The sequence below is a fragment of the Peribacillus sp. QJM3NY_7 genome (genome assembly GCF_056173225.1).
In genome coordinates this window covers 3545717-3661059 of sequence record NZ_CM149663.1, presented here as the reverse complement: position 1 = coordinate 3661059, position 115343 = coordinate 3545717, and the positions used below count along the sequence as shown (strand labels likewise).

The window sequence follows — 115343 nt, the reverse complement described above, 5'->3', positions numbered from 1 at the left end:
TGCCGTAAAATGTGACAATCAGGTGACAGTCGACCCTGCTGCCTTTGAAAATGATCAAGAAAATGCGTTATATGTAAAATATCAAAAAGTGGCAATGCGTTATATGGAATCTAAAGATGAGAATGAGCGGTTTGAAGAGCTTGTTTCGCTTCAATCGGAAATAGAGTCATATTTCGAGAATACAATGGTCATGGCAGAGGATGAAGCAATCCGCAACAACCGTTTATCCTTAATGAAGGAAATCAGTGATTTGGTTGCAGGTTTTGCTGCCATGAATAAAATCATCCTTACATGATCGAAAGGATGTATGGAATCGGAAACCCTTTGAATATGGGTTTCCGATTTCTTAAAAAGATAAATGATCAATAAATAGGACAAAAATGCCCTAATTAAATTATTTAGTATATAATTATTAAATGAATAACTTTTGTTACTTTACTCTGCGAAAGCAGTGGGGTGGTGATTATAATCCAATTGAATAAGCGTCAGGAACAAATTTTACAAATTGTAAAAGAAAACGGACCGATTACTGGAGAACATATTGCGGATAGATTGAACCTTACCAGGGCGACACTTCGCCCGGATTTAGCGATTTTAACGATGGCAGGTTTTCTTGATGCCCGGCCCAGAGTGGGGTATTTCTATACAGGCAGGTCAGGGACACAGCTTTTGACAGATAGCCTTAACCATCTTTATGTACGGGACTACCAATCGATACCTGTCGTCGTTGACGAGGGCATTTCCGTATACGATGCAATCGTCATGATGTTTTTAGAAGATGTCGGAACAATGTTCGTCGTCGATAAGCATGCATTGCTTGTTGGTGTCTTATCAAGGAAAGACTTATTGCGTGCGAGTATTGGGAAACAAGAGCTTAACTCCATTCCAGTCAATATCATCATGACTAGGATGCCCAATATTACAATGTGTTCAAAAGAAGACCTTTTGATTGATGTTGCCAAAAAACTGATTGATAAACAAATCGACTCATTACCGGTCGTCAAAGACACAGAAAAGGGCTATGAAGTAATTGGAAGGATTACAAAAACCAATATTACGAAAGCATTCGTAGCTTTGGCTGATGAAGGCTATTAGGGGGCTTGCAAAAGGAATGACGGAGAATATGAACGGTTCTATTATATATGTTGTATCGGATTCAGTAGGAGAAACAGCGGAATTGGTCACAAAAGCCGCTGCAAGCCAGTTCTCGGGATCTGCTTTTTCCATAAAGAGAATTCCGTATATTGAAGATGAACAAAACGTGGATGAAGTGATATCACTGGCTAAGTTGGATGGGGCAATCATTGCTTATACTCTGGTGAAGCCAGCAATTAGAGCGTATATGAAAGCACAGGTCGAGAAAGAAAACCTGGCTGCTTATGACATTTTAGGGCCGCTCATGGACATCCTTCAGGAAAGGGCTCCAAAAGGGCCGCTTAATGAACCTGGTCTGGTAAGAAAGCTGGATGATGACTATTTCAAGCGTGTGGAAGCCATTGAATTTGCTGTAAAATATGATGATGGACGTGACCCTCGCGGCATTTTACGTGCAGATATCGTCCTTGTGGGTGTTTCACGCACTTCCAAAACGCCATTATCACAATATTTAGCCCACAAACGCTATAAAGTGGCGAACGTACCTTTAGTGCCTGAAGTGGAACCGCCAGAAGAGCTGTTCCTGGTACCTCCTGAAAAATGCATTGGTTTAAAGATCAGCCCGGAAAAGCTGAACCATATTCGTAAAGAACGATTAAAGTCACTTGGGCTCAATGATCATGCCATTTACGCAAATGTGGAGCGCATAAAAGAAGAATTGACATACTTTGATAAAATCATATCAAGGCTGAATTGTCCTATCATTGATGTAACCAATAAAGCTGTTGAAGAAACAGCCAATTTAATCATCAATATCCTTCAAAACAAAAACCGTTGATCTTTAAATTAAGGCAAATCAAAATGTGAGCTAGACACTCTATGTGTCAGCTCACATTTTAATGCCAAGGTCAAATAAGGGATTAATAAGAATAAATTCAAAATAATTACATAAAATTCCTCTTAGTTTCCTCATGCAAATCCATTGATTTACATGAAAACACATTCGGGATTTAAATGTTGGCATCTTCTAATCAAATAGACTATAATAAAAAATTGTGAGAAAAAAGTAATCTTAAGGTTTAGACTTAATTAATAAGGAATAAACTAAAGGTTAATGAGATGTCAAGGTTTTTATCATATAAATAATTCGACATGTTCCGTATAATTCAGGAAGGGTTGGTCTTTTTCAAGGCAAATGAGGTGCTTTCACTTGCATAAACAGATATTCTTTGAAGGATAATGTTTGCTCTTTTAGAGGGAACGCTTTGAATCATGCTGGAAATTCACCATATCTTCATAAAGTTTAGGGGAGAAAAAGGATTATGCAGAAAGATGTAGAATTAGAAGGTATGAATAATAAACCTACGATACACGTCGATGCCGATGCATGCCCGGTGAAAGACGAAATCCTTCATTGTGCAAGTTTGCACGAAATTGAAGTCTGTTTTGTTGCATCATATAAAAATATGATGAATAACCCTGAAGGTAAATGGGTATATGTCGATGCAGACAAAGAAGCGGCAGATCTTTATATAGTAAACTCAGTAAAAAAGGGTGATATTGTCGTTACTGCAGATATTGGTTTGGCTGGGACACTGCTTCCTAAAAACGTTTATGTCCTTTCGCCAAGGGGAAAAGAATACACGGAAGAGAATATTTTCATGCTCTTGGATATGCGTTATCAGTCGGCGAAACTCCGCAGGCAGGGTAAGCATACGAAAGGGCCGAAAGCATTCACAAAGGAAGATCGTGCATGTTTTACAAATAAACTTATGAAAACATTGTCGAACTTTGCAGGGAATTAGGAAACAGTATCGAATAAGAAACTATCACCAATATTGCAAGGTGGAAAAATGATAAATGGCCGTATAGAAGATGAGAAAATTAATCAAATTCGTGAAGCTGTTGACATTGTTGATTTAATTGGGGAGTATGTCCAGCTGAAGAAGCAGGGGCGCAATTACTTTGGCCTATGTCCTTTTCATGGTGAAAACTCGCCCTCGTTTTCCGTTTCAACGGAAAAACAAATCTTTCACTGTTTCGGTTGCGGGGCAGGCGGAAATATTTTTACCTTCTTAATGGATATAGAAGGCTACAGCTTTGTGGAATCTGCAAAAGTTTTAGCTGAAAAAGGGAATGTTCCTTTGGAAGTTGAAATCAATAAGGATTCCAAGCGTTCCAACATGCCGGCAGGCGCTCAGCAAATGGTTGAAGCCCATGACCTGCTGAGGAAGTTTTATCATCATCTCCTCGTTAATACGAAAGAGGGGCAGGATGCTCTCGAATATTTACTTAAACGAGGGTTTACTGAAGAGACGATAGAAAAGTTCCAAATTGGCTACTCCTTGGATTCATGGGACTTCGTGTCCAAGTTTCTTTTAAAACGCGGGTTTCCAGCGGAATACATGGAGCAGGCAGGGCTTATTATTTTCAGGGAAAAAGACGAGTCATATTTTGACCGTTTCAGAAATAGAGTCATGTTTCCAATTATGGATCATCAAGGAAATACGATTGCGTTTTCAGGAAGAGCAATGGGGGACGATGAGCCCAAATATTTGAATAGTCCTGAAACGCCAATCTTTAATAAAAGTAAAACTTTATATAATTTCCATCATGCAAGACCCCACATACGAAAGAAAGAACAAGCAGTCATTTTTGAAGGCTTTGCCGATTGCATTTCAGCAGTTGGCGCAGGTGTGGAGAATGCGGTCGCTACAATGGGCACTGCCCTGACGGACCAGCATATCCAGCTTTTAAAAAGAAATACTGACCAGATACTTATTTGCTACGATTCGGACTCAGCGGGATTGAACGCTGCCAATCGTGCAGTCAATATGTTACAGGACCATGAGTTTTCCGTGAAAGTCGCTCTCATGCCTGATAACCTGGACCCCGATGACTACATAAAGGAATTCGGTGAAAAAAGCTTTGTTTCTGAAGTAATAGGGGCCAGTTTAACCTACATGGCATTCAAAATGCATTATTTGCGTCGAGGGAAAAATGTAAATAATGAAGGAGATCGAATTCAATATATCGAAGAAGTCCTTAAAGAAATTTCGCGATTGCCCAATGCAGTGGAGAGGGATCATTATCTCCGGCAGCTATCCTCTGAATTTTCCCTTTCATTGGATGCGCTGGAACAGCAGCAGCGTCAGGTGTTCTTTACGGAACGCAAGAAGGGGACATTGCCGCAGCCAGCAGCCCAAAAGAAAATGGCCCTGCAATATGAGCATAAGTTAAAACCTGCTCACCATAATGCTGAAACGAAGTTGATTGCCCATATGCTGAAAAGCAGGGATATGACTTTCAAAATTCAGCAGTTGCTTGGGCAAACGGTCTTCCATGTAGATGAACATCAGGCAATCATCACCTATTTATATGCGTTCTATGAAGATGGACACGAACCGGATACAAGCTTTTTCCTTACTTATTTACCGGATCCAAACTTGAGAAGGATCGTTTCGGAAATAGAAATGATGTCAGTGAATGAGGAAGTTACCGATAAAGAACTGACCGATTGTATAAATCAAGTGTTGAAATATGAAAAGTTGTTAAAGATAAAAGAAAAACAAGTTGAAGAAAAAGATGCAGTTAGACGAAGTGATTATGTCACTGCTGCACAAATTGCCATGGAAATCATTAAATTGCGTAAAATGTTGTAGTCGTTTAGGTGTAAGTCCTGGAAGGAGGGGAACTAATGGCTGAAAAACCAGCACGTTCCAAACAAGTTGATAATGAATTTAGCCTTGAACAGGTGAAAGAAAAACTACTAGAGCTAGGTAAAAAACGAGGCTCTTTGACTTTAGAAAAAATCGCTGAAATGATTGGCGGTTTTGAGTTAGATTCCGATCAAATGGATGAGTTCTATGAGGTGTTAGCAGAAAACGGCGTCGAAATACTTACTGATGGTGAGGAAGACGAAGATGAAGATGATCCAGATGAGAAGAAACTTGCAAAAGAAGAAGAGTTTGACTTAAATGATTTAAGTGTTCCTCCTGGCGTAAAAATTAATGACCCAGTACGCATGTATTTAAAGGAAATTGGCCGGGTCGATCTTTTATCTGCAGAAGAGGAAATCTCTTTGGCGACGAGAATTGAAGATGGAGATGAAGAAGCGAAACGCCGTTTGGCAGAAGCTAACCTACGTCTTGTTGTCAGTATCGCCAAGCGTTATGTCGGACGCGGAATGCTTTTCCTTGATTTGATTCAGGAAGGTAATATGGGACTTATCAAAGCTGTGGAAAAATTTGATTACCGCAAGGGATTCAAATTCAGTACGTATGCAACATGGTGGATTCGCCAAGCGATAACCCGTGCCATTGCCGACCAAGCAAGAACGATCCGGATACCGGTGCATATGGTGGAAACCATCAATAAATTGATTCGTGTCCAAAGACAGCTTCTTCAGGATTTAGGACGTGAACCTTCACCGGAAGAAATTGCGGAGGATATGGACCTGACTCCCGAAAAAGTTCGTGAAATCTTGAAAATAGCTCAGGAGCCTGTTTCATTGGAAACGCCGATAGGTGAAGAAGACGATTCACATTTAGGTGATTTCATTGAAGATCAGGATGCGACTTCCCCATCGGAGCATGCAGCATATGAACTATTGAAAGAACAGCTTGAAGACGTATTGGATACTCTTACTGACCGTGAAGAGAACGTCTTGAGACTCCGCTTTGGACTTGATGATGGCCGTACCCGTACTCTTGAAGAGGTAGGTAAAGTGTTTGGGGTCACCCGCGAGCGTATCCGTCAAATCGAAGCGAAGGCGCTGCGTAAACTGAGACATCCAAGCAGAAGCAAACGATTGAAAGATTTCCTTGAATAGAATATATGCCCTTAACAGAGCCCTCTTTGAATGCCCAGCGTTCGGGAGCGGCTCTTTTTTTAATTCCGATGTAAAAATATCCTAATTAGAACAATGGTTATCCGTTTTTCCGTATAAAGGAAAAAGATTTAAAAGCTTAGCCGTTAAAAAGAAGATCATCATGAGGATGTGAGATTCATGGATGAAATGAGAAAGAAATCATCATTCAAGAAATAAACTCCTGGAAGGAAAGTCGTATGTTTCCGGAGCAATATTGTAATTACCTGCTTGCATTATACGGTCAAGGCGAAATTCCGCCATCAAAATCGAATGAAACCGCGAGCAAAAAAAACGACATCTTTTTCGGGGTGTTGAATGGAACTTTTTTTGCATTTATTGTATTTTTGAATTATTTTACTGAAATAACCATAAGAATGCAAATGCTTATGACAACAATTTCAATACTTGTCTTTGGGCTGGCAGTCCGCCGCTTAAAAGGCAGGAAAATCATTTTTCAGGTGGCGTTGATGGGGATGGTACTATCATTGCTTTTATTAACTGTCAGTTTGGCGGAATTCATGGCACCCGGCAAAGCGGGTATCCTTTATATTTTCTTATTCATTAATTGCGGACTCTGGATTTTATTGGGCTATAAGCTGAAGCTGCTCCATTTTTCCATAGCGGGAAGCCTTGGAGCACTGGTCACTCTTTACTTTTTAATAATAAAATTCAAGGACACTCCAGCGGTTTTAAATAATGATTTTTGGGTATTATGAAACATATGTAAGAAAAAGTAAAAATGTTTGGAAATATACATAAGTTTTTGACAATTTTAAGAAATTATATAATATCTTCTATTTTTGGGCTTTTACTTGAAACTCTTTTCAAGTAAAATAATATATAGCTGTTTGTATATAATATTAAATATGGTAAGTTTAGGTTCTACATAGGGGAGGAAATACTATGAAGCGCAATCCAGTAATGCCTTTTATTATTATCATGGTTTTTGGTATTGGACTTATGTTTTTACTTTCGTTTAAAGGTTTGGGTGATGCCAAAGATCTTGCCAAGGAAAAAGAGGGCGGCGAAAAGACAGAAGAAACAGAAAATGCCTCAGCATCACCTGAGGACATTTATAAGCAAAACTGTATCTCTTGTCATGGTGACGCCTATCAAGGCGGTGTCGGGCCTGCTCTAAAAGGAGTTGGCGATCGCCTTTCGGTGGACGAGGTTAAAAACGTGATCACTAATGGCCGAGGTGCAATGCCATCAGGTTTAGTCGAAGAACAGAACATTGACGCCATGGCCGAATATATTCATGGACTGAAATAATTCATGAAACTGACTCAAGAAATCGTGGAAAGCGAATTTTTTGAGTCAGTTTTTCATTTTTCGGAGAAGGAAGATTCCAGATTGCAGTTTTTCTTTTGCCCATGTATAGAAAGAACCCTATTCCTCCTTTCTGTAATTTTTCGATTGAACTTGGTATAATCGAATGGGAAAGTAATTATAGCAAGACATTATTTGAATTAAGAGAGTTGATAAATATGAATCATGAAAAACTATCGATGAGATTAGAACGTGTTGCCATACATATACCAAAAGGAAGCATCCTGGCAGACATAGGATCAGACCATGCTTACTTGCCGTGCTATGCGGTGACTAACGGCTTGTGTGCCAGCGCCATAGCAGGTGAGGTTGTAGAAGGACCCTATCAGTCAGCACGCAAGCAAGTGGCAATGACGGGTCTTGGAGACAAGATAGAGGTCCGTAAAGGAGATGGGCTTGAAATATTGAATCCCGATGAAGCGACATGCATTACGATTGCAGGCATGGGAGGGACTTTAATATCAAGTATATTGGAAAGCGGAAAAGCGAAACTCGGCAAGGCAGAAAGGCTAATCCTTCAGCCTAATGTCGGTGCAGCGAATGTTCGCAGCTGGCTAATCGAAAACGGCTGGGAGCTTTGTGGAGAGGAGATCCTTGAGGAAGATGGGAAGATCTATGAGATCTTAATTGCCAAAAAAGGAGACCCGCTCCGCCCTTATGGTGTAAACAAGCAAACGGGCCTCACTTTCGGTCCATTCTTAAAAGAGCAATTCAGTGAAATTTTCACAAAAAAATGGCAGCTTGAGAAAAAACATTTGGAGAGAATCATCGAACAATTGGATGAAAGCGGAAGAAGCGGACTGGAAACGAAGCGCAATGAATTGAAATCTCAAATTTCGGTAATCGAGGAGGTGCTTAAAGGTTGAAGACAGTGAATGGTCACAAAATCATTGAGATGTTTGAACAATTCTCCCCAAAGCATTATGCAATGGAGGGAGATCCAATCGGGCTGCATGTCGGGCAGCTAAATAAGCCGGTTACTAAAGTGCTGATTGCCCTTGATGTGCTGGAAGAGGTTGTAGACGAAGCGATCGAACATGGCGTGGAATTGATCATTGCCCACCATCCGTTAATTTACCGACCATTGAAAAGGATCGATACAAACACAACTGGAGGCCGCATCATCGAAAAGCTGATCAAACATGATATCGCTGTTTACGCTGCACATACCAATTTGGATGTTGCTAAGGGCGGAGTGAATGATTTGCTTGCCGAAGCTCTTCAATTGCAGGACACAGAGGTATTGATTCCAACCTATGAGACAGCTCTTAAGAAATTGGTCGTATATGTTCCAAAGACCGACGAACAAAAAGTGAGGGAAGCCCTGGGCAAGGCGGGGGCCGGAGCGATCGGGAACTACAGCAATTGTTCGTTTTCGGGGGAAGGTACCGGACGCTTCTTGCCAGGTGAAGGCAGTGAACCGGTTATCGGCTCTGAAGGAAGGCTTGAAGAAGTAGCTGAAATGCGGATTGAAACGATATTCCCAGAAAATATCGAGAAGATAGTACTAGCTGCGATGATTAAAGCCCATCCATATGAAGAGGTTGCTCACGATATATATAAACTGGAGAATAAAGGGGAGTCACTTGGCTTAGGAAAGATTGGTGTACTTGCCGAAGAAATGACGCTTGAACAATTTTCCGAACATGTGAAGCGGACACTCGATGTTGAAAAGGTGCGTGTCGTGGGAGATCTGCAAAGTCCGATAAAAAAAGTGGCCGTTTTGGGCGGAGACGGCAATAAATACTTTACGACAGCAAAATTCAAGGGTGCCGATGTTTACGTTACAGGTGATATGTATTACCATACAGCCCATGACGCGATGATGATTGGACTGAATATCGTCGATCCCGGCCACAATGTTGAAAAGGTGATGAAAAAAGGGGTGGCACGATTCCTTGAAAAAACGTGCCGCGAAAAGAACTTCGATGTGGAATTCATTCCATCCAGGCTGAATACAGACCCATTCCGCTTCATTTGATAACACGAAAAAGGCAGCCTTAGTGGCTGCCTTTGTATTTGTGCAATCATTTCTTCACTTTAATTTTAGGTAAAATTTTATGCAATGGCGTTTTCTTTTCGGTATTCCAAGTGGATTCATCATTTGCTTCATATTGTTCTAGAAATGCGATAACTTCCTTCGTGATCGGAGTTGGTGTAGAAGCCCCCGAAGTGACGGCAACCGTTTCTGCACCTTTTAGCCATTCAAGGTTCAGCTCGGAAATGTCAGCGATGCGATAAGCCCTCGTGCCGGCAATCTCTTGGGATACTTGTGCAAGACGGTTTGAATTATTACTCTTAGGATCTCCGACAACGATTAAAACATCAGCTTCGCCAGCTTGCTCGGCAACGGCTTCTTGGCGAACCTGTGTCGCTAAGCAAATTTCCTTATGGACTTCGGCATGTGGGAACTTTTCCTTGACCTTATCCATGATATCCAAAACATCCCATTGGCTCATCGTTGTTTGATTGGTGACGATGATCTTATCACTATTCAAAGTCAAGGCTTCCACATCTTCATCCTTTTGAACCAGGTGAACGACATCGGGAGCAACTCCGACAGCACCCTCAGGTTCCGGATGGCCTTTTTTGCCAATATAAATGATTTGATAGCCTTCCGCTTGTTTTTCCCGAATTAAGTCATGTGTTGCGGTAACATCGGGACATGTTGCATCAAGCGTCACAAGCCCTTTTTTCTCAGCGATCTTCCTGATCTCAGGCGAAACGCCGTGAGCAGTAAAGATGACGGTTCCGCTGTCCACCTGTTCGATGATATCGTTGCGGTTGCTGCCGTCCAACGTGATGATGCCTTCTTCTTCAAACGCATCCGTCACATGTTTGTTATGCACGATCATTCCTAAAATGTAAATGGGACGTGGCAAGGTTTTATCTAAAGCCGCATTTCGGGCGATGACCATGGCATCGACAACGCCATAACAATAGCCGCGCGGGGAAATTTTAATCACTTTCATCTATGTGTCCTCCTTCAAGGCAAGAAACTCTCACTTTTTATACCTTTCTATTATATAAGACCATAGATGATATTACAAAACATCATATTTACATAAATCAGTTATTGGTAATTTTTTTGTAGCCTTTAAATATAAAGCTTGGGACCTGAAGATCTCTTCCTTTTGGTTTCGGGACGAACTGGCGCAGTGGGGTTAGCTTCTATAGCTTTTTCTTTTTTCTTCGAAACCGTTTTTACTTCACTGTTTTCTTGTGCCCCAACCGCGGGCCCGCTTTCAACGGAAGCTCCGTCGTCCTTGGTCTCATCGGCTGATGATATGCTTCGGAAAACTTTCCACATGGAAGGCAGGTTTTTAATCACTGGACCGTATTGTTCCACCATAGGCGTGAATTGTTCCGCCGCTTGCAACACCTTTTGCGTGTTGGAAAGCATATTATTAAGGGAATCGGGGTTTTTTAATGTTTCTAAGATACCGCCTCCGCTGCTTCTTGAAGAACTTTGGTTAGTGGAACCCGCTGGCGCAAACAAATTCGGAGAAGCTGCTTTTTGTTTCGACTTACCGAGTATTTTTGACAATAACCCTTCTTTCTTTGCTGGCGGCATTTCCTGCCGCTGCTGTTGGTTGAATGGGCCGTGGAAACCTTGAGGTCCCTGTGGTACCTGCGGTCTGTTTGGAATCATCGGACGCTGCATCTGCTGATAAGGATGGGGGATTTGCGGTGACTGCCTGAATGGAGCAGGGGGCTGCTGCCTCCTTCGGCCATTGGGTGGCGGAAAACCGGGTCCGGGTTGACGATTTCTATTTGGGAACATAGGTTTCACCTCCTAAGAATATTATATGCTGGTGTAATCTTCTATATAAATTATGCAACTCGACAAAAAAGGTTTGAGGAAAGAGTGACTGGGCAGTTGTGAAGTAACCGGAAAGAAGGTAAGATGGTAACGGTAGTCTTTTAGCTCCATGTCTGCGGGGGATACGCTATGACCAGGACAGGGGCTTTTCGTTTGCAAGAGTCCATTTTAAGAGAACTAACCTCAGCGCATGCGCTTTTGTGATTAGAATGGGGGTATATTGGAAAAGGTGGATGACCTGCCCATTATGGGACAATCCCTATTTTCTTCACGAGCAACCCAGGCGCTTGCGCTTTTTGTGTAATCCAGCTTCAGCGCCTAGCTCGATGTGAAAAAGAGGATTGCCCTCACAAGGCAAAAAGCGCCTTATGGGACAATCCCTATTTTCTTCACGAGCAACCCAGGCGCTTGCGCTTTTTGTGTAAAATTTATTATAATAACAGGACATGTCTTATGACTGACAGGATAAAGGGGTTTTTTGATGAAACAAAATCAATTTGAACGATTTAATTTGAAAAGCTACATTCTAGATGCGGTTCGTACTTTAGGGTTCGATAAGCCGACGGAAATTCAAGAGCGCGTGCTTCCGTCGCTTTTAAAGGGAAGTAGCTTAATTGGACAGTCGCAGACAGGTACAGGAAAGACACATTCCTATTTGCTGCCGATCATGAACAGGCTTGATGCTGGTAAAAATGAGGTTCAAGCGATTATTTCCGCACCAACCCGTGAGTTAGCGAACCAAATCTACAAAGAAGCTTTGAAAATTGCTGACCATTTCCCTGAGGATGAGCAGATTCAAGTCCGTTGTTTCATCGGTGGTACTGATAAACAGAGAATGATCGATAAATTGAAGACACAGCCGCAATTGGTAATTGGTACGCCGGGCCGGATCAAGGACTTGGTTGAAGCCCAGGCATTACAGGTGTATACAGCAAAAATGCTTGTAGTCGATGAAGCGGATCTTATGCTAGATATGGGATTCATAGAAGATGTCGATTTATTTGCATCACGTATGGCTGAAAAAATTCAAATGCTTGTCTTTTCGGCAACCATCCCAGAAAAATTGAAGCCGTTTTTGAATAAATATATGGAGAATCCAAAGTATGTTCAGGTGAATCCCAAGCAGGCGACAGCTGCGAAAATTGAACATGTTCTCGTACCGCTTCGCCACCGTAACAGGGAGCAGTTACTTCATGACATCATTGTTCGTTATAATCCTTATTTGGCGATCATTTTCACGAACACAAAGAAAATGGCGGACCATGTGGCTAATTCCTTGATCGAAAAAGGGTTGAATGTCGGCCGAATTCATGGGGATTTAACGCCTCGTGAGCGTAAAAAAATGATGAAGCAAATCAATGATTTGGAGTATCAATTCATCGTTGCGACTGATCTGGCTTCCCGTGGAATCGATATTGAAGGTGTAAGCCATATCATTAACTATGAATTGCCTTCAGATTTGGATTTTTATATCCATAGGACGGGCAGGACGGCTCGTGCAGGATATTCAGGCATTGCCACTACCATTTACGATACTTCCGATGAAGATGCATTGAACCGCCTTGAAAAAATGGGCATCGAGTTCCGTGATGCCGATATCCAAAACGGTGATTGGGTTGATATCGACGAACGTAATAAACGGAAAAACCGTAAAAAACAAAAATCTGATATCGATGTTAAAGCGAGCAGGCACATTAAGAAGCCAACTAAAGTCAAGCCAGGATACAAGAAGAAAATTCAACGAGATGTGGAAAACTTTAAAAAACGCGAACGTCGTATACAGAGAAAGAAATAGGGGAGAAATCAGATGCTGAAGATTGGATCGCATGTTTCAATGAGCGGGAAAGGCATGCTTCTTGCTGCGAGTCAGGAAGCGGTTTCGTATGGCTCCAATACATTCATGATCTATACAGGGGCCCCTCAAAACACAAGACGTAAAAAAATCGAGGATTTAAATATCGAAGCCGGAAGATTGCATATGGAGGAAAATGGAATCAGTGATATCGTCGTCCATGCTCCGTATATCATTAATATAGGAAATACCACGAATCCAGCCACATACGAACTTGGAGTCAACTTCTTACGCAGTGAAATCGATCGGACCGAAGCGATTGGCGCAAGGCAGATCGTACTTCATCCAGGTGCGCATGTTGGTGCTGGAAGCGAACTGGGAATCAAGAGAATCATCGAAGGTTTGAATGAAGTGCTGACTGCCGATGATAAAGTTCAGATTGCCCTTGAAACGATGGCAGGTAAGGGTTCCGAATGTGGCAGGTCTTTTGAAGAGCTGGCGATGATCATTGATGGTGTGACCCATAATGGAAAATTATCGGTTTGCTTCGATACTTGCCATACTCACGATGCCGGATATAATATCATCGAGGATTTCGATGGAGTACTGAATGAATTTGATAAAGTGGTCGGTGTTGACCGAATCAAGGTACTTCACATAAACGATAGCAAAAACGAACGCGGCACGCGTAAGGACCGCCATGAAAACATTGGTTTCGGCCATATTGGTTTTAAGGCTTTGAATGATATTGTCCACCATCCGCAATTAAGCTCTGTTCCTAAAATCCTGGAAACACCTTATGTAGGGGAAGACAAAAAAGACAAAAAGGCCCCATATAAATTCGAAATTGATATGTTCAAGAATAAACAATTTGAAGAAGATTTATTGGAAAAGATCAGATTTCAATAATCACAAATAGAAAGGGACGATTCATCGATATGAAGATGAATCGTCCTTTCATTTTGCATTTGGATTAAGTATGCTCAAATAAAGACTGTCGTCAGCAGGCTTGGAATCTTTAAAAATTGGATGTAAGGTTGTTGAAGAGGGATTCTATTTCCCTGGCCGTGCTTGCTCCGGCAACTTTTGTAATTTGTCCTAGTACGTTCTGTCTTTGACGTATATCAAAAATGTTAATATTTTTACCGGCTAGAAGTGCAGTAATATCCTGTGCTTGTTTTTGAGTGAGTGCAACCTTATGCTGTTTAGCAAGGGAAAGCAGTTCATCTGGGCGTATACTGTTGATTTTATGATTGACCATCATTTCAAATAATTTCAAACGATCTCCTCCTTTGTTAAAACATATGAAGGAAGTGGATGTATGTGAACATGAAACTTTGTTTGATTACGAAATTGGTTCAGATAACATTTTTTTGTGATTCAAGGCATATCGGCACTTGTTCGGAGGACCGGATTCTTTACATCTGGACTTCTTTGATTTATACTAACGATTGTTAATCGTAATGATTCTTAAAAAATAGGTGATCTCTTTGGATAATGTAGTAAACCCCATAGTTAAATTTGAAGATATATCTTACAAATATACAAAAGATCTGGTGCTGGAACATGTTTCGCTTGAAATTCCCAGAGGGGCATTCCTAGCTATCGTCGGGCCGAATGGATCCGGTAAATCAACGCTTTTGAAGTTGCTGCTTGGTGTGTTCAAGCTCCAAAAGGGGAAAATTGAAATATTCGGTGAAGACATTCGGCGCTTTAAAGATTGGCAAAAGGTCGGGTTCGTTTCCCAAAAGGCGAATTCCTTCAACTCAGGATTCCCTGCCACTGTATTTGAGGTGGTTCAGAGCGGTTTGACCAAAAAAATAGGCTTATTTAAGTTCGCTGGCAAAGAGGATAAGCAAAAGGTGAAGAAGGCTCTGAAATCAGTGGACATGCTGGAATATCAAAACCGCAATATCGGGGAATTGTCCGGAGGCCAGCAGCAGAGGGTATTCATTGCCCGTTCACTGGTCAGCGAGCCGGAATTGATGATATTGGATGAGCCCACTGTTGGCGTTGATTCAAAAAACGTCCACCAATTTTATGAAATGCTTGAGATGTTGAATAAAAAATTAGGAATAACCCTGATTTTAGTAACCCATGATGTTGGTACTGTGACCGATAAAGTCACACATGTCGCCTGCTTGAATAAAAAGCTTCATTTTCATGGGGATGCCTGTGAATATAATGAGTTGGATGAAGGTGAACTCTCGTCCATTTATGGACATGGAGTCCAATTTTTAAATCATGATCATTAATATGTTTTGGAGGATAGCCCAATGATATCGGGGATATTGCAATTTGAATTTTTGCAGAACGCATTCTTGACCGGAATCATCATCGGAGCGATTGCGCCATTAGTGGGCGTTTTTGTCGTGGTAAGGCGGATGTCGATGATTTCCGATGCGCTCAGTCATGTAGCGCTTGCTGGTATAGCGTTCAGTTTATTGCTGCAGAAGAGCTTTCTATCTTTAGCAGGATTGAATCCACTTTATATTGGAATGGCGTTTTCTGTAGGTGGTTCATTATTCATTGAAAAATTAAGAGGGGTGTACAAGCATTATCAAGAGCTTGCAATCCCGATCATTATGTCCGGCGGCATGGGTCTTAGTGTCATCTTCATATCCATTGCAGATGGTTTCAATACGGATTTATATGGTTATTTATTCGGCAGTGTCAGTGCCGTCAGCCGGGCGGACTTGTACGTCATTTTGGCAGTGGGGCTAGTCGTAGCCTTGATGCTCACTTTATTGTATAAAGAATTATTTCTGTTATCATTTGATGAAGAGCATGCCAAAGCGTCTGGAATCCCTTATAAAGCGATTCATTTTATTTTTATCGTCATGGTCGCATTGGTTATTGCCGCTTCCATGAAAATCATTGGCATATTACTTGTTTCTTCGCTCATGACGCTCCCGGTAGCAGCCAGTCTCCGCTTTGCCAAGGGCTTTAAGCAGATGATTGGTTATTCGGTATTATTCGGTGAAGTTTCCGTCATAGGCGGATTATTCTTATCATACAACCTTGACCTCGCTCCCGGCGGGACCATTGTAATAATAGCTGTACTAATTCTCATCTTGTCAATTTTGTTTGATAAGTGGAAAAATCGATAGATGGGGTGATGTATTTTGAACGTAACTACTGCCATGCAACTTTTAAAAGATAAAGGTTTTAAGCATACAGGAAAGAGGGAAGAAATGCTTCAGCTTTTCTCTTCCAGCGATAAATATTTAACGGCCAAAGATGTATTGGAGAATATGAAACAGGATTATCCAGGTTTAAGCTTCGATACGATTTACAGAAATCTTTCATTATTTGTCGAACTGGGCATCTTTGAAGCGACCGAGTTGGAAGGGGAAAAGCGTTTTCGTTTTACATGCGGTCATTCTTCCCACCATCACCACTTCATCTGTTTGAACTGTGGAAAAACGAAAGAAATTGAATTGTGCCCGATGCAGGAACTTCAGGAAAGCTTGAAGGACTACGATGTTTCGGGGCATAAATTTGAAATTTACGGACGCTGTCCTGCATGCAGCGTATCTTTGGAAGCATAAAAACCATTGACCTCAAGTCAATGGTTTTTTCTTGTCTCATTTTATAGTTGCCGGTTCCCCTGACATCCATTGATTCACCCAGGCAGAGGCTTCTTGCCAATTGTTGACCCGAATCACCCTTTTAGGCACGGGATCTTGGTTGTAAGGGGTATTAAATAAAATCACGGGTATTTTACACTCTTCTGAAATCGCCACTGCATTATCGTGCTTGTCCTCCAAAAAGAGATCGACTTCGAATTTTTTGGCTGCAGCAATCTTATCGTGTGAACCTACAAGCTCTATATGATCATATAGGACTTGATTACTCGTGAACCAATTCTTCGTTACATCCAATAAACGGGAGCTCCTGGCACTGATGAAATAAAGGTTGGCTTGTTCTGTCCATTTTTCCAATACCTCTTTCGCACCTTCAGCCAATAATGATTCGGAATAGATGAGCGGCTCGGTCTCGATGAACCATTTAGTGAAATCCTCTTTTGGAACATTCACGAAAGGCAATAAGTCATATTCGGTTATGTCTTCATATGCTAAATTCAGTTGAAATGCTTTATTTAAAAAGGGAACCATGGAATCAGGTCTTGTGACAGTCCCGTCTATATCGATGCCAAAACGTTTTTTCATGATGAATCTCTCCTCATTTTCAATACTTGTAATAGTGTAACATATCCCATCATAGCTTTGGTAAAAACCCGTATTTATTTCCAAGACATGAAACCATTTTCACGATGGGTTCCTGCGATTTTTACATACACTATAAATGCTTCACAAACGAAAGTGAGGGATGCACGAATGGAAAAAGATCAATACTCCAGTATTGACGATGAAATGCAATTGACGAAAGAGGGCAGTGAACCATCCGTTGTGGATGATCAGCATCATGAGCGGTATTATAATGAAGATAAACCTGAAGATGACAGACGATATGAGAGCGGTGAGACCATAACCAATATGGATAACCGTTATCAGGAAGAAACGTCTGCCGAGATTTCAACACCGCCTCAGCGAATCAGGTCATATAAAAATGATGAGACCGCAGAGGGGAATGGTTTGGGGAATGTGGCATCAAGAGGAAAAGCGATTGGTGTCATAGCATTGATCATCTCCATTTTATCGTTATTCATGATGCCTTTCATTTTAGGGATTGTGGGTATCATTGTAGGTATAGTGGCAAGAAGCCGGGGATCGAACCTGGGTACTTGGGCCATCGGTATAGGTGTTGTCTCCATCATCGTTGGCATATTTATCGCCCCGTTCTTTTAGCATCGTTAAACCCTTTGATGTCATTTACATCAAAGGGTTTTTCAAATGATAAAAAACAAAAAATCCCGATAATGAAAATTCGGGATTCTTTGTTTTATTTATTTAGTAATGCTGCTGCAGCAGCTTCGGCTCTTTGTTTTTCATAGTACTCTTCAGCGATTTTGTCAATTTCCTTTTTCAGTTCCTCGACCATCGTCTCTTCAGGCACTTTACGTACGATTTGACCTTTTCTAAACAGTAAACCTTCACCGCGGGCGCCGGCTATGCCGATATCAGCCTCACGGGCTTCTCCAGGGCCGTTTACCGCACAACCAAGCACTGATACCTTGATTGGTGCTTTAACCGTCTGGATGTACTCTTCAACTTCATTGGCGATGGAAATCAAATCAATCTCGATTCGACCGCAAGTTGGGCAGGAAATTAAAGTGGCCATGTTGGAAGCAAGGCCGAATACTTTTAGGAGCTCCCTTGCCACCTTCACCTCTTCGACGGGATCGGCACTTAAGGAAACACGAATCGTGCTTCCGATACCCTGACTTAGGATGGCACCTAGTCCGGCGGCGCTTTTTACGGTTCCGGAGAACAGTGTACCTGATTCCGTGATCCCAAGATGTAAAGGATAATCGAATGCTTTTGAAGCTTTTTCATATGCCTCGATTGCTAAATTCACATCGGAAGCTTTCATCGAAACGATAATATCATGAAAATCCAGATCTTCTAGGATCTTGATATGGTGTAAAGCACTTTCCACCATTCCATCAGCAGTCGGGTAGCCATATTTCTCGAGGATTTTCTTCTCTAGAGAACCAGCATTGACGCCGATGCGGATTGGTATTCCTTTAGCCTTCGCAGCTTTCACGACTGCTTCAACCTTTTCACGGCGTCCGATATTACCAGGGTTTATCCTGATTTTATCCGCTCCGCCTTCGATTGCCTTCAGAGCAAGTTTGTAATCGAAATGAATATCGACTACAAGAGGGATGTTTATCCGTTTTTTTATCTCAGAGATTGCGTCAGCTGCCCTTTCATCCGGACAGGCGACACGTACGATTTGACATCCCGCCTCTTCAAGACGAAGGATTTCAGCAACCGTTGCTTCAACATCATGTGTTTTTGTTGTTGTCATGCTTTGTACTATAACTTCATTATTGCCGCCAATCGTTAAGTTTCCGACTTTAATTGGCCGCGTTTTGGTGCGATGTATGATTTCACTCAAGTGGAATTCTCTCCTTTAGGAAAAAATCAGTTTTGATTTTTAATTTGTTTCTCTGAAATATTGTATCAATGTACTTACCGCTTGACAAGGAAATAGGACGCATAATCTTTTTTCAATAAGTGACATTTCCTATTTAAGGAAATTATTGGTATTTGATAATCCCCTTAAGTGTGTTTGGAAGGCACTAATCCCCATATGAAAGTTATTTATAAACGGGAATTTTATAAGTTTTGCCAATCTGCATATTTTCGGGCTTCAATCCCTCATTTAAACTTTGAAAGTCAGAGATGATCGTTTCGATTGGGTGATTGGTTTTGCCTTTTTCCTTTTCAACGATGGAGAGTAAGGTATCCCCGGGTTGCATGGTGATTTCTTTATAAGCGGCAGATGGTGCGGATTCAGGCTGGCTGGCCGGCACGGCCGGTTCGCCTGTAGAGGCAGGTGGATGGGAAGCCGGCAGGGTACCTGTAGTCAAATCAAAATAAATAATAAATAAAGTGAAACAGAATGAGATAAAAAGCAGTAGCCGTTTCAATTTTCCATCCTCCCAAGCTTGTCTTTAATTCATCTATACTTGGAGGGGGCAAAAAATATGCCTAAAAATGGGCGATTTTTCAAATGGAATGTGAGAGTGGCCATTCAAATTGTCTATTTCAGTTGAGTAACATCCTTAATAGTTGAATGATTGCTGAGAAAGGAGCGAATTTCCTTTTGGGTCAGCCCACTCTTTTTTGCCTCCAATATGAGTAACAACCACTGTACATCAATATGACTCTCCTTCACGTCTATCCCCTCTTAAATACTATTTTTAATCATAAGTATAGTAATAACTGGGTGAGTATTTTGTCGAATTAAGTAGATATAAAAAATGATGACTGTAGTCATACGAGGGAATGGCAAGGATTGCCCGGTTTTGTGCAAAAGCAAAAAGATCCGGACCGAGGTGGGGCCGGATCTTATTTAACCTCAATTTCCCATCTTATTGGCTGATGTTTCTTTAATGGATAAATATAACATCATTAATGTCACAAACCAGCTAATGATGGAAGCGAATGGTACAACTGCTTGAAAAGCATCCATGATGGTGAAGAAAATGGTGGCAAGAGTTATGCTGTATGCACTAATTCTCCAAAGATGCCTGTAGGAAAGTGGACGGCCAAGAGCGTTCTTGAAAAAAAGACCAAAAGCAGCAATGATTGTCACTTTAATGAAGATTCCGCTAGCAGTAAACAGGTATAATATGAGTAGAAGCAATGGAATGATGATCGGCAGCACAGATTCAACTGAATCAAGCCAAGTGGATATTTCCTGATTATTTCCCTCCAGAACTGAATAAGGAGAGGATTGCACATTGCCTCCGGATACGAAAACCAGGTCAGACTTCAAAAGTGCGACAGCCTCATCAGCTTCTGCAGCTACCTTTTCCGGGGTCAAGGCTCCCGTGCCATCCACAAAAATTTGATACCCGTTTTTATTCAGGCTAAATGGCTCATCTTCTTCAGTCGTCAACGTGCCATTTTTGATTTCAAATGCCGGTAAGTCTTCGGATACTGTTTCGTGCATGGCATCTATCCCATCAACTATCATTGTACCGAAATAAAAAGCTGAAGGGAGAAAGGCGATGAGACTTATAAAGAAAACGTATAAAATCGTTTTCCCGATACCTTGGTTTTGAAAGGAAGCGATATCTTTAGGGGAAAATATGCTAACCCATAGTTGTTTGAATATGTTCAATGTTTTCAGCACCTATCTATATAAGATTCCTAACCAATTTTAACTATATGGGAAAAATAAAACAACCTGTATTCAGCTTCATTGGTTTCAAACAACAGTAATGAGGTAATTATGGAGAGATAAATCAAATTATAAATTAAATGAGAAAGGGGCTTTTGAGATATGGACACACTATTTTGGATAATAATCACCCTCATGTTCATAATGGGATTTGTCGGTCTGATTTTTCCAATCATCCCAAGTGTTTTGTTCATTTTTGGCGGAATATTGTTATATGGACTTTTTTATTCTTTTGAACCTTTTGGCTGGTTTTTCTGGACGGTCCAAATTTTATTCGTTATCCTTTTATTCGCAGCCGATTATATTGCCAACATGGTCGGGGTCAAAAAGTATGGCGGCACGAAAGCGGGGATATGGGGCAGTACGATTGGGCTCCTGGTCGGGCCATTCGTGATTCCATTCGTCGGAATTCTGATAGGTCCATTCATCGGGGCATTCCTGGCAGAGATCCTGGTACATAAACAAGACCCTGTTACTGCTTCCAAAATCGGCCTAGGTTCCGTTGTAGGCTTTATAAGCAGCGTAATCACAAAAGGCATCATTCAGCTTCTGATGATAGGATATTTTATATTCGTGGTATTCTCATAGGAAAAATAATCGAAAAATGAAAAATTGAGGCATATGGTTTGAAACGGTTACAAAAATTTGATACTCTATTGCTAGCGAGCTTTAGGTATCTTTCGAGAACTGAAGCCCTCAAAAAAACAGCTTACATAGGGAGGAATTTTATTATGGCTTTTGAACTTCCACAATTACCGTATGCATATGATGCATTAGAACCACACATCGACAAAGAAACAATGAACATTCACCACACTAAACATCACAACACATATGTGACAAACCTGAACAATGCGCTTGAAGGTAACCAAGAACTTCTAAGCAAAAGCGTAGAAGAAATCGTCGCTAACCTTGACGCAGTACCTGAAGCTGTTCGTACAGCTGTACGCAACAATGGTGGCGGACACGCTAACCACACTTTATTCTGGGAAATCCTTTCACCTAACGGCGGCGGACAACCAACTGGTGAATTAGCGGATGCCATCACTTCAAAATTCGGAAGCTTTGACAGCTTTAAAGAAGAGTTCGCTAAAGCGGCTACTACTCGTTTCGGATCTGGCTGGGCTTGGCTTGCAGTCAACAATGGCGAGTTGGAAGTAACAAGTACACCAAACCAAGACAATCCATTATCAGAAGGTAAAACACCGCTACTTGGATTGGACGTTTGGGAGCATGCTTACTACTTAAACTACCAAAACCGCCGTCCTGAATACATCAATTCTTTCTGGAATGTTGTAAACTGGGATGAAGTTGCAAAACGTTACAGCGCTGCAAAATAATTTGTAATTAAAAAAGACGGGATTCCTTTTGTAAAAAGGAATCCCGTCTTTTTTTGGTTTCTTTTATCCGAACCGGAATATTAAAGAAAAACAAATAAAGGCAACTCGTATTGCTTGTTTCGCCCAAAAGAAATGAAAGGAATTCACAAGTAAAAGCTCCGAATTTACGAGAACGCATAAATTCACGAGTAAAATCTTCAAATTCCCGAATGAAAGCTCAAAACTCACGAGTAAATGCCCAAAACTCACGAGTAAAAGCTCAAAACTCACGAGTAAATGCCCAAAACTCACGAGTAAAAGCCCGAAATTCACGAGTAACACTCCAATTCCAGAGTAAAAGCTCAAAATTCACGAATAAAAGCAACGATTCATGAGTAAACACCCCAATTCATGAGTGAAAACTCGAAATACACGAGTAAAAGTCCGAATTCACGAGTGAACACCCCAAATTCATGAACATCCCCTTCGTCTCCCAATCGAAGAGTTTTCTTTATACTGTTACTGTTCAAGTACAGGAGGAAAACAGTATAAGTGCAACTACTTCTCTGTCATCGCCATCCTGGCTCGCCAATCGAAGAGTTTTCTTTATACTGTTCTTGATTTAAAGGGAAAAGATTTTAAGGAAAACAGTATAAGGGCAACTACTTCTCTGTCATCGCCATCCTGGCTCGCCAGTCGAAGAGTTTTCTTTACACTGTTCTTGATTTAAAGGGAAAAGATTTTAAGGAAAACAGTATAAGGGCAACTACTTCTCTGTCATCGCCATCCTGGCTCGCCAGTCGAAGAGTTTTCTTTATACTGTTACTGTTCAAGTACAGGAGGAAAACAGTATAAGTGCAACTACTTCTCTGTCATCGCCATCCTGGCTCGCCAATCGAAGAGTTTTCTTTATACTGTTCTTAATTTTATTTGAGAGAGCTTTTAAGGAAAACAGTATAAGGGCAACTACTTCTCTGTCGTCGCCATCCTGGCTCGCCAATCGAAGAGTTTTCTTTATACTGTTACTGTTCAAGTTCAGAAGGAAAACAGTATAAGGGCAACTACTTCTCTGTCATCGCCATCCTGGCTCGCCAATCGAAGAGTTTTCTTTATACTGTTCTTAATTTAAAGGGAAAAGATTTTAAGGAAAACAGTATAAGGGCAACTACTTCTCTGTCGTCGCCATCCTGGCTCGCCAGTCGAAGAGTTTTCTTTATACTGTTCTTAATTTAAAGGGAAAAGCTTTTAAGGAAAACAGTATAAGGGCAACTACTTCTCTGTCGTCGCCATCCTGGCTAGCCAGTCGAAGAGTTTTCTTTATACTGTTCTTAATTTTATTTGAGAGAGCTTTTAAGGAAAACAGTATAAGGGCAACTACTTCTCTGTCATCGCCATCCTGGCTCGCCAATCGAAGAGTTTTCTTTATACTGTTCTTAATTTAAAGGGAAAAGATTTTAAGGAAAACAGTATAAGGGCAACTACTTCTCTGTCGTCGCCATCCTGGCTAGCCAGTCGAAGAGTTTTCTTTATACTGTTCTTAATTTTATTTGAGAGAGCTTTTAAGGAAAACAGTATAAGTGCAACTACTTCTCTGTCATCGCCATCCTGGCTCGCCAATCGAAGAGGTTTCTTTAAACTGTTCTTGATTTTATTTGAGAGAGCTTTTAAGGAAAACAGTATAAGGGCAACTACTTCTCTGTCATCGCCATCCTGGCTCGCCAATCGAAGAGTTTTCTTTATACTGTTCTTGATTTAAAGGGAAAAGATTTTAAGGAAAACAGTATAAGGGCAACTACTTCTCTGTCATCGCCATCCTGGCTCGCCAATCAAGAGTTTTCTTTACACTGTTCTTAATTTTATTTGAGAGAGCTTTTAAGGAAAACAGTATAAGGGCAACTACTTCTCTGTCGTCGCCATCCTGGCTCGCCAATCGAAGAGTTTTCTTTACACTGTTCTTAATTTTATTTGAGAGAGCTTTTAAGGAAAACAGTATAAGGGCAACTACTTCTCTGTCGTCGCCATCCTGGCTCGCCAATCGAAGAGTTTTCTTTACACTGTTCTTAATTTTATTTGAGAGAGCTTTTAAGGAAAACAGTATAAGGGCAACTACTTCTCTGTCATCGCCAGTCGAAGAGTTTTCTTTACCTTTTTTTACATAAATTCTTTTGTTTTTTCAAACACTAGAGTGGAATTTAAAGGAGAGTTAAAACAATGGGTATTTTAGAGAGATGGTTGGGTGAAGCGGGCGGGAAGAAGGATTTGCACCTCCTTTTGTTTATTGGCGGGCTGTACAGCCTAAGTATTGCTTTATCCAATACATTCGTTAATGTGTACTTGTGGAAACAATCCGGTCAAATTGTTGATATTGCCGTATATAATCTAACCGTGGTGCTTTTTCAACCGCTTACTTTTGTCTTTGCCGGCAGGCTCGCAAAAAAGGTTGACCGAATCATTGTTTTGCGTCTGGGTGTTATCTTTTTGGCCCTGTTTTATTTATCGGTCCTATTGGTCGGCACACGGGCAACGGATTTCCTTTGGTTGCTTGGTGGGCTGTTAGGAATCGGTTATGGGTTTTATTGGCTTGCCTATAATGTCTTGACTTTTGAAATAACTGAACCGGAAACCAGGGATTTCTTCAATGGATTTTTAGGGATTTTATCATCCATTGGAGGAATGGTCGGTCCGATTCTTTCAGGGTTCATCATTTCGAGGCTTGAGAAATTCACGGGATATTCCATTGTATTCGGGCTGTCTTTGCTATTGTTTTCCATTGCGGTTTTTCTTAGCTTTTCGTTAAAAAGACGTCCGGCTCATGGCAGGTACTGCTTCTTTAGGATATTGCAGGAACGGAAAAATAATCGGAATTGGCTCTTGATCACTCGTGCTCACTTTTTTCAAGGGATACGAGAGGGCACATTCATGTTCATCATTTCGATTACCGTTTTCATTCAGACGGATAGTGAACTTGCATTAGGAAGCTATGGTCTGTTAAATTCGGCCATATCATTCGTTGCGTATTTTTTTGCTTCACGATATATAAAACAGCCGATGCGCAAAAAGGCGATACTTATTGGAGGAATCCTGTTGTATGCAGGGGTCTTATTGATTGCATTTGATATCACATTCGGGAAGCTTCTCATTTATGGGGCAATTGTCGCAACCGCTTATCCTATTCTTTTGGTCCCTTATATATCACTGACCTATGATATTATAGGCCGGGCTTGGAAAGCAGCGGAAATGAGGATTGAATATATCGTTGTCCGGGAATTGTTCGTTCATATTGGAAGGATTGTATCCATATCAGGGTTCATACTTTCCGTCATGTTATTCGACCTAAAGCAATTACTGCCGGTTTATCTGTTAATCGTCGGGGCAGGGCATACTGTGATATATTGGTTTGTACGGAAAATCGATATCATTGACCAAGATTGAAAAGAGGCCTTAGAGGCCTTTTTTCAATATACTTGACTTACGGATTTAGGATATATGAGCCGTAAGTCACTTTTTATGTAAAGTTCGTTAGATGTTTAATATTTCTAGAACACTAAGGTAGAAAAAAATATAAATGTTCTATAGAATGGTATAGGACCTATTATGACTATGTAAAAAGGATGTGTGGCTTAGTGTGAATAAAAAGAAAAAGAAAAAGACGCATGTGCCTTTCAGATTGAATATTCTTTTCTTTTTAGTGTTTGTTTTGTTTTCCGCTTTAATTTTACGCTTGGGTGTTGTACAGATTGTTTATGGTGATGATTACCGGCGTGAGATTGAAAGAACAGAGGAAGTGACCGTGAATAATTCGGTGCCCCGTGGGAAAATGTATGACCGTAATTTAAAACTTATGGTCGATAACCAACCACTGGATGCAATTACATATACACGAAAGCAAGGTACGAAACAAACAGAAATGGTGGAAACGGCTGAGAAACTCGCGAAGTTGATCGAAAAGGAAACAGACAAAGTGACTGAACGCGATAAAAAGGATTTTTGGATTTTGAAGAATCCGAAGCTGGCCGAAAAAAAGATTACCGATAAAGAGCGCAAAAAAGTGGAAGAGGGCGAGATGGAAGAAAGTGATTTGTATAAGCTTCAGATTGATCGGATTACTGATGAAGAAACAAAGCTTTCGGAAAAAGATCTGGAAGTCCTTGCCATCTATAGGGAATTTGCAAGCGGATATGCCCTTACCCCGCAAATTGTGAAAAACAAGAAAGTAACAAAAGAAGAATTCGCCAAGGTGAGTGAAAACCTTGATTCGCTCCCAGGGGTCGATATATCTACAGATTGGGATCGTTTTTATACTTATAATAAAACACTTAAATCTGTATTGGGTAAAGTTTCCTCATCTGAAGAAGGGTTGCCTAGTGAAAGCCTGAACTACTACCTTGCACGTGATTATAGCCGGAATGACCGCGTAGGAAAGAGCTATATCGAGGCGCAATATGAAGATATCCTCCAAGGGCAGAAAGCGAAAGTAAGGAATGTGACCGATAAATCAGGAAATGTCGTCGATTCCGAAGTGATTACCGAAGGTTCACGGGGAAAAGATCTTATATTGACAGTTGATATGGATTTACAGCTTGCAACAGAGGAAATCATTGAAAAGCAATTGATTGCCAAGAAAAAAATGGGTAACACCAAATTCTTGGACAGGGCCTTTGTCGTCATGATGGATCCCGATACAGGGGAAGTATTGACGATGGCTGGCAAGAAATATGAGAAGGACCCAAAAACGGGGAAATCCTCGATTGAGGACTTCGCATTAGGAAATATCACGACTTCCTATACGATGGGTTCTGCGGTTAAAGGCGCTACCGTTTTAACCGGTTATCAGCAGGGTGCGATCCAGCCGGGTACGTACTTTTATGATACGAAGCTGAAAATCAAAGGTACACCAGCAAAAGGTTCATATAGTAACTTCGGGAACATTAATGATTTGACAGCATTGAAAGTATCTTCGAACGTTTATATGTTCAGGACGGCCATTAATATTGCAGGTGCGCATTATGTGCCGAATGAGCCATTGAATATTAGTTCTAGCGCCTTTTCGACCATGCGGAATTCATTTGCCCAGTTTGGATTGGGAGTCCGTACAGGGATTGATCTCCCGAATGAAATGAGCGGGTTCAAAGGTTCCGAAACATCTCCAGGTAAGCTGCTTGACCTTGCTATCGGACAGTATGATACGTACACACCAATGCAGCTCGCGCAATATGTTTCTGCCATTGCGAATGGCGGTAACCGCATGAAGCCGCATATGGTTAAGGAAATCCGTGATCCTGTTGATAATAATGAGCAATTGGGACCTGTTGCCGAAGACGTTTCACCGACTGTCCTTAATCGTCTTGATATGAAGGAAGAGTGGATTGAACGTGTTCAGAGCGGTTTCGATAAAGTTGCGATGGAACAAGGCGGAACGGCTTATAAGTATTTTGGGAATAAACCGTATACAGTGGCAGCTAAAACCGGGACGGCGGAAGCATTCTATGACGGCCCGAACCGGTTGGATTATAGCGAGCCCCAAGAAACGATGAACATCACGCTTGTTGGCTATGCCCCAGCCAAAAATCCGGAGGTCGCTTTTGCGGTCGTTGTACCGTGGGCATACCAAGGACATACAGGCCACAGCATGAGTAAAGAGATAGGTGAAGAAATTATGGATACCTATTTCGAACTGAAAAAAGAACGGGCTAAGAAGGATAAGGAAAATACCGAAACCTCGACCGATTTGAAGGTGGAGAATGGTAAAGACGTTCAAAAGGACCAGGCTGAAGTTAGGAAAAGCCAGGAAAATGAATAATAAAAGGTTAAAAACACGTTTTTGGGTAAAACCGGAAACGTGTTTTTTTTGCATTTTAAGAAAGGGATCAGCACTGTTCTTACATCTTTACAATAAGTACACAATTATTTACTGAATATTTACAAATGCTTTAAACGGAATTTACAGTCTGAAAGTATGATGTGGGAGTAGGACAAAATATTCATATAAAATTCTTAGGGGGATTTACAAATGAGACGTTTCAAATTTATGGCTATGACCGCAGTAATGGGTGGAGTAATCGCAGTGGCAGCTGGATGTGGATCTAATGATACTTCAAACAGCGGTAAAGGAAATGAAGCGGCTTCAGATCAACTCAAGGGAGAAGTTATTACGGATGGTTCTTCAACGGTCTTTCCGATCATGGAGGCAGTTGCGGAAGAATATATGGCTACACAGCCTGATGTGAAGGTTTCAGTGGGAGCGTCAGGAACAGGTGGGGGATTCAAGAAATTCATCGCTGGTGATACGGACCTAGCCAATGCATCGCGTCCGGTGAAAGAAGAAGAAAGTGCCTTACTTGATGAAAAGGGTGTTGAATATACAGAATTGAAACTGGCATTTGACGGTATTTCAATCGTTGCCAATAAAGATAATGATTTCATCGATTCACTAACAGTTGAAGAACTTCAAAAACTGTGGATTGATAATGGAAAGGTGAAGAAATGGTCTGATATACGTCCTGAATGGCCGAACGAAGAAATTAAATTCTACTCTCCGGGAACAGATTCAGGAACATATGATTATTTCAATGAAGTGATCCTTGAAGAAAAACCAATGGTGGAAAATGCTACGCTTTCAGAAGACGATAACGTTCTTGTACAAGGTGTAGAAGGCGATAAAAATGCGATTGGATTCTTCGGTTATGCCTACTACTCTGAAAATAAAGATAAGTTAAAGATCATTTCCATCGACAACGGCAAAGGTGCTGTAGAGCCAACGCATGAAACGATTAAAAGTGGGGAGTATGCACCATTGTCACGTCCACTTTACACATATGTAGCTAATAAGTTGGTAGCTGAAAAAGAACAAGTTGCAGATTATACTCAATTCGTCATTGAAAATGCAGGAGAGCTTGCAGAAGAAGTGGGTTATATCAGCCTGCCGGAAGAAGAGTACCAGAAAGATCTTGATAAATTAAAAGAATTGGAAAAATAAACGATATTACAGGCTATTGAAATCCCGCCTTGACTCGATTGAGGCGGGGGGAACAGCTTGTAAATCCAAATATTGCGTGTCTGAAATGGAGGATGCAAGTTGGAACTTAGAAAAACAGAAACCTATTCTGTACAGCAAATGATTCTGGAAAAGAAAAGTAAGAAAAAAATCAATATGGAAAAAGTCATGCCTAAACTTTTGTTCCTTACGGCGGCAATTTCCGTTTTTACTACAATCGGGATCATCCTGACCCTTATATTTGAAACATTCATCTTTTTTGACAGAGTATCCATCGTCGAATTTTTTACGGAAGCTAAATGGCTGCCATTTGCATCTGCACCTTCCTATGGAATTATGCCCCTCATTGTTGGAACGTTGAAGATAACAGTCATAGCAGCGGTGGTTGCAGTTCCAGTAGGACTTGCAACAGCCATTTTCTTGAGTGAATATGCATCAGAGAAAACACGGAGAATCATCAAGCCGATTTTAGAAGTTTTAGCTGGGATTCCTACTATCGTTTATGGCTTTTTTGCCTTAACTTTTGTAACACCGGTTTTGCGGGATTTATTTCCTTCCCTTGACATGTTCAATGCCCTGAGTCCTGGAATCGTCGTAGGTATCATGATCATGCCGATGATAGCTTCTTTGTCGGAAGATGCCCTGGTATCAGTGCCGAAGTCGATTCGCGAAGGTGCGTATGCTTTAGGAGCAACGAAACTTGAAACGACAATTAAAGTGGTATTGCCAGCAGCCATTTCTGGAATTGTGGCATCCATCGTTCTTGCTTTATCCAGAGCGATCGGGGAAACCATGATTGTGAGTGTTGCCGGTGGCTCGACCCCAAATATGAGCATGGATGTCACTTCATCGATTCAAACGATGACCGCTTATATCGTTCAGGTCAGTTCGGGGGATGCAGGGTATGGGACAACGATTTACTACAGCATATATGCGGTTGGAATGACACTGTTCGTCTTTACGCTTGTCATGAATTTACTGGCGCAGTTCATCTCTCGCAAGTTCAGGGAGGAATATTAAGTCATGAAACTGATAAACAAAAGTCATGTTGCAAAAAAAATGCCTGCTAGGCTTGCTGTTAACACGATTTGTAAAGGATTATTCTTCTTGGCAACATTGGTTGGCCTCCTCGTATTGGCCATCTTATTTTATCGGATATTCACTCAAGGAATTGGTAGTCTGAATGGGGATTTCCTTCAGAATTTCGCTTCCAGGAAACCTGAAGAGGCTGGTATAAAGGCAGCGCTGATCGGTTCAATATGGTTGATGGTAGTGGTGGCCCCGGTTTCCCTGCTACTTGGTGTTGGAACGGCCATTTATTTAGAGGAATATGCGAGGAAGAATTGGATCACCACTTTTATCAAAGTGAATATTTCCAATCTGGCAGGTGTCCCGTCAATTGTATTTGGACTACTGGGCTTAACGGTTTTCGTTCGTGCTCTTGCCTTGGACCGGTCCATATTGGCAGCGGGCCTGACCATGAGCCTACTCGTTCTCCCGGTCATCATAGTCGCTGCACAGGAGGCCATACGTGCCGTACCTCGTGATTTAAGGGAAGCTTCTTTTGGAATGGGTGCAACAAAGTGGCAAACCATTTTGAAAGTGGTCCTGCCTGCTGCGATACCTGGCATTTTAACTGGAGGAATACTTGCTTTGTCACGGGCAATCGGTGAAACGGCGCCATTGGTGGTGGTTGGCATTCCAATGTTCATCGCCTTTTTACCTCAAACGGTCATGGATACATTTACAGTGCTGCCAATGCAAATCTATAATTGGACATCTCGTCCGCAGGAGGAATTCCAGCAGGTTGCTGCCGCGGGAATCATCGTTTTACTCATCCTGTTAATAATCATGAATTCAATAGCCGTTATAATTCGAAATAAATTCCAGAAAAGATACTGATAGGAGGAAGGAAGCATGAATATGACCTTAACGAGAGAAAAAGAGTCACCGGCTATCGAAATCAATAATGTCGGATCAGCTGCCTTGTCGGAAAAGGTGTATGAAACATCCAATCTTAATTTATGGTATGGAGAAAACCATGCTTTGAAAAATATTAATCTGGATATGCACCAAAATGAAGTGACGGCCATCATAGGGCCTTCAGGATGTGGGAAATCCACCTACATTAAAACATTGAACCGAATGATAGAACTAGTCCCGGATGTGAAAACGACAGGACAGATTAAATATAGGAACAGGAATATCCTTGATCAGTCCTATAAGGTGGAAGATTTAAGGACACAGGTGGGGATGGTCTTCCAAAAGCCTAATCCCTTTCCTAAATCCATTTATGAAAATGTTGTATATGGACCAAAGATCCATGGAATTAAAAATAAAAAAATTCTTGATGAGATTGTCGAAAAGAGTTTAAAAGGGGCAGCGATTTGGGATGAAGTGAAAGACCGTCTGCATGAAAATGCATATGGACTTTCAGGTGGACAGCAACAGCGTCTTTGTATTGCCAGATGTTTGGCAATCGAACCAGATGTCATTCTAATGGATGAACCTACTTCTGCCCTTGATCCGATATCCACGTTGAAAATAGAAGAATTGGTCCAGGAACTGAAAAAGGATTTCAGCATCATCATCGTTACCCATAACATGCAGCAGGCAGCACGTATCTCTGATAGAACAGCCTTCTTCTTAAATGGGGAAGTCATCGAATATTCTGATACAAATACCATCTTCTCTAATCCGAATGATAAAAGAACAGAAGATTACATTACCGGACGTTTCGGTTAAGAGAAAAGGAGATGCGATAATGATCGTTCGTGAAAATTTCGAGCTTCAATTGAAAGAGCTGCAAGAGAAAATCGTGAAGTTGGCTAATTTAGCTTCTGGCGCCATATCAAAATCATATGCCGCACTGGAAAGCAATAATGTAGATGAGGCTCTTGAAGTTATTGATGATGATACAATAGCTGATTTACTGGAAGAGGAAATAAATGACTTTGCGATTTTACTGATTGCTAAGCAACAGCCGGTTGCGATTGATTTAAGGCGTATCATTGCAGCCATAAAAATCGCCTCGGATATTGAAAGGATGGCAGACTTTGGTGTGAATATCGCCAAATCGGCGATCCGAATCGGTGACCAGCCATTTATTCTGCCTTTAACACCATTAAAGCAGATGCATGATATTACATTAAAGATGATTCGACTTTCAATAGAAGCATTTGAGAAGGAAGATGTTGTTCTTTCAAGAGAAATCATTGAAATGGATGATGAGGTTGATCGCTTTTATGGAGAAATGATTCGAAGTCTCCTACGCCTTTCAGATGAAAAAAACCTTCAGCAGGTTACGCAGCTTTCCCTAATTGCTCGATATTTGGAAAGGACAGCGGACCATACAACGAATATCGCAGAGAATATTTACTTCCTTGTAAGAGGTAGATATATCAGCAGGAATGAATGACCCCATTCTAATTGAAAAAAGAGAGGCTTTTTCTCGGACATAGTCCATTTAAAAGTCTCTCTTATTCATTAATGTGTCAATGTATTGGCCAATTGTCTATATGTCATATTATTCGTAACAACAAACTCGCCGATTTGTATTTTTTTCGAGAAATCCCGGTCATTCATGTAAGCTTCAAATTCAGCAGCATCATCGATGATTTTTTCCTTGGAAAGGAGATCGGCAATCTCGGCTGTGTTCATATTCGTTTTCACTTTAATTGTATAGGTTGAAGCTTCCTTCTCCATTATAACCTTATCCGGATCCTTCGGTTGGACGGTCTTTTTAGCTTCCTCGGTAGGAAGTGTAACGACGAATCCCTTCTTTACGAGCAATTCCTTAGCTTCCTCCGCAGAGGGAGTGGTGCCTTCGAACTTATCGGTGCCATAATAAAAGGCAGCAAAGATTGTTGTTGTAAAAATGATGCCGGCGGAAAGACCTTGCAGTCTTGCTTTATTCATGTTCATTCACCCCGCAATCTTTGCTGCTCAATCACTGAAATGGTTTGTTCCTTCGTTAACGAGGATTGTCTAGCGATCTGGTCCAAAGTGAGACCTTGACTATATAAAGATAGAACCTGGCTTTTTAGAATCTCATGTATGGGTTCGATATCATTGGAAGTGACAGTTGATTGATCCTTTACAGAGGGAACAGGGTCGTCCTGGATAACGAATTCCTCTTCAAGAATCTTCACCTTCTTCTTTAATTGGTAGATATCCTGCATATACGTTAGTGTCATCTGTTCTAAATCTTCTTCTAATTTGGCAACTTTATCTTTACCGAAAAAGGAAATGATGAGAAGGACGATCGCTAATGAAAAAAGGAGGACGATAAGTGTTTCCATGGTTTCACCTCAGAAGATAATTTTCGACAATATACTTATAGTTTACACATATTCGAAAAAAACTGGGGATTTTCATATTTTTATATTTTCGGAAGTAGGCAGTAAACTTCATTTATTGTCTGTTTTTTTTCAAATATTGTCGAAAAGCGATGTGACCGTCGTTGATGGAAAAAAATTAGGCATGAAAATGGGAAAAAAACCTTTGAAAGATAACGTACATAAAATTCGACAAAATGTGTTTATTGTCCATCAGCCAATTCAGTGCTAACATAAAGATAGAATAAATCAAAAAAACGAAATATTTTGAATTATTAAAAATCAATGATCCTATAAGAAAATGGTGTGCAGAATTTAAAGTGGATAGTTTCACTGTCAGCGCCTAACGATAAGTAATATAAAGATAAAAGAAGGGGAAGGGATGATTATATGAATTCGCTATCCGCGTATATGCCACAGGATAACCAGGAATTATTTCGTAAGGGATTAAAGGCTGGATTATGGATGGATGAGAGTTTTGATTGGTATCCTGAGGAGGATATGATGAGTCATCCTAATGGAGAGATCCGGACACTTTCACAGACGTATACCCAAGGGCAGGTGACCTTTTCGAAGTTCACGATCAGGAATACCTCATTCGAGACCAAGCGGCCAAAAGTGTTTTTTCACTATGAAAACGCTTTCGAAAGGCAGGCGGTGGCTTTTTACAGCCCGAATGAACGGGCGATTTTACATGTAGCCCCTCAATCGATTGCCCTATTGGGGGGATTGGTGAAAGGGAAAAGCATCTCTCAATATTGCATCCAAGGTAAGGGAAGCCTTTATCAAGAAGGATGCTTCAAATCATTGAAAGAAGGTCTCCTGGCTTATTCACCGCTCGCCAAAGGGGAAGTTACCAGTGTGTTTACGCTAGAAACGGAAATCTTACCGAAAGAATGTGTGGAAGCTGTGGCTTGGGTCATTCATGCTGATACGAAAGAAGAAGCGAAAGTTATAAATAATCAACTCCTCCTGACGATGCAAAACGTAAACAATTAAGAATACGAAAAAGTAATGTTGGATTTCCCGAAAAACATACTAGCAATTCGCATTGAATAATGATATTATAGAAAAGTCCTATGTGAAAATGTCAATATGTTTGGAGGGAAATACACAATGCGCGTAAATATTACATTAGCTTGCACTGAATGTGGAGACCGTAACTATATTTCTAAAAAAAATAAACGTAACAATCCAGACCGTCTTGAGCTTAAAAAATACTGCTCAAGAGAAAAACGCAGCACGACTCACCGTGAAACAAAGTAAGCAACAGGATTTTTCCTGTTGTTTTTTTTATGCATTTTTTTAAGTCCCTCTTTTCTCTCTTTCCTTTAGTGAATATTTTCACCAGAATGCACGAATGATTCGGCGATTTCCGACACCGTATTTTCGTAAATGGACAAATATTATGAGATAATGATAGAAGTAGACTAAAGGAGTCGGAAGAGATGAGAGAAAACAAGAATAAGCTCCGTCAAGAAATTAGGTCCCGTTTAATGCAGCTGACTAAAGAGGAACATGAAGAACTATCCACCAGAATCGCTGAAAACTTATTCGCTTTGGAAGAATGGAAAAATGCTGATACCATTGGCATCACCATCTCCATTCCCCCTGAAGTCCCAACGGTACGGATCATCGAACAAGCATGGAGCGAAGGAAAAGTAGTGGCTGTACCAAAATGTGATCCCGAAAAAAAGACAATGGAATTCAAAAAAATTTCGTCCTTCAATCAGCTCGAGTCTGTTTATTACGGATTGCTGGAACCAGTGGCTGAAACAGCCAAGGCCAGCAAAGAGGAATTGGACGCATTGATCGTACCCGGACTTGCTTTTACCAAGGAAGGGTATCGCCTAGGCTTTGGAGGGGGTTATTATGACCGTTTCCTATCTAATTACCGAGGAGATACATTGGCCCTTACATACGAGTTCCAATTAATGGATGAACTCCCGATAGAGGTACATGATCTAGCGGTGGGCAAACTCATTACCCCATCCAAGGTTATACGCACGTACGCACATTAAGAAGAAGTTCATTAATTATCACTTTTAGCTCATAAAAATCCTATCCTGTATCACACTATTGATAGGAGGGATTGTTATGCTTCGATTAATTATTCAGATCTTCTTGGTTGGTTTAGCTGTTTATGCAGGTTACAAAAACCGGTACCGCCTGATTAATGTTGCGCTGTCCAACGGCATACTGAGAAGATTTCTAGTGACTAAATCCTTGGATATGCCAATGTTCAGGGATAAAATGATGCAAAGCATGTTCACTCAGACCAAATGAGGATGCCGGCATCTTGAAAAGGGAACCTGACCGAGGGTTCCTTTTTTTATTTTTAGGAGCGGGAAAACAGTCTCCTTTTTTACTTTTTACATGATTTCGTCTATAGTTTTAATTAAAGAACAGGAATTTTAGAAGCTTAAGTTTCATTGGAAAGTGGGGAAGGCATTGGGATTTAAAGAGGATTATTTTTTTTGGGAAACCATAAGGGAGTTGTCTGCCCATTACGATTATCGAATGATCACAGTCACGGAAAACCATCAGGAGATTTGGCTTGAGAGCGATAAGAATAAGGAGTTTCCAGTCATAAGACTCATCCGCCATGATTTGGATTGGGCTAATTGGCTGAAACGCGATATCGAGCGAACATTGCAGAATGGGGAAAGAATCAGAAGGAAATTATATAAAAAGCCCATAAACATATTAAGTATCTATGTTAGTAAATTCGCCCCGGTCGATGATCATGACTTTAGTTCACGGGTGGCCTCCTTTAAAAAGACGGATGTCAACACGTTCCTTCTAACTTGTGAGAACTTTCATGATTCGTTGCAAAACCTTGAACATGTTTTGAAAAAACCACTTTCAATTCAAGTTCTTGAGGAAAATGAAATAGATGAGGAAAAGGTTCTTGAAGTAAAGAAGAACGCCATCTCGGAGTCAGTCAAAAAGGCTAAGGCCGAACAGAAGGTATTTCAAAATGCCAATAAGCCATTCTTTACATATATATTCATGGCGGTACAAATAGCAGTGTTCATCTTGATGGAGTTTAATGGGGGCAGCACCAATTCCAAGACTTTGATTGAGTTTGGCGCTAAATTTTCCCCTTATATCATCCAAGGGGAATGGTGGCGGTTCTTTACACCGATGATCGTCCATATTGGGTTCATTCATTTACTGATGAATACATTTTCGCTGTATTTGATTGGTGCTGAAGTTGAAAGGATTTACGGTAATGCCAGGTTCCTTTTCATCTATATATTCGCTGGTTTCGCTGGAACTCTAGGCAGCTTCATCATGACCCCGAACCTTTCCGCAGGAGCGAGCGGAGCCATTTTTGGCTGTTTTGGGGCACTTTTGTACTTTGGCATCGTCTATCCGAAATTATTCATGCGCTCGATGGGCTCATCGGTGATCGTGTTGATCATCATCAACTTAATATATGGTTTCAGCGTTTCGGGAATTGACAATGCAGGGCATATCGGAGGTTTGATCGGTGGGTTTTTGGCTGCTGGAGTGGTACATCTTCCAAGATCCAAGAATATCCTTCGGCAGCTGGCTTTTCTGATCGGGACGGTAATACTGACCTATTCCCTGCTGCAATTTGGTTTCAATCATCAGGAAAGTGCAGCTATTGATGATAATACCATGGCAATGCTGGCCCAAAAGTATATTGATGATGATGAAAAGGATAAGGCGGAAGAGATGTTATTCAAATATGTGGATTCAAATCCTGATGCACCGCTATCGCTCTTTATGCTCGGAAATTTATCTTTTGATAAAAAGGACATATACAAGGCAAAGGGTTATTATGAAAAAGCGATTGAAAGTAACCCGGATTTGCATGAAGCCCATTACAATCTTGCTTTGGTCTACATGAATCTCAAATCATTCGACCAAGCTAAAGAGCAAGCTGATAAGGCTATTGAGCTTGCCCCGGATAATAAGTCATACACTAAACTACTGGAAGAAATCGAAAAGCAACTATAACTCTTGACGCAGCATGATTGGAGTACCGTCTTTCAGGGTAAACAAGACAAGTATTTCCCTTTGATTCTTCGCCATAAGCAATAGGGGGATGGTGCTACCTTGTGGACTCACAGTGGAGCCATCCTCCTTTTTTACTCCCAACACATAATTTTTGTATAGTCCTTCCCATAGTTTTCCCACAATTTCTTCCCGTTTGAATTGGGGGAAGGCAGCAAGCCATTGATTTTTCTTTGAAGGCAGATCTGTTAAAGAAATGATTTTGTACTGATCAAGATTGACCTGAAAGGCTTGCCCGGCTTTCTCCAAACCATTTCGAACCGTTTGATCTGTCAAGCCGTCCAGCGTTTTTTTCCACTGAATCTGTTCTTCTGAAAGGGGGCGGTGGAAAAATTGAAAAACCGGTGTCGTTACTGTATAGAGTTTATCTTTACTGAGCTGCTGGGCACTGGTGAAAATGGTGTCACTTGGATGAACCTCGGCATAATGAAACGTTACAGCTTCATAACGCCCACTCTCGGATTCTTTATATTTCGCTTTTTGAGAGAGTTCTTGTTTATTTTGGCGCCAATTTTTTAAAGCCCCTGCCAATTTTCCATTTTTGTATAAAAGCGATACGTCCTGACGTAAGTAAGCAGGCTGGTCCAACGTAGAATCCACCCTCCAAGTGATGGTATAGGTGGAATCCCCGGTTCCCTTTGGTGTCAGATGGGTGGAAGCATGTTCAAAATGGAGCGAGGAATCGATGGGAAAAAAAATGATGGTTTCCTCTGTCCGTTTATGATTTGATAAATAAAGGATGACAAAAATGGTGGTTAAAACCAAAAAGACGGTATACTTCAATTGTACTTTCATTTTTCCCCTCCGTTTTCACGCGTGATGAATGGTTTAAAAACATTAAGCTGTTAAATCAATCAAAGGAGTCCACATTCTTGATATTTCATCATATGAATACAGTTGGACATGTATGAGGGGGATGGGGAAATTATCAAAAGAGGAAATGGGCGCTTGTTACAAAGGTGCTGATTCGATATACTTTCCTAAAGAAAAGAGTAAAGAGGTTTACTATGAAAACATATTATGATCTTCAACAATACTTAAAAAGATTTGGTACATTTATCTATATTGGCGATCGCTTAGCCGAGCTTGAACTGATGGAGGCCGAAATAAGGGAACTCCACCGTATGCAGATGATGGATACGAAAGATTATCAAATGGCGATTCTTTTAATCAGGCAGCAATCGTCTCTTGAAAGGGAAAAACAGAAAAAAAATTGATAAAAAAGGTGAGAATGATGGAAAAGTGGCTGATGGGTGTGGATTTAGGCGGTACAACTACCAAACTGGCTTTAATCAATTTGTACGGAGAAATCATTCATAAATGGGAAATCAGCACGGACATCTCCGAAAAGGGAAAATACATTACGATTAACATAGCCAAAGCAATTGATGCGAAGCTCGTGGAACTTAATGAACCGAAGAGTAAGATAGTTGGGATAGGAATGGGTGCTCCCGGTCCTGTGAAATTTGTTAACGGTTCCATATATGAAGCCGTCAATCTTGGCTGGAAGGACTATCCTTTAAAAGATTTATTGGAGGTGGAGACAGCTCTTCCAGCTGTGATCGATAATGATGCCAATATGGCAGCTTTGGGAGAAATGTGGAAAGGTGCCGGTAATGGAGCCAAAGACCTCGTTTGTGTCACTTTGGGAACGGGTGTAGGAGGCGGAATCATCCATAATGGCCAAATCGTCCATGGTACCAGTGGAGCTGCTGGGGAAGTAGGCCATATAACGGTCGTAACGGACGGAGGGGCACCATGCAATTGCGGCAAGACTGGTTGTTTGGAAACGGTTGCTTCGGCAACGGGAATCGTCCGTATGGCTTTAGAAGCCTTGAATGCCGCCGATGAAAAGTCATTGCTTCAGCAGAAAGTAGAAGAGGGGAATACGGTTACTTCCAAACTGTTATTCCAATGCGCCGAAGCAGGTGATCCCTTGTCCAAAGCTGTGGTGGATAAGGTAGGCAATTACTTGGGGCTGGCACTATCACATGTTGGGAATGTCATGAATCCAGATAAAATCGTCATTGGCGGCGGCGTTTCACAAGCGGGAGACATTTTGCTTGATACTGTCCGTTCTGCATTCGGAAAGTATGCATTCAAACGGGTTAGTAAATCAACGAAAATCAGCCTGGCCACTCTAGGCAATGATGCAGGGGTAATAGGTGCAGCCTGGCTCATTAAAAGCCAAATGAATACGTGATCCCATACTGCCCTCTGGCAATCTGGGGTTATAAGAAAAAAAGATGGAATCTTCAAAGATAGTTCCCCCTTTTTGAGGGGGGGGGGGAACCATGACCCATTATTGAGGCGCTCTGGATCGCAGATTCAGCGCTTCTTCGATGAGGAGGGACCAGGATTGAAAAGGGGCTTCAAAAAACAGGGGTATTCATTGTTTTGGGTCGTATTGATTTCACTTTGGCTTAAAACATATAGCGCCTATAAAACAAGTTTTGAGATAGATATTGATAATTGGATCCAGGAGTTCATACTATTCATCAATCCTGTCAGTTTCCTTTTACTTACACTTGGCGTGAATCTATTTTTAAAAGAAAATAGACGGACTGCATACTTATTGATCATGAGTTTTTTCATCACCTTCGTCCTCTTTGCCAATCTTGTTTTTTTTCGCTTTTTCAATGATTTTTTAACCATTCCCGTTCTTTTTCAAACGAGCAATATGAACGACCTTGGAAGCAGTGTACATGAATTGATCAATCCGAGTGATCTATTGTATTTTGCCGATATTCTGTGCTTGATGCTTCTGCTGAAATACAAACCAAAAGCATTCCATGAAAGTCATTACAATCCAAAGGATCGTAAATTCTATTTGTTAATGGCTTTAGGAGTGACATTTTTTAACTTAGCTTTAGCGGAAGCGGCTCGTCCTGAACTCCTGACAAGAACGTTTGACCGCGAAATCCTCGTTAAGAATATCGGTACGTACCATTATCACCTCTATGATGCAATATTACAGACGAAATCATCAGCTCAACGTGCACTTGCTGATGGCAGTGAATTGTCGGAAATTGAAAATTATGTCCGTGCCAATCAAAAAGAAGTTAATGATGAACTTTATGGTCTGGCAAAAGGCAAAAATGTGATTATTATATCATTGGAATCCACTCAAAGCTTTGTCATCAATAAAACTGTCAATGGGGAAGAAATCACTCCTTTTCTGAACCAATTCATTAAAGATAGCTATTATTTCAATAACTTTTATCACCAAACCGGCCAGGGGAAAACATCCGATTCAGAATTCATTATTGAGAATTCCCTCTATCCTTTAGGTAGAGGTGCAGTATTTTTCACTCATGCCCAAAATGAATACAAAGCCACACCTGAAATCTTAACGGAAAAAGGGTACTATACGGCTTCCTTGCATGCCAATAATAAAAGCTTTTGGAATCGTGATATAATGTACGATTCTCTTGGGTACCAACGGTTTTATGATAGTGATGAATACAAAGTGTCTGAAGGGAATTCCATCAATTGGGGTTTGAATGATAAATCGTTCTTCAAGCAATCAATTTCTCACTTGAAGAGGATGCCTGAGCCTTTTTATGCCAAGTTCATAACGTTAACCAATCATTTTCCATTCACTTTGAATGAAGAAGACCGGACATTGGAACCTTACGATTCGAATTCCAAAACATTGAATCAGTATTTTCCGACCGTACGTTATACCGACGAATCCTTGAAACAGTTTATCGGCGATTTGAAACGTAATGGATTATATGAGGATTCCATCATTGTTCTATATGGAGACCATTATGGAATTTCTGAAAATCACAACTCTGCCATGAGCCAGTTCCTTGGGAAGGAAATTACTCCTTTCGAATCGATCCAGCTTCAGCGTGTCCCGCTCATCATACATGTCCCCGGGCAGAAGGGAAAAACGATTTCCACCGTTTCCGGCCAAATTGATGTAAGGCCGACTCTCCTTCATTTATTGGGAATTGAAAATGATGATTATATTGAATTCGGCAAAGATCTATTTTCCGAAGAGAAATTAGAGTTCACCGTTCTTCGCGATAGCAGTTTCATCACGAAGGATTACCTCTATACGATGGATACCTGCTATGATAAAAACACCGGGGCGGCGACTGCAAAGGATTCATGTGAGAAGTATTTGGAAAAGGCAAAGCAGGAGCTTGATTACTCCGACAAAATCATTTACGGAGATTTGCTCCGATTTTATGAGCAGCCTTGAAAAAGGAAACCTGGCGCAATCCAGGTTTCCTTTTGATTCTTTATTGGAATTGAAGCAGGTATAGAAAAACAGTTGACCTCTCGTGATTCTTCCACTTATTCTGGCCAATTAGGACGTGTCACTACTTTTGAGGATCTTTTCTTTCCGTACATTGTGCTCAAACTTGTTGCCCAATTATGTTTCGGTGTTGATACTCACGATAATAAGTATCTCGTAATCACAGGTGTTTTATAAGGCATCTGCGGCTACAGCTTCCGGTTTCAACTCTTCCAATCAACTCTTCCACTATAGACCTTTAGGAAATTACTATCATACCTGGTATTACAAGCGTGCGGGCTAAAAAATCGTTTGGATGGATCAAATATCTAAAGCAATTATTTCAAGCCGATATCGCTGAATAGAATCTTGTTTTGAAAGTTTCTTTAGTCACCTCAAGTTTTAATACTAAACAAAAAAAGTGTTCTATCTAAAAGTTAAAACAAAGTTGATTGGAACGTAAGGTGCGAGACTCCTGCGGGAAAAACGTGTCCAGGGAGACCCCGCAGGCGCAAAGGCGCCGAGGGCGGACCGCCCGCGGAAAGCGAGTGCCTGAAGAGGAAATCGACGTTCAAATTGCACAAAACCTAAAAAAACTGTAGTTGATTTTCATCGAGTTTGTCTACTGAAACCTGGCGCAATCCAGGTTTTTTCGCTTTTTCAGGGAAATCAGTACCCCTTACAATTATGAAATAAGAGACTTCCTGAACATCTTTCTGTTTTTCCCTTCATAAAGATAAAACAATGAAAGGGGCGGAGGCTGAATGAAAGTTGTGAGCAGAAGCGGGGATGATTTGGCATATTATAGTCAATTGTTCCAAATTCCCCGGGTTTTGATTGAGGATGCCAATCCGGCCATTACTGGCGGAGTTTTGCCAAATGGCATCGAAGTACAGATACCTGGATACATTGTTCAGCAAGAGTCCCGGTTAGATATCGATTTTGCTGAAATCGCTTTACAATATCACCTGCCAATCGATGGGATAGTATTATTGAATCAAGATGGACAAAAGCCTTTTTCGGTACCCGTCCGGGTGATGAATCCCGTGATAGTCACCGACAAGCCCTACGAATATCAATCTCTTCTTGACGATCTTGATGTTCTATCTTGTCATTACCCCTTTATTAAGGTTGAATCGGTCGGAAAGAGTGTGCTGGGAAAAGAACTCCTTGAGGTAAGAATCGGTCAAGGTGAAAAGATCATACATTATAACGGTTCATTCCACGCTAATGAATGGATCACTACGGCTGTTTTGATGAAATGGCTGAATGATTTTCTGCTGGCAGTAACGAATGATCGTACACTTTGCGGAATGGACTGTATGCCGTACTACCGGGATATGTCCATTTCGATCGTTCCAATGGTGAATCCGGATGGAGTCGACCTTGTCCTAAAGGGGGAGGAGGCGGCAGAGGGGAAGGTTGATGTTTTAAAAATAAATAATGGCAATCCTGCCTTTTATGCTTGGAAAGCCAATATCCGCGGTGTAGACCTGAATAACCAATATCCTGCTAACTGGGAGGTTGAAAAGCGCAGAAAGATTCCAAAAGCCCCTGCCCCGAGGGATTTTCCAGGAGAAACCGCGTTATCAGAACCAGAAGCATTGGCCATGAAGGAGCTGGCAATAAGACGGAATTTTGAAAGAGTGCTTGCACTTCACACCCAGGGAAAAGAATTCTATTGGGGATATGAGGGACATGAACCTGAACAGGCAGCGAATGTTGCGAGGGAGTTTGAGGAGCGCAGCGGATATCGGGCCGTAAAATACGTTGACAGCCATGCTGGGTATAAAGATTGGTTCATTCAGGAATTCAAACGCGGTGGATTCACAATCGAACTGGGAAAGGGCATCAATCCGCTTCCGCTATCCCATTTGCCTGGTATATATGAAGATTCCGTCAAGATTTTGATGGCAGGCCTATATATGTGATGCATCCCCCTAATGAATATACTTCCAAAAAAATATAAGATCATTATCCGCCACATTTTCTCTTTTTTACTTTATAATGAAAGAGAGTAAGGACTCGATTGGTTAATCCTTACTCTCTTTCTAATGTCTCGCTCACATATGCCAGGCGTTTTAGTTTTGAAGTGGGAGGTGTGTGGAGATTAAAGTATCCAAAGCAGCACTTTGTATGCGGCTTTCCATTTGTAAGATGTTGTGTTTCGTCCCATTATTTATCTCCACTATCCTTCTTATCTCGGCTTGTGAGCCTTCCAAGGACCTTAGTAAACCCGTAAATGATACGGAAAAAGAACACTCCCAATCTAACCAGGAAACTTCAGTAAGCAATTTAAAGGTCCCGACCGCAGAAACGGAAAAAATCGAAGCCATTTTTGGATGGCTGGATTCAAAAACCATTTTATATTCTGTGAAGCGGGATGGTAATGAATTATCCCAGTTGATGGCATGGAATTTGGAAACGAATGAAACTTCCGTTTTCTATCAGCCGGCTTTTGCGTTTTCTGAAGTATCGATCAGTCCGTCTGGTACGCATATTTTGTTGTCGTCCTTTACCTCTTCGGATAAAGCATCAATCACAATACTCGATAAAACGGGGAATCCACTGTATTCCGTGGCAATCCCAGCCTATGAATTAGCTTATGAGTGGAATTCATTTAAAGATGGCCGGTTGTTTGTATCGAGCTTTTATGAAGATTGGACATATAGCAGTTATGTATTGAATCCAGATGAACAAACTATGGAAACCCTGGACTTTCCACAGCCCTTTGCTCAATGGGCAAGTGAAAATGACTTGATGTTTTTGGATTGGGACAAAGAAGAACCTGCTTTGACGGCTCCCCTAGAAAGAAAAGCGCTGCATGGGGATGGGGCAGACAGCCTTATGCTCGATGTCATTCACTTTAAAAAAGTGAAGCAAGCGCTGATGACGATTCAAGTGGAGACAGAAAAACAAGATCGGGGTACATATGCATTTTATGATCCAACAAACAAGCCGATCCACTCTTTTTCCGTGCCACTATTGAAAAGCTTTTCAGATTGGGTCATTCCATCCTATGATTTCATTGAAAAAAACAAGGAATTCATAACGTTTATTCCTAATGAATCAAAAGATGCGGACCAATATGAGGGAAGGTTTACCTTAACTAAATTTAATTGGGAAAAAGGCACACAAGAAGAATTGATGAAGGACATGGAAAATGAACCATTAAGCTGTTCGCTTGATGGCAACTTCTGCTTATATGGATATCAATTTGAGAAAATCATTGATATGAAAACCCATCAAATACAAAGATTGTTCAAACAAACATGATAACCTAAAACAAAAGCTCGCCGGATGGCGAGCTTTTTTCTTCAATGGGCAACAGGAAAACCGCTGTTGATGATAGTCATGACAGTGAACCAGCCAAACACGACTGCACTGCCGGCTGCAAAAATGAATCCTAAGAAGTTTCTCTTTTTTAATGAGGTAAACACAGCTGCTACTCCTAATATAGCCACAAGTCCGAAAACAACCATTAATATCATGTCAAAACCCCCTTTTTTCGTAATGAATACCTAATCCCTAATAATATACCCAGAGAATAAAGCAACTACCAAAAATATGTAGAAAAGATTGCATTTGTTAATATCTTAATATTTTTTCAATTATTTGTCGAGGCTTAATAGGTGACACTTCTATGACATGAGTAAACTGGATTAACATTAGCAGCTTAATTAGTGTAAGATAAAGATAGAAAATCATAATGGAGTTGATGGAAATGAAATGGACACAAATTCCTCTAGGCCCGTTGCAAACGAATTGTTATGTAGTTTCCGATGGACAGGATTGCATCATTTTCGATCCGGGTGAAGAGCCACAGAAAATCATACAGTACATACAAACAAAAAATTTAAAGCCTTTAGCGATTTTATTGACACATGCACATTTTGATCATATCGGTGCTCTGGATGCTATTCGGGATCATTATGGAATCCCTGCATATATTCATGAAAAAGAGGCCAAGTGGCTACTTGATCCCGCATTGAATGGTTCTCAAAACTGGTTCCCTGAAAATCCAATGCGAATGAAGCCTGCCGATCATATCTTGGCAAATGAGCAAGAGCTTACGATTGGAGGATTCACTTTCGAAGTATTCGAAACCCCTGGACACTCACCAGGGAGCGTTTCGTATTATGTGAAGGACGAACGTCTCCTCTTTTCTGGGGACGTCTTGTTCCAAGGAAGCGTTGGCAGAACCGATTTAATAGGCGGAAGCGAGTCAGTGCTCTTAAATAGCATTGAAACGAAGCTGCTGACACTTTCTGATGATGCTATCGTTTTTCCAGGTCATGGCCCTGTCACGACGATTCTGGATGAAAAGAATACCAATCCCTTTTTGAGATAATTACTTATACAGGTGCCGCTATGGCACCTGTTTTTTTAAGTTCTTAATTATGTGAAAATATTGAAATGGGTCAATTCCGGAACTATACTGAATATAAAAAAACAGGGTCTGCCCCAAAGTGCATTTTTGAACCTCCTATGAAATTCATTTAGTGGATGCACTGTTATAACTGCGAGATGAAAATTGAACATTTTGTGAACTTTAAATTTGTGTTCATGTATAAATGTCGTTAAAAAAACTTATTTACTATGTTAGGTGGAAAATCATGGAGACGGAGGCTGTTGTGTTGAAAAATCATTTAAAGGAATTGATTGCAGGAAGCCCGCAAAAAAGAATCTCCTATAATGACTATATGGATGCTGTTTTATATACGCCAAAAATAGGCTACTATGCACGCGCAAAAGAGAAGATTGGCCCAAGAGGGGATTTTTATACGTCCGGCAATGTTGGGGATGCATTTGGGAGATCACTGGCGAGATGGTTCGTATATTTGATAAAAAGATGCGGAGTTTCACCAAGAATCATCGAGGTCGGCGCAGGGGACGGTAAACTGGCGTATGACATCCTCGTTTACATAAAAGAAACGGAACCGCAGATATGGGACTCTTTAACTTATGTTCTTGTGGATGGCAGTCCATTTCATAGAAAGATTCAGCACGAACGTTTAGGGATATTCAAACAGGCAGTTTCTGCTGCCAGTTTAGAAAAATGGACGAATGTAAATGGAATCGTCTTTTCAAACGAACTTTTCGACGCGTTGCCTGTGTATGTCATTGAAAAGTATAAGGGAGCCTTGGTAGAGGTATTCATCACTGAAAAGGAAGGAGATTTGGTAGAAGAGAGAGAACCTTTGGACAACCCTGACATTCTTTCTTACCTTACTGAACGAAAAATCACCTTAAATGAAAAACAACGATACGAAGTTCCGCTAAACATGATCCGTGAATATGAGAAGATCGTTTCCTGTATCGAATCGGGTATTCTCCTTACAATTGATTATGGCTATACCGATAGGGAATGGAAGGAGCCTGCTCATCTTCAAGGGAGCTTGAGGGGCTATTATCGGCATCAAATGATTAAAGATGCACTTATGTATCCTGGTGATATGGATCTGACGACACATATCCATTTTGACACATTAATCGAGATTGGAAAAAGAAAGGATCTTTCCAATCGAGGGCTTTTTCTTCAAAATGAATTCTTGCTTAAAGCAGGGATACTAGAGGAATTGAAGGACCATCAAGGAACTGATCCATTCTCGAAAACGGCAAAGCGTAATCGGGCAATCCGGGGGCTGATCGTTCCTGGGGGATTTAGTGAACATTTCAAAGTGTTGCTTCAATCGAAGAATTTAGCAGATGATGTAAGGATCTTTCCTGAATGGTGACAAGTAAAAACCCATGAATCCAAATTCATGGGTTATGTAATATTGCTTGTTCTTAATGAGCAGCACCCGGAGTCATCATAAATACGCTCCAGTAGGAAAATCCTGCAAAGAAAACGGTAAGATAGGCGCCGAAAACATAGATATACATGCGCTCGGATAATTTCAAATAACTTAAAAGTACAAAAAAGATCGTTTGTGCAAAGAAAAGCAAAGACGTTTGATGCATATGGCCAAGATAAAAGAAAATGGCCATAATTCCTGTCCAAAATCCACATACTCTGAACATGCGTTCCATCCGAATCCCTCCTTATGTCTAGTCGTGTACATTCTAAATAATTATAAATGAAATTGTAAGGTAATGTAAAGGATGCCTTTTGTTTCTATGTGAGAACCGAAGCCTGGTATGAGCATGCTGCACAATTGGACATCATATTTTCTATTTCCACAATAGTGACATTCTCAAACAAGGCTTCGAACATACCTTTTAAAAAAGAATTATGCATGGAGCAGATTGTTCCTGGCTCGACTTCAGTAACTTCCTTAAACGGGCAATTGAAGATACGGAAGGATATTTTATTTTCTTCTTCGCTTGCTTGTATTTCAGGAGATAACCCTGCAATGGTAGCCACATTTTTAAGCATGTTGACTTTTTCCGCAAAAGCAAGCCGATCGATCGATGTCGAGTTCAGGGCAAGTTGCTGATTGATCAATTCCTCCCCGAATACTTTTCCCGTTTCATAAAGAGCCTGTTTTCCTTGTTCCCCTAATGTCATCATCGACTGGACGTCAATCTTTGCAAGCAGCTGATAGTTCCTATATGGAAAATGAAGCTGTATGACTTTGTCAGATAATCGATAAAGTCTGCTTGGGCGGCCGCCTTTCCCGGTCTTTCGGGAAATCGAGGTCAACATATCGATATCCTCAAGTTTTGACAAATGTAGACGGGCAACATTTGGATGGATGTTGAAAGAATCGGCGATTTCCTGTACCGATACATCACCATGGTTGTTCACTATATGCTGATATATATAATATCTGGTGGGATCAGCTAACACGTTTGTTATTTTTAACGTTTGTTCCATTACACCCTCCTGCTATTCCATAGTTTACCTATGTCCATTATAATGCAGGCAGAAAAAAATGGAATAAGGGAAAGGGCAAACACTCTTTAGTTTAAAAAACGTTCACATTTAAAACGGTTTTATAAAGCAAATATGTATACATTTATTATACAAACATTGTACAATAATTGTATAGACTATAAATGTATACAAAATGTGAACGGGGAGTGATTAGTATGGCACAGTTAACTTTCTTTTCGTATCCAAGCTGTACATCTTGCCGCAAAACAAAAAAATGGTTAAGCGCCAATCAAGTTTCCTTCGATGAGCGACATTTATTCAGAGAGACACCAACTGTAGCAGAGTTAAAAAGAATTCTTGAATTGACATCGGAGGGACTTGATGAAGTCTTGGCGACAAGAAGTGAAGCTTACAAAGACTTACAAGTTAATATTGACGAAATGGTGCTTTCTGATGTCATCCAATTATTAACAAAAGAACCGAAGTTATTAAGAAGGCCCATTCTCATAGACGGGGAAAAACTGGTGATTGGCCATAATGTAGATGCATTAAGAAATTTGGTTTCCCGGAGACTTGATTTGAAAATAAGCATGTGAGATGATTCTCGAAGTTTTTCGGGAATTTTTTTTATTCTGAAGCAGGAATTTGTCGTGGATTGTCGAATCAATAAAACAAGAAACATAGGAGGTGATGAATGAATTGATATCGATTGAAAAGACCGCAGAAAAAATACTAACCCGTGCCATCGTGGAATCGGCATCGGATATCCACATTTTTTTTCGCGGCGAGGGGCCTCACATCCAATTCAGAATAGACAATAAGCTTGTTCCCCAGGAAACATTATCATTCTTTGAAGCTGAAAGGCTGATCGCTCATTTGAAGTTCCTTGCCTCGATGGATATAGGGGAGAAAAGGAGGCCCCAGAGTGGTGCCATCACCATTAATTTGGCTAACCAGGTGGTCGGACTCCGCCTTTCCACTTTACCCACTGCCCATCTCGAAAGTTTGGTCATACGCTTAATACCCCAACAGAATATCCTTCCTCTAGAACAGTTATCCTTATTTCCAAACACCGTTCAAAAATTGATTGCACTCCTGAAGCATTCCCATGGCATGCTCATATTTACCGGCCCGACCGGCAGTGGGAAAACCACGACACTATATTCCCTGCTTCACCACGCCCATGAGATGATCAATCGAAATATCATTACACTTGAAGATCCCATTGAAAATGTATCCGAAAAGGTATTGCAAGTCCAAATCAATGAAAAGGCGGGCATTACGTATTCAGTCGGCCTAAAAGCTGTTCTGAGGCATGACCCGGACGTGATCATGGTTGGGGAAGTCCGGGATGCAGAAACTGCCAAAATCGCAGTCCGTGCCGCATTAACCGGTCATTTGATACTAACGACCATGCATACGAGGGACGCCCCGGGCGCCATCTCCAGATTACTGGAATTTGGTGTCAGCTTACTTGAGGTTGAACAGACTTTGATTGGCGTGACAGCGCAGCGGCTGGTTGAATTGCGATGTCTTCCGTGTAAAGAGGACTGTGCTTTAGCTTGCAAAATGACTGCAAGGAATAAAAGGGCAAGTGTATATGAATTGCTATATGGAAAAAGTCTGGCTGAAGTTCTCCGGATAATGGGAGATGAAAAAGAAATGGCAACGGTCAGCTACCGCCAATTAAAGGATGAAATCGGAAAAGCGGTTGCGATGGGCTATGTGGGATCTCAGGAATATGAACGGCTGGTCTACCATGAAACCAAAAAGTAAATGGAAGGTAAAAGAGCAGGCGGTCTTTATTTCGAAGCTAGGTGAATTATTGAATCATGGTTATCCTTTGGCGGAAGCCTTACATTTTCTTGAGTTTCAGGAATCAAAGAAGAAAGCGGAAGACTTCACTCAGGCTATAGCCGATTTAAGGAACGGCTACCCGTTGCACATGGTGCTGACCCATCTTAATTTTCATCCGCAGCTTGTAAGTTATATATTTTATGGAGAACAATATGGCGACCTGGAACGGGCGTTGAAAGAAGGAGGGCGATATTGGAAGAAAAGAATCGAGGATATGGATAAAGTAAAAAAGTTAATGGTGTATCCCGTATTCTTAGTCTTTTTTGTAAGCATCGTTTTTTATATTCTTCAGAGTGTTCTCCTTCCCCAATTCCAGACCATCTATTTCACGATGGATGTCGATCAGCATATTCTCTTAAGATTAATGTCAGCCTCCACGTTAATTCTTCCAGCACTACCCTTCTTATTACTCGGATTGCTCCTATTCTTGTATGCACTCAAACGATTTTGGTTCAATGGATTATGCCCATTAAGGCAGCGAAGGATTTTGATGGGAATTCCGATATTCGGGACGTTCATCAAATTATACGAAACATATTTTTTTGCAAGCCAATTCAGTGGCTTGCTTTCCGGAGGACTATCGATTAACGATAGCATCAAATTATTCTCGATAAATCAACAGCAGCCTTTTTACCAAAAACTTTGCAATATCATCAAGGATGATCTGATCGAGGGCAGATCACTTGAAATGATTTTTCGGGAGCTCCCATATTTTGATGGGAATTTACCGGTGGTCGCTGCAAATGGTCAAAAATACGGCAGACTTGATGCCGAGTTACTTCATTACAGTCGTTTTATACTGGAGAAAATTGAAGAGAGAATGAATGCAATCTTGAAAATCATTCAGCCTCTAATGTTTTCACTGATAGGTCTTTTGATCGTGTCCATTTATTTGGCGGTTTTGCTGCCGATGTTCTCACTGCTCGAAGGTTTATAGGATTTCATTTTTGTATTCCGGAGGTGAAAATGCCCGAAGGTCATCTGGTATTCAGATGCTTTTAGGAGCATGATGATATGTTGAAGAAAGTGATGAATGAACGTGGTTTTACCCTAATAGAAATGCTTATTGTTTTACTGGTGATATCCATCCTTTTGATTATAACAATCCCCAATATCACGAAAAACCAATCCACAATCCAGTCTAAAGGATGTGAAGCTTTCGTTAAGATGGCCCAAGCACAGGTGCAGGCTTATGAAATCGATAATGCTAAACTGCCCGGAAGTATCGGTGAATTGGAAAGTCAAGGCTATCTCAAACAGACATCCTGCCCTAATGGGGATGAAATTAGTTTGGATAGTAAAGGAATGATAACGGTCGTTGAGTAGGAGAGAAGTGAATATACGGAATTCCGATGGTGGGTATACACTATCTGAAACCCTTATTGTCCTCGCTATTTTTGTACTCCTAATTTCCATTGGTCCTAATCTATATCCCAGCTTCACTAAAGGAATGGAAAATAGGCTTTTTCTTTCACAATTTCATGAAGATCTTTTCTATGCTCAACAGTATGCCATCAGTCATAAGAGCTTGATTTACCTCCATATTGATAATACCGAAAAGATTTATACCGTTTCGTCTTATAAGGAGGGGATCGTTTTAGAGAGAAGTATACCAGAGGATATCCAGTTTTTAAGCGGCACTTTGGGGTTCAGCTTTCATTTTAATCAATATGGAAATGCATCCAAAGCCGGAACGATTATGATTGATACCTCAAAGGGAAAGTACAAGCTGGTCCTCAATATCGGTAAAGGGAGGTTCCGGATTGAGAAATTGTAAAGGGTACGTCTACCTTGAGCTGATGGCCGCATTTTCTATTTGTATATTACTGGCCCTTGCCATTTTACCAATTCTTGAAGAGGTATTGACGCAGCGGAAAGATATTCCCGTAAGGACCGAAGCCCACCATTTATTATATGAAAGATTGACGGCGTTCATGGATGGGGAGATTCAAGCAGTTGGTCAGGAGATCATTTACAAAAAAAGAAGCTTTGAATTGTTTTGGAAGGACCATGGGGATTTCCCGGGAATGATTAAAGGGTGTGTACGCTATGAACATGAAACGGGTAATTGGGAATCCATTTGTGATGCTGCGAAAAAATGATGGCTTTACGATGATCGAATTGCTTTTTTCTTTATTGATTTTAATGACGACGTCGCTTTTCGTTCTGCAGCTCTTCTCGATCATTCACACCCAGATGAGGTCCGTTGATAAATTGCATCCTAAGGAGTGGGAGGTCTTTACCATGCAAGTGAAGCAGGAGGTCCGGAGTTCCAAAGCACAAGATGTAATGGGAAATAAATTATATTTGCTTTCAGGTGAACAATTAGCATCGCTGGAACAATATGAAGATAAGGTCCGAAGACGAGTGGATGGTATGGGGCATGAGGTCATCTTGCAGAACATTTCGGAATTCCAGGTCAATAAGGATGGCAGTGTCATTGTTATAAATATAACGGATAAAGCAGGGACTACTTTCAGTCGAAGATTTCATCCTTTCTTTAGGAATGATACGAAAATTGATGAATAATCAAAAAGGAGTCGTTTTCCCGATGGTCATGATTGTGGCGAGTGTTTTCATCATGTTCACGATACTAATGATCGACCAGTTTATCATTGATAAAAAGTTTTATAAAGAAGTGGAAGAGTCGCTTGTGGCCGACCATCTTGTCCATCTAGCCATCAAGGATGTGACGGCAGAGTGGGGCGAAGAGATTCCGAAAATCATCCAGGGGGAAATATCATATCCCAATGGTGTGGTGCGATATTCCTTAATGAAGCAAGAAGGTCCTTACGTCTATATCGAGTTTTCTTCCAAAACTAAAAATGATCGAGAGGGCAGGGTCATCATTCAATACGATAAAGAAGCGGGGGAAGTGAAAGAATGGTTGGAGAGGCAAGCTGTGTAATAGTAAAATCAACACCATTTTATTAGGGAACGCGAGAGGTTTACGGTGAAGGGAGCAAGGAAAGGAATAAAAAAAGCGTAAACCGGACATACTTTGCGTAGGGTGATGATTTTATATGTCTACAAACGCTTATATTAAATATCTGACGCAGCAGCTTGTCGAGTATTTCAATCTGACGAAAAAAGAACGAAAAGAAAAACGCCTTCACAGAAAAGAGGATAAAAACCAGGGTATGTCACATTGGTTTGGCATTGTCCCTTTTGCTTTGTCGATGTTTATAAGGAAAACGATCAAAAAGTAAAACAGATGTCCTGAACTTGGGACATCTGTTTTTTTGTTCTTTCCTTATCCCAAAGCCCTATCTGAAAGGTAAAATAATCCTCCGTTGATGATGGAAATTCTGATGTTGGGTTCATATTGTGCTTTTAGTGCTTCTTTTTCGGTATAATAGCTCTCACTTTTTTCGTCCATATCCTTGTAAAAATGCTCCAATAAATTCAAGTCATTCTGCCAGCGCAGCATTGCTTCCTCCGCCCAGGAATGGTCATCATCCTCGAAACTGGTTCTGATGTATGTATCAAGTCTTGCCAATCCACTCTTGGGCATGATCAGAGGTGAAAGCGTAAAGGAGTAATCCGGTATTTTCGGGGTGACGTTAATCGGTAAAACCCGATGGTGAAACCCTTCCATTATTTCACCCGAGATTAAATTCAGTCCGATTGACATGAAAGTATCTTTTTTGCGGTCGCATTGATAGGATATTTTCACATTCAGGGTCAGCCAAGGAAACAAAGGATTATTTCTGCCTTTTGATGGAGGCGTATTCTCAAAAAGTCTAGTATACCCTGCCAGCTTTTTGGTTGATTGAATAATCTGGTGAAGACGAGGGGAGCCGAAATGAATCATTTCTCCCTTTAAATCGGATGGAGCTTGTTCTGGATCGGTAATGAAAGTGATTTGTGCCGGGTTCGGAACACCTCCTGTTTTTTCTAGATAATGCCAATAAAAGGGTCTGTTCATTAATTCTTTATCCATCTCAATCGTCAATTGCACTGTAAGGTGGGTTGGTGCATTATCCAGTATTTCACAATCATTGGCTTTAAAGAAAGTGATTAAAAAATCATGAATTTCCCGTTGCTGCATGAACCTCACCTTCCTTCATTGATTGAGCGAATTGGATCAACGATGAAAAATTATCCATCTTGACTTTCATTTCACCTTCGGTTTTGGACTCGCCGACCACATCAATTAAATATTCTTCAATGTTGTTAATATCCAGTTTGGTTAAAATATCATCCAATTCACCGATTACTTTTTCAAATAAATTTATTTTTTCGTATAGTAACTTCAGTATATGTTCTTCAACTGTATTTTTCGTGGCAAAGTTATAAATCATCACATCTTCTTCCTGACCAAGGCGGTGAATCCTTCCAATTCTCTGTTCAAGCCTCATTGGGTTCCAGGGCAGGTCAAAATTAATCAAGTGATGGCAAAACTGAAGGTTTATCCCTTCCCCGCCAGCTTCTGTTGCGATTAATACCTGAATGTTCTTTTGGAATAATTCACGCATCCAGTCTTTCTTTCCGCGCTTAAAACCGCCTCGGAAAGGAACAGAAGAAATTCCATTCTGCTGTAGGTACCATTGGAGATATAGTTGAGTCGCCCTATATTCCGTAAAGATAATCACTTTGTCATCTATTTTCTTGATCAGTTCCAAAGCTTTTTCAGCCTTTGAGTTCTGGACCGTTTCATTCACTTTAGTAAATAAATCATCAAGCTTTGCCAAAAAATCAGGGGAAGGCTGATCGTATTTATCCCTCATATTCTTTAATGTATAAAAGACAGCCTCTCTGCTGCTGCATGCTTCCCTTTGGAGAGTGAGAGCCGAAAAGGCGCTTCCTTTTGATCCATCCGAAATTGGCTTGAATTTGGAAACAGCATCATACAATGCTTGTTCCGTTGGAGAAAATTCAATGGTGATGGTTTCCACATGCCGTTTTGTCCATTCAATGCCAGTATCGGCCCGCCGGTTTCGAATCATGACAGTATTGACCAGTTCCTTTAGGTGTTCATCTTCAGTTATGTTCCGGCCTTTCCCTTTATACTTTTCCGAAAAGAGCGAAGCATTTCCCAAGTGGCCCGGTTTCAATAACGAAACGAGGTGGAATATCTCCTCGACTTTATTTTGAATCGGAGTGGCTGTCAGGAGTAAACAAAATTTCTTTTTCAGATTTTGGACGAATTCATAGTTCTTCGTCTTATTATTTTTAAGTTTATGAGCTTCATCAATAATGATGAAGTCATATTCCTGAGTAAAGATGATATCTCGATGTGGAGCGCGTTTCGCTGTATCAATGGATGAAATGACCACATCACAGGAGTCCCAGACATAACTTTTTCTCTGAACGACTGCCGGAATATGAAACTTGGTATTCAATTCAAATGCCCATTGTGTGACAAGGGAAGCCGGAACAAGGATCAATACTTTTTTTACAAGGCCCCTAATCATATACTCTTTTAGGATCAAGCCTGCTTCAATTGTTTTTCCCAGCCCTACCTCATCAGCCAAAATGGCTTTTCCATTCATCTTTTCCACTACTTGCTTCGCCGCTTCCAATTGATGGGGAAGCGGGGTTAGCTGAGGAAGATGCTTTGGGGCCTGTAAACCTTCGAAATCAGGGATGATAAGGTTTTCCTCCATTTGAACCGCCAACTTATAAAGCTCCCAATTTCCCCATGGACCGTCATTTTCCATCTTTTGCAGAAACTCGTCATTCCATTCAGAATTGAAGGATATATTGATTTTCATAGAAATAACTCCCTCTTAAATCATAATTTCCTTAATATAAGGTCAAAACCCGAACATTTCATATGTGAAGTAAGAAAAATATTTCTTTTTCAAAAAATATTGCAGAGATAAGTTTCTTAGGGTAGGATATAAGTATATTTAGAAAATTCCAATTTCCAAACGCTACAAAGAATGTTTGTACATCGATTTTGCAGTTCGCGTTTTCTTAGTATGGGCTATAGGCTCCTAATTTATCCAAGATTACTGAAGGAGATCAGTCAAACGGTTTCTGAAGTTTTAGGAGAATTGGCAGAGAATGCATCCCATTTATGCTAAAAGGTTTTACCGATGCTTGGAACTTATTCGTTTCCTTTCAATGGTAGACCATTTATATGCGGGTGAAGATAAGGGGAGAGACTACGGATGTAGCGCCGAAGGAGCAAACTTAGCAGTGAATCTCTCAGGCAAAAGAACTCTTATTGGACGCAACTCTGGAGAGCGCCGCCCGTTATGGGACGGCCACCAAAGGGGAAAACCTATTACATAGGTAAACTTTCAGGTTTCAGGACAGAGAAAAAGCTCAAACGGGCTTTCTCTGTCCTTTTTTGTGCTTTTTTCACATCATGAATCAGGATGTATCTGATGCGTAATGACAAGAAGCTTTTGATAATGAAGCCAATTAATTTTTAAAAAAATCTGAAGGGGGTCATGTTTTGACCAATTTAAACAGAACACCACTATTTGAGGTTTATCGTGAATATGGAGGTAAAACGATTGATTTTGGCGGCTGGGAACTTCCTGTCCAATTTTCGGGTATAAAGGATGAACATGAAGCCGTACGGACAAAAGCGGGGTTATTTGATGTTTCCCATATGGGGGAAGTCGATGTTAAGGGGCCTGGGAGCCTTTCCTTTTTACAGAAGATGCTGACAAATGATATATCAAAGCTGCAACAGGGCGGGGCCCAATATACCGCCATGTGTTATGAAAACGGAGGCACGGTTGATGATCTTATCGTGTATAAAAGGGCTGAGGACGACTATCTGCTCGTGGTCAATGCAGCGAATACAGAAAAAGATTTCAATTGGCTTCAAGCGAATTTAACGGAAGATGCCCAAATTACGAATGTATCAAGTGACTATACACAGCTGGCACTTCAAGGACCAGCTGCAGAGAAGATATTACAAAAACTATCCGGAAGTACTGACTTAAGTGAAATTGGATTTTTCAGGTTCAAGGATAATGTCATGATTAACGGTATCTCCACGCTGGTATCCCGTACTGGATACACTGGTGAAGATGGTTTTGAAATATATAGCGACAGTAAAAATGGCCCTGCCCTTTGGAAGGCGATTATGGATGCCGGTAAGGAAGAGGGGGTTCAGCCAATTGGTTTAGGCGCTCGTGATACCCTGCGTTTTGAAGCGAAACTGCCGCTGTATGGGCAGGAGCTTTCGGCGGACATCACCCCGATAGAAGCCGGGATTGGTTTTGCAGTAAAAGTGGATAAGGAAGTTGATTTTTTCGGGAAAGCCGTTCTTGCTGAGCAAAAGGAGAAAGGGGCTCCCCGGAAGCTTGTGGGAATTGAAATGATTGACCGTGGCATTCCACGTCATGGGTATAAGGTCTACAGCGGTGATGAAGTCATTGGCGAGGTCACGACTGGTACCCAATCGCCAACATTGAAGAAAAACGTTGGATTGGTACTTATCGATAAGGAATTTTCGGTGCTGGATGCGGAAGTCGAAGTGGAAATCCGTTCCAAACGTTTGAAAGCCGTTATAATACAAACACCTTTTTATAAAAAACCACGTAAATAGAGGGGAATGGTCATTAGATGAAACATCGTTATTTACCCATGACAGAGCAAGATAAACAAGAAATGCTGGAAGCGATAGGGGTATCCGCTGCTGAAGAACTTTTCAATGATATCCCTGAAAGCGTTCGTTTTCAAGGAGAATACGATATCAAGCCTGCTAAATCGGAACCTGCATTAATGAAAGAATTATCAAGGCTTGCTGCAAAGAATGCGGACCTTAAAAATTATGCTTCCTTCCTTGGTGCGGGTGTCTATGACCATTATGCGCCGGTCATCGTCGATCATGTTCTTTCCCGTTCTGAGTTTTATACGGCGTATACACCGTATCAGCCTGAAATTTCACAGGGCGAGCTTCAAGCAATCTTTGAATATCAAACGATGATATGTGAATTGACGGGTATGGATGTGGCTAACTCCTCCATGTATGACGGCGGGACGGCGCTGGCTGAAGCAGCGATGCTTGCTTCAGGACAGACAAGGCGGAAGAAGATTCTCATTTCAGGAACCGTTCATCCTGAATCAAGAGAAGTTGTGAAGACATATGCAAAAGGGCAACGCGTGGAAGTGATCGAAATTCCTCATAAAGACGGTGTGACGGACTTAGCTGCTTTAAGGGAATTGGCGAATGATGACATTGCAGGAGTGATCGTGCAATACCCGAACTTTTTTGGCCGGATCGAGCCATTGAAAGAAATGGAAGAAATCATTCATGACGTCAAGTCCATGTTTATCGTTTCCAGTAATCCGCTTGCATTGGGAGCTTTGACATCCCCTGGTGCACTCGGTGCAGATATCGTAACGGGGGATGCTCAGCCATTCGGCATTCCAGCGGCATTCGGTGGCCCTCATTGTGGATATTTTGCGGTTACTAATAAACTTGTACGGAAAGTTCCGGGCAGACTCGTCGGTCAAACGGTCGATGAGAATGGAAAAAGAGGGTTTGTCCTGACGCTTCAAGCTCGTGAACAGCACATTCGCCGTGACAAAGCCACATCCAACATTTGTTCCAATCAAGCTTTGAATGCCTTGGCCGCTTCTGTTGCAATGACCGCGCTTGGGAAAAAGGGTGTCAAAGAAATGGCCGTGCAAAATATTCAAAAAGCACATTATGCAAAAAAAGCAATTATGGCAAAAGGGGTGGAAGTGATATTCGACGGTCCTTCGTTTAATGAATTTGTCATTAAACTGCCTGCTCCGTTTTCAGAGGTCAATAAAAACCTTTTTGAAAAAGGGATGATCGGCGGCTTCGATTTAGGGACGGTTTATCCTGAATTGAAAGACCATATGCTGGTTGCGGTAACTGAACTAAGAACAAAAGAAGAAATTGATGCACTTGCGCAGGAATTGGGGGATCAACATGAATAATCAAGATCAATCACTCATTTTTGAAATCAGTACTTCCGGCCGGATCGGGTACAGTCTGCCAGAAATGGATGTTGCAACTATTCCGCTCGAAGAAATTCTTCCTGCCGACTACATCCGTGAAGAAGAGGCAAAGCTTCCTGAGGTGTCCGAACTGGATATCATGCGTCACTATACTGCACTTTCCAAACGGAATCATGGGGTGGATTCGGGTTTTTATCCGCTGGGTTCATGCACGATGAAATATAATCCGAAAATAAATGAAAATGTGGCACGTTTCAACGGTTTTGCCCATATCCATCCATATCAAGATCCCGCTACTGTACAAGGAGCATTGGGACTATTATTTGATTTGCAGGAACACTTAACGGAAATCACCGGGATGGACCAAGTGACATTACAGCCTGCAGCAGGTGCCCACGGTGAATGGACAGGATTGATGATGATTCGCGCTTTTCACGAAGCGAATGGCGATACAGAACGGACGAAAGTGATTGTACCTGATTCGGCCCATGGTACGAATCCTGCCTCTGCCACTGTTGCCGGACTAGAAACGATTACGGTGAAGTCCGATGAAAATGGGTTAGTCGACCTTGAAGATTTAAAACGTGTTGTCGGACCTGATACGGCGGCCTTGATGCTGACGAACCCCAATACATTGGGATTGTTTGAAGAAAATATTTTGGAAATGGCACAACTTGTCCATGATGCAGGTGGGAAGCTTTATTATGATGGAGCGAATCTGAATGCAGTCCTATCAAAAGCACGACCGGGTGACATGGGCTTTGATGTGGTTCATTTAAATCTCCATAAAACATTCACAGGCCCGCATGGAGGCGGCGGCCCGGGTTCTGGTCCTGTAGGTGTGAAGTCCGACTTGATTCCTTACTTGCCTAAACCTCTTATAGTCAAGCAAGGCGAGCAATTCGTCCTTGATTATGATCGTCCGCAATCCATTGGCAGGGTAAAACCTTATTATGGTAATTTCGGAATAAACGTGAGGGCATATACGTACATCCGTTCAATGGGTCCTGATGGCCTTAAAGCCGTCACAGAGAACGCGGTCATCAATGCCAATTATATGATGCGCAAGTTGGAACCTTATTTTGACTTACCATATAATCGTCATTGTAAGCATGAATTCGTATTAAGCGGACGCCGGCAAAAGAAATTGGGGGTAAGGACGCTCGATATAGCTAAAAGATTGCTGGATTTCGGGTATCATCCTCCAACCATTTACTTCCCGTTGAACGTGGAAGAAGGAATGATGATAGAACCGACTGAAACCGAGTCAAAAGAAACGCTGGATGCGTTCATCGACGCGATGATCCAGATTGCCAAGGAAGCGGAAGAAACCCCGGAAATCGTTCAGGAAGCTCCGCATACAACCGTAATAAAGCGGCTTGATGAAACACTTGCTGCAAGAAAACCCATTTTGCGTTATCAAGCCTAGATTAGTAGCTTACACGAAAAAAATCCCTGCCTTCCGGCGGGGATTTTTCATGTTTATGTAAGATTCCATTAAAGTCCAACTGTTGACTTTCTTTTACTTGAGCTATGGAATTAAAAAGAGCCCATGCCGAGATGGGTCTTATTTCTTTGCTTTGATTTTCCCGGTCCACATCTTGAAACCGCCCTTTAAGTGAAAAAGTTCCCTGTAGCCCTTTTTGTATAGCATGGCTGCAGCTCTGCCGCTGATGATTTCGCTTTGAGCGTACAAATATACAGGCTTGTCCGGCCTAATTTCGACCAAGCGGGTTTTCATTTGAGTCATAGGGATGTTTCTTGCGCCTAAGATATGACCATTTTCGAAATCATTCGGTTCCCGCACATCAATTAGCTGCACTTTTCTGTAGTTGGCGATAAATTCGTCCTGTGTTAGTGTTTTAACGATTTTACGCTGGCGGTACCAATTAAAAAGTGAATACGCAATAACCACTCCGAGGATGATGAGCAGAGTATATAATATTTCCAAACATAAAAACTCCCTTCTACCTTAACGAATACAGACAATCTTTATTATATAATTGCTTTACCCAATAATCAAAAAGAATTTTCATCAAATTCTTCATGACTTGATAGCACTTTCTTTTTTAGAGTGTTAAAGTCTGTTAAACTACTACATGTGAGTTTTTTGTGGGGGATTGAAAAACGTCTATCGAAACGAGGGGTAAGGATGACTAAAGAAAAATGGGGTTTTATAGATTCGGGGTATTGTTCACCGGCTTTTAATATGGCGCTGGACGAAGCCCTGTTAAACTGGCAAAGCAAAGGGGAAATTCCGCCGATCATACGCTTTTACGGCTGGGATCCAGCGACATTGTCGATCGGTTATTTTCAAAAGGCAGAAGCGGAGATTGATCTGGAAGAGGTCAAAAGGCAGGGCCTTGGTTTTGTTCGCAGGCCGACAGGAGGACGAGCGGTACTGCACGAACATGAATTGACTTATAGTGTAATCGTTCCAGAATCCTATCCGGGAATGCCAACCACCGTTACTGAAGCTTATCGTGTCATTTCTGAAGGAATATTGATGGGGTTCAGGAATCTTGGATTGGATGCTTATTTTGCCGTGCCTCGGAGCGAACAGGAAAAAGCGGCTTTAAAATCGCCCAGGTCTTCCGTCTGCTTTGATGCACCTAGCTGGTATGAACTGGTCGTTGAGGGCAGGAAGGTCGCTGGCAGCGCTCAAACCAGGCAAAAAGGCGTCATCCTTCAGCACGGGTCCATTTTGCTTGAGCTTGATGATGATAAGCTCTTTAGCGTATTTAAATTCTCAAATGACAGGGTTAAAGAGAGAATGCAAAAAAACTTAAAAAACAAAGCTGTGGCCATGAATGATATTGCCGGGAGAAAGATAACCATCCCTGAAGCGAAAGAAGCTTTCGAAAAAGGTTTTGCCGAAGGACTTTCGGTCGATTTAGAGCCATATGTCCTCACTGAAAAGCAATTGCTGGAAGTGAAGGCAATTGCAGAAAGCAAATATGAAAGCGATGAATGGAATTTCATGAGATAGAGTAAGCATAATTAGAGTGGATAATAAAAAGTTTTTTCAGATTTGTTTGACCGAATAACACATTCCTTGCAGGGATAAGCCCTAAAAGGGATGGGGAAAAAGCAAGGTCCAAATTAATTGAAATCTGATGAAAAATTATTATAAATCGACATTTTCCTCCCTTTTGCTAACTATATTAATTGATTTAACGTTTGACAAAATTAAAAGTTATTCAAAACAAACACAATATATAGTAGTTGAAATATTTAATACGACACTATATGTTGATTTTTGAGTTTCGCTATGATAAATTTAGGGTACTTGTTAAGCGAAACGGACATGTAAGGCTACATAAGGATTTTTGCGGCAGCAAGAACGGATCATGAAACATATAAAGGAGAGGGAATTATGTCGGTTGTAATAAAAGAAGCTTTAAAGGTTGATCTAGAAAGGTTGAATAAGGATATTTCTTTATTTCCCCAGGTTCACCCTGTAACTGCTGATATGAAAATGGCGCATAAGGGAGTGTCCCGTCTAGTCATGCTTGACCGCTATTCTTTTAAGGATACTGAAAAAATCACACTCTCGGCAGGCGATTTCGTCGTGTTGACGATTAAGGAAGATCCGAAATTCCCGGCAAGGGGTCTCGGTTACATCGTTGAAATTGATTGGGAAACCAAAAAAGCCAAGGTATTGGTGGATGAAGAATTCCGTGGCGTATTGGATAATCCGGAAGAAGTTGAGACGGGAATTGTAAACCGTCCGTTGGATATAATCGAAAAGCCTCTTGAAATATACTATGAACAAATTGCGAAACGTAATGCAACGGGATTGGCATCAGTGGAAACCACGGAAGAAAAAAGAACGGAATGGTTCAATAAATTCTATGAAGAATTAAAGAACCTTAATTTCGTCCCGGCAGGCCGAGTATTATACGGTGCAGGTTCCAATACGGATGTTACTTATTTCAACTGCTATGTAATGCCATTCGTACCGGATTCACGTGAAGGTATTTCAGAACATAGGAAACAAGTGATGGAAATCATGAGCCGCGGCGGCGGAGTGGGTACGAACGGATCGACACTGCGTCCAAGAAACACTCTGGCAAAAGGGGTCAATGGAAAATCCTCGGGGTCAGTGTCATGGCTTGACGATATTGCAAAACTGACGCATCTTGTTGAACAGGGCGGCAGCAGACGAGGCGCGCAAATGATCATGCTTGCTGATTGGCATCCCGATATTGCAGAGTTCATCATTTCCAAAATGCAAAATCCAAGGATTTTGCGTTACCTAGTGGAAAACACCAAAGATGAAGCCATCAAGAAATATGCCACGGATAAATTGAAATTCACGCCGCACACGGAACAGGAAACGGCTATGTATCAAGGGATCATCAATTATAAGGAGATTCCTGGCCAAGGCGGGTTCAGCGAGAAAATCATTAGGGATGCAGAGGAAAAGATCCGTACAGGCGGAACATACAGTGTCCATAATTCGGATTTCTTGACTGGAGCCAATATCTCCATTTGCCTGACCAAGGAATTTATGGAAGCGGCTGAACAAGATGCGGAATATGAATTACGTTTTCCTGATGTTGAAAGCTATAATGCCGAAGAAATGGCCATTTACAATGAAGAATGGCATAATGTCGGCGATGTTCGCGAATGGGAGAAAATGGGTCATAAAGTCCGTGTTTACCGTAAAATCCGGGCTAAAGAGCTTTGGAACTTAATAAATATTTGTGCAACATATTCTGCTGAACCAGGTATTTTCTTTATCGATAATGCTAATGAAATGACGAATGCCAAAGCATACGGTCAACAGGTTGTAGCCACGAACCCTTGTGGAGAACAGCCATTGGCCCCATATTCAGTATGTAACCTTGCTGCTGTCAATCTGGCTGAAATGGCTGATAAAGAAAGCAAAACGGTTAATTTCGAGAAACTTAAGCAGACAGTTGAAGTCGGTGTGCGCATGCAGGACAATGTCATTGACGCAACTCCTTATTTCTTGGATGAAAACAAAAAACAGGCACTGGGCGAGCGAAGAGTTGGACTAGGTGTAATGGGTCTGCATGACCTGTTGATCTACTGTGAAACGGAATATGGCTCTGAAGAAGGAAATATCCTGGTTGACAAGGTGTTTGAAACGATTGCGACCACAGCTTACAGGGCTTCGGTGGAACTTGCTAAAGAAAAAGGCAGTTTCCCGTTCCTGATCGGGTCAACGGACAAAGAAACCAATGAGCTTAGAACACGTTTCACACAAACCGGATTTATGGAAAAAATGCCGGAAGATATCAGGGAAAGTGTTGCTGCGCATGGTATCCGTAACTCTCATTTATTGACAGTGGCTCCTACGGGAAGTACAGGAACGATGGTTGGGGTATCAACAGGTCTTGAACCGTATTTCTCCTTCACGTATTTCCGCAGCGGCCGTCTTGGTAAATTCATTGAAGTTAAGGCTGACATTGTACAGGAATACTTGGATCGCCATCCAGAAGCAGATACAGAAGAGCTTCCAAAATGGTTCATTTCCGCTATGGAATTAGCTCCAGAAGCACATGCTGATGTTCAATGCATCATTCAACGCTGGATTGACAGCTCGATCAGCAAGACGGTCAATGCTCCAAAAGGATATACTGTCGAACAAGTTGAAAAGGTATATGAACGTCTATACAAAGGCGGAGCAAAAGGCGGAACGGTATATGTGGATGGCAGTCGTGACAGTCAGGTCCTTACGCTCAAAGCGGAAGAAAACCAAATGGACGAGCAGCTTGAAATGGATGAATTGACAGATGTGGAAGAAAAGAAAAAAGTTGTATTGGTCGATACGATAAATGAGCTGCGTTCGACGAATGTTACAATTGGTTCGGAAGTGGGTAACACTTGCCCCGTATGCCGTAAGGGTGAAGTTCAGGAAATGGGCGGATGCAATACGTGCACGAATTGCGGAGCGCAATTGAAATGCGGGCTATAAGCTGATGCAAAGGAAGTCGTTAAGTATGCTGCAAAGCTATCTTAACGGCTTTTTTTAGAGTCATTAATCCAGGGCAGTGACAGCCTGTTCAATTAAATACCAATAAAGAAGACCGAATCATCGTAAATTCGGTCTTCTTTTCACGTTCAATCAACCATTTTCATTTTGCTGCCCTATTTCCTTTTCGGCTAGATATTGGTTGCCATCTTTCAATACCGAAAATTCATCGACGGAGTCTCCCGGTATATTCCTTGGATTTGGAAATTTATTATCTGTTTGAACGGTGATCGTTTGTTTTCCCATTCCATTTGTCAAGAAGTCTCGTTTATTAGCCATATCGCATCTCCTTCATTTTGAATTTCCAAGTAAAAACAATCATGAGGATAAAAGAATAAAGAAAAACTATCCTTATTAATTAGATTGTGTAGTTCGATTGAAAGTATGAACAAATCGAAAAAAGAATGGAGATCGAAATGAAACCATTTATGCCACAGTTAGTATATATCGAGCCAAGGGCATTGGAATACCCGCTTGGCCGGGAATTGAAGAAGAAATTCGAGGATTTGAACATTGAAATCCGTGAGACCACGTCGCATAACCAAATTAGGGATCTTCCTGGAGAAAATGATCTGCAAAAATATCGTGTCGCCAAATCGACACTCGTGATAGGAATCAGAAAAACATTGAAATTCGATTCTTCAAAGCCATCTGCTGAATATGCCATTCCTCTTGCTACAGGGTGCATGGGGCATTGTCACTATTGTTATTTACAGACGACACTCGGATCAAAGCCATATATTCGGACATATGTGAATCTTGACGAGATTTTCGAGGCTGCCGAAAAATATATAAATGAGAGAAAGCCTGAAATTACCCGTTTTGAGGCAGCGTGTACATCGGATATCGTCGGAATTGATCATTTGACACATTCATTAAAAAGGGCCATAGAGTATTTTGGGAAAAGTGAATATGGGGTTCTTAGGTTCGTCACTAAATTCCATCATGTCGATCATCTGTTGGATGCTGAACATAATGGAAAAACGAGGTTTCGCTTCAGTATAAATTCACGTTATGTGATAAAAAATTTCGAACCCGGGACTTCGAGCTTCGAAGAACGGATGGAAGCGGCACGTAAAGTGGCAGGTGCCGGATATCCCCTGGGTTTTATCGTAGCTCCAATATACCGTCATGAAGCATGGAAGGAGGGCTACCATGAATTATTCGAACGGTTGAGTGAGGCCTTAAAAGGGGTGGATATCCCTGACTTGACTTTCGAATTAATCCAGCATCGGTTCACTGGTCCAGCAAAAAAAGTGATTCAAAAAAACTATCCGAAAACAAAATTGGAACTGGACGAAACGAAGCGTAAATATAAATGGGGCCGATATGGAATTGGTAAATATGTTTATCAAAACGAGGAAGCGGCAGAACTGGAAACGACCATTCGTGGGTATATAGCGGAATTCTTCCCGAAAGCGGAAATTCAGTATTTTACCTGAATCAAGGCAATTTTCTTTTTAAAACTGTCATAAATCGCTCTAATCCTGCTTAGAAATGTAAAGACCGGATTAGGGGAGGGCAGCTATGATTATTGACGGCGTTTTTTCCGGAGGCGGGATTAAAGGCTATGGTTTAGTGGGAGCCCTGCAGGAATTAGAAGAAAAGGGATTTGTATTCCATCGAACAGCAGGTACGAGTGCAGGATCCATAATTGCAGCATTCGTAGCGGCTGGGTACACGGGAAAAGAAATGGAAAAGTTTTTTCTTGATATAGATTTAAGCGGCCTGCTGGATAAGAGGCGTGGTCTTTTGCCTATCCCATTTGCTAAATGGCTTCTTTTATACTGGAAACTGGGCCTTTATAAAGGCAACGCCTTGGAAGCATGGGTCGCCGGTAAACTTGCCGAAAGGAATGTAGTTACCTTTAAGGATGTTCGGCCGAAATCACTCCGTATCATAACCTCTGACATTTCAAATGGGAAATTGGTCGTACTGCCTGATGATTTGCCTAATTATGGAATAGACCCGAGCGCTTTTCCAGTGGCAAAGGCAGTAAGAATGAGTTGCAGCATTCCGTATTTCTTTGAGCCAGTCAAACTTAATGTCGGAAAAAGCAAGTTCCTTTTTGTTGATGGAGGTGTGTTAAGCAATTTTCCAATGTGGTTATTCAATTCAGATCATGTTAGAAAGGAAAGACCGGTCATTGGCCTGCGGTTAAGCGTCGATGAGATATGGAAACCGCATGAGGTGGATAATGCGGTTGAATTATTCTCCGCACTATTCAAAACGATGAAAGATGCCCATGATGCTAGGTATATTTCCAAGAAACACGTCCATAATATTGTATTCATCCCGATGAAGGGAATTTCTGCAATGGATTTTAATCTGAATGATGAAAAAAAGGGTGAATTGATCAATAACGGCAGGCAGTGTACGAAGGAATTCCTTAAAAAATGGACTTATTGATAATAAATAAAAAATCGGGCTCTTAAAAAGAAGCCCGATTTTTCTTTTTATTCTTTTTCCCTTCGATGACGGTTAAGTGACTATCCGTTTTCTTTCTCCATTTTATTTTCTTTGATGATTTTGCTGCAGAGAAGCTAGCCACATTATCTTTTTTCGAAGTTCGGTTTTTTAGCCTTTTTTTCGATTGGCGGGCAGCCTTTCGGAATGCTTGCTGCTCTTTCTTAACTGGTTTTCCCTTTGTTAATCCGGTATAAATCATATAAATAATCCCTGCGACAATGGCTATTATGAGAATGTTTCTAAAAAAGCCAATCGGGTCATTAAATAGTCGGCTCAATAGTCCGAGGACTCCGAGGGCGATGATTCCGTATATCATGAAAGATATGAAACGTTTCAACAAAGACACCTCCTTAAGAGCATCATAAGCATTTTTAGCTTATTTTAAACATTCTAAATGTAAAATATTTGAAAAAATGAAGATCATTCATTTAGTTAGTATATGATTTTTCATCATCAAAATGTGTATAGATGTTTTACACAATTACATCCGATTCTAAACCTTTTTTGGTCTCTTTTTCCATCCTCAATAATTCTTGGAAGGATGCCAATGCGACTTCGACTTGATCATCGGTAGGGGCTTTGGTTGTCAATAACTGAAGCCAAAGGCCGGGATAGCCAAGGTAACGCAGGATGGGAGTGTCCCTTACTTTGTTAGTCAACTGCAAGACTTCGAATGCTATGCCGAGCACGACGGGGATAAGCAAAATGCGATTGACGACACGAACCCATAGCGGATCCGTTGGTACAAGAAGATAGATAAACATCCCTACAATGACAGTAAATAAAATAAAACTGCTGCCACAGCGATAATGAAGGCGGGAACTTGACTGCACATTCGCAACCGTCAATTCTTTTCCGCTTTCAAAGCAATTAATCACCTTATGCTCTGCTCCATGATACTGAAAGACCCGCTTGATCAATGGCGTCAAGGAAACTACATAAATATATACGAGCAGTAAAATCAGCTTGAACAAGCTTTCCACTAATACCTGAGCCGTATGGCCACTGAAAATGGGTTCTGTCAATTTTGCGAGGAAGACAGGAATCAAGGTGAAAAGCAATTTCCCAAATAGGAAGGAGATCACACCGATAACGGCAACACCTAGCCAAAGACTTAATTTAGAGGGGTCTTTCGTTTCTTTTTTCGTTTCTACCTGTTTTTCCCCGTCTTCTTCTTCTTCATACTGTTCAGTTGAAAAGTTAAGATGTTTCGAACCGGTGGCACTTGACTGAATCAGTGATACGATACCCCGTAGAAACGGTATTTTTTTTAAGCGGTTTACAACAGGTTTCGATTCACGCGGCAGATGATAATATACAATCGTCGAATCTTTGCGGCGTACCGCAGTGACTGTGTGATGTTTGCCACCGAACATGACGCCTTCCACTACAGCCTGCCCTCCATAAACGGGTTTTTGAACCTCAGACATTTCTACACCAACCTAATAGTTATTCACGTAGCTCTCTCATGGGTGCTAACATGTGTATTATCAAGCATCACAAGGGTTTAAGGCGGTCCTCCAAAATGGAATGGAAGCTTTATCCCTTACAATTGCTTTTTGAATGTTGAATCACAGGAAGGTATTATCCTGTGTACATTATAAATTTCAACAGAGGAAGGGGATTTTCCTCTGAAAAAAGCAGATTATTTATGATTTAATCATACAGAATTAATCACAAAACCTCTAGTGATTCTCCTCCCCAATAATAAAAAAAAATAGTTCTATTTAACAAAGGGCATACTACGTAGCGGAGGTGTTTGATATGTCTTCTAATGAAAATGGACAAATTCAACAGGAATATCAAAGCATGTTAATCTACAATGTACTTGCTGTCGGTTTTGTTGGGGGGGCTTTAGCAAGTTTTATCGGAATCCTAGCCTATTATGTTAACTTTATGGATTTTAGCCCAAAATTCATACTGACTTCGTGGTCAAATATGACCTGGATCGATCATTGGCTCGGTACGGTAATGACCATGATTTTATTCGGAATTTTATCCGTGGGGATCGCTTTTATATACTATAGTCTCTTTAAAAGGATGAAGAGTATTTTTCCGGGTATTTTTTTGGGGGTGGTCTGCTGGGCTTTACTTGTATTTGTCCTGAAACCGATGTTCATCGATTTGCCAACTTTTTATAAAATGTCAGCAAATACGGTTATAACAAGTGTATGCATTTTTATTATATACGGTCTTTTTGTAGGGTTTTCTATATCATATGATCATCAGGAATATATACGCCATAAAAACAAGGCCGAGAAGCAATCGGAAAGCTGATTGCTTCTTGGTTGTAAAAAAGTAGTAAGACAATTTGGAATTATGATAGAATGTTCATGGAAAGCAATCTTTTAACATGAGCAGGTGTTTGATGATGACAAAAATCTTACTAATCAATGGTCCGAATTTAAATCGCTTGGGGAAGCGGGAACCTGCGCATTATGGATCCTCGACGCTTGCGGATGTGGAAGCGCAATTAATGCTGCAAGCACAAGGGTTAAATGTGGAATTAACCTCTTTTCAAACTAACCATGAAGGAGCGATTATCGACAAGCTCCATTGGTCAGAGGATCATGGGATCGACGGGATTATCATTAATCCTGGGGCTTTTACTCATTATAGTTATGCGATTCGTGATGCAATAGCCGGAATTGATGTTCCAGTGGTGGAAGTGCATATTTCGAACATACATGCCCGTGAAAGCTTTCGACATGAATCAGTGACCGCTGCGGTATCGGCGGGACAGATTGTCGGCTTGGGGATACACGGTTATGAATTGGCGTTGCAGGCGATCACAAAGATTGCAAAGGGGGAAATTAAATGAATAAACTAATGCGCTTAAGAGCCTCGATGGAAAAGGTGGGCATTGATGGTTTTTTGATCACCAGTACATATAACCGCCGATACATGACCAACTTCACGGGAAGTGCAGGCGTTGTCCTCATTTCCCAAAAAGAAGCTAAATTCATCACTGATTTCAGATACGTGGAACAAGCGGGCAAGCAGGCACCGGACTATGAAGTCGTTCAACACAAAGGAACCATCATGGAAGAAGTCGGCAAGCAGGCTAAAGCGATGAACATCGGCAAGCTGGGTTTTGAGCAAGAGCACCTGACTTATGCTACATATAAAGCTTATGAAGCGGCCATTGATGGCCAACTTTTGCCGGTGTCTGGGGTTATTGAGAATTTACGCTTGATAAAGACTTCGTCAGAGATTAAGATATTAAAGGAAGCGGCTGCTATTGCTGATGCTGCGTTTACGCATATTCTGGATTTCCTGCGTCCAGGGATTACGGAACTGGATGTATCCAATGAACTTGAATTCTTTATGAGGAAACAAGGGGCAACTTCTTCTTCCTTCGATATTATAGTAGCATCCGGCATAAGGTCCGCACTTCCGCATGGAGTGGCTACTGATAAAATCATCGAAAAAGGCGATTTTGTCACATTGGATTACGGGGCATATTATAACGGGTATGTGTCTGACATCACTCGGACATTAGCGGTTGGCAAGCCAAGTGAAGAACTTATTAATATTTATGACATTGTTTTAGAAGCTCAACTGAGAGGAATGGCTGGGATCAAACCCGGTATGACTGGCAGGGAAGCGGATGCACTAACTCGAAATCTAATTGAAGAAAAGGGATATGGGCAGTATTTTGGACATTCGACCGGACATGGAATCGGCCTTGAAGTTCATGAAGGTCCAGCATTATCCTTTAGGTCTGATATCATTTTAGAACCAGGTATGGCTGTAACCGTTGAACCGGGCATTTATTTACCGGGCGTAGGCGGAGTGCGGATTGAAGATGATACAATCGTTACAATTGACGGTAACGAAGCACTTACTCATTCAACTAAAGAGTTAATCATTCTGTAAACATGTACATGTAGGAGGACAAATTTATGATTTCTGTAAACGATTTTCGCACGGGTGTTACGATTGAAGTAGACAATGGAATTTGGCAGGTTATCGAGTTCCAACACGTTAAACCTGGTAAAGGTGCAGCTTTTGTACGTTCTAAACTTCGGAACCTTCGTACGGGTTCAATCCAGGAGAAAACATTCCGTGCTGGTGAAAAAGTTGCTAAAGCACATATCGAAAACCGCAAGATGCAGTACCTTTATGCAAGTGGAGACAGCCATGTATTCATGGATAACGAAACGTATGACCAAATCGAGCTGCCGGCTTCAAGCATTGAACGTGAACTTAAGTTCCTAAAGGAAAATATGGAAGTACATATCATGACTTTCCAAGCGGAAACTCTTGGTGTCGAACTTCCAAACACAGTGGAACTAGAAGTGGCGGAGACTGAGCCTGGAATTAAAGGCGATACATCTTCAGGCGGCACGAAATCAGCCGTACTTGAGACAGGCCTTTCGGTTCAAGTGCCATTTTTCATCAACCAAGGTGACAAACTATTGATCAATACAAATGAAGGTTCTTACGTATCACGTGCATAAATGAAAGAAGGCCGAGATTAATATCTCGGCCTCAAATTGCAGACAAAAAGGTTTCGGAATGGTTTCATTCCGAAACCTTTTTGATTTTTTATGGGATTGGACTTCATGATGACGCAGATGATCTGCTTCTTCCGTATATTCATGCCAATATGGAGTGCCACCACTTTCTGAAGGTCCTTACTTTCTGTACAACACTGTGATAAAAATGAACGAGTCCTGCACAAATGCAATTGGATGATTTGTACACACGATATTCCTCTTTAATCTCCATTTTACAAGCTGGCACCAGTTGGTCTAAAGTAATCATTCATGCTGATCGAATCATGATCATGTTTAAAAAGCATCCCCATCTCCTCAAGTTCCCAGTCTGGAAGGTCCGTATGGTCTCATCCCAAACCATGATTTTATAAGAAGACTTGGTTACCCTTCATGTTTTACTTTTTTATGGAGTGGAACCCTCACTGGATTGAAGAAATCTGCGGCACTCCTGCCGAATAACTGGCTAGCCGAGACCCCACAGGCGCTTGCGCCGAGGAGGCTTGGCAGACAGTCGGCGGAAAGGGAGAGGATTTCTGAAATCAACTGCAACTTTTTTAAAATAAAAAGACGTAGACCGAGATTAATTTCTCGGTCTTTTTTAGATCCAGGAAGCTATAAAAAATCAATAAATGGTCCGTTTCTTTAATAGCCTGTCATCATTGCGTGCTTGTCGGCATATATTTTATTGAAAGTGGTGTATACAGGAGGATTGTCAAAATGGAAACGATTCTTTCTTTTTTACCGAAAAGTTTATACGAGCAACTCCGCGGTATGACACCGATGGTGATCGATAGGATGGAAGAACTGCGAATTCGGGTTGGCAGGCCGCTTGAGGTCATTGTAGGGGGGGAACCATACTTTTTTTCCTATGAAGTGACCCATTCGGATGCAGATCAATTATTGAATAATATAGGTCAATTTTCGTTATATACGCTTGAGGAAGAATTAAAGCGAGGATATATAACCATAGCGGGGGGACATCGGGTGGGGCTTGCTGGCAAGGTGATCCTGGAAAATGGTTCGGTCAAAGCGATCAGGGATATTTCCTCATTCAATATTCGGGTTGCACGTGAAAAAATAGGTGCAGCCGAACCTCTCACTTCATATTTATATGACGGGGAATGGCAGCATACCATGTTGATCGGTGCTCCGCAAACGGGAAAAACGACCATATTACGTGATATTGCAAGAATGATATCCAGTGGTAATGAAAAACTCGGCATTGCCCCTCAAAAGGTGGGGATAGTGGACGAGCGCTCAGAAATTGCCGGATGTGTGCATGGAGTGCCGCAGCTCGAATTCGGAACAAGGGTTGATGTGCTCGATGGATGTCCTAAAGCGGAAGGGATGATGATGATGATCCGTTCGATGTCCCCGGATGTATTGATCGTGGATGAAATAGGCAGGGAAGCGGATACGCAGGCTGTGCTGGAAGCCGTGAATGCAGGTATTAAACTCATGATAACCACGCATGGCCATACACTGGATGAAATCAAGAAGCGACCCATTATCGCTGAAATATTAAAGCAAAACATCTTTGAACGCTTTATTGAATTAAAAAGAAGTAAATCCGGTAGGAGGGGCTACAAAGTCCTTGATGCAGCAGGGGTTCCCATTTACTTGGGAGAAAGTGTGAACCCGCATGTTTAAGTTAATTGGAGCAGCGATAATTATTATAGCGACGACTTGGGCAGGTTTTGAAGCGGCGAAAAAATTAAGTATGAGGCCTCGTCAACTTAGACAGCTGAAAGTCGCCATGCAATCGCTTGAAGCTGAAATCATGTTCGGTCATACACCTTTGAAAGAAGCGGCAAGGAAACTTTCTAAACAGATGGCCAAACCTTTGTCCAGCTTTTTCGATACATTTGCAAATCGGCTCGAGTCAGGTGAAACCACCGTCAAAGAAGCATGGGATGATAGTTTGAAGAAAATATGGCAATCCCTTGCTTTAAAACAGGGAGAATTCGAGATTCTTTCACAGTTTGGGGAGACGCTTGGGAAAAGCGATAAATATCATCAGCAAAAGCAAATCATGCTAACGATGGCACATCTGGAACGGGAAGAAACCGATGCACTCGACCGCCAGGGGAAATATGAAAAAATGATGAAAAGTCTTGGTTTTTTATCAGGGCTATTATTGATCATCTTGCTGATGTAGGAATATGTGGGGGGAATGAAAATGGGCATTGACGTGGACATCATATTTAAAATAGCGGGTGTGGGGCTTGTAGTGGCATTTCTTCACACGATACTCGATCAGGTTGGGAAGAAGGAATATGCCCAGTGGGTGACACTTTTCGGATTTATCTATATATTATTCATGGTTGCTTCTGTAGTAGAGGATTTATTTCAAAAAATTAAATCTGTATTTCTATTTCAGTAAGGGAGGGATTCGCGATTGAAATCATAAAAATCGTGGCCATTGCCCTAGTTGCCACCTTTTTGGCACTGATCGTCAAAGAGCAAAAACCAAATTTAGCATTCCTGCTTGTTGTTTTTGTAGGATGCTCCATTTTTCTTTTTTTAGCTGACAAGATATACGAAATCATTCTAATGTTAGAAAAAATTGCAGTTAATGCGAATGTAAATACCGTGTATCTAGAGACCATTTTAAAAATAATCGGAATTGCCTATATTGCAGAATTCGCTTCCCAAATTACAAAAGATGCAGGGCAAGGTTCGCTCGCTTCCAAAATAGAATTGAGCGGAAAAATCTTGATTCTTGCCATGGCGATTCCGATTTTGACCGTCATTATCGAAACGATTCTACAGATGCTCCCAAGTTAATGGATTACTCCTAGTCAATGAGGTGAATGTATGAAGCAGCGGATGCCTTACTTATCCATACTATTCGTTTTACTCTTTTTTTTGCATGCATCTATTGGACAAGCTGCCGAAAATCCAGAAAATGGTGAAGTTGATCAAGAGCCGATCATGCAGTCCGAACTGGTACAAGCCCAAATAGAAAGGCTGGGCGTCGATGAGCTCAAACAATATTGGGATGACATCGTTACGGAATATGGAGGATTCTTACCGGAAAGCCAGAAAGGGAGCTTCATGGATTTTGTAAGCGGCGATAAGAAATTTTCATTTGATGAATGGATAAAGGGAATCACAAAATTCATTTTTCATGAACTGCTCGTGAATGGAAAGCTGCTGGGGTCACTCATTTTATTAACCGTTTTCAGCATGTTCCTCCAGTCTTTGCAGAATGCGTTCGAGCAAAGCTCCGTAAGTAAGGTCGCTTATGCAATCGTTTATATGGTGCTGATCATTTTGGCACTTAACAGTTTTCATGTGGCGATTGAATATACAAAAGATACGATAGATTTGATGATTTCCTTTTTAATGGCGCTCATCCCTTTACTCTTGGCATTGATAGCTGCTTCAGGCGGACTTGTATCGGCAGCCTTCTTTCATCCGGTATTGATGTTTTTGATGAATACAAGCGGCATCTTGATTCAGTTCGTCGTCCTTCCGTTATTATTCTTTGCAGCGATTTTAAGCATAGTCAGCACGTTGACCGAACATTACAAAGTGACACAGCTGGCACAACTTCTCCGTAATTTTGCCATCGGGATCCTTGGAGCATTCATGACCATATTCCTTGGTGTGATCTCCGTTCAGGGAGCATCCTCAGCTGTAGCTGACGGAGTGACGATCAGGACAGCCAAATTCGTGACAGGTAACTTTATACCGGTCATAGGGCGCATGTTTACCGATGCAACGGATACGGTCATTAGTGCCTCCGTCCTTTTGAAAAATACAGTGGGATTGTCAGGCGTCATCATTCTCTTGCTCATTACCACATTTCCCGCCATAAAAATCCTGATGATTTCTTTTGTCTATAAATTGGCAGCGAGTCTTTTGCAGCCGCTGGGCGGAGGACCTGTAATAAAATGCCTTGACATCATAAGTAAAAGCATGATTTATATTTTCGCCGCATTGGCCATTGTCTCACTCATGTTTTTTTTAAGTATCACGGTAATCATCGCCTCTGGAAACATTACCCTGATGGTTCGTTAGAAAGGAGGAGGACTTGGTGAGTTTTTTAGCTGGCTGGGTATCCAACATCATCATATTTGTACTGCTGGCTACTGTGATCGATATGCTTCTGCCGAATTCAGCTTTACAGAAGTATGCCAAAATGGTTATCGGGCTTTTACTGATTGCAATCATCATCACTCCTATATTGGGATTATTCAATAAGGATTTCGATGATATTCTCACTGCGGCCACTAGTGAATTTGAGGATCAGAAAAAAAAAGATTTAGGAAATTTGACAGAAATGAAGAAAAAAGAAATACAAGCTACCCAGGGTGCATATATTTTAAAACAAATGGCTGTTGACTTACAGGCAGAAGTGGAAGAGGAGCTGATGGCGGATTATAACATGAGGATTAGTTCAATTGATGTAGGGGTCAAGAATGAGGAAGAGCCGGGTGTTGATGATCTGCAGAACATAACCATCTCATTGGAAAAGGCAGAAGGGAAAGAAAACTCGGAGATAGAGGCAGTAGCGAAGGTTGATATCAATACAGATAGCCCATCCACTTCGAATGATGCCAATCTGGATGCTGTCAAAAGGTTTCTGGCAACAAGTTGGTCTGTTGATGAAGAGATCATTGAAATCGCCGGGGAAAGGAAGTGACTGAGTATTGAACAAAGACAAAGGTCCATTATCCTGGCTGCAAAAACTATTAAATAAAGACCCTGACCAAAAAGAGCCTAAGGAAAAAAAACCTTCCCTGTATGTTTATGCTCTAATAGTTGTCCTTTTGGGATCGGGAATCATGATGGCCGGGAATTTGTTAACCACCAACAAGACGGGACAAACATCTGAAGTGACGACTGTATTCAATAATGATAAACAGCAGGAAGAAGATGGGGATGTTGAAACATTCGGCCAGAAGAAATCAGAATTCAAAACTACAAAAGACTATGAAATATATCTACAGAATGAAATGAAGGAAGCGCTGGAATCCATCGCAGGCGTCCAGGATGTGAAAGTCGTAATCTACGTCGATGCATCCGAGAAAAAAGTATATGAAAGAAATAAAGTCACCCAAAAACAAGTCACTGAAGAAACCGACCAGGAAGGCGGCAAAAGGACGGTTGAAGACACATCCGTTGATGAACAGCTAGTTTTGGTCAAGAGCGGTGAAAAAGAAGGACCGATCATTTCGGAAACGAAAAAACCTAGTGTACGAGGAGTCCTGGTAGTCGCAAAAGGGGCCGAAAACATTCAAATAAAGAAGTGGATCATCGAGGCTGTCACACGCTCACTTGATGTACCGAGTCACAGGGTTTCTGTCATGCCTAAAAAATAAGGGGGAAAATCTACATGTTATTAAAAAAACAAACCGTTTGGTTATTGACTATGCTAAGTCTGGTAGTTGTGCTTTCAGTCTATTATTTAACCGCTCCTGAAGAAAATGCCGCCGATATGACGGCAACAGAGCAAATGGAAAAGGAAGAAAATAAAACAGAGAACAAAACAGAGACAAAAGGGGAAAACAAAAGTGAAAAAGAAACTTCCAAAAATACAGAAGGTTCCTCTGTAACCATTGCATCTGGAGATGAGTTCGAATCGTTAAGGATGCAGATTGAAGATGAACGGGCGAAGCTGAATGAAGAATTGACTGCAAAGATGGGCAACACAGAACTATCAGCTGAAGAAAGAGACGAGGCTTATGCAAAAATCGAACAATTAAGTGAAACGAAAGTGAAAGAAAATATCATCGAAAACTTAATTGTTGCTATGGATTACAATGCCGCACTGGTCCGGGTGGACGGAACGGATGTTAAGGTGAGTGTCAAGGCGGATAAACAAACGAAAACAGAGGCAAATAACATTATCCGCCTCGTAAGGAAAGAAGTGAGCGATGCACAAAATGTAGTGGTCGATTTCCAACCGGAAAAGTAAACACACATACAGAAAAAAGTGACTGATACAGAACAGTTCAACCTCATAAAAATTTGAAAGCCCCCTTAATAAAAAAATGGGAGGCTTTTTTATTATGATTTTTTAAACTATCTCACAAACCTGGAAACTTTAGAGGAAAAGCTTTTTTATGTCGATTGGAATCAGGAACTCAAATAGAAATGGTGATAATGATCATCCGTAATATTCTAGAAAAGTAATTACAATGGATATTATGGATGGTTTTCCAGGAATGAAATGCAAAATTAAAGAGCAAGCGTTAAGGTGCCCAAGTTGATATATATTCACAATATTATAATAAAGGTGTAAGATGGAAGTATGGATATTCAGTAACAATTAATCTATCATTGAATTTGTATAAGCTAATATTGTATGATGTTAGAAGCTGGTCATAAACTTTTCAATTTTCTTAGGGAAACAATATTTTGAGAAAGTGAAATATCTGTTATAATACAGATGGGGTTTGTAGTCAGTTTATTCGCATTCGCGTAAAGAAAGCGGCTACTTTGTGCAGTATTGGACAAAGTAGGATAAGCTAAGGGTAGGGTTACATAAAATATTATTGCCTCACAAACTCATATTAAATTAGACAAGGGGTGCCACAAAATGAAAGTGCAAGAAATACGTGAAATTATTAAGTTAGTCGATCAATCAAATATCGGTGAATTCGTTTTCGAAAATGAAGGAACGAAAATTAAATTGAAAAAAACCGAAACGGGTACAGTATTACACCAAGCAGCAGTTGCTCCAGATGTTGTTCAAGCCAATGCAGCTGTAGAGGTCAAGCCCGCAGCGGCCCCTGCCCCTGAAGTACCGAAAGCTGTTGAACCTGCAAAACCGGCTGCAGCCGTCACTGAACAGGAAAATTTACATAAAATCACTTCCCCTATGGTAGGGACATTCTACCAATCTCCTGCACCGGATTCACCTGCATACGTAAAAGCAGGCGATAAAGTAACGGGGGATTCCATCGTCTGCATCGTGGAAGCCATGAAACTTTTCAATGAAATCGAAGCTGAAGTAAGCGGTGAAATCGTTGAAGTCCTTGTAAAAGAAGGTCAGCTTGTAGAATATGGTCAACCATTATTTTTAGTAAAGCCGGAATGAGGAGCTGTTTCTAAATGATTAAAAAGGTATTAATTGCCAATCGCGGGGAAATTGCTGTCCGTATCATCCGGGCATGCAAGGAGTTAGGAATCGAGACTGTTGCTGTCTATTCAGAAGCAGATAAAGAAGCATTACATGTTCAAATTGCTGATGAAGCATATTGCATCGGTCCTAAATTATCAAAAGACAGTTATTTAAATAAAACCAACATTATCAGCACTGCCAAGAAAACGGGATCCGATGCAATTCATCCGGGATATGGTTTCCTAGCTGAAAATGCCGACTTTGCCGAGCTATGCCGTGAATGCAATATCATTTTCATCGGTCCTAGCCCTGAAGCGATCAATAAAATGGGTACAAAGGACGTAGCAAGGGAAACCATGCGCAAAGCTGGTGTACCGATCGTGCCAGGTTCTAAAGGCATAATCAAAGATACGGATGAGGGTGTAGCACTAGCTAATGAAATGGGCTATCCAGTCATCATCAAAGCTACTGCAGGCGGAGGCGGTAAAGGTATCCGCGTCGCAAGGACGGAAGAAGATCTCATTAAGGGCATTAACATCACACAACAGGAAGCCGCGACGGCATTCGGGAATCCTGGCGTGTATATTGAAAAGTTCATCGAGGACTTCCGTCACGTTGAAATACAGGTCATGGCAGATAATCATGGCAACGCCATCCATTTAGGTGAGCGTGATTGTACGGTCCAACGACGTTTGCAAAAACTTGTTGAAGAAACCCCGTCACCGGCGTTGGATGGTGAAATACGTGCGGAAATGGGGCAGGCCGCTGTGACGGCTGCACTTGCCGTAAACTATTCAGGAGCCGGAACAGTAGAATTTATTTATGACTATGTGAATAGAAAATACTACTTTATGGAAATGAATACACGTATCCAGGTTGAACACCCAGTTACAGAAATGGTAACGGGCGTGGATTTGATTAAAGAACAGATTAAAGTTGCTTCAGGCAACAAACTATCGCTTTCGCAAGAGGATGTCACTTATAACGGATGGTCTATCGAATGCCGGATCAATGCCGAAAATCCAGAAAAGAATTTCATGCCTTCCGCAGGTAAGATTCAAATGTATTTACCTCCAGGCGGCTACGGAGTTCGTGTGGATTCTGCTGCATACCCTGGGTACTCGATACCGCCGTATTACGATTCCATGATCGCTAAATTGATTGTCCATGCACCGACTAGGGAAGAGGCAATCGAGAAGATGAAACGCGCCTTGGGTGAGTTTGTCATTGAAGGGATCAGTACCACAATTCCTTTCCATATTAAGTTACTTCAGCATGAACAATTTGTTTCCGGGGAATTTAATACCAAATTCCTTGAAATATATGATGTAATGAACTCATAATGTAAAGGAAGACAGGAGGTGCTTTTGAATGAGTGAAATGGAAGGCCAATTACTCGAAATGAATGATTATAATAGTGGGCTGGGCAAAGTTGAGATTGCGCCTGAGGTGATAGAGGTGATTGCGGGTATCGCTGCATCGGAAGTTGAAGGTGTTGCACATATGCGCGGGAATTTCGCTACGGGTGTTGTTGAAAAGCTTGGTAAAAAGAACCACGGTAAAGGTGTTAAAGTGGACTTAACGGGAGAATCCATCAAAGTCGAACTTTATTGTGTCATGAAGTTTGGTGTTTCAATTCCGAAAGTTGCTCAGGAAGTGCAAGATAACATTCGTGAAGCTTTGTTGAATATGACCGCTATCGACGCTGGCGAAGTGAACATTCATGTAGTGGGCATTGCGTTTGAAAACGCTAAACAAGAAGCGGATTACGAACAAGAAGTGTAAGTGGGCTTCATTCGATTCACACCAGCAAAAACCCGGCAAAAAGCCGGGTTTTTGTTTTTTTGAAAGTAAACTCCAAGATACCCGTTTTTGGAGCCTGCTTATAATATTAAATATAAATGAACATAATAAGGCGGTGTCTGGAAATTTCCCTTTAATTCAAGGGTGATTTCTGTTAGAGTGTAAAAGGTGAAATATGAGCATGAAAGCTAGGCAAGAGCTTTTTGACACTTTCAAAAAGTATGGGACTGTGTTGGCCGTTTAAATGGAAAGTAATCTTGAGATGTAATCTTGAATCAAGATATTGAATATTTTGGCCTTTAATTTAGTGGGATTTAGCTTGTTTTTATAAAAAATATGGCGAGAATCTTAATATTTTTGAAAAAATGTTATTTAATGTTCGTTTGTTCTAGCATTTTCATATATAATAGTAGATGTAAAAGGAGTAAGATTATGAAAAGAAGAGAAGCCCGTGAAAAGTCCCTTCAAGCACTATATCAGATAGATATTGCCAACTCGAATGCAGAAGAAGCAATGGAAAGCGTACTGGATGGTGCTCCCACTGATAATTATTTCAAGAAATTAGTAATGGGGATAACGGAAAATCGTGAACAAATTGATGGAATGATCAGGGACAATTTAGAGAATTGGACGTTGGAAAGACTGGCGAACATTGATCGGAATTTACTGCGGATCGCGGTTTATGAAATGGTTCACAGTGAAGATGTTCCTGTAAGTGTTGCAATGAATGAAGCTATTGAAATTGCTAAGAAATTCGGTGATGATCAATCAAGCAGCTTTGTAAATGCCGTTTTATCCAAAGTGAAGGTGAAAAGCGGCAGCTAAAGCTGCAGCCTTGAACAAGGATTCTCTCAGCAATTTCTTTAGCAAAATTAACTTGGGAGGAATAAACACATGTCAGCTCAAATCATTAATGGTAAAGAAATTGCAGAGTCAGTTAGGCAGGAAATCAGTAAGGAAGTTCAACAGTTACGTGAAAAAAATGTCGTTCCGGGTTTAGCTGTAATCCTGGTGGGTGACAATCAAGCATCTCAAACTTATGTGCGCCATAAGCAAAAGGCCTGTGAGGACTTGGGTATGCATTCCGTACTAATTAAAAAACCTGCGGATCTATCTCAGGAGGAATTAATTCAGAGCATTGCTGAATTAAACCAGGATGACAGCATTCATGGTATATTGGTGCAGCTGCCCTTGCCTGGACATATTCAGGAAAAGGCGATTATTGAAGCGATTTCCCCTGAAAAGGATGTAGATGGATTCCACCCGATTAATATTGGGCGGATGATGACGGGACAAGATGCATTTTTACCTTGTACTCCGTACGGCGTCATGGTGATGCTTGAGTATATCGACTATGACCTTGAAGGTAAGCATGTTGTCATCGTAGGGAGAAGTAATATCGTCGGAAAACCAGCCGGACAATTGTTTTTAAACGCAAATGCAACCGTTACATACTGTCATTCACGGACAAAGGATCTTGCTTATTATACCAAGCAAGCCGATGTCGTTGTGGCAGCGGTCGGAAAGAGGGACACGATCACGAGTGACCATATTAAAGAAGGCGCAATCGTCATTGACGTCGGAATGAACAGGAATGATGAAGGGAAGCTTTGCGGTGATGTGGCGTTTGATGAAGTGAAAAATAAGGCTTCATACATTACACCTGTTCCTAAAGGCGTTGGTCCCATGACGATTACGATGCTTATGAAGAATACGGTCAAATCTGCTCAAAAAGCTCTTGAATCAAACAAGCAAGCATTAAAAAGCTGAAAAAAACGTTAAATTATTTTAAAGAAGCGGACCTCTTGTTTTATAATAACGGGAGACCGCTTTTTTTCCATTCATGGATTTATGATAATCTATAGGTGAGTTTTCTTTATATCCGATTTCCATCGGAAGGAGACATTATATGAGCAACCAACAATATTTGAGTGTGTCGGCTTTAACGAAGTACATCAAAAGGAAGTTCGATGCCGACCCCCATTTGCAAAATGTATACATAAAAGGTGAAATTTCAAATTTTAAACAACATACAAGCGGACATATGTATTTTACTTTAAAGGATGAGAAGGCACGACTTCTCTCCGTCATGTTTGCCGCCAATAATAAAGGCATGAAATTCCTTCCTGAAAATGGCATGAAGGTACTTGTTAAGGGTGATATATCATTATATGAAGCTGGAGGACAGTATCAGCTTTATGTGAAAAGCATGGCCCCTGATGGTGTGGGGGATTTATATCTTGCTTATGAACAGCTGAAGAAAAAGCTGGAGGGGGCAGGCTTGTTTTTGGCCGAACACAAGAAGCCGATCCCGCAGTACCCTAAGTCTGTAGGGGTCATAACTTCGCCGACCGGAGCTGCATTAAGAGATATCCTGACAACCATCAAGCGGAGATATCCGATCGCCAGGATCATCGTTTATCCAGCACTTGTACAAGGGAATAATGCCGCTAAATCGATTGCCAAGGCAATTTCCATGGCGAACGCAAGGGCGGAAAGCGATGTTCTCATTGTCGGAAGGGGCGGCGGGTCGATCGAGGAACTATGGGCCTTTAATGAGGAGATAGTGGCTGAATCTATATATGATTCCGATATACCTGTAATTTCTGCTGTCGGTCACGAAACCGACTTTACGATTGCTGATTTTGTCGCCGATATGCGTGCTCCTACACCGACTGGTGCAGCAGAGTTAGCGGTTCCTCACTTGAATGAAATACTCGAACGCCTGATGAACCGCAAGAATCGATTGACCCGCTCCATTCAAGAAGCAGTGAATTTTGAACGAACCCGTTTGACCAGGATGGAGAGGTCTTATGCCTTCCGTTACCCACATAAAATGTACGAACAGAAGCTGGAACAACTAGACAAGACGATGGACAGGCTAGGGAGGACCAGCACGCGATATTTCATGAAAAAGAGAGATGAGCTGAATCAGCTGAACGATATTTTGAAAAAGCAGCATCCTGAACAAGCGGTGAAAAATGCGAAAGATGAACTGCAGCAGCATGCAAAGGTTTTACGGAGGGCCATGGAAGCCATCTATCGGCATAAATCTCAGCAGTTCGTCCATATTACAGCCACTTTATCTGCTCTCAGTCCACTAAAAATCATGGAACGGGGCTATGGATTGGTTTTTGCTGAGGATGAGACATTAGTAAAAAGTACACAGCAAGTATCAAAAGGGGATAAGATAGCGGTTTCGATAAAAGATGGAACTCTTGAATGTGAAATTAAAGAAATTAAGGAGCGGATTGAATCATGACAAAAAAACAGGAAGCTACATTTGAAGAAGCGATGGAGAATCTCGAAAAAATTGTAGAGCAGTTGGAAGAAGGCGATGTGCCCTTGGAAGAAGCCATTTCAATATATAAACAAGGGATGGATTTATCAAGGCTTTGCCATTCAAAGCTTAAGGCTGTTGAAGATCAGTTGACTCAAATTTTACGCGAAGATGGGGAACTTGAAAACTTTGCTGTAAAGGAGGAAGAATGACATGGGTACGGCGTCCTTTGAAATGTTTTCTAATGAATATAAGGCAATTATAGAACGGGAAATCGTCGAATATGTCAATAAACTTAAAGCCCCGGCAGTAGTCAAAGAAGCCATGATCTATTCACTGCAGGCAGGGGGTAAACGGATTCGCCCATTATTGGTCTTTGCGGTTTTGGAGGCCTTTGGAAAAAGCTTGAGGATAGGGATTCCTGCAGCGGCTGCCATTGAAATGATTCATACATATTCTTTGATTCATGATGACCTTCCGGCAATGGATGATGATGATCTCCGCCGCGGAAAACCGACGAATCATAAAGTGTTCGGTGAAGCGGTGGCCATACTGGCAGGTGATGCACTTCTTACTTATAGCTTTCAATTGGTGACGGATATGACCAATCCCGAGGTCACGGCTGAAATGAAGCTGAACCTTGTAAGTGAAATTGCGAAGTCCGCCGGAGCCGAAGGAATGGTTGGGGGGCAAGTTGCCGATATGGAAGGTGAGAATAAACAGCTGACCCTTCAGGAATTGGAGTATATACATGAACATAAAACAGGGAAGTTATTGACTGCAAGCATCCTTTCCGGTGCTATATTAGCAGGGGCGAGTGAAGAACAGCAACTGCATTTACGTGACTTTGCATACCACCTGGGGCTTGCTTTTCAAATTCGCGATGATATTCTGGATATTGAAGGGTCAGTCGAGTTGATCGGCAAGCCGGTTGGCAGTGATGTGGGGAATCATAAAAGCACATATCCTTCTTTACTAACCCTTCAAGGGGCAAAGCAAAAGTTGGAACATCATATAGAACTTGCCCATGCCGCTTTAGGAAAAACAACCTTACAAACGGGTTTGTTGAATGAACTAACTGATTTAATTGCGAACCGTAATCATTGATTGTGGCCAAATTTGTTATCAATTGAGGTTTTGTGGTATACTCATTGTGCAAAAATATGTGAAAATCAAAATGAATTTTTTAATTGAGATACGTGATAAAATAGGTATAATAAGCCGCCGAAATCACCTGGGTGTTGGCGGCTATTTTTTAACTTAAAACCAATTTTTCGGTCAAGTCTTCCATAGCCCTCTTTCATGAGGCTTTGTTTATGCTAACCACCGAAAATGACAGAAAGTGAGTGGTCCTGTTTGGATCTTCTATCTATAAAAGACCCTTCTTTTTTGAAGAAGATGAATAATGAAGAACTTGTCGAGTTAAGTGTGGAAGTACGGAAATTCCTTGTGGAAAAATTATCGGTGACCGGTGGGCACATTGGTCCCAATTTAGGTGTCGTCGAGTTGACTATAGCCTTGCATAAAGAATTCGACAGTCCGAATGATAAAATTTTATGGGATGTCGGACATCAATCCTATGTCCATAAAATCCTGACTGGCAGAGCAGGAGAGTTCGACACCTTAAAGAAATATAAAGGTCTTTGCGGTTTTCCTAAAATGATTGAAAGCCCCCATGATGTTTGGGAAACCGGTCACAGTTCGACTTCCCTTTCAGCTGCAATGGGGATGGCGGCTGCCCGTGATATCAAAGGGGAAAACAGCTTTATTTTGCCTGTAATCGGAGACGGTGCCCTAACAGGGGGGATGGCGCTTGAAGCGTTGAATCATATCGGTGATGAAAAAAAGGACATGATCGTTATCCTGAATGATAATGAAATGTCCATAGCCCCCAATGTAGGTGCCTTACACACGATATTGGGAAGATTGCGGACAGCAGGTAAATATAACTGGGCAAAAGATGAATTGGAGCTGCTTTTGAAAAAAATTCCTGCAGTCGGTGGTAAACTTGCGGCTACAGCTGAACGTTTGAAGGATAGCATGAAATATTTATTGGTATCAGGAATCTTTTTCGAAGAACTCGGATTCACTTATCTTGGACCAGTAGATGGACATAATTATGAAGAATTGCTTGAGAATTTAAGATATGCCAAGAAAACGAAGGGACCGGTCCTGCTGCATGTCATCACGAAAAAAGGCAAGGGATATTCACCTGCCGAGTTGGACACAACCGGGAACTGGCATGGGACTGGCCCATATAAGATCGAGACTGGTGATTTCGTGAAATCCCCTAGTAAGGGTCCTGCTTGGAGCGCTCTCGTAAGCGATACTGTCAGCAGGCTAGCCCGTGACGATGAGCGGATTGTCGCGATTACACCTGCAATGCCCGTAGGTTCGAAATTGGTGGGCTTCTCTCAAGAGTTCCCAGAGCGTTTCTATGATGTAGGGATTGCCGAGCAGCATGCTGCAACTTTTGCAGCCGGATTGGCAACGCAAAAAATGAAACCATTCCTGGCTATATATTCAACCTTCCTGCAAAGGGCTTATGACCAGGTGGTGCATGATATTTGCCGTCAAAATTTGAACGTATTCATAGGAATCGATCGTGCCGGATTGGTTGGTTCCGATGGTGAAACGCATCAAGGCGTTTTCGACATTGCTTTCTTGCGCCACGTACCGAATATGGTGCTGATGATGCCGAAAGATGAAAACGAAGGCCAGCATATGGTCAATACGGCCTTAAAATATAATGATGGTCCGATTGCCATGCGTTTCCCTCGTGGGAATGGTTGGGGAGTAGAGATGGATGCTGAATTACAGCAGATTCCGATCGGTTCGTGGGAAGTTCTTAAAGAAGGAACGGATGCTGCCATCTTAACTTTCGGCACAACGATTCCCATGGCTCTTGAAGCGGCAGAACTGCTCGAGAAAGAGGATTATTCAGTGAAGGTGGTCAATGCCCGGTTCATTAAGCCTTTGGATGAGAACATGCTAAGCAGTCTCCTTGGTGAAAAAACGCCAATCCTGACAATAGAAGAAGCGGTTCTTCAAGGTGGTTTTGGTAGTTCTGTTCTTGAATATGCTCATGATCAAGGATTTTATGGGGCAATTATAGATCGAATGGGGATACCTGATTATTTCATTGAACATGGAAGCGTCGATGAACTTCTTGAAGAAATCGGTCTGACGACTGATACAGTCATCAAAAAGATTAAAATGATAACACCCAAAAAAGAAAAAAGGGCCTGAAAATATGAAAGTGATGAAAGAAAGAGTGGATGTATTACTTGTAGAACAAGGCTTGGCCGATACACGTGAAAAAGCGAAGCGTATGGTTATGGCAGGCCTTGTCTACGCGAATGAAGAGAGATACGAAAAACCGGGGGAAAAAGTGCCGGTCGATCTAGAATTCACGATCAAAGGAAAAGTCATGCCTTACGTTTCAAGAGGCGGTCTTAAACTTGAGAAGGCATTAAGGGAATTCGATTTACAAGTGAATGGAAAAATACTGCTTGATATCGGATCATCAACTGGCGGGTTTACGGATTGTGCTTTGCAAAATGGCGCCATAATGTCTTATGCGCTTGATGTCGGCTATAATCAACTTGCCTGGAAGCTTAGGCAGGATGAGCGGGTAAAAGTAATGGAAAGAACCAATTTCCGTTACGTTACACCCGCCGATCTCGACGGGGAGATGCCAAACTTCGCAAGCATTGATGTTTCCTTCATCTCGCTTACGTTAATTTTACCGGTACTAAAGACCTTGCTCGTCCCGAATAGTGATGTCGTTGCCTTGGTTAAACCGCAATTCGAAGCCGGGAAGGATCAAGTGGGTAAAAAGGGGATTGTTCGTGATCCCAAAATCCATAAACAAGTGTTGGATAAGATCATTTCTTTTTCTTTAAAGGAAGGCTATGATATTAAGGATGCCTCCTTCTCACCGATTACCGGCGGTGATGGAAATATTGAATTCTTACTCCACTTACACTGGCAAGGGCCGAAGGAAGATGGAGCATTATTGCTTTCGAAAACGGTTGATGACATCGTTGGAGAGGCCCATGCCCAATTTAAAAAAGAATAGCTAGAACTTTGTATGGCTCCTTTGGCTGAATGGTTGGCTAAAGGAGCTTTTTGACTATGCATTGTCGTCATGGAATTGAATCATTTATGAGTGGATACATAAAATAGGTAAGTGCAAAAATTAGACTTGTATTCATTTTAGAGAAAAAAGTTGTACAATTGCATAAAAATCCGATAACATTAATATTGAAAGTGATACCATTACCATTAAATGAGCAACAGTTGAGAAGAGGTGCTTCTACTTATGAATAAAGGACAACGACATATAAAAATAAGGGACATTATAACGAATAATGATATCGAAACACAGGATGAGTTAGTTGAAGAATTGAAATTAGCTGGATACAATGTAACTCAAGCCACCGTTTCAAGGGATATTAAAGAGCTTCACCTTGTAAAAGTTCCTTTAACGGATGGAAGGTATAAATACAGTCTGCCGGCCGACCAACGTTTCAATCCACTTCAAAAATTAAAGAGAATCCTTGTCGATGCCTTTGTACGCATTGACTCAGCCAACAATTTGCTGGTTATGAAAATGCTCCCGGGTAATGCCCAAGCCATCTGTGCATTGATTGATAATTTAAATTGGCAAGAAATACTCGGGACGATAGGCGGCGACGATACTTGTTTAATTATCTGCCGTTCCGAGGAAGATGCAAAGATCATTTCCGGCAAATTCTTGGACATGCTCTAATAATGTTGTGAGGTGATCTAGTTTGTTAACAGAACTATCGATTAGGAATTTTGCGATCATAGACAGCCTGTCCGTTTCATTTGAGAAAGGCTTGACGGTCTTGACAGGAGAAACAGGGGCAGGGAAGTCAATCATAATAGATGCCGTTCATCTGTTGGTTGGGGGACGTGGTTCTGCAGAGTTCATTCGGCATGGTGAGTCGAAGGCTGAAATAGAAGGATTATTCCAAATTGAAGATGAAAAACACCCGGTCTTTGCCAAAGCGGAAGAGTTTGGCCTGGATATGAATGATGGGATGGCGATACTTCGAAGGGATATTTCACAAAGCGGTAAAAGCGTTTGCAGGGTAAATGGGAAGCTGGTGACGATTTCCACTTTGCGTGAGATAGGGCGAACATTGATAGACATCCATGGTCAGCATGAACATCAGGAATTAATGGATGAACGACTCCATCTTCCGCTGCTCGATCAATTCGGCGGTGAAAAAATCGCATCTGCACTCACTGAATACCAAAAGCTATATAAACGATATGAAACCGCTTCTAAACAATTGAATGGTTTGAGCCAAAATGAACAGCAAATGGTCCACCGCCTTGATTTGATCCAGTTTCAATTCGATGAAATCCAAAAAGCTGATTTGAAATTACGCGAAGATGAAGAATTGATGGAAGAACGGAAGAAAATTAATAATTTCGAAAAAATCCATGAAGCGCTGCAAACCAGTTATAATGCTTTAAATGGTGAGCAGCATGCAATTGATTGGCTTTCCGTAGCCATGAATAATTTGGAGGAAGCGGCAGGGCTTGATGAAGGTTTAAAGCACAGCTCTGAAACCGTTTCAAATAGCTACTTCCTGCTCGAAGAGGCTGTGTCAAACATCCGGGACCAATTGGACTCTTTGGATTATGATACAGAACGTGTGGAATTCATTGAAAGTCGACTTAATGAAATAAATCAATTAAAGCGTAAATACGGACGGACCATCGAGGAAATCCTGGAATATGGGGCCGCAATTGAAGAAGAAGTCGAAAAGCTGCAAAATAGGGAAACCCATATCGCGAAGCTTGAAAAGGAAATGAAATCCATCAAGGCAGATCTTATCGTCGAAGCAAAGAATCTGTCTGAACTTCGCCAGAAATTCGCTCAGCAGCTAACCAAAAAGATTCATCAGGAATTAAAGGATCTATATATGGAAAAAACAATTTTTGAACCTCATTTCCTTCAGACAGCCTATACTTTCGATGAATTGTCAGATAGGGGCATTAATCAGTCAGGGCTGGATTCAATGGAATTTTATATTTCCACGAATCCAGGTGAACCGTTAAAACCTCTTTCTAAAATCGCATCTGGTGGAGAACTGTCGAGGATCATGCTGGCTTTGAAAAGCATTTTCTCCAAGCATCAAGGCATAACATCCATTATATTTGATGAAGTGGATACAGGTGTGAGCGGACGGGTTGCACAATCCATTGCCGAAAAGATCTATAAAGTGGCAACTGGATCACAAGTATTGTGCATATCCCATTTGCCACAGGTGGCAGCCATGGCGGATACTCACCTTTTCATAGCGAAAAATGTAAGGGCTGGACGCACGCATACCTCGGTCAAGCCGCTAATGGAAACTGAAAAAATAAAAGAAATTGGCAGGATGATTTCGGGAGTAGAGATTACGGACTTGACGAAACAACATGCCAATGAATTAATCCAGCTGGCCAAAAGGCTGAAGATTACATCTTGATGGGCCTGTAAGAAGATTATTTAAACTTATCATAAGCATTCATTGTAAAGCTATCCAAAAACGGATAGCTTTTATTTTTTGCACCTGTTATAAATGACTGTCATGAGGGCTAAATTAAAGGTGTAGCCATAAAGTTTCAGAGAGCGAGGAGAGTGAATGGATTGAAATTTATATGGATAAACAGGATCATCGGTGGAATTCTCCTTGTTTCGCTATTAACATTAGGGTTATACCAGCCATCTCGTGAATATTTTTTAATTCCAAATCATCTTGTACTATTTGAAGGAAGTCAATATAGTATTTCCAAATCATTGCCTGTTTCTGCAAAAACTTCGGGATCCAGTGATGGAATTTCACTTCATGATGAACAAGCTTCGATTACGCTTGGTGCAGAGAAACCAGGTACGAATGAAGTGTTACTCGATGTAGCAGGCTTGCCTGCCAAAAAGGTCGACATCAGGGTGTTAAAAGACTTTAGGGTCATGCCTGGAGGCCAATCCATTGGAGTGAAGCTTAATACTCTTGGGGTGCTCGTAGTAGGTCATCATCTTATTGATACGGCGCAGGGGAAAAAATCACCGGGAGAAAAAGCGAAAATTGAAATCGGTGATATTATTACAGAAATCAATGGTCAGACGATAAAGAAGATGGGGGATGTAACCCCTTTTGTTCAGCAGGCAGGTGAAAAGGGTGAGGCGTTGAAAATTGTCATTAACCGTGATAATAAAGTGCTTCATAGTACCTTATTCCCGCTAAAAGATAAAAATGAAGGAACTTACAAATTGGGTTTGTATATCCGTGATTCGGCAGCTGGCATCGGAACGATGACGTTTTATCACCCGGATTCAAAAAAATATGGGGCGTTGGGACATGTCATATCCGATATGGATACAAAAAAGCCGATTGTTGTTAAGGACGGACAGATCGTTCAATCGACGGTCACATCCATCGAAAAAGGAAGCAATGGTGATCCGGGAGAAAAATTGGCACGCTTTTCTTCCAATAAAGAAAAAATAGGAAATATCAATCGTAATAGTCCCTTTGGCATTTTTGGGAAATTAAATCAAGATTTTAAAAATGGAATTAACGACAAACCACTCCCCATCACCCTTTCCCATGAGGTAAAGGAAGGGCCAGCAAAAATCCTTACAGTGGTGAATGGTTCTGAAGTGGAGGAATTCGATGTCGAAATCGTCAGTTCCATCCCACAGAAGTTTCCTGCAATCAAAGGAATGGTCTTAAAAGTGACGGATAAAGAATTGCTTCAAAAAACGGGTGGGATCGTTCAAGGTATGAGCGGCAGTCCTATCATTCAAAATGGGAAATTAATCGGTGCAGTCACCCATGTATTCGTTAATGATCCTACAAGTGGGTATGGAGTCCATATCGAATGGATGTTAAACGAAGCCGGTATAAATATATACGACAAAGATAATTATGAAAAGGCAAGCTAAGAATCCGGGTATCCTTTTGGATGCCCCTTTTTAATGGAAAATTATGATTAGCATAGGTTTAGGTCGGAATTAATTTTGATTTCTTCAAAAAATAGAGGTTTTTTTGGAACGATGTGATAAAATGAAAACGATATGAAGATTTTTCGACAAACGGTTTATTCCAATAGCAAACGAAGTCGAAAACAAGAGATATCCGGAGAATAATATTGAATTCCTTATATTTTTTCAAAAATAAAAGGAATTTAGTTTCCATTGTCGAAAAGTTCAATTACAATAGAATTTAGTCATATAGAAAAAAAGACCAATTGTAGTTGAGGAGGAAATCAAGCGTGAAAAAAATTAAGGTGTGCGTTGTAGATGATAATAGAGAACTTGTTGGCCTTCTGGAAGAATACATTTCTGCACAGGAAGACATGGAAGTGATTGGGGTGGCACATAACGGTCAAGATTGCCTGGGTATGCTAGAAAGCGTTGATCCGGATATTTTGATCCTCGATATTATCATGCCTCATTTAGATGGGTTAGGTGTACTTGAGAAACTTCGTGAAGTAAAACGGGGTGCCATGCCTAATGTGATAATGCTTACTGCCTTTGGTCAAGAAGATGTTACGAAAAAAGCAGTTGATTTGGGTGCGTCTTATTTCATCCTGAAACCATTTGATATGGAAAATCTGGCCAATCACATCCGTCAGGTAAGCGGTAAAGGGCAGGCGGTTTTAAAAAATCATAGTCAATTTAGCTATCGTCCCCAAAATGAATCCAAACCGAAGAACCTTGATGCAAGCATCACCAGCATCATTCATGAGATTGGAGTGCCTGCACATATTAAGGGCTATTTGTATTTAAGGGAAGCCATATCCATGGTATATAATGATATTGAATTATTGGGTTCCATCACCAAAGTTTTATATCCGGATATCGCAAAAAAATACAATACTACGGCCAGTCGAGTTGAACGTGCTATCCGGCATGCGATTGAAGTGGCCTGGAGCCGTGGAAATATAGAATCCATATCATCTCTTTTCGGCTATACCGTAAGCATGACAAAGGCAAAACCTACAAATTCCGAATTCATTGCCATGGTTGCCGATAAGCTGCGCCTCGAACATAAAGCTTCTTGACAGGGGTAGGGTAATACCGGTTGTTAAGACTCAGGGTAACTATTGACCTTATAAAGGCTAGAGCCGCTAAATATAAATAGGAACTCTCCGTCTGGAGGTAAAGGACAGGAAGAAGTTGCTTCGTGATTTTTTCTAATCGGCAACTTCAAATCTTTTTACGCCGGTTAAAAAAATTAAACGCCTTTTATTTATGGGATTTTGCAGCAAATCCCATAAATAAAAGGCGTTTTTGTTTGGTTGAAAAAGCGGCACAAATCAGATTGTAAAAGAAATGGAGTGATTTGAGGAAAGGAACCTCCTATGCAGAAAATAATCACCTGCGTTTTGATTGTAGAATTGATCTAGATGAAAATAATTTGCTGTTTCTGTTCATAAAATCGGTGTATAACAATTTTTGAGAGAGGCGGCGTTTCATCATGACCTTAATCTTTGCACATCGAGGCTCTGCAGGAACTCATCCGGAAAATACGATGTCGGCGTTCAAGGAAGCTGCCCGTGTCGGTGCGGACGGAATTGAAACGGATGTCCAGCTCTCGAAAGATGGAGAAGTGGTCATCATCCACGATGAAAAGCTCGATCGGACCACGAATGCCTCGGGGTATGTAAAAGACCGGACATTAAAGGAGTTGAAAACCTTTAATGCTTCCGCAACCCATAAGGGTAATTTTGGTGATGAAAAGATTCCCACGCTTGAAGAACTGTTTATTTGGCTTAATGATAATCAGCTCTTTTGCAATATTGAATTGAAAAATACGGTTTTTCTGTATCCAGGCTTGGAAGAGAAAGTCATCCGGCTCATCCGTACCTACGAAATGGAGGAAAGGATAATCCTTTCTTCTTTCAATCATTACAGTTTGGTCAATTGCCATCGATTGGCACCAGAATTGGAAACGGCACCGCTATACAGGGATGGCCTATACATGCCGTGGATATATGCCAAGGCAATAGGCGGAAGTGCAATTCACCCAAATATCCGTGCTGCCCCTGATGCACTCATTCAATCATCGGTTAGTATGGGTGTTCCTGTAAGGCCCTATACCATTAATGAAGAAGCCGAGATGAAGCGGTTATTCAAACTGGGGTGCAGCGGCATCATAACCGATTTCCCCAAAGCAGCGGTACGGATAAGAGAAGAATTGAAGTCAAGATAAAGAAAGAAGGTGCCATACAAGGCACCTTCCTTTTTGCGTTTAAAATTTATTGAACCTGCTCTGGACCTTATTTTGTTTTCGATCTCGATGTAGGACGAAGCCGGCGATAAAGGCGATTCCGCCTATCGTAATGAGCAGTCCTATTAAAAATTGCAGCCAAAGGAATGGATAGGGGGGCTGTAAAATACCGAATACCATGTCCCTCATTATTTTTATGCCATAGGCAGCAAAGGCACCGGGTATAAAAAGAATCAAAAAAGCGATTAAACGTTTCATGCAGTCAAATCCCTTCCGAAAATTCCATCTTTAAAAAATGATAAAGGATATAAATTATTTGTCAAGTAACGGGAATCTAGATAATGACTGGGAGTTGGCGGCTGTTTTTAATGGGGGCCGATATGGTAAAATGGTGTGGAGTATGAAAAAAATTGCAGGGAATGATCTATTTAAAGGGGTAATTATTTCTTAAGGGGGATGGCTGATGCAAAAGGTCATGATAGTAGGGGGAGGAGTGGGAGGGACGACCGTGTTGAAACTCCTATCGGAAAGTGAAGTATTCTCCATTGTTTGTTTGGCTGATACGAATGAATCCGCTGAAGGGATGCTTGCTGCGAAGGAACGAAGGATTCCTACCGTGACTAATTGGAGCATGGGATTGAAGTGGGATTTGGACATCATATTTGATACGACCGGTGACCCGTCTGTCTATAAAAAGATAAAAAGGGACATGGGCGAACAAACGATTCTCATTCCTGGAAGTGTCGCCCTCATTATGACTAAGTTGTTTGAAGAGAAAAATCGTTTAATAAGTAAATTGGAGAATACCTCCGCAAAAATGGATTTGATCCTTAATACGACCAGTGAAGGGATGGTGGTGATTGACCATGAAGGATTCATCATCATGTTCAATGATAGTGCGGAACGTGCATCAGACACAAAGCGCGAGGATGTAATTGGGAGACAGATCAAAGATTTCATCCCATCAACAGGATTGCTGCGAGTGATGCAAACGAACCAAAAAGAAGTGAATCAGGAAATCACCCTTGGCAATGGGATGGAACTCATAACGACAAGGATACCGCTGGTGAATGCCGATAAGGAAATCATAGGGGCTTTTGCCGTGTTTAGGAATAAGATGGAAGCTGTGCAATTGGCGGAGCAGATCACTGATTTAAAAGAGATACAGACGATGCTCCAGGCAATCATTCAATCCAGTGATGAAGCCATATCTGTTGTGGATGATCAAGGAAGGGGGCTTTTGATCAATCCGGCATATACAAGAATCACTGGCTTAACAAAGGCCCAAGTGATCGGTAAACCGGCTTCCATCGATATTTACGAAGGCGAAAGTATGCATATGAAAGTGCTTCAGACAAAAAAACCTGTTCGTGGTGTCAATATGCGTGTCGGCCCAAAACATAAGGAAGTGATCGTGAATGTTGCTCCAATCATCGTGGATGGGTGCCTGAAAGGAAGTGTTGGCGTCATTCATGATGTATCGGAAATTCAAGCCTTGACCCACGAACTTAATCGGGCAAGACAGATCATCCGAACATTGCAGGCCAAATATTCCTTTGATGATATAATTGGGGCTTCCGAAGAGATGAAGCTTCCCATTGAACAGGCGAAATTATCGGCTAGAACACCTGCTACTGTTTTATTAAGAGGGGAATCAGGGACGGGAAAAGAGTTATTTGCACATGCCATCCATAATGCGAGCGATAGGAAGTTCAATAAATTCGTTCGGGTAAATTGTGCGGCCATCTCGGAATCATTACTTGAAAGTGAACTATTCGGTTATGATGAAGGAGCCTTTACCGGGGCAAGCAGGGGCGGAAAGGTCGGTTTTTTTGAAGAGGCAAATCAAGGGAGTATCTTTTTGGACGAAATTGGTGAATTGCCAGCCAACATCCAAGCTAAATTACTGCGGGTTTTACAAGAAAAGGAAATCGTCAGGGTGGGGGGGACGAAGCCGATCCCCATCAATGTCCGGGTCATAGCCGCTACGAACATCAATCTTGAACAGGCCATCGCAAACGGATCATTCAGGGAAGACTTATATTTCAGGCTGAACCGCATGCCTATTTTCATTGCTCCATTAAGAAAGAGAAAAGAAGATTTGAGAGAATTGGCGGAGCATTTGATTAATAAAATCAATCAGGAGTATGGACGGAGCATAGAGGGAATTACAGGAGCAGCTATACATAAGATGCAAATCTACAACTGGCCGGGAAATGTGAGGGAACTGGAAAATATCTTAGGACGGGCAATCATTTTCATGAAATTGAACGAGACAATCATTGATATCCATCATATTCCGGATTTTATCGAAGGGATTCCATTAAATCAAGAGAATTTATTAATGAGGCCTTCCGGCTACGTATCGGGGAAACCGCTCTCGGAGATAATAGACCAGTATGAAGCCGAAATCATTCAGCAAGCGTTCCATACCCACAAGGGAAATAAAACACTTACGGCAAAAGCGCTGGGGATTTCAGTTAGAAATCTATATTATAAAATGGAAAAACTAAAACTGTGAAAAATTTTGCATGCAATCATTTGCACACTATGAAAAATAATGCATGGAATTTTCTGATTTATTTTAATTTAAGCGAGACTCCACTTCTGACATGAAATTTTTTTGAATTTGTTATAGGCTATAGTTGCCCAACTTATTAACCAGCATGTCCTTTTTTTGGATAAATAGGTCCCGATTATGTATTTTATTGGCATGTTATTTGCATATTTAAAAGTGCATGGGTTTTTCAAGGGAACCATTCCCCATGGGGAAAATATCATGTGAGTAGCGGATTTTATTTAAAACGAACGTAGGAACAAGTAAGAATGAGGAGAAATTCAGTAGTCTCATATCTGACATGTATTAAAACATCTAGGGAGGATTCCTTTATGGAAATTTTTAAATATCTTGAGAAGTATGATTACGAGCAATTGCTATTCTGTCAGGATAAACAATCGGGTTTGAAAGCGATTATTGCCATTCATGATACAACATTAGGGCCTGCGCTTGGAGGCACAAGGATGTGGACGTATGCATCTGAAGAAGATGCCATTGAAGATGCCTTAAGGCTTTCGAGAGGAATGACATATAAAAACGCCGCTGCCGGCTTGAATTTAGGCGGGGGGAAAACAGTCATCATCGGCGATCCGCGTAAGGATAAAAATGAAGAAATGTTCCGTGCATTCGGAAGGTATATCCAAGGGCTGAATGGCCGTTATATAACAGCTGAAGATGTAGGTACAACGGTTGAGGATATGGATCTCATTCATGAGGAGACGGATTTTGTCACGGGGATTTCCCCTGCATTCGGTTCTTCGGGTAACCCTTCCCCAGTAACGGCATATGGGGTATACCGCGGTATGAAGGCTGCTGCAAAAGAGGCATTCGGAACTGATTCCTTAGAAGGCAAGGTGGTTGCTGTCCAAGGCGTCGGGAATGTTTCTTATAACTTATGCCGTCATCTTCATGAGGAGGGCGCCAAGCTCATCGTTACGGATATCAATAAAGAAAGCGTGGCCCGTGCGGTTGAGTCCTTTGGGGCGACTGCAGTGAATCCAGATGAAATTTATGGAGTCGAATGTGATATCTATGCACCTTGTGCATTAGGGGCTGTCATAAATGATCAAACGATCAATCAAATCAGGGCGAAGGTCATTGCAGGTGCTGCGAATAATCAATTAAAGGAAACGGTTCATGGCGATCAAATTCATGAAAAAGGGATTATATATGCACCTGATTATGTAATTAATGCAGGGGGAGTCATAAACGTGGCCGATGAGCTTTTAGGGTATAATCGGGAAAGAGCCCTTAAGAAAGTGGAAACGGTTTATGATACAATTGAAAGAGTCTTCGAGATTGCAAAACGTGATCAAATCCCAACTTATAAAGCGGCGGATAGGATGGCAGAGGAGCGAATTGCTCGCATGAGGAATTCAAGGAGCCAATTCCTGCAAAATGAAAAACATATCCTGAATGGAAGAAAATGAATGTAATTTTACAAGATTAGATTCCTGTGTTTTTTTAAATAAACACAGGAATTTTCAACATGGATAACGTAATAAACATAGGGCAAGTAAAAATGGTGACAAATTGTATGTATTTGTGAGGAGGAGTGGTTTTGGCTGAAGAATTTGACCTCGTTGTCCTCGGAGGAGGAACAGGCGGGTATGTGGCGGCAATAAGGGCTGCTCAATTAGGATTGAAAACGGCTGTCGTGGAGAAAGGCAAACTCGGCGGAACGTGTCTACATAAAGGCTGTATCCCCTCGAAAGCACTTTTAAGGAGTGCGGAAGTTTATCAGACTGCAGTGAAAAGTGAGGAATTCGGTATTGTTACCGGGGATGTAAAGGTAGATTTCCTTAAAGTGCAGGAAAGAAAAACTAAAGTGGTCGATCAACTCTATAAAGGAGTTCAGCACTTGATGAAACAAGGAAAGATAACGGTTTATGAAGGGTTAGGGCGTATACTAGGTCCTTCTATATTTTCACCGATGCCTGGGACAATTTCCGTGGAAATGAATGATGGCAGTGAAAATGAAATGCTCATTCCCCAGAATGTCATCATTGCAACCGGTTCGCGTCCGAAGACACTGCCCGGTTTAGCGGTTGATGGGGAATTGGTGCTTACATCGGATGAAGCTCTAAAGCTTGAGAGCCTGCCAAAATCGATGATTATTGTAGGCGGTGGAGTTATCGGCATTGAATGGGCTTCGATGCTCAATGATTTTGGTGTGGAAGTGACAGTACTGGAATATGCAGATAGAATCATCCCGACAGAAGACCATGATATTTCCAGTGAAATGCTTCGTCTCCTAACGAAAAAAGGCGTCAAATTCGTTACAGGTGCCAAGGTATTGCCTGAAACCCTGAAAACGGGTGAGTCAGTATCCATTTCTGCTGAAGTCAAAGGTTCGGTAGAGGAATTCACAGCTGAAAAAATGCTGGTTTCCGTAGGAAGGTCAGCAAATGTTGAAGGGATCGGTCTTGAAAATACGGAGATTGTGAAAGAAAAAGGTTTTATTGAAACCAATGACTTCTTCCAAACGAAGGAATCACATATCTATGCGATCGGTGACTGTATCGGCGGTCTGCAATTGGCACACGTTGCCTCCCATGAAGGTATTACGGCCGTTGAACATATTGCAGGCAAAAAACCGGAACCGCTGGATTATTCGCTCATTTCTAAATGTGTGTATTCAAGCCCTGAGGCTGCAAGTGTCGGTTTGACGGAAGATCAGGCAAATAAGGAAGGTTATGACCTTAAAATAGGGAAATTCCCATTCCGTGCAGTTGGTAAGGCCCTTGTTTTTGGGGAAGCGGATGGTTTTGTCAAAATCATCGCCGATAAGAAAACGGATGATATACTGGGCGTTCATATGATCGGGCCACATGTTACGGATATGATTTCAGAAGCTGGACTTGCAAAAGTGCTTGATGCGACACCTTGGGAAGTAGGCAAGACAATTCATCCGCACCCAAGTCTTTCTGAAGCAATCGGGGAGGCGGCCCTTGCTGTCGATGGACGTGCCATACATTCTTAAAGAATAAGGTCAGGAGGTTTTATGATGGTAGAAAAACGTCATGAACAATTAGGCTTAAATGAGGAAACGGTTTTAGATATGTACCGGACAATGCTTTTGTCCCGCAGAATTGATGAGCGCATGTGGCTTCTAAACCGATCCGGGAAAATTCCCTTCGTGATTTCCTGCCAGGGGCAAGAAGCTGCACAGGTTGGGGCAGCGTTTGCGCTTGATCGGCAAAAGGATTATGTACTGCCTTATTACCGGGATGTAGGTGTGGTGCTTACCTTCGGAATGACCGCAAAAGATTTGATGCTTTCAGGTTTCGCGAAAGAGGAAGATCCCAATTCCGGCGGGCGCCAAATGCCAGGTCATTTTGGTCAAAAGAAAAATAGGATCGTCACTGGTTCATCGCCTGTAACGACACAGGTCCCGCATGCAGTCGGAATTGCCCTTGCAGGGAAGATGGAAGGTAAGGATTTGGTGACTTTCGTAACGTTTGGGGAAGGTTCATCCAATCAGGGCGATTTTCATGAAGGGGCCAACTTTGCAGGTGTGCATAAGCTACCGGTCATTTTCATGTGTGAAAATAATAAATATGCGATTTCCGTTCCTATAGAGAAACAGCTATCGTGTGAAAATGTTTCCGACAGGGCGATTGGCTATGGGATGCCTGGAATAACGGTGGATGGCAATGATCCATTGGCCGTGTATGCTGCGGTGAAAGAAGCGGCTGACCGTGCACGAAGGGGAGAAGGCCCTACACTAGTGGAAACCGTCTCATACAGGCTCACACCACATTCAAGTGATGATGATGACCGAAGCTACCGGACGGCGGACGAAGTGGCCGAAGCCAAAACGAAGGATTCCATAATGACATTTGGAGCCTATTTAAAAGAAGTGGGAATCATGGATGATGACCTTGAGAAACAAATGAATGATGAAGTAATGAAGATAGTCAACGAAGCAACCGATTATGCTGAAAATGCTCCATATCCAAAGGCTGAAAGTGCTATGAATCATGTGTATGCACAAAAGTAAGGGGGTAATAGAATGCCAGTGATTTCTTATATAGATGCCGTGACAATGGCAATGAGGGAAGAGATGGAACGAGATTCCCGTGTATTCGTATTGGGAGAGGATGTAGGAAAAAAAGGTGGGGTCTTTAAAGCCACTAATGGTTTATACGACCAATTCGGTGAAGACAGGGTCATCGATACCCCGCTCGCAGAATCTGCAATCGCAGGAGTTGGAATTGGAGCCGCCATGTATGGGCTTCGGCCGATAGCCGAGATGCAATTCGCTGATTTCATCATGCCAGCCATTAACCAAATCGTTTCAGAGGCAGCCAAAATCAGATACCGTTCCAATAATGACTGGAGCTGTCCTATGGTAATCCGTGCTCCATATGGAGGGGGAATTCATGGAGCTCTTTATCATTCGCAATCGGTTGAAGCGATCTTTGCCAATCAGCCGGGCTTGAAAATTGTGATGCCTTCCACTCCGTATGATGTAAAGGGTTTGCTTAAAGCTGCCATTCGCGATGAAGACCCAGTGCTTTTCTTTGAACATAAACGTGCATACCGCTTGATCAAGGGTGAGGTGCCTACTGAAGATTATGTACTTCCAATCGGTAAGGCGGATGTGAAAAGGGAAGGGGAAGACATTACAGTCATCTCCTATGGCCTTTGTGTGCATTTTGCCCTTCAGGCAGCAGAAAAATTAGCTGCAGATGGAATTTCTGCACATGTTCTTGACTTGCGTACCGTGTACCCTTTGGATAAGGATGCCATCATAGAAGCAGCTTCTAAAACGGGGAAAGTATTACTGGTTACGGAAGATAATAAAGAAGGAAGCATCATGAGTGAGGTCGCAGCCATAATTGCCGAGCATTGCCTTTTTGATTTGGATGCCCCTGTAAAACGATTGGCCGGCCCGGATGTACCTGCCATGCCTTATGCGCCAACGATGGAAAAACATTTCATGGTGAATCCCGATAAAGTGGAAAAGGCAATGAGGGAATTGGCCGAGTATTAATGACTGTTAAGAAGGAGGAACGAATTATGGCTATGGAATTAATGAAGATGCCCCAACTAGGCGAAAGTGTCACAGAGGGAACCATCAGTAAATGGCTTGTGAAGCCTGGAGATCATGTCACGAAATACGACCCGCTAGCTGAAGTGATGACGGATAAAGTAAATGCTGAGGTTCCTTCTTCCTTCACCGGCATCATCAAGGAATTGAAAGCGGATGAGAATCAAACATTGGCAGTCGGGGAAGTCATTTGCTCGATTGAAGTTGAAATGGGAAAGACGGATAATGAAAATGCTGGGCAAATTTCTCATAATGAGGAAAAAGTTGATGCACCTGTTATAAGAGATGTGCAGCAAGCGGCAGAACCATCAAGGAAAGCTCGCTATTCACCAGCTGTGTTAAAACTTTCCCAGGAGCATGGAATCGATCTATCAAAAGTTAAAGGAACGGGGAATGAGGGACGGATCACCCGTAAAGATTTACTGAAACTTGTTGAATCAGGGAATCTTCCTAAGGCGGATGAGCCTTCCGCAATTTCCGATGCGGCTCCTGAAGTGATCGCCCCTCAAGTCAATCGTCAAACAAGTCCTGTAACAAACGTGCCGACTGCGGCTGGTGACAAGGAAATACCGGTCACCGGCATCCGTAAGGCAATTGCGTCCAATATGTTGAAAAGTAAGCACGAAATTCCGCATGCTTGGACGATGGTGGAAGTTGACGCCAGCAATATGGTGAAGTTGCGTGATAATCTAAAATCTGATTTTAAACAAAAAGAAGGCTATAATTTAACGTACTTTGCCTTTTTCGTAAAAGCTGTTGCTCAAGCCCTTACGGAATTTCCAGAACTGAATTCGATGTGGGCCGGCGAAAAAATCGTACAAAAGAAAGAAATCAATATATCGATAGCCGTTGCAACTGAAGATGCCCTATTTGTTCCGGTCATTAAAAATGCAGATGAAAAATCAATCAAAGGTATAGCAAGGGAAATACAGGAACTTGCATCCAAAGTGAAGTCAGGTAACTTAAAAGCAGAGGATATGCAAGGTGGTACGTTCACTGTTAATAACACTGGCTCATTCGGTTCTGTCCAGTCCATGGGAATCATCAATTATCCACAGGCAGCCATTTTACAGGTTGAAACGATTGTAAAACGTCCAGTGGTCATTAATGACATGATTGCAGTACGAGATATGGTGAATCTCTGTTTATCACTTGATCATCGTGTTTTGGACGGACTGGTATGCGGACGATTCCTCGCGAGGGTTAAAGAAATCATCGAAAAGATTTCCAAAGACAACACTCCCATATACTAAAATGAAGAAAAGGAAGGCCGGAAGGTCCTTCCTTTTTTTTGCACTTCACTTTTCCGTAGAAAAACATCGACAAAAATTTTATTTTTGCTATTATTTTATTAAGGGCTGTTCTAATACAGGTCAGAAGCTGTACTTGATTTAAAGAGGCAAAATAGGCTAGTGGTTTCCCTAATAACAGGTTTGCTAATTTCTATTGTCTTAAATTTCAAGAAAATTATGGTAGAATGTTAGTATAATCCAGATCAAATTGACGGGAGGGTGGTTTTCTTATCCAAAACTGACTGAGCGTTCGTTCTACCAATGAAGGGTGAGGGCGTATGAGGATAAGAAAGCGATTACAGATGGAACTTAAAGATGTAAAAAACATAACCTTTCCTAAGCCTTCTTTTGAAGAGTGGAAAGAAGCTGCGGAAGTAAGTTTAAAAGGGAAAAGTGTAGAAAAGCTTAAAACGAATACATATGAGGGCATCGCTTTATATCCACTCTATACAGAAAAGGCGGAATCAACGGAAAAAGTAGCTGAATTGCCAGGATTTTTCCCTTTCACCCGAGGAACGTCCCCAACGGGATATCATGACAAACCTTGGCTTGTCGTTCAACCTGTAAGCGGTATCACGGCTGAAGAAGCAAATGAAAAGATGAGGGCTTCATTCAAGCGCGGTCAAAATGTCGTGGCATACCCTGCACGATTGCTTTCCGGGGGAGCAAGGGCTGAAACATTGTTTAAGGAAATCCCATTAAAAGAAATGCCGGTTTTCATTGACCTTAAGGGGAAACAAAAAGAATTATTCCCTCAATTCAAAGCTGTTGCCGAAGCACAAAATACCCAATTGACAGGCGTCATTGCTGAAGATCCAATTGCAGAATGGCTCATTTGCGGTCAGCTGCCAGAAGATACGGATAACTATTTTGCAGAATGGCTGAAGACGATCCAGGATTATCAGAAGGTAGGCAGTGATTTAAAAACAGTTTTGATTAATACGGCAGTCTACCATAATGGAGGAGCCAATGCCGTACAAGAAATAGCTTACGGATTATCGGCAGCCGTCCAATATCTATTGGAAGGGCAAAAGCAGGGGCTTTCTATTGCTGCGGTTTCCGAAAAAATAGTATTCTCGTTTGCAGTGGATTCAAATTACTTCATGTCCATCGCTAAACTGAGGGCTGCCAGAAGGCTTTGGGCAGGTCTTGCAGAAGCTTTCGATACAGCATCGGACCATTTTAAAATGACGATACATGCCGTAACTTCCGAGTTGACGGAAACGCTATATGATCAGCACGTCAATATTCTTCGGACCACGAACCAAGCTTTTTCAGCAGCTATTGGAGGCATTCAATATCTTCAAATCCATCCATTTACACACGCAACCGGTGAAACCGATGAGTTTTCAGAAAGAATTGCCCGTAATACTCACTTGATTTTAAAAGAAGAAACAAATATTACAACAGTTGTCGATCCTGCTGGCGGTTCATGGTATGTTGAGCAACTAACGGATGAATTGGCTGAAAAGGCTTGGGCAAAATTCCTTGAAATCGATGCAGCTGGAGGGATTCTGGAGCTAATTAAACAAGGTACCCTTCAGAAAGAAATAGCTGAAGTTTACCAAGAAAGAGTTCAAAATGCGGCTTTCAGAAAAGAAAGTATCATCGGAACGAATGTATATCCGAATCCCGCTGATAAGATTAAAAACACCACAAAGGATAAACATGTGTCGTATATGAAAGTTGCGAAGCCGGTTGGCATTACCCCACTTGAATTGGAACGGGTATCCAGTCAGTTCGAACAGATAAGACTGCGCAGTGAAAAGTTTAAAGGAATAAGCGGAACGGCTCCAACTATCGGTTTAATTAATTTGATAAATCTCAAATCCTATAAACCTCGTGCAGATTTCGTTCAAAGTCTTGCGGCAGCAGGTGGTATTGAAACAATCGGCAGTAAGGGATGTCAAACCGTTGAGGAAGCAATCGATTATGTAGCTGCGACCAATCTCCCAATCTATTGTCTTTGCGGCAGTGATGGTGACTATTCGGAATTAGCGCCAGTCATCATCAAAGAAATTAAAAAGCAATTCCCTGAAATCACTATTTATAGTGCCGGCAAGCAGCAAGAAGAATTGGAGATTACACTAAGAGAAGCCGGGGTCAAAGATTTTATCCATGTTAAAATGAATGCAATATCCATTTTACTTGAATTATTGCAGAAGCTAGGGGTGAACTGAAATGAAAAAACCGAATTTTTCTGCTATAAATCCTGCTAAGTCCGAGATGAAAGGTACAGTGGAAGCATGGAAAAAGGAAGTCGAAAAGGCCGTTGGGAAAAACATTGAGGATCTTCTGTTTGAAACCAATGAACAAATAAAAATCAAACCGCTTTATGTTGAGGAAGATATTCGCGGCCTGGAGCATATGGAAAGTGTGCCAGGCATCGCTCCTTTTACAAGGGGTCCCTATCCTTCGATGTATGTCAATCGTCCTTGGACGGTACGGCAGTATGCAGGTTTTTCGACTGCTGAGGAATCCAATGCGTTTTACAGACGTAATCTGGCGATGGGGCAAAAAGGGCTCTCAGTTGCTTTTGATTTAGCTACACACCGCGGTTATGACTCCGATCATCCGCGCGTTGTCGGTGATGTGGGGAAGGCGGGAGTTGCCATTGATTCCATTCTTGACATGAAGATCCTGTTCGACGGCATTCCGCTTGATCAGATGTCCGTGTCAATGACAATGAACGGTGCAGTATTACCGATCCTTGCGTTTTATATCGTGACAGCTGAAGAACAAGGCGTAACACAGGATAAGCTTTCAGGCACGATTCAAAATGACATCTTAAAGGAATACATGGTTAGGAATACGTATATCTACCCGCCTGAAATGTCCATGAAAATCATAGCTGATATCTTTGAGTATACTTCCAAATATATGCCCAAGTTCAATTCCATTTCCATCTCCGGTTATCATCTGCAAGAAGCGGGGGCGCCGGCTGATATCGAACTTGCCTATACGTTGGCGGATGGGCTTGAGTATGCACGTACCGGAATGAAAGCAGGCATTGATATCGATAAATTTGCACCACGCCTGTCATTCTTCTGGGCTGTAGGAATGAACTATTTCATGGAAGTGGCGAAAATGCGGGCGGCTCGTTTCATTTGGTCAAAATTGATGAAACAATTCGAACCGAAAAATAATAAAGCGATGGCATTGAGGACTCATTCCCAAACCTCCGGCTGGAGCCTTTCCGAGCAGGATCCGTTTAACAATGTCGCAAGGACCCTTATTGAAGCGCATGCGGCTGCACTTGGACATACACAGTCGCTCCATACGAACGCATTGGATGAGGCCATTGCCCTGCCAACGGATTTCTCGGCACGTATTGCACGTAATACACAGCTCTATCTGCAGGAGGAAACCGGAATCACAAAAGTAATCGATCCATGGGCAGGTTCTTACTATGTAGAATCGCTCACTAATGAATTGATCGAACGGGCTTGGGCTCACATAGAGGAAATCGAAGGTCTGGGAGGAATGGCGAAGGCAATTGAAACCGGCCTTCCAAAAATGAGGATCGAGGAAGCCGCTGCAAAGCGACAGGCTAAAATCGATTCTCAAGATGAAACAATCGTAGGCGTCAATAAGTATCGGTTGAAAAAAGAAGATCCGATTGAAATACTGGAGATTGACAATACAGCAGTTCGCGAAAGTCAGCTTAAGCGATTGAGCGAATTGAAGGCGAAACGTGATCAGGCAAAGGTGGATGAAGCTCTTAAAGCGCTTTCAATGGCGGCCAGAACTGAAGAGGGTAACCTTCTTGAACTGGCTGTGCAAGCAGCAAGAGTACGGGCTTCATTAGGTGAAATCTCCGATGCGATCGAAGAGGTGGCTGGACGTCACAAAGCAACGATCCGTTCTATCAGCGGCGTATACAGCTCGGCATACTCAAAAGAAGCGGAAATTGAGGAAGTCGTCCGCATGACGGAAGAATTCCTTGAAAATGAAGGAAGAAGACCGCGTTTGTTAATGGCTAAAATGGGCCAGGACGGTCATGATCGCGGAGCTAAAGTAGTCGGAACGGGGTTTGCGGATTTAGGCTATGATGTCGATATCGGTCCATTATTCCAAACACCGAAAGAAACCGCCATCCAGGCCGTGGAAAATGATGTGCATGTAGTCGGAATGAGTTCCCTAGCTGCCGGCCATAAAACATTGTTGCCGCAGCTTATGACGGAACTGAAGAACTTGGGACGAGAGGACATCATAGTGATCGTAGGCGGCGTCATCCCTGCACAGGATTATGATTATCTTATGGAAAATGGCGCTACAGCCATTTTTGGACCCGGGACGGTCATTCCGCAGGCAGCAAAGAAAGTGCTTCAGGAAATATACAATCGCCTCGGATATGAGGAAGTGGCCCAATAATGAGTGAAGACAAGAAGCCGGAATGGGTCGATCTTAACAATAAGGAAGGTTTTGCTTCTTCATTAAAGCCAGGTGTGGAATTAGCAGCCAGCCAAAACAAACCTTCAAAAAGCAAATTCGTCAAAAAACATAATGTAAACATACCGGTCCATGAGCTTAAAGAGGGAATCATAAAAGGGGACAGGGCCAAGCTAGCCAAAGGGATTACATTGGTTGAAAGCAATGCATCCCACCATTTGGATCATGCACAGGAATTATTGCATAGCATCCTTCCTCATACAGGGAACTCAATGCGCATCGGGATTTCCGGAGTGCCCGGTGCCGGGAAAAGTACCTTCATCGAGACGTTCGGAACCTACTTATGTGACAGGGGCCATAAGGTTGCCGTTCTAGCCGTCGATCCAAGCTCTTCGGTCAATGGCGGAAGTATACTGGGCGATAAGACAAGAATGGAGGAACTGGCTAGAAACCCCCATGCCTTCATAAGACCCTCACCATCCGAAGGAACTCTTGGCGGGGTTCACCGCAAAACGAGGGAAACGATGCTGCTTTGTGAAGCGGCAGGTTTTGATGTGATACTGATAGAAACTGTCGGGGTCGGTCAGAGTGAAGCTATAGTTCGAAGTATGGTCGACTTCTTCATGCTCCTTGTCCTAACGGGTGCCGGAGATGAATTGCAAGGGATGAAAAAAGGGATTCTGGAACTTGTGGACGGAATTGTTGTCAATAAGGCCGACGGCGAGAACCTCCCCCTGGCGATTAGGACGAAATCCGAATATAGCAGAATCTTGCACTTCCTTCAGCCAGCCACAAAGGGTTGGGCAGGAAAGGCATATACTTGTTCCGCCATAACCGGTAAAGGAATTCCTGAACTTTGGGATGTATTGAATGAATTTTCCCAAATGACCAAGGAATCGGGGGTTTTTCAAGAACGGAGAAGAATGCAATCTAGGGAATGGCTTTATTCATTGATCGATCACCAGCTTAAAACGATGTTTTATAAAAATGAAACCGTCAAGAGTCTTCTCCCTATGCTCGAGAATCAAGTGATGTCAGGGAATAAAACGGTCACTGCTGCTGTTAAGCAGGCCTTTCAATCTTTTGCAGAAACATTTAAGTCTAATGAAAAATAAATGGGATGGGGAGGCATGGATCTATTTCCACGCCTGCCCCATCCTTTTGTAAGTCTTGTTGTTACACACATGATTCCCGCTCCCCTTTCGTTTTAAACATGTTCGGAACGGATTATGCGGTTTTAATAGGTAAATTTATTGAATCACGAAGAGGCAATTGTTATGATAGGATTGAAGAGAAAACTTGGAAGGAGCAAATGCCATGAATATGGATTTTAATTTTTTAATGAACGACGTAGTCAAACAGGCTCGCGATGAGATTAAGACTGCTGGATATACAGAACTGACCACTCCCGAAGAAGTAGAGGAAGTATTTGCACAAAAAGGAACGACACTTGTTATGGTAAACTCCGTTTGTGGCTGCGCTGGGGGAATAGCTAGACCTGCAGCTGCTCATGCAATCCATAATGATAAACGCCCAGATCAGCTTGTAACCGTTTTTGCTGGGCAAGATAAAGAGGCGACGGAAAAAGCCCGTGATTATTTCGAAGGATATCCGCCGTCATCCCCATCATTTGCATTGCTGAAGGATGGAAAAATCATCACCATGATAGAACGCCATGAAATTGAAGGGCACCACCCGATGTCTGTAGTAGAAAAATTACAAGACTACTTCGATCAATATTGCGAAGAAGTTTAATCCATATCGATAAACTAAAAACCCGCCCAATCGGCGGGTTTTAGTTTGTCAACAAAAAGAGATTCGGAATGATCTCATCCTGAACAGGATCTTCAAACAAGGCTAGATCACCATAGGTGGTTATTACTTTAAATCATAATTGGATTGCCGCGATTACGACAGCCCTCCCGGATAATTGGCTTTTATGCCCCTTTAGGTGCTTGCTTTAATGAGGCATTGGCAGACAGTCGGCGGAAAGGGAGCAGGATCTCTGAAAAACTGGAATGTAATTTTAAGAAAAAAACTGAGGCTAGACATCCCGAACCAAGTTTTAGAACAGGTGACCTTGATTTGTTTTACATTGATCCTAACTGGATGGAAGATATGAGCGACACTCCTGCCGAGTAACTGGCTAGCCGAGACCCCACAGGCGCTTGCGCTGAGGAGGCTTGGCAGTCAGTCGGCGGAAAGGGAGCGGATTTCTGGAATCAATAGAAATACTTTTTTAAGAAAAAAACTATATGAAAACTGGCTTTTGTTCGAATTTTGTCTACAGTCTGAACCCGCCCAATCGGTGGGTTTTTTTATTCATGAAATTGCATAAGTCAGGAACTTTTGGGAAAGAAGATAGATATGGAGGCGGATATATTACCTTTGATGAGAAAGCACGAAGCCCAGATGTTAAATTATGATAATATTCTGAAAAATGAATCTATTATTTACGTTATTGAATAATTATTAGAGTGTGTTAAAATACACATTAGTGTATGAATATTAGTTATTCGAAATTTAACTAACCTAATTTAATAACAAGAGAATTGAAAATATCATTTTGGAGGAATAATAATGAAGTTGAAAAAGCAGTTAGCATTGTTGCTTACTTCTATTTTATTAGTAGGTATTTTAGCGGCATGCGGAACATCAGAGAAAGAAGATAAGAACACAGCTGACAATGAAGACAAGAAGGTCCTGGTAATGGGAACATCTGCGGATTATCCGCCATTTGAATTTGTTGAAACATCTAAAAGTGATGAAATCCAAGGATTTGACATTGATATCGCTAAAGCAATCGGAAAAAAATTAGGTTATGAGGTCGAAGTGAAGGACATTGACTTTAATAGTCTTGTGCCTGCCCTGGAAAATAAATCGGTCGATTTCGTTATCTCCGGAATGACTCCAACAGAAAAACGTGAGCAATCAGTCGATTTCAGTGATATTTACTATACAGCTAAAAACATGATCATCACGACAAAGGACAGTAAAATCAAAACTGTTGAAGATTTAAAAGGGAAAACGGTAGGCGTACAGCTTGCATCCATTCAGGAGACATTGGCAAATGACTTGAATAAATCCCAAGATATCGGGATGAAAGTTGAAAAACGGAATCGTATTCCTGAGGTTGTTCAAGAAATGTCAACAGGACGTTTTGACGCCGTGATCATGGAAGATACTGTTGCAAAAGGCTACTTGAAAGATAATAAAGAATTGGTTGGCCATTTGATCAAGTCTGGTGATCAAGATGCCGGTTCGGCAATCGCTTTCCAAAAAGGAAGCAAGTTAACTGAAGAATTCAATGCCGAGTTGAAAAAAATGATGGAAAATGGTGAAATGGAAAAATTAATATTAAAATGGTTCGGTGGCAGTGAAACTGAATAAAACAGAGAGATGAAAAGCGTTCAGAATGCCTTCTGAACGTTTTTCCGCGCTTTATTGTTAATAAAATGAAGCAGGAGGAAGGCCCAAGATAACGGCCTTCATAAGAGAGGATGAATGGAGTGAATCTGGAATTTGAAAGGATTATGCCTTCCCTTCCATATATCCTGGAGGGAATGCCGACTACATTAAAGGTTGTAGCGGTAGCGGCAGTAATCGGATTTGTTTTGGGAATATTATTATCTATACTTAAAATCAGCAGAATCAAGCCATTGAATTGGATTGCTGACTTTTATACATCCATTTTTCGCGGTACCCCTTTGGTGCTGCAATTAATGCTGATTTATTTTGGTTCACCACAAATATTAGGGATTCAAATCGAAGCGTTCCAAGCAGCATTTTTAGCATTCGGGCTAAATTCAGCTGCATATATCTCTGAAATTATCAGGGGAGGCATTTTAGCGGTCGATAAAGGCCAACGAGAGGCTGCACTTGCACTTGGGGTTCCCTATTCAGGGATGATGCTTAATATTATCCTTCCGCAGGCCATCAAGAACATCCTGCCGTCCCTTGTTAACGAATTGATTTCCTTAACGAAGGAATCAGCCGTTGTCACAATTATTGGATTAGGGGATATCATGCGCCGTGCTTATATTGTCGGCGGTGAGACATATAAATTCTTCGAGCCGATTTTATTTGCCGGTCTCATTTATTATGTGATGGTCATGATTCTCACCATCTTAGGCAAAGTGATTGAAAGGAGAATGAGACGCAGTGATTAAAATTGATGGACTCAAAAAAAATTATGGTAAGCTCGAAGTTTTAAAAGGAATCAGCACCGAGATAGGACAGGGTGAAGTGGTAGCGATCATCGGTCCATCCGGTTCGGGAAAATCAACTTTCTTGCGCTGCATCAATATGCTTGAAACTCCAACTGATGGTCAAATCAGGTTTAAAGATCAAATCATCACTGATAAAAAGACCAATATCATGAAAGTGCGTGAAAATGTCGGAATGGTATTTCAGCATTTTCATTTATTTCCACATAAAACCGTACTGGAGAATCTGATATATGCACCTATGAAGGTGAAAAAATTATCAAAGGCCGAGGCTGTAAAACAGGCTCGTGAGCTCTTGACTAAAGTCGGTTTGGCCGATAAAGAATCGACTTATCCGAATCGTCTGTCAGGCGGACAAAAACAAAGGGTCGCGATTGCACGGGCATTGGCAATGAACCCGGAAGTAATGCTTTTCGATGAGCCGACTTCAGCGCTTGACCCCGAGATGGTAAAAGAAGTGCTCGAGGTTATGAAGTCACTGGCACATACGGGGATGACCATGCTGATTGTAACGCATGAAATGGGCTTCGCCAAAGAAGTGGCCGATCGAGTACTATTCCTTGACGGGGGTCTGCTCGTTGAGGAAAGTGCTCCGGAAGATTTCTTTTCCAATCCGAAAAGCCAGCGTGCAAAAGACTTCTTGGAAAAAGTTTTATAAGCTAAAGCAAATAGTATATAATTGTGAAAAAAGGTAACGTTTAGTTACCTTTTTTATTTTTTTCCTATAATGTATTTTTGCGTGCATGTATTTAGAAAAATTGGAAATTTAACTCGCAAAGGACTGTAAAAATTTCTGATTTCCTGATAGTATTATAATAGATAGAGAAAGAGCCAGGTGATACATAACAATGTTTAAAATCGGATACAGGACGATTAAAACTGCTTTGGGGGCCACCCTGGCAATTATTATTGCACAAATGCTTAATCTCGAATATTTCTCTGCCGCGGGAATCATTGCGATCTTATGCATCCAAGTTACAAAAAAGAAGTCGGTGTATGCCTCCTGGCACCGGTTTTTAGCTTGTTTGATCGCAATGGCCTATGCATCCCTATTATTTCAGTTCATCGCATTCCATCCGCTGATAATAGGTTTGATTCTCTTGATTTTCATTCCAACGGCAGTTGCCTTGAAGATTAATGAGGGGATCGTGACGAGCAGCGTCATCATCATGCACCTATATGGGTCCGGTAACATCACTTTTTCCCTGCTGATCAATGAAACGATATTAATTGCAGTTGGAGTTGGAGTGGCACTTGTCATGAATCTGTACATGCCCAGTGTCGATGACAAACTGCTGGCCTATCAGGAAAGTATCGAAACGAACTTCAGTGCGATCTTGATGGGAATTGTCCGCTATTTGAGGGATAATGATCACACATGGGATGGTAAGGAAATCACCGAAACAGCCAACCTTCTTAATCAAGCCAAGAGCCTTGCCTTCAGGGACGTGGAAAATCATTTCTTAAGGGAAGAAGACCTGTATTACCATTATTTCAAAATGCGTGAAAAGCAATTTGAAATAATTGAACGAATTCTTCCCCTGGTCACGAATATTCCGTTGGTCGTCAAGCAAAGCGGGATAGTGGCTGATTTTATAGAAGATTTGGCAGAAAACGTCCACCCACAAAATACGGCCATCCTTTATCTGAAGAAGCTTGAAGAAATGGAGATCCATTTTAGGGGAATGGCACTGCCGCATACACGTGAAGAGTTCGAATCCAGGGCTGCATTACTGCAGCTCATGAAGGAAATGGAGCGCTATTTATTGTTGAAGCATTCCTTCAAGGGATTACCCAAGCTGACCGGCAACCGAATGAAAAAGAGGCACTTGGCTTAAACTAAGCAAAAAAGTAAAGGAATGATACAAATGAAATGGATCCTTTCTTTGTTGCTTATGCTATCTTTGTGGCCGTTACAGGTACAGGCCCAGCCTCAATCGGTTAAGCCTGGAGATCCGCTTATCATCATCAATAAAGCCAACAATAAATTGGCGTTCATTGATGATAATGAGGTCAAGGAGATTCTGCCGGTCGGTACGGGAAAGAGTCAGGAACTGACACCTGAAGGGATCTTCACGGTCAAAGTAAAAGCGGTCAATCCATATTACCGGAAAAAGAATATTCCTGGCGGTGATCCCAGGAACCCTTTGGGGTCGCGGTGGATTGGATTCGATGCGCGAAATACCGATGGGAGGATATACGGCATACATGGTACGAATCAGCCATCATCGATTGGTGAATATATTTCAAATGGCTGTGTACGGATGCATAAATCCGATGTGGAGCGTTTGTACGAAAAAGTCCCCATCGGCACCAAGGTGTTGATCACCCTATCGAACGAGGATTTCAAAACGCTAGCTAAGAAAAACGGAGCGATAAAATAAAGAGAGGGAAGCTTTTTGCTCCCCTCCCCGGTGTCTATTACAAAAGAAATGCGATACCTGATAATAAGCTCATTAATAACATTGAGATAAGCATTAAATACACGACGATCTTTCTGATTTTCCTGTTTCCCATATGCTCTCTCCCTTAATACAGTTTGATTGATTTTATTTTAACTTGAACATTTAGTAGAAACAAGTAAAAGTATAATGTTCATATTATTCCGAATCTTAAAAGGCTTTAATGCAAGATTAGTAGTATTTTAATGGAGTCATCCAATAATACATAGCATGGGGGTTTTTATGATGATTAAAAATATCGATCATATCGGTATTGCCGTCAAGTCACTAGATGAAGCCTTGCCGCTTTACACGGAAACGTTGAAATTGAAACTTGAAGGAATCGAGACAGTGGAGAGCCAAGGAGTGAAAGTGGCCTTCATCCTGGCAGGCAATACCCGTTTGGAATTGTTGGAAGCGTTGTCACCTGCAAGCCCAATCGCCAAATTCATCGAAAAACGCGGTGAAGGGATTCATCATGTGGCACTAGGCGTCGATGACATCGAAGATAGAATAAAAGAAATCAAAGAAGCTGGATTGCGCATGATTGATGATTCATCAAGAAAGGGAGCGCACAATGCGGATGTTGCTTTCGTTCATCCAAAGTCTACCGCGGGAGTATTATATGAGCTTTGTGAACAAGCATTATCAAAGGAGGAGCAGAAATGACAGACATTTATGATACGATCAATGACCTATATGACAGACGCCGAAAAGTGGAAATGGGCGGCGGTGA

At 41.6% G+C, this 115343-nt stretch carries 119 protein-coding genes and 2 riboswitches (2 of these 121 running past the window's edge); of the genes, 97 read left to right on the top strand and 22 right to left on the bottom strand.

Annotation, left to right across the window (positions count from 1 at the left end; genetic code table 11):
- The 10 genes from glyS to AC0VX1_RS17485 form a co-directional block, all read left to right on the top strand.
- Positions 1 to 295, top strand: partial view of a glycine--tRNA ligase subunit beta gene (gene glyS / locus AC0VX1_RS17530; RefSeq protein WP_475468106.1) — the 3' end only. The gene continues 1775 nt to the left of window position 1, outside the view; the window shows 295 of its 2070 coding nt (coding positions 1776–2070); its start codon lies off the left edge, out of view; the stop codon is at positions 293 to 295.
- 161 nt (positions 296 to 456) lie between these two features.
- Positions 457 to 1095 carry a transcriptional regulator CcpN gene (gene ccpN / locus AC0VX1_RS17525; RefSeq protein WP_034308483.1) on the top strand — a complete coding sequence of 213 codons (639 nt, stop codon included), beginning with the start codon at positions 457 to 459 and terminating at the stop codon, positions 1093 to 1095.
- A 28-nt stretch (positions 1096 to 1123) separates the two neighbouring features.
- Entirely contained in the window at positions 1124 to 1933 is an 810-nt protein-coding gene (locus AC0VX1_RS17520) for a pyruvate, water dikinase regulatory protein (protein WP_034311346.1), read from the top strand.
- A 511-nt stretch (positions 1934 to 2444) separates the two neighbouring features.
- Positions 2445 to 2900: a YaiI/YqxD family protein gene (locus tag AC0VX1_RS17515; protein ID WP_034311344.1), complete on the top strand. Its 456-nt coding sequence runs from the start codon at positions 2445 to 2447 to the stop codon at positions 2898 to 2900.
- A 51-nt stretch (positions 2901 to 2951) separates the two neighbouring features.
- Positions 2952 to 4757 (top strand): DNA primase, encoded by a 1806-nt coding sequence (dnaG, locus tag AC0VX1_RS17510; protein WP_095389827.1) that lies wholly within the window; start codon positions 2952 to 2954, stop codon positions 4755 to 4757.
- A 35-nt stretch (positions 4758 to 4792) separates the two neighbouring features.
- Entirely contained in the window at positions 4793 to 5926 is a 1134-nt protein-coding gene (gene rpoD, locus AC0VX1_RS17505) for an RNA polymerase sigma factor RpoD (RefSeq protein WP_034308477.1), read from the top strand.
- Between the two features lie 236 nt (positions 5927 to 6162).
- Entirely contained in the window at positions 6163 to 6681 is a 519-nt protein-coding gene (locus AC0VX1_RS17500; protein ID WP_475468103.1) for a hypothetical protein, read from the top strand.
- Positions 6682 to 6868: 187 nt separating this feature from the next.
- A complete protein-coding gene (gene cccA / locus AC0VX1_RS17495; RefSeq protein ID WP_098936169.1) occupies positions 6869 to 7237 on the top strand; it encodes a cytochrome c550 in 369 nt (122 codons plus the stop codon).
- A gap of 215 nt (positions 7238 to 7452) precedes the next feature.
- A complete protein-coding gene (locus tag AC0VX1_RS17490) occupies positions 7453 to 8160 on the top strand; it encodes a tRNA (adenine(22)-N(1))-methyltransferase (RefSeq protein WP_475468101.1) in 708 nt (235 codons plus the stop codon).
- Positions 8157 to 9275, top strand: coding sequence for a Nif3-like dinuclear metal center hexameric protein (locus AC0VX1_RS17485; RefSeq protein WP_475468099.1), 1119 nt, complete (start codon positions 8157 to 8159; stop codon positions 9273 to 9275). The genes AC0VX1_RS17490 and AC0VX1_RS17485 overlap by 4 nt, the downstream gene beginning before the upstream one ends.
- Before the next feature lie 46 nt (positions 9276 to 9321).
- Here the strand turns inward: AC0VX1_RS17485 and AC0VX1_RS17480 are convergent, their stop codons facing one another.
- Together AC0VX1_RS17480 and vrrA are read right to left on the bottom strand one after the other, a co-directional pair.
- The gene (locus tag AC0VX1_RS17480; protein ID WP_034308464.1) at positions 9322 to 10266 is read right to left on the bottom strand and encodes a 4-hydroxy-3-methylbut-2-enyl diphosphate reductase; all 945 of its coding nucleotides are present in this window, start codon (positions 10264 to 10266) and stop codon (positions 9322 to 9324) included.
- Positions 10267 to 10391: 125 nt separating this feature from the next.
- The gene (gene vrrA / locus AC0VX1_RS17475) at positions 10392 to 11078 is read right to left on the bottom strand and encodes a VrrA/YqfQ family protein (protein WP_106026898.1); all 687 of its coding nucleotides are present in this window, start codon (positions 11076 to 11078) and stop codon (positions 10392 to 10394) included.
- Positions 11079 to 11598: 520 nt separating this feature from the next.
- Here vrrA and AC0VX1_RS17470 point away from each other — a divergent pair.
- Positions 11599 to 12912: a DEAD/DEAH box helicase gene (locus AC0VX1_RS17470; RefSeq protein WP_475468096.1), complete on the top strand. Its 1314-nt coding sequence runs from the start codon at positions 11599 to 11601 to the stop codon at positions 12910 to 12912.
- Positions 12913 to 12924: 12 nt separating this feature from the next.
- Complete coding sequence (locus tag AC0VX1_RS17465; RefSeq protein ID WP_475468094.1) at positions 12925 to 13818, top strand: deoxyribonuclease IV; 894 nt, start codon at positions 12925 to 12927, stop codon at positions 13816 to 13818.
- Between the two features lie 109 nt (positions 13819 to 13927).
- Here the strand turns inward: AC0VX1_RS17465 and AC0VX1_RS17460 are convergent, their stop codons facing one another.
- On the bottom strand, positions 13928 to 14188 hold the full coding sequence (locus AC0VX1_RS17460) for a DUF2624 family protein (RefSeq protein WP_048677987.1): 261 nt from the start codon (positions 14186 to 14188) through the stop codon (positions 13928 to 13930).
- 211 nt (positions 14189 to 14399) lie between these two features.
- On the opposite strand from AC0VX1_RS17460, the gene AC0VX1_RS17455 reads away from it, so the two are divergent.
- The 3 genes from AC0VX1_RS17455 to AC0VX1_RS17445 are packed head-to-tail and all read left to right on the top strand — an operon-like array spanning position 14400 to position 16460.
- Entirely contained in the window at positions 14400 to 15164 is a 765-nt protein-coding gene (locus AC0VX1_RS17455) for a metal ABC transporter ATP-binding protein (RefSeq protein WP_283928884.1), read from the top strand.
- 21 nt (positions 15165 to 15185) lie between these two features.
- Positions 15186 to 16019: a metal ABC transporter permease gene (locus tag AC0VX1_RS17450; protein ID WP_034308452.1), complete on the top strand. Its 834-nt coding sequence runs from the start codon at positions 15186 to 15188 to the stop codon at positions 16017 to 16019.
- A gap of 15 nt (positions 16020 to 16034) precedes the next feature.
- Entirely contained in the window at positions 16035 to 16460 is a 426-nt protein-coding gene (locus AC0VX1_RS17445) for a Fur family transcriptional regulator (protein ID WP_034308449.1), read from the top strand.
- A gap of 36 nt (positions 16461 to 16496) precedes the next feature.
- Here AC0VX1_RS17445 and AC0VX1_RS17440 read toward each other — a convergent pair whose 3' ends face one another.
- Positions 16497 to 17081: a 5' nucleotidase, NT5C type gene (locus AC0VX1_RS17440; RefSeq protein ID WP_413021993.1), complete on the bottom strand. Its 585-nt coding sequence runs from the start codon at positions 17079 to 17081 to the stop codon at positions 16497 to 16499.
- A gap of 168 nt (positions 17082 to 17249) precedes the next feature.
- Here AC0VX1_RS17440 and AC0VX1_RS17435 point away from each other — a divergent pair, with 168 nt between their 5' ends.
- Positions 17250 to 17720, top strand: coding sequence for a hypothetical protein (locus AC0VX1_RS17435; RefSeq protein ID WP_222619908.1), 471 nt, complete (start codon positions 17250 to 17252; stop codon positions 17718 to 17720).
- A 94-nt stretch (positions 17721 to 17814) separates the two neighbouring features.
- On the opposite strand, the gene ispG is transcribed toward AC0VX1_RS17435, so the two are convergent.
- From ispG to AC0VX1_RS17415, 4 genes are all read right to left on the bottom strand, one after another.
- Positions 17815 to 18927, bottom strand: a complete 1113-nt coding sequence (gene ispG, locus AC0VX1_RS17430) for a flavodoxin-dependent (E)-4-hydroxy-3-methylbut-2-enyl-diphosphate synthase (protein WP_187050875.1) — start codon at positions 18925 to 18927, stop codon at positions 17815 to 17817.
- Positions 18928 to 19138: 211 nt separating this feature from the next.
- Positions 19139 to 19471, bottom strand: a complete 333-nt coding sequence (locus AC0VX1_RS17425; RefSeq protein WP_098185681.1) for a LysM peptidoglycan-binding domain-containing protein — start codon at positions 19469 to 19471, stop codon at positions 19139 to 19141.
- Between the two features lie 113 nt (positions 19472 to 19584).
- Positions 19585 to 19719, bottom strand: a complete 135-nt coding sequence (locus tag AC0VX1_RS17420) for an anti-repressor SinI family protein (RefSeq protein WP_223255837.1) — start codon at positions 19717 to 19719, stop codon at positions 19585 to 19587.
- A 183-nt stretch (positions 19720 to 19902) separates the two neighbouring features.
- A complete protein-coding gene (locus AC0VX1_RS17415) occupies positions 19903 to 20670 on the bottom strand; it encodes a DUF1189 domain-containing protein (protein WP_063575668.1) in 768 nt (255 codons plus the stop codon).
- 162 nt (positions 20671 to 20832) lie between these two features.
- On the opposite strand from AC0VX1_RS17415, the gene AC0VX1_RS17410 reads away from it, so the two are divergent.
- From AC0VX1_RS17410 to phoU, 9 genes are all read left to right on the top strand, one after another.
- The gene (locus AC0VX1_RS17410; protein ID WP_048677991.1) at positions 20833 to 21318 is read left to right on the top strand and encodes a DUF456 domain-containing protein; all 486 of its coding nucleotides are present in this window, start codon (positions 20833 to 20835) and stop codon (positions 21316 to 21318) included.
- A gap of 143 nt (positions 21319 to 21461) precedes the next feature.
- Positions 21462 to 22070, top strand: coding sequence for a superoxide dismutase SodA (gene sodA / locus AC0VX1_RS17405; protein ID WP_034308436.1), 609 nt, complete (start codon positions 21462 to 21464; stop codon positions 22068 to 22070).
- A 2190-nt stretch (positions 22071 to 24260) separates the two neighbouring features.
- A complete protein-coding gene (locus AC0VX1_RS17400) occupies positions 24261 to 25481 on the top strand; it encodes an MFS transporter (protein WP_063575671.1) in 1221 nt (406 codons plus the stop codon).
- Positions 25482 to 25674: 193 nt separating this feature from the next.
- Positions 25675 to 27849, top strand: coding sequence for a peptidoglycan D,D-transpeptidase FtsI family protein (locus AC0VX1_RS17395; RefSeq protein ID WP_475468087.1), 2175 nt, complete (start codon positions 25675 to 25677; stop codon positions 27847 to 27849).
- Between the two features lie 210 nt (positions 27850 to 28059).
- Positions 28060 to 29025, top strand: coding sequence for a PstS family phosphate ABC transporter substrate-binding protein (locus tag AC0VX1_RS17390; protein WP_475468085.1), 966 nt, complete (start codon positions 28060 to 28062; stop codon positions 29023 to 29025).
- A 138-nt stretch (positions 29026 to 29163) separates the two neighbouring features.
- Positions 29164 to 30063, top strand: coding sequence for a phosphate ABC transporter permease subunit PstC (gene pstC, locus AC0VX1_RS17385; RefSeq protein ID WP_052137399.1), 900 nt, complete (start codon positions 29164 to 29166; stop codon positions 30061 to 30063).
- A 3-nt stretch (positions 30064 to 30066) separates the two neighbouring features.
- Complete coding sequence (gene pstA / locus AC0VX1_RS17380; RefSeq protein WP_034308427.1) at positions 30067 to 30945, top strand: phosphate ABC transporter permease PstA; 879 nt, start codon at positions 30067 to 30069, stop codon at positions 30943 to 30945.
- A gap of 15 nt (positions 30946 to 30960) precedes the next feature.
- Entirely contained in the window at positions 30961 to 31788 is an 828-nt protein-coding gene (gene pstB / locus AC0VX1_RS17375) for a phosphate ABC transporter ATP-binding protein PstB (protein WP_413011572.1), read from the top strand.
- 19 nt (positions 31789 to 31807) lie between these two features.
- Positions 31808 to 32461: a phosphate signaling complex protein PhoU gene (phoU, locus tag AC0VX1_RS17370; RefSeq protein ID WP_048682139.1), complete on the top strand. Its 654-nt coding sequence runs from the start codon at positions 31808 to 31810 to the stop codon at positions 32459 to 32461.
- Positions 32462 to 32529: 68 nt separating this feature from the next.
- On the opposite strand, the gene AC0VX1_RS17365 is transcribed toward phoU, so the two are convergent.
- Positions 32530 to 32961, bottom strand: coding sequence for a hypothetical protein (locus AC0VX1_RS17365; RefSeq protein WP_475468083.1), 432 nt, complete (start codon positions 32959 to 32961; stop codon positions 32530 to 32532).
- Between the two features lie 2 nt (positions 32962 to 32963).
- A complete protein-coding gene (locus AC0VX1_RS17360; RefSeq protein WP_134782268.1) occupies positions 32964 to 33344 on the bottom strand; it encodes a hypothetical protein in 381 nt (126 codons plus the stop codon).
- Positions 33345 to 33770: 426 nt separating this feature from the next.
- Between AC0VX1_RS17360 and AC0VX1_RS17355 the strand changes: the two genes are divergently transcribed.
- The 5 genes from AC0VX1_RS17355 to AC0VX1_RS17335 all read left to right on the top strand — a co-directional run bounded on the left by AC0VX1_RS17355 (position 33771) and on the right by AC0VX1_RS17335 (position 37370).
- Complete coding sequence (locus tag AC0VX1_RS17355) at positions 33771 to 34379, top strand: hypothetical protein (RefSeq protein ID WP_057278825.1); 609 nt, start codon at positions 33771 to 33773, stop codon at positions 34377 to 34379.
- A gap of 117 nt (positions 34380 to 34496) precedes the next feature.
- Positions 34497 to 34646: a 50S ribosomal protein L33 gene (rpmG, locus tag AC0VX1_RS17350; protein ID WP_028391797.1), complete on the top strand. Its 150-nt coding sequence runs from the start codon at positions 34497 to 34499 to the stop codon at positions 34644 to 34646.
- Between the two features lie 182 nt (positions 34647 to 34828).
- Positions 34829 to 35401 (top strand): 5-formyltetrahydrofolate cyclo-ligase, encoded by a 573-nt coding sequence (locus tag AC0VX1_RS17345; RefSeq protein ID WP_475468081.1) that lies wholly within the window; start codon positions 34829 to 34831, stop codon positions 35399 to 35401.
- A 76-nt stretch (positions 35402 to 35477) separates the two neighbouring features.
- On the top strand, positions 35478 to 35666 hold the full coding sequence (locus AC0VX1_RS17340) for a hypothetical protein (RefSeq protein WP_034308414.1): 189 nt from the start codon (positions 35478 to 35480) through the stop codon (positions 35664 to 35666).
- Positions 35667 to 35831: 165 nt separating this feature from the next.
- Positions 35832 to 37370, top strand: coding sequence for a rhomboid family intramembrane serine protease (locus tag AC0VX1_RS17335; RefSeq protein ID WP_475468079.1), 1539 nt, complete (start codon positions 35832 to 35834; stop codon positions 37368 to 37370).
- Here AC0VX1_RS17335 and AC0VX1_RS17330 read toward each other — a convergent pair.
- Positions 37365 to 38222, bottom strand: coding sequence for a hypothetical protein (locus AC0VX1_RS17330; protein WP_034308408.1), 858 nt, complete (start codon positions 38220 to 38222; stop codon positions 37365 to 37367). The two genes, AC0VX1_RS17335 and AC0VX1_RS17330, sit on opposite strands and share 6 nt — an antisense overlap.
- Positions 38223 to 38434: 212 nt before the next feature.
- On the opposite strand from AC0VX1_RS17330, the gene AC0VX1_RS17325 reads away from it, so the two are divergent.
- The 5 genes from AC0VX1_RS17325 (at position 38435) to AC0VX1_RS17305 (ending at position 44952) form a co-directional block, all read left to right on the top strand.
- Positions 38435 to 38644, top strand: a complete 210-nt coding sequence (locus AC0VX1_RS17325) for a YqgQ family protein (RefSeq protein WP_034308407.1) — start codon at positions 38435 to 38437, stop codon at positions 38642 to 38644.
- A gap of 14 nt (positions 38645 to 38658) precedes the next feature.
- Positions 38659 to 39630 (top strand): ROK family glucokinase, encoded by a 972-nt coding sequence (locus tag AC0VX1_RS17320; protein ID WP_413011581.1) that lies wholly within the window; start codon positions 38659 to 38661, stop codon positions 39628 to 39630.
- 156 nt (positions 39631 to 39786) lie between these two features.
- A complete protein-coding gene (locus AC0VX1_RS17315) occupies positions 39787 to 41640 on the top strand; it encodes an LTA synthase family protein (protein WP_475468076.1) in 1854 nt (617 codons plus the stop codon).
- 800 nt (positions 41641 to 42440) lie between these two features.
- The gene (locus AC0VX1_RS17310; protein ID WP_057278819.1) at positions 42441 to 43607 is read left to right on the top strand and encodes a M14 family metallopeptidase; all 1167 of its coding nucleotides are present in this window, start codon (positions 42441 to 42443) and stop codon (positions 43605 to 43607) included.
- Between the two features lie 172 nt (positions 43608 to 43779).
- Positions 43780 to 44952, top strand: a complete 1173-nt coding sequence (locus AC0VX1_RS17305; protein WP_363929035.1) for a YqgU-like beta propeller domain-containing protein — start codon at positions 43780 to 43782, stop codon at positions 44950 to 44952.
- A gap of 41 nt (positions 44953 to 44993) precedes the next feature.
- Here the strand turns inward: AC0VX1_RS17305 and AC0VX1_RS17300 are convergent, their stop codons facing one another.
- Positions 44994 to 45167, bottom strand: a complete 174-nt coding sequence (locus tag AC0VX1_RS17300) for a DUF2759 domain-containing protein (RefSeq protein ID WP_064505148.1) — start codon at positions 45165 to 45167, stop codon at positions 44994 to 44996.
- Between the two features lie 233 nt (positions 45168 to 45400).
- Between AC0VX1_RS17300 and AC0VX1_RS17295 the strand changes: the two genes are divergently transcribed.
- Together AC0VX1_RS17295 and AC0VX1_RS17290 are read left to right on the top strand one after the other, a co-directional pair.
- The gene (locus tag AC0VX1_RS17295; RefSeq protein ID WP_057278817.1) at positions 45401 to 46027 is read left to right on the top strand and encodes an MBL fold metallo-hydrolase; all 627 of its coding nucleotides are present in this window, start codon (positions 45401 to 45403) and stop codon (positions 46025 to 46027) included.
- A 265-nt stretch (positions 46028 to 46292) separates the two neighbouring features.
- Complete coding sequence (locus tag AC0VX1_RS17290) at positions 46293 to 47414, top strand: class I SAM-dependent methyltransferase (RefSeq protein ID WP_475468073.1); 1122 nt, start codon at positions 46293 to 46295, stop codon at positions 47412 to 47414.
- A gap of 52 nt (positions 47415 to 47466) precedes the next feature.
- Here the strand turns inward: AC0VX1_RS17290 and AC0VX1_RS17285 are convergent, their stop codons facing one another.
- Together AC0VX1_RS17285 and AC0VX1_RS17280 are read right to left on the bottom strand one after the other, a co-directional pair.
- Complete coding sequence (locus tag AC0VX1_RS17285; protein WP_034308393.1) at positions 47467 to 47709, bottom strand: DUF2626 domain-containing protein; 243 nt, start codon at positions 47707 to 47709, stop codon at positions 47467 to 47469.
- Positions 47710 to 47794: 85 nt separating this feature from the next.
- On the bottom strand, positions 47795 to 48496 hold the full coding sequence (locus tag AC0VX1_RS17280) for a helix-turn-helix transcriptional regulator (protein WP_475468072.1): 702 nt from the start codon (positions 48494 to 48496) through the stop codon (positions 47795 to 47797).
- Positions 48497 to 48711: 215 nt separating this feature from the next.
- Here AC0VX1_RS17280 and AC0VX1_RS17275 point away from each other — a divergent pair, with 215 nt between their 5' ends.
- The 9 genes from AC0VX1_RS17275 (at position 48712) to AC0VX1_RS17235 (ending at position 53562) form a co-directional block, all read left to right on the top strand.
- Positions 48712 to 49092, top strand: a complete 381-nt coding sequence (locus AC0VX1_RS17275) for a Spx/MgsR family RNA polymerase-binding regulatory protein (protein WP_413022005.1) — start codon at positions 48712 to 48714, stop codon at positions 49090 to 49092.
- Positions 49093 to 49195: 103 nt separating this feature from the next.
- On the top strand, positions 49196 to 50272 hold the full coding sequence (comGA, locus tag AC0VX1_RS17270; protein ID WP_475471817.1) for a competence type IV pilus ATPase ComGA: 1077 nt from the start codon (positions 49196 to 49198) through the stop codon (positions 50270 to 50272).
- Positions 50256 to 51290, top strand: a complete 1035-nt coding sequence (comGB, locus tag AC0VX1_RS17265; RefSeq protein ID WP_413003778.1) for a competence type IV pilus assembly protein ComGB — start codon at positions 50256 to 50258, stop codon at positions 51288 to 51290. The genes comGA and comGB overlap by 17 nt, the downstream gene beginning before the upstream one ends.
- A gap of 77 nt (positions 51291 to 51367) precedes the next feature.
- A complete protein-coding gene (gene comGC / locus AC0VX1_RS17260) occupies positions 51368 to 51679 on the top strand; it encodes a competence type IV pilus major pilin ComGC (protein WP_413022006.1) in 312 nt (103 codons plus the stop codon).
- Positions 51680 to 51686: 7 nt separating this feature from the next.
- A complete protein-coding gene (gene comGD / locus AC0VX1_RS17255; protein ID WP_413003775.1) occupies positions 51687 to 52130 on the top strand; it encodes a competence type IV pilus minor pilin ComGD in 444 nt (147 codons plus the stop codon).
- A complete protein-coding gene (locus tag AC0VX1_RS17250; protein WP_475468068.1) occupies positions 52117 to 52455 on the top strand; it encodes a hypothetical protein in 339 nt (112 codons plus the stop codon). Before comGD ends, AC0VX1_RS17250 begins: the two co-directional genes overlap by 14 nt.
- Positions 52403 to 52882 (top strand): competence type IV pilus minor pilin ComGF, encoded by a 480-nt coding sequence (comGF, locus tag AC0VX1_RS17245; protein WP_082854575.1) that lies wholly within the window; start codon positions 52403 to 52405, stop codon positions 52880 to 52882. Before AC0VX1_RS17250 ends, comGF begins: the two co-directional genes overlap by 53 nt.
- A complete protein-coding gene (gene comGG, locus AC0VX1_RS17240) occupies positions 52875 to 53261 on the top strand; it encodes a competence type IV pilus minor pilin ComGG (RefSeq protein WP_475468066.1) in 387 nt (128 codons plus the stop codon). Before comGF ends, comGG begins: the two co-directional genes overlap by 8 nt.
- 115 nt (positions 53262 to 53376) lie before the next feature.
- The gene (locus tag AC0VX1_RS17235; RefSeq protein WP_057278811.1) at positions 53377 to 53562 is read left to right on the top strand and encodes a YqzE family protein; all 186 of its coding nucleotides are present in this window, start codon (positions 53377 to 53379) and stop codon (positions 53560 to 53562) included.
- 44 nt (positions 53563 to 53606) lie between these two features.
- Here the strand turns inward: AC0VX1_RS17235 and AC0VX1_RS17230 are convergent, their stop codons facing one another.
- Entirely contained in the window at positions 53607 to 54404 is a 798-nt protein-coding gene (locus AC0VX1_RS17230) for a YqhG family protein (RefSeq protein WP_048688306.1), read from the bottom strand.
- Positions 54382 to 56070 (bottom strand): DEAD/DEAH box helicase, encoded by a 1689-nt coding sequence (locus AC0VX1_RS17225; protein WP_063575686.1) that lies wholly within the window; start codon positions 56068 to 56070, stop codon positions 54382 to 54384. Before AC0VX1_RS17225 ends, AC0VX1_RS17230 begins: the two co-directional genes overlap by 23 nt.
- A gap of 377 nt (positions 56071 to 56447) precedes the next feature.
- A riboswitch (glycine riboswitch) is annotated at positions 56448 to 56535 on the top strand.
- Positions 56536 to 56538: 3 nt separating this feature from the next.
- Positions 56539 to 56622, top strand: a riboswitch (glycine riboswitch).
- Positions 56623 to 56762: 140 nt separating this feature from the next.
- Here AC0VX1_RS17225 and gcvT point away from each other — a divergent pair.
- From gcvT to gcvPB, 3 genes are read left to right on the top strand one after another with little or no spacing between them, the layout of a single operon-like run.
- Positions 56763 to 57869, top strand: coding sequence for a glycine cleavage system aminomethyltransferase GcvT (gene gcvT, locus AC0VX1_RS17220; RefSeq protein WP_413011546.1), 1107 nt, complete (start codon positions 56763 to 56765; stop codon positions 57867 to 57869).
- Between the two features lie 17 nt (positions 57870 to 57886).
- Positions 57887 to 59233 (top strand): aminomethyl-transferring glycine dehydrogenase subunit GcvPA, encoded by a 1347-nt coding sequence (gcvPA, locus tag AC0VX1_RS17215; RefSeq protein WP_475468062.1) that lies wholly within the window; start codon positions 57887 to 57889, stop codon positions 59231 to 59233.
- The gene (gene gcvPB / locus AC0VX1_RS17210) at positions 59226 to 60683 is read left to right on the top strand and encodes an aminomethyl-transferring glycine dehydrogenase subunit GcvPB (protein ID WP_057278806.1); all 1458 of its coding nucleotides are present in this window, start codon (positions 59226 to 59228) and stop codon (positions 60681 to 60683) included. The genes gcvPA and gcvPB overlap by 8 nt, the downstream gene beginning before the upstream one ends.
- Before the next feature lie 138 nt (positions 60684 to 60821).
- Here the strand turns inward: gcvPB and AC0VX1_RS17205 are convergent, their stop codons facing one another.
- The gene (locus AC0VX1_RS17205) at positions 60822 to 61205 is read right to left on the bottom strand and encodes a rhodanese-like domain-containing protein (RefSeq protein WP_034308355.1); all 384 of its coding nucleotides are present in this window, start codon (positions 61203 to 61205) and stop codon (positions 60822 to 60824) included.
- 201 nt (positions 61206 to 61406) lie between these two features.
- On the opposite strand from AC0VX1_RS17205, the gene AC0VX1_RS17200 reads away from it, so the two are divergent.
- Together AC0VX1_RS17200 and AC0VX1_RS17195 are read left to right on the top strand one after the other, a co-directional pair.
- Positions 61407 to 62243: a lipoate--protein ligase family protein gene (locus AC0VX1_RS17200; RefSeq protein WP_048688324.1), complete on the top strand. Its 837-nt coding sequence runs from the start codon at positions 61407 to 61409 to the stop codon at positions 62241 to 62243.
- A gap of 387 nt (positions 62244 to 62630) precedes the next feature.
- Entirely contained in the window at positions 62631 to 65201 is a 2571-nt protein-coding gene (locus AC0VX1_RS17195; protein WP_048688328.1) for a vitamin B12-dependent ribonucleotide reductase, read from the top strand.
- A gap of 150 nt (positions 65202 to 65351) precedes the next feature.
- On the opposite strand, the gene AC0VX1_RS17190 is transcribed toward AC0VX1_RS17195, so the two are convergent.
- Complete coding sequence (locus tag AC0VX1_RS17190) at positions 65352 to 65537, bottom strand: hypothetical protein (protein WP_048688331.1); 186 nt, start codon at positions 65535 to 65537, stop codon at positions 65352 to 65354.
- A 137-nt stretch (positions 65538 to 65674) separates the two neighbouring features.
- Between AC0VX1_RS17190 and splB the strand changes: the two genes are divergently transcribed.
- Together splB and AC0VX1_RS17180 are read left to right on the top strand one after the other, a co-directional pair.
- Positions 65675 to 66700 carry a spore photoproduct lyase gene (gene splB / locus AC0VX1_RS17185; RefSeq protein WP_057278804.1) on the top strand — a complete coding sequence of 342 codons (1026 nt, stop codon included), beginning with the start codon at positions 65675 to 65677 and terminating at the stop codon, positions 66698 to 66700.
- Positions 66701 to 66785: 85 nt separating this feature from the next.
- On the top strand, positions 66786 to 67667 hold the full coding sequence (locus AC0VX1_RS17180) for a patatin-like phospholipase family protein (protein ID WP_230135344.1): 882 nt from the start codon (positions 66786 to 66788) through the stop codon (positions 67665 to 67667).
- A gap of 22 nt (positions 67668 to 67689) precedes the next feature.
- Here AC0VX1_RS17180 and AC0VX1_RS17175 read toward each other — a convergent pair whose 3' ends face one another.
- Both AC0VX1_RS17175 and AC0VX1_RS17170 read right to left on the bottom strand, forming a co-directional pair.
- Positions 67690 to 68064 carry an SA1362 family protein gene (locus AC0VX1_RS17175; protein ID WP_048677789.1) on the bottom strand — a complete coding sequence of 125 codons (375 nt, stop codon included), beginning with the start codon at positions 68062 to 68064 and terminating at the stop codon, positions 67690 to 67692.
- A 136-nt stretch (positions 68065 to 68200) separates the two neighbouring features.
- A complete protein-coding gene (locus AC0VX1_RS17170) occupies positions 68201 to 69157 on the bottom strand; it encodes a DUF1385 domain-containing protein (protein WP_475468056.1) in 957 nt (318 codons plus the stop codon).
- Positions 69158 to 69491: 334 nt separating this feature from the next.
- On the opposite strand from AC0VX1_RS17170, the gene AC0VX1_RS17165 reads away from it, so the two are divergent.
- The 27 genes from AC0VX1_RS17165 (at position 69492) to AC0VX1_RS17035 (ending at position 94625) form a co-directional block, all read left to right on the top strand.
- On the top strand, positions 69492 to 70004 hold the full coding sequence (locus AC0VX1_RS17165) for a YqhR family membrane protein (protein WP_413024635.1): 513 nt from the start codon (positions 69492 to 69494) through the stop codon (positions 70002 to 70004).
- Between the two features lie 94 nt (positions 70005 to 70098).
- Entirely contained in the window at positions 70099 to 70548 is a 450-nt protein-coding gene (gene aroQ / locus AC0VX1_RS17160) for a type II 3-dehydroquinate dehydratase (protein ID WP_048677783.1), read from the top strand.
- On the top strand, positions 70545 to 71606 hold the full coding sequence (locus tag AC0VX1_RS17155; protein WP_098866544.1) for a M24 family metallopeptidase: 1062 nt from the start codon (positions 70545 to 70547) through the stop codon (positions 71604 to 71606). Before aroQ ends, AC0VX1_RS17155 begins: the two co-directional genes overlap by 4 nt.
- A 26-nt stretch (positions 71607 to 71632) precedes the next feature.
- Complete coding sequence (gene efp / locus AC0VX1_RS17150; RefSeq protein WP_034308328.1) at positions 71633 to 72190, top strand: elongation factor P; 558 nt, start codon at positions 71633 to 71635, stop codon at positions 72188 to 72190.
- A 756-nt stretch (positions 72191 to 72946) separates the two neighbouring features.
- Positions 72947 to 73879 (top strand): stage III sporulation protein AA, encoded by a 933-nt coding sequence (gene spoIIIAA / locus AC0VX1_RS17145; RefSeq protein ID WP_057278798.1) that lies wholly within the window; start codon positions 72947 to 72949, stop codon positions 73877 to 73879.
- Entirely contained in the window at positions 73872 to 74387 is a 516-nt protein-coding gene (spoIIIAB, locus tag AC0VX1_RS17140) for a stage III sporulation protein SpoIIIAB (protein ID WP_034308322.1), read from the top strand. Before spoIIIAA ends, spoIIIAB begins: the two co-directional genes overlap by 8 nt.
- A 21-nt stretch (positions 74388 to 74408) precedes the next feature.
- Positions 74409 to 74612: a stage III sporulation protein AC gene (spoIIIAC, locus tag AC0VX1_RS17135; protein ID WP_034308319.1), complete on the top strand. Its 204-nt coding sequence runs from the start codon at positions 74409 to 74411 to the stop codon at positions 74610 to 74612.
- 23 nt (positions 74613 to 74635) lie between these two features.
- Positions 74636 to 75016, top strand: a complete 381-nt coding sequence (spoIIIAD, locus tag AC0VX1_RS17130) for a stage III sporulation protein AD (protein ID WP_223255841.1) — start codon at positions 74636 to 74638, stop codon at positions 75014 to 75016.
- A 30-nt stretch (positions 75017 to 75046) separates the two neighbouring features.
- A complete protein-coding gene (gene spoIIIAE / locus AC0VX1_RS17125) occupies positions 75047 to 76255 on the top strand; it encodes a stage III sporulation protein AE (RefSeq protein ID WP_034308314.1) in 1209 nt (402 codons plus the stop codon).
- A 16-nt stretch (positions 76256 to 76271) separates the two neighbouring features.
- A complete protein-coding gene (gene spoIIIAF, locus AC0VX1_RS17120) occupies positions 76272 to 76880 on the top strand; it encodes a stage III sporulation protein AF (protein WP_034308312.1) in 609 nt (202 codons plus the stop codon).
- Between the two features lie 7 nt (positions 76881 to 76887).
- Positions 76888 to 77559 carry a stage III sporulation protein AG gene (spoIIIAG, locus tag AC0VX1_RS17115; protein WP_048681803.1) on the top strand — a complete coding sequence of 224 codons (672 nt, stop codon included), beginning with the start codon at positions 76888 to 76890 and terminating at the stop codon, positions 77557 to 77559.
- A gap of 14 nt (positions 77560 to 77573) precedes the next feature.
- A complete protein-coding gene (locus tag AC0VX1_RS17110) occupies positions 77574 to 78155 on the top strand; it encodes a SpoIIIAH-like family protein (protein ID WP_413010488.1) in 582 nt (193 codons plus the stop codon).
- Between the two features lie 624 nt (positions 78156 to 78779).
- A complete protein-coding gene (accB, locus tag AC0VX1_RS17105) occupies positions 78780 to 79280 on the top strand; it encodes an acetyl-CoA carboxylase biotin carboxyl carrier protein (RefSeq protein ID WP_034308306.1) in 501 nt (166 codons plus the stop codon).
- 14 nt (positions 79281 to 79294) lie between these two features.
- Positions 79295 to 80647 (top strand): acetyl-CoA carboxylase biotin carboxylase subunit, encoded by a 1353-nt coding sequence (accC, locus tag AC0VX1_RS17100; RefSeq protein ID WP_057278794.1) that lies wholly within the window; start codon positions 79295 to 79297, stop codon positions 80645 to 80647.
- 37 nt (positions 80648 to 80684) lie between these two features.
- On the top strand, positions 80685 to 81089 hold the full coding sequence (locus AC0VX1_RS17095) for an Asp23/Gls24 family envelope stress response protein (protein ID WP_222620245.1): 405 nt from the start codon (positions 80685 to 80687) through the stop codon (positions 81087 to 81089).
- A 450-nt stretch (positions 81090 to 81539) separates the two neighbouring features.
- The gene (gene nusB / locus AC0VX1_RS17090) at positions 81540 to 81932 is read left to right on the top strand and encodes a transcription antitermination factor NusB (RefSeq protein WP_034308295.1); all 393 of its coding nucleotides are present in this window, start codon (positions 81540 to 81542) and stop codon (positions 81930 to 81932) included.
- A gap of 69 nt (positions 81933 to 82001) precedes the next feature.
- Entirely contained in the window at positions 82002 to 82877 is an 876-nt protein-coding gene (gene folD / locus AC0VX1_RS17085; protein WP_034308293.1) for a bifunctional methylenetetrahydrofolate dehydrogenase/methenyltetrahydrofolate cyclohydrolase FolD, read from the top strand.
- A gap of 139 nt (positions 82878 to 83016) precedes the next feature.
- Entirely contained in the window at positions 83017 to 84369 is a 1353-nt protein-coding gene (xseA, locus tag AC0VX1_RS17080) for an exodeoxyribonuclease VII large subunit (RefSeq protein WP_057278793.1), read from the top strand.
- Positions 84366 to 84599, top strand: coding sequence for an exodeoxyribonuclease VII small subunit (locus AC0VX1_RS17075; protein ID WP_342602256.1), 234 nt, complete (start codon positions 84366 to 84368; stop codon positions 84597 to 84599). Before xseA ends, AC0VX1_RS17075 begins: the two co-directional genes overlap by 4 nt.
- Before the next feature lies 1 nt (position 84600).
- Positions 84601 to 85494 (top strand): polyprenyl synthetase family protein, encoded by an 894-nt coding sequence (locus AC0VX1_RS17070; RefSeq protein ID WP_057278792.1) that lies wholly within the window; start codon positions 84601 to 84603, stop codon positions 85492 to 85494.
- 249 nt (positions 85495 to 85743) lie between these two features.
- Positions 85744 to 87636 (top strand): 1-deoxy-D-xylulose-5-phosphate synthase, encoded by a 1893-nt coding sequence (gene dxs, locus AC0VX1_RS17065; protein WP_413010491.1) that lies wholly within the window; start codon positions 85744 to 85746, stop codon positions 87634 to 87636.
- A 4-nt stretch (positions 87637 to 87640) separates the two neighbouring features.
- The gene (locus AC0VX1_RS17060) at positions 87641 to 88468 is read left to right on the top strand and encodes a TlyA family RNA methyltransferase (RefSeq protein WP_057278791.1); all 828 of its coding nucleotides are present in this window, start codon (positions 87641 to 87643) and stop codon (positions 88466 to 88468) included.
- 243 nt (positions 88469 to 88711) lie between these two features.
- Positions 88712 to 89161, top strand: a complete 450-nt coding sequence (ahrC, locus tag AC0VX1_RS17055; protein ID WP_034308279.1) for a transcriptional regulator AhrC/ArgR — start codon at positions 88712 to 88714, stop codon at positions 89159 to 89161.
- Positions 89162 to 89183: 22 nt separating this feature from the next.
- On the top strand, positions 89184 to 90899 hold the full coding sequence (recN, locus tag AC0VX1_RS17050) for a DNA repair protein RecN (RefSeq protein ID WP_411738628.1): 1716 nt from the start codon (positions 89184 to 89186) through the stop codon (positions 90897 to 90899).
- Positions 90900 to 91060: 161 nt separating this feature from the next.
- The gene (gene spoIVB, locus AC0VX1_RS17045; RefSeq protein ID WP_063575695.1) at positions 91061 to 92353 is read left to right on the top strand and encodes a SpoIVB peptidase; all 1293 of its coding nucleotides are present in this window, start codon (positions 91061 to 91063) and stop codon (positions 92351 to 92353) included.
- A gap of 329 nt (positions 92354 to 92682) precedes the next feature.
- The gene (gene spo0A, locus AC0VX1_RS17040; RefSeq protein ID WP_034308269.1) at positions 92683 to 93474 is read left to right on the top strand and encodes a sporulation transcription factor Spo0A; all 792 of its coding nucleotides are present in this window, start codon (positions 92683 to 92685) and stop codon (positions 93472 to 93474) included.
- A 416-nt stretch (positions 93475 to 93890) separates the two neighbouring features.
- Entirely contained in the window at positions 93891 to 94625 is a 735-nt protein-coding gene (locus AC0VX1_RS17035) for a glycerophosphodiester phosphodiesterase (protein WP_475468048.1), read from the top strand.
- A gap of 39 nt (positions 94626 to 94664) precedes the next feature.
- Here the strand turns inward: AC0VX1_RS17035 and AC0VX1_RS17030 are convergent, their stop codons facing one another.
- Complete coding sequence (locus tag AC0VX1_RS17030) at positions 94665 to 94901, bottom strand: DUF2627 domain-containing protein (protein ID WP_034308264.1); 237 nt, start codon at positions 94899 to 94901, stop codon at positions 94665 to 94667.
- A gap of 205 nt (positions 94902 to 95106) precedes the next feature.
- Here AC0VX1_RS17030 and AC0VX1_RS17025 point away from each other — a divergent pair, with 205 nt between their 5' ends.
- The 15 genes from AC0VX1_RS17025 (at position 95107) to AC0VX1_RS16955 (ending at position 114550) form a co-directional block, all read left to right on the top strand.
- On the top strand, positions 95107 to 97164 hold the full coding sequence (locus AC0VX1_RS17025; protein WP_475468046.1) for a sigma-54 interaction domain-containing protein: 2058 nt from the start codon (positions 95107 to 95109) through the stop codon (positions 97162 to 97164).
- A 368-nt stretch (positions 97165 to 97532) separates the two neighbouring features.
- Complete coding sequence (gene bcd / locus AC0VX1_RS17020) at positions 97533 to 98630, top strand: branched-chain amino acid dehydrogenase (protein ID WP_413022847.1); 1098 nt, start codon at positions 97533 to 97535, stop codon at positions 98628 to 98630.
- Between the two features lie 131 nt (positions 98631 to 98761).
- The gene (gene lpdA, locus AC0VX1_RS17015) at positions 98762 to 100183 is read left to right on the top strand and encodes a dihydrolipoyl dehydrogenase (RefSeq protein ID WP_413022845.1); all 1422 of its coding nucleotides are present in this window, start codon (positions 98762 to 98764) and stop codon (positions 100181 to 100183) included.
- Positions 100184 to 100207: 24 nt separating this feature from the next.
- On the top strand, positions 100208 to 101203 hold the full coding sequence (locus AC0VX1_RS17010) for a thiamine pyrophosphate-dependent dehydrogenase E1 component subunit alpha (RefSeq protein WP_034308253.1): 996 nt from the start codon (positions 100208 to 100210) through the stop codon (positions 101201 to 101203).
- A 12-nt stretch (positions 101204 to 101215) separates the two neighbouring features.
- Positions 101216 to 102199, top strand: coding sequence for an alpha-ketoacid dehydrogenase subunit beta (locus AC0VX1_RS17005; protein WP_053535667.1), 984 nt, complete (start codon positions 101216 to 101218; stop codon positions 102197 to 102199).
- Between the two features lie 26 nt (positions 102200 to 102225).
- Positions 102226 to 103509, top strand: a complete 1284-nt coding sequence (locus tag AC0VX1_RS17000) for a dihydrolipoamide acetyltransferase family protein (RefSeq protein WP_475468042.1) — start codon at positions 102226 to 102228, stop codon at positions 103507 to 103509.
- 317 nt (positions 103510 to 103826) lie between these two features.
- On the top strand, positions 103827 to 105728 hold the full coding sequence (locus AC0VX1_RS16995) for a methylmalonyl-CoA mutase family protein (RefSeq protein WP_475468040.1): 1902 nt from the start codon (positions 103827 to 103829) through the stop codon (positions 105726 to 105728).
- Position 105729: 1 nt separating this feature from the next.
- Positions 105730 to 107922 (top strand): methylmalonyl-CoA mutase, encoded by a 2193-nt coding sequence (gene scpA / locus AC0VX1_RS16990; protein ID WP_413010499.1) that lies wholly within the window; start codon positions 105730 to 105732, stop codon positions 107920 to 107922.
- The gene (gene meaB / locus AC0VX1_RS16985; protein ID WP_098186593.1) at positions 107922 to 109055 is read left to right on the top strand and encodes a methylmalonyl Co-A mutase-associated GTPase MeaB; all 1134 of its coding nucleotides are present in this window, start codon (positions 107922 to 107924) and stop codon (positions 109053 to 109055) included. The genes scpA and meaB overlap by 1 nt, the downstream gene beginning before the upstream one ends.
- Before the next feature lie 202 nt (positions 109056 to 109257).
- Complete coding sequence (locus AC0VX1_RS16980; RefSeq protein WP_034308239.1) at positions 109258 to 109695, top strand: BrxA/BrxB family bacilliredoxin; 438 nt, start codon at positions 109258 to 109260, stop codon at positions 109693 to 109695.
- Positions 109696 to 110526: 831 nt separating this feature from the next.
- The gene (locus AC0VX1_RS16975) at positions 110527 to 111330 is read left to right on the top strand and encodes a transporter substrate-binding domain-containing protein (protein ID WP_170946886.1); all 804 of its coding nucleotides are present in this window, start codon (positions 110527 to 110529) and stop codon (positions 111328 to 111330) included.
- 119 nt (positions 111331 to 111449) lie between these two features.
- Entirely contained in the window at positions 111450 to 112109 is a 660-nt protein-coding gene (locus tag AC0VX1_RS16970) for an amino acid ABC transporter permease (RefSeq protein ID WP_057278878.1), read from the top strand.
- Positions 112102 to 112824, top strand: a complete 723-nt coding sequence (locus AC0VX1_RS16965) for an amino acid ABC transporter ATP-binding protein (RefSeq protein ID WP_034308235.1) — start codon at positions 112102 to 112104, stop codon at positions 112822 to 112824. Before AC0VX1_RS16970 ends, AC0VX1_RS16965 begins: the two co-directional genes overlap by 8 nt.
- Before the next feature lie 190 nt (positions 112825 to 113014).
- Positions 113015 to 114004 carry an aromatic acid exporter family protein gene (locus AC0VX1_RS16960; protein ID WP_095678586.1) on the top strand — a complete coding sequence of 330 codons (990 nt, stop codon included), beginning with the start codon at positions 113015 to 113017 and terminating at the stop codon, positions 114002 to 114004.
- Positions 114005 to 114034: 30 nt separating this feature from the next.
- Entirely contained in the window at positions 114035 to 114550 is a 516-nt protein-coding gene (locus AC0VX1_RS16955; RefSeq protein ID WP_475468036.1) for a L,D-transpeptidase, read from the top strand.
- Positions 114551 to 114587: 37 nt separating this feature from the next.
- Here AC0VX1_RS16955 and prli42 read toward each other — a convergent pair whose 3' ends face one another.
- The gene (prli42, locus tag AC0VX1_RS16950; protein WP_156500278.1) at positions 114588 to 114683 is read right to left on the bottom strand and encodes a stressosome-associated protein Prli42; all 96 of its coding nucleotides are present in this window, start codon (positions 114681 to 114683) and stop codon (positions 114588 to 114590) included.
- A gap of 167 nt (positions 114684 to 114850) precedes the next feature.
- Between prli42 and mce the strand changes: the two genes are divergently transcribed.
- Together mce and AC0VX1_RS16940 are read left to right on the top strand one after the other, a co-directional pair.
- Positions 114851 to 115276, top strand: a complete 426-nt coding sequence (mce, locus tag AC0VX1_RS16945; protein ID WP_034308227.1) for a methylmalonyl-CoA epimerase — start codon at positions 114851 to 114853, stop codon at positions 115274 to 115276.
- Positions 115273 to 115343, top strand: the start of a protein-coding gene (locus AC0VX1_RS16940; protein ID WP_063590658.1) for an acyl-CoA carboxylase subunit beta. Its footprint extends 1480 nt past the window's final position; the window shows 71 of its 1551 coding nt (coding positions 1–71); its start codon is at positions 115273 to 115275; its stop codon lies off the right edge, out of view. Before mce ends, AC0VX1_RS16940 begins: the two co-directional genes overlap by 4 nt.

What these genes read in the sequence shown, in the direction of transcription:
- AC0VX1_RS17520 (WP_034311346.1), top strand. Translation starts at nt 1,124, where the DNA reads ATGAACGGTTCTATTATATATGTTGTATCGGATTCAGTAGGAGAAACA.
- AC0VX1_RS17515 (WP_034311344.1), top strand. Translation starts at nt 2,445, where the DNA reads ATGAATAATAAACCTACGATACACGTCGATGCCGATGCATGCCCGGTG.
- rpoD (WP_034308477.1), top strand. Translation starts at nt 4,793, where the DNA reads ATGGCTGAAAAACCAGCACGTTCCAAACAAGTTGATAATGAATTTAGC.
- AC0VX1_RS17500 (WP_475468103.1), top strand. Translation starts at nt 6,163, where the DNA reads ATGTTTCCGGAGCAATATTGTAATTACCTGCTTGCATTATACGGTCAA.
- cccA (WP_098936169.1), top strand. Translation starts at nt 6,869, where the DNA reads ATGAAGCGCAATCCAGTAATGCCTTTTATTATTATCATGGTTTTTGGT.
- AC0VX1_RS17490 (WP_475468101.1), top strand. Translation starts at nt 7,453, where the DNA reads ATGAATCATGAAAAACTATCGATGAGATTAGAACGTGTTGCCATACAT.
- AC0VX1_RS17480 (WP_034308464.1), bottom strand. Translation starts at nt 10,266, where the DNA reads ATGAAAGTGATTAAAATTTCCCCGCGCGGCTATTGTTATGGCGTTGTC.
- vrrA (WP_106026898.1), bottom strand. Translation starts at nt 11,078, where the DNA reads ATGTTCCCAAATAGAAATCGTCAACCCGGACCCGGTTTTCCGCCACCC.
- AC0VX1_RS17470 (WP_475468096.1), top strand. Translation starts at nt 11,599, where the DNA reads ATGAAACAAAATCAATTTGAACGATTTAATTTGAAAAGCTACATTCTA.
- AC0VX1_RS17465 (WP_475468094.1), top strand. Translation starts at nt 12,925, where the DNA reads ATGCTGAAGATTGGATCGCATGTTTCAATGAGCGGGAAAGGCATGCTT.
- AC0VX1_RS17450 (WP_034308452.1), top strand. Translation starts at nt 15,186, where the DNA reads ATGATATCGGGGATATTGCAATTTGAATTTTTGCAGAACGCATTCTTG.
- AC0VX1_RS17440 (WP_413021993.1), bottom strand. Translation starts at nt 17,081, where the DNA reads ATGAAAAAACGTTTTGGCATCGATATAGACGGGACTGTCACAAGACCT.
- AC0VX1_RS17435 (WP_222619908.1), top strand. Translation starts at nt 17,250, where the DNA reads ATGGAAAAAGATCAATACTCCAGTATTGACGATGAAATGCAATTGACG.
- AC0VX1_RS17410 (WP_048677991.1), top strand. Translation starts at nt 20,833, where the DNA reads ATGGACACACTATTTTGGATAATAATCACCCTCATGTTCATAATGGGA.
- sodA (WP_034308436.1), top strand. Translation starts at nt 21,462, where the DNA reads ATGGCTTTTGAACTTCCACAATTACCGTATGCATATGATGCATTAGAA.
- AC0VX1_RS17400 (WP_063575671.1), top strand. Translation starts at nt 24,261, where the DNA reads ATGGGTATTTTAGAGAGATGGTTGGGTGAAGCGGGCGGGAAGAAGGAT.
- AC0VX1_RS17390 (WP_475468085.1), top strand. Translation starts at nt 28,060, where the DNA reads ATGAGACGTTTCAAATTTATGGCTATGACCGCAGTAATGGGTGGAGTA.
- pstC (WP_052137399.1), top strand. Translation starts at nt 29,164, where the DNA reads ATGATTCTGGAAAAGAAAAGTAAGAAAAAAATCAATATGGAAAAAGTC.
- pstA (WP_034308427.1), top strand. Translation starts at nt 30,067, where the DNA reads ATGAAACTGATAAACAAAAGTCATGTTGCAAAAAAAATGCCTGCTAGG.
- pstB (WP_413011572.1), top strand. Translation starts at nt 30,961, where the DNA reads ATGAATATGACCTTAACGAGAGAAAAAGAGTCACCGGCTATCGAAATC.
- phoU (WP_048682139.1), top strand. Translation starts at nt 31,808, where the DNA reads ATGATCGTTCGTGAAAATTTCGAGCTTCAATTGAAAGAGCTGCAAGAG.
- AC0VX1_RS17365 (WP_475468083.1), bottom strand. Translation starts at nt 32,961, where the DNA reads ATGAATAAAGCAAGACTGCAAGGTCTTTCCGCCGGCATCATTTTTACA.
- AC0VX1_RS17360 (WP_134782268.1), bottom strand. Translation starts at nt 33,344, where the DNA reads ATGGAAACACTTATCGTCCTCCTTTTTTCATTAGCGATCGTCCTTCTC.
- AC0VX1_RS17355 (WP_057278825.1), top strand. Translation starts at nt 33,771, where the DNA reads ATGAATTCGCTATCCGCGTATATGCCACAGGATAACCAGGAATTATTT.
- rpmG (WP_028391797.1), top strand. Translation starts at nt 34,497, where the DNA reads ATGCGCGTAAATATTACATTAGCTTGCACTGAATGTGGAGACCGTAAC.
- AC0VX1_RS17345 (WP_475468081.1), top strand. Translation starts at nt 34,829, where the DNA reads ATGAGAGAAAACAAGAATAAGCTCCGTCAAGAAATTAGGTCCCGTTTA.
- AC0VX1_RS17340 (WP_034308414.1), top strand. Translation starts at nt 35,478, where the DNA reads ATGCTTCGATTAATTATTCAGATCTTCTTGGTTGGTTTAGCTGTTTAT.
- AC0VX1_RS17330 (WP_034308408.1), bottom strand. Translation starts at nt 38,222, where the DNA reads ATGAAAGTACAATTGAAGTATACCGTCTTTTTGGTTTTAACCACCATT.
- AC0VX1_RS17325 (WP_034308407.1), top strand. Translation starts at nt 38,435, where the DNA reads ATGAAAACATATTATGATCTTCAACAATACTTAAAAAGATTTGGTACA.
- AC0VX1_RS17320 (WP_413011581.1), top strand. Translation starts at nt 38,659, where the DNA reads ATGATGGAAAAGTGGCTGATGGGTGTGGATTTAGGCGGTACAACTACC.
- AC0VX1_RS17310 (WP_057278819.1), top strand. Translation starts at nt 42,441, where the DNA reads ATGAAAGTTGTGAGCAGAAGCGGGGATGATTTGGCATATTATAGTCAA.
- AC0VX1_RS17300 (WP_064505148.1), bottom strand. Translation starts at nt 45,167, where the DNA reads ATGATATTAATGGTTGTTTTCGGACTTGTGGCTATATTAGGAGTAGCA.
- AC0VX1_RS17295 (WP_057278817.1), top strand. Translation starts at nt 45,401, where the DNA reads ATGAAATGGACACAAATTCCTCTAGGCCCGTTGCAAACGAATTGTTAT.
- AC0VX1_RS17290 (WP_475468073.1), top strand. Translation starts at nt 46,293, where the DNA reads ATGGAGACGGAGGCTGTTGTGTTGAAAAATCATTTAAAGGAATTGATT.
- AC0VX1_RS17285 (WP_034308393.1), bottom strand. Translation starts at nt 47,709, where the DNA reads ATGGAACGCATGTTCAGAGTATGTGGATTTTGGACAGGAATTATGGCC.
- AC0VX1_RS17280 (WP_475468072.1), bottom strand. Translation starts at nt 48,496, where the DNA reads ATGGAACAAACGTTAAAAATAACAAACGTGTTAGCTGATCCCACCAGA.
- AC0VX1_RS17275 (WP_413022005.1), top strand. Translation starts at nt 48,712, where the DNA reads ATGGCACAGTTAACTTTCTTTTCGTATCCAAGCTGTACATCTTGCCGC.
- comGB (WP_413003778.1), top strand. Translation starts at nt 50,256, where the DNA reads ATGAAACCAAAAAGTAAATGGAAGGTAAAAGAGCAGGCGGTCTTTATT.
- comGC (WP_413022006.1), top strand. Translation starts at nt 51,368, where the DNA reads ATGTTGAAGAAAGTGATGAATGAACGTGGTTTTACCCTAATAGAAATG.
- comGF (WP_082854575.1), top strand. Translation starts at nt 52,403, where the DNA reads ATGAACATGAAACGGGTAATTGGGAATCCATTTGTGATGCTGCGAAAA.
- comGG (WP_475468066.1), top strand. Translation starts at nt 52,875, where the DNA reads ATGAATAATCAAAAAGGAGTCGTTTTCCCGATGGTCATGATTGTGGCG.
- AC0VX1_RS17235 (WP_057278811.1), top strand. Translation starts at nt 53,377, where the DNA reads ATGTCTACAAACGCTTATATTAAATATCTGACGCAGCAGCTTGTCGAG.
- AC0VX1_RS17230 (WP_048688306.1), bottom strand. Translation starts at nt 54,404, where the DNA reads ATGCAGCAACGGGAAATTCATGATTTTTTAATCACTTTCTTTAAAGCC.
- AC0VX1_RS17225 (WP_063575686.1), bottom strand. Translation starts at nt 56,070, where the DNA reads ATGAAAATCAATATATCCTTCAATTCTGAATGGAATGACGAGTTTCTG.
- gcvPA (WP_475468062.1), top strand. Translation starts at nt 57,887, where the DNA reads ATGAAACATCGTTATTTACCCATGACAGAGCAAGATAAACAAGAAATG.
- gcvPB (WP_057278806.1), top strand. Translation starts at nt 59,226, where the DNA reads ATGAATAATCAAGATCAATCACTCATTTTTGAAATCAGTACTTCCGGC.
- AC0VX1_RS17200 (WP_048688324.1), top strand. Translation starts at nt 61,407, where the DNA reads ATGACTAAAGAAAAATGGGGTTTTATAGATTCGGGGTATTGTTCACCG.
- AC0VX1_RS17195 (WP_048688328.1), top strand. Translation starts at nt 62,631, where the DNA reads ATGTCGGTTGTAATAAAAGAAGCTTTAAAGGTTGATCTAGAAAGGTTG.
- AC0VX1_RS17190 (WP_048688331.1), bottom strand. Translation starts at nt 65,537, where the DNA reads ATGGCTAATAAACGAGACTTCTTGACAAATGGAATGGGAAAACAAACG.
- splB (WP_057278804.1), top strand. Translation starts at nt 65,675, where the DNA reads ATGAAACCATTTATGCCACAGTTAGTATATATCGAGCCAAGGGCATTG.
- AC0VX1_RS17180 (WP_230135344.1), top strand. Translation starts at nt 66,786, where the DNA reads ATGATTATTGACGGCGTTTTTTCCGGAGGCGGGATTAAAGGCTATGGT.
- AC0VX1_RS17170 (WP_475468056.1), bottom strand. Translation starts at nt 69,157, where the DNA reads ATGTCTGAGGTTCAAAAACCCGTTTATGGAGGGCAGGCTGTAGTGGAA.
- AC0VX1_RS17165 (WP_413024635.1), top strand. Translation starts at nt 69,492, where the DNA reads ATGTCTTCTAATGAAAATGGACAAATTCAACAGGAATATCAAAGCATG.
- aroQ (WP_048677783.1), top strand. Translation starts at nt 70,099, where the DNA reads ATGACAAAAATCTTACTAATCAATGGTCCGAATTTAAATCGCTTGGGG.
- AC0VX1_RS17155 (WP_098866544.1), top strand. Translation starts at nt 70,545, where the DNA reads ATGAATAAACTAATGCGCTTAAGAGCCTCGATGGAAAAGGTGGGCATT.
- efp (WP_034308328.1), top strand. Translation starts at nt 71,633, where the DNA reads ATGATTTCTGTAAACGATTTTCGCACGGGTGTTACGATTGAAGTAGAC.
- spoIIIAA (WP_057278798.1), top strand. Translation starts at nt 72,947, where the DNA reads ATGGAAACGATTCTTTCTTTTTTACCGAAAAGTTTATACGAGCAACTC.
- spoIIIAB (WP_034308322.1), top strand. Translation starts at nt 73,872, where the DNA reads ATGTTTAAGTTAATTGGAGCAGCGATAATTATTATAGCGACGACTTGG.
- spoIIIAC (WP_034308319.1), top strand. Translation starts at nt 74,409, where the DNA reads ATGGGCATTGACGTGGACATCATATTTAAAATAGCGGGTGTGGGGCTT.
- spoIIIAE (WP_034308314.1), top strand. Translation starts at nt 75,047, where the DNA reads ATGAAGCAGCGGATGCCTTACTTATCCATACTATTCGTTTTACTCTTT.
- AC0VX1_RS17110 (WP_413010488.1), top strand. Translation starts at nt 77,574, where the DNA reads ATGTTATTAAAAAAACAAACCGTTTGGTTATTGACTATGCTAAGTCTG.
- accB (WP_034308306.1), top strand. Translation starts at nt 78,780, where the DNA reads ATGAAAGTGCAAGAAATACGTGAAATTATTAAGTTAGTCGATCAATCA.
- accC (WP_057278794.1), top strand. Translation starts at nt 79,295, where the DNA reads ATGATTAAAAAGGTATTAATTGCCAATCGCGGGGAAATTGCTGTCCGT.
- AC0VX1_RS17095 (WP_222620245.1), top strand. Translation starts at nt 80,685, where the DNA reads ATGGAAGGCCAATTACTCGAAATGAATGATTATAATAGTGGGCTGGGC.
- nusB (WP_034308295.1), top strand. Translation starts at nt 81,540, where the DNA reads ATGAAAAGAAGAGAAGCCCGTGAAAAGTCCCTTCAAGCACTATATCAG.
- folD (WP_034308293.1), top strand. Translation starts at nt 82,002, where the DNA reads ATGTCAGCTCAAATCATTAATGGTAAAGAAATTGCAGAGTCAGTTAGG.
- xseA (WP_057278793.1), top strand. Translation starts at nt 83,017, where the DNA reads ATGAGCAACCAACAATATTTGAGTGTGTCGGCTTTAACGAAGTACATC.
- AC0VX1_RS17075 (WP_342602256.1), top strand. Translation starts at nt 84,366, where the DNA reads ATGACAAAAAAACAGGAAGCTACATTTGAAGAAGCGATGGAGAATCTC.
- AC0VX1_RS17070 (WP_057278792.1), top strand. Translation starts at nt 84,601, where the DNA reads ATGGGTACGGCGTCCTTTGAAATGTTTTCTAATGAATATAAGGCAATT.
- AC0VX1_RS17060 (WP_057278791.1), top strand. Translation starts at nt 87,641, where the DNA reads ATGAAAGTGATGAAAGAAAGAGTGGATGTATTACTTGTAGAACAAGGC.
- ahrC (WP_034308279.1), top strand. Translation starts at nt 88,712, where the DNA reads ATGAATAAAGGACAACGACATATAAAAATAAGGGACATTATAACGAAT.
- AC0VX1_RS17035 (WP_475468048.1), top strand. Translation starts at nt 93,891, where the DNA reads ATGACCTTAATCTTTGCACATCGAGGCTCTGCAGGAACTCATCCGGAA.
- AC0VX1_RS17030 (WP_034308264.1), bottom strand. Translation starts at nt 94,901, where the DNA reads ATGAAACGTTTAATCGCTTTTTTGATTCTTTTTATACCCGGTGCCTTT.
- AC0VX1_RS17025 (WP_475468046.1), top strand. Translation starts at nt 95,107, where the DNA reads ATGCAAAAGGTCATGATAGTAGGGGGAGGAGTGGGAGGGACGACCGTG.
- bcd (WP_413022847.1), top strand. Translation starts at nt 97,533, where the DNA reads ATGGAAATTTTTAAATATCTTGAGAAGTATGATTACGAGCAATTGCTA.
- AC0VX1_RS17010 (WP_034308253.1), top strand. Translation starts at nt 100,208, where the DNA reads ATGGTAGAAAAACGTCATGAACAATTAGGCTTAAATGAGGAAACGGTT.
- AC0VX1_RS17005 (WP_053535667.1), top strand. Translation starts at nt 101,216, where the DNA reads ATGCCAGTGATTTCTTATATAGATGCCGTGACAATGGCAATGAGGGAA.
- AC0VX1_RS17000 (WP_475468042.1), top strand. Translation starts at nt 102,226, where the DNA reads ATGGCTATGGAATTAATGAAGATGCCCCAACTAGGCGAAAGTGTCACA.
- AC0VX1_RS16995 (WP_475468040.1), top strand. Translation starts at nt 103,827, where the DNA reads ATGAGGATAAGAAAGCGATTACAGATGGAACTTAAAGATGTAAAAAAC.
- scpA (WP_413010499.1), top strand. Translation starts at nt 105,730, where the DNA reads ATGAAAAAACCGAATTTTTCTGCTATAAATCCTGCTAAGTCCGAGATG.
- meaB (WP_098186593.1), top strand. Translation starts at nt 107,922, where the DNA reads ATGAGTGAAGACAAGAAGCCGGAATGGGTCGATCTTAACAATAAGGAA.
- AC0VX1_RS16980 (WP_034308239.1), top strand. Translation starts at nt 109,258, where the DNA reads ATGAATATGGATTTTAATTTTTTAATGAACGACGTAGTCAAACAGGCT.
- AC0VX1_RS16960 (WP_095678586.1), top strand. Translation starts at nt 113,015, where the DNA reads ATGTTTAAAATCGGATACAGGACGATTAAAACTGCTTTGGGGGCCACC.
- AC0VX1_RS16955 (WP_475468036.1), top strand. Translation starts at nt 114,035, where the DNA reads ATGAAATGGATCCTTTCTTTGTTGCTTATGCTATCTTTGTGGCCGTTA.
- prli42 (WP_156500278.1), bottom strand. Translation starts at nt 114,683, where the DNA reads ATGGGAAACAGGAAAATCAGAAAGATCGTCGTGTATTTAATGCTTATC.
- mce (WP_034308227.1), top strand. Translation starts at nt 114,851, where the DNA reads ATGATGATTAAAAATATCGATCATATCGGTATTGCCGTCAAGTCACTA.